This is a genomic window from Sphaerisporangium sp. NBC_01403 (assembly GCF_045040145.1).
GTDB lineage: Bacteria > Actinomycetota > Actinomycetes > Streptosporangiales > Streptosporangiaceae > Sphaerisporangium > Sphaerisporangium viridialbum.
This window is the reverse complement of sequence record NZ_CP109534.1, coordinates 6,860,914-6,976,256: the sequence shown is the minus strand read 5'-3', so window position 1 is coordinate 6,976,256 and position 115,343 is coordinate 6,860,914. Positions and strand designations below refer to the sequence as shown.

The following is a 115,343-nucleotide window of genomic DNA, read 5'->3' as shown; positions in this document are numbered from 1 at the left end:
CCTGGCCGAGCGGGGTGCCCACGGGAAAGCCGTCGCCCGGGTCCATGACGAAGACTCCGGCGGTCATCATCGTGACGCCGTTGACCAGGATCAGGCGGGGCGCCCACGTACCGCCGGGCGTGCCGCGCATGACGCGGCGGAAACCGACGGCTCCCGCGATCGTGAGCGCGCCGCTCACCAGGAAGTTGGCGATCTGGAGCCAGCCGAGGTCGCCGGTGCTCAGCATGCTCAGCGGGTGCCGGAGCACGTCGAAGCCCTCGCGGGTGAAGGCCTGCGCCAGAGACACGACCGAGAAGAGTACGGCCGCGCCGGCGGAGCAGGCGAGCAGGGTGCGCGTCCCGGGGGTCGCGGTGGTGGGGAGGGTGGTGCCGGACTGGACGGCGGTCATGGCTGCTTCCTCTCGTACGACGGTGATCCAGCGCCGTGTCCGTTTCGTACGACGGAGGTCCGTCGTGCTCGTTTCGGACGAACGGAGGCCCGTCGCCGTGTTCGTTCGTGCGACGGAGGTCCGTCGCCGTGTCGTTCGATACGCCGGTTCGCCCGGCCTCGCTGACGCGTCGAACGGGAAGGCCGGAACTCGACGCCGCTGTGCCGTCAACCCCCTGAGCTGCGAAGAGATGGAAGCCCTTCGCATTCCCTGTCACATCGCATTCCCTGTCACATGTAGGCTCACGACCTGGTCAGATGGCGTGGTGTCGATTCTCGCCGCGCCGGATCGACGCGTAGCCAGAGACCGGCGAAGGCCGTTCATCTGGCACCAGAAGGAGATACGGATATGCGATTCCTCATGACGACCAAGGCCGGCGACGCGGCGCCCCCGGACGAGCGGGTCTACGCCGAGATGGCCGCGTTCATCGAGGAGATGACCCGGGCGGGAGTGCTGCTCGCGACCGGCGGCCTGGACCCGGCGGGCACCCACGTCTCGGCATCGAGGGGCGAGATCACCGTCACCGACGGGCCGTTCACCGAGGCGAAGGAGGCGATCGTCAGCTTCGCGCTGATCGAGGCGCGCTCGAAGGAGGAGGCCATCGAGCTCACCCGGCGCTTCTGGAAGATCATCGGTGACGGTGAGGGTGACATCCAGCAGGTCTTCGGCCCCGAGGACTGATCGGGTGCTTGCGCGTCCGGCCGGGTGGGTGCTCTGATCGAGCACGTGACGTCCGGGGACGCCCACCGCGCGGTCGACGCGGTCTGGAGGATGGAGTCGGCGAGGGTCGTCGCCGGGCTCGTCCGGATGGTGGGCGATGTGGGGCAGGCCGAGGAGCTCGCGCAGGACGCGCTCCTCGCCGCCCTCGAACAGTGGCCGGAGTCGGGTGTCCCGGATAATCCGGGCGCCTGGCTCATGGCCGTCGCCAAGCGACGCGCCATCGACCGGCTGCGGCGAGACGAGCGGCTCGGCCGGGGGCACGAGCTGCTCGCCCACGAGCTCACCACGCGGCAGGACACCGCCGAGGACGACCTCGACGCGACCCTCGACGGCGAGGTGGGCGACGACGTCCTGCGCCTGATGTTCGTCTCGTGCCACCCGGCGCTGTCCGCCGAGTCCCGGGTGGCGCTGACGTTGCGGCTGCTCGGCGGCCTGCGCACCGAGGAGATCGCGCGCGCGTTCCTCGTATCAGAGCCGACCGTCGCACAACGCGTCGTCCGGGCCAAGCGCACCATCGCGACCCTCAAGATTCCCTTCGAGGTTCCCGAGGGGCCGGACCGGGCGGACCGTCTGTCGTCCGTCCTGGAAGTCGTCTACCTCATCTTCAACGAGGGGTACGCGGCGACCGCCGGCGACGGCTGGATGCGCAAGGATCTCTGCCACGAGGCCCTGCGCCTCGGCCGGCTGCTGGCCGGACTGGCGCCCGGCGAGGCCGAAGTGCACGGCCTGGTCGCGCTGATGGAGCTCCAGACCTCGCGGCTGGCCGCGCGGACGGGCCCGTCCGGGGAGCCCGTCGCGCTGCACGAGCAGAATCGCGGACGCTGGGACCAGCTTCACATCCGCCGGGGCTTCGCGGCCATGCTGCGCGCCAGGGAGTCCGGCGGTCCCCTCGGCCCGTACGTCCTGCAGGCCGCCATCGCCGCCTGCCACGCGCGGGCCCGCACGGCGGAGGACACCGACTGGGCGCAGATCGCCGCCCTCTACGAGACCCTCGCCCGGGTGCTGCCCACGCCGGTCGTGCAGCTCAACCGCGCCGTCGCGCTGGCCATGGCGCACGGCCCCGAGGCGGGACTGGCGCTCGCCGACACGCTGGTCACCGAACCGGCGCTCAAGGGCTACCACCGCCTGCCGAGCGTGCGCGGCGACCTGCTGGCCAGGCTCGGCCGCCACGCCGAGGCCAGGCGGGAGTTCGAACGCGCCGCGGCCCTCACCCTCAACCTGCCCGAACGCACGATCCTCCTGGAACGCGCCGCAGCCTGCGCCACCGCCGTCCGTACCGAGGCCAGGGGGACTGCGGCGACCGAGGGGATCGCGGCGGCTGTGAGGACTGCGCCGGGTACGGTCGTCACCCTGGCCGGGGCCGCGAGCGCCTTCCTCGCCCGTGACGACCTGGACGCCGCGACCGTCCGCTCGTACGGCCAGACCATGAGCAGGCTGCGCCGTGTCCTCGGGGACGACGTCCCGCTGGCGGACGTGACCGCCGAGCAGGTCGCCGAGGCCTTCATCGCCGCCTGGGGGACCGCCGCCGCCGCGACCTGGAACCGGCACCGCGGCGCCGTCCGCTCCTTCTCCACCTGGACCGCCACCCAGAGCCGCCCGTCCGGTGACCAGAGCCGCCCGTCCGGTGACCTGGCCGCCGCGATCGAGCGCAGGCCAGAGCCCCGGGGACGTACGCGTCCCATCGACCGGCGGCGTTTCGAGGAGCTGTGGCAACGGCCGGGCGTCGCCCCGCGCGAGCGTGCCCTGTGGACGCTGCTCTACGAGAGCGCGGCGGGTGTGGGCTCCGCGCTCGCGCTCAACGTGGAGGACCTCGACCTGGCCAGGATGCGCGGGAGGGTGTCCACCGGGCCGGGCTGGATCCACTGGCGGTCCGGCACCGCAGAGCTGCTCCCTCGCCTCATCGCGGGCCGCCGTCGCGGCCCCCTGTTCCTGTCGGACCGCAGGCCCGGCCCCGGGCGTCCCCCCGCCCCCGGCGATCTGTGCCCGGAGACCGGCCGCCGCAGGCTCTCGTACGAACGCGCGGAGTACCTGTTCAAGCAGGCCACGGGCCATACCCTCAACCAGCTCCGCGCCGGGGGGAGCGCGCCGCGTCAGGTCAGGTAGTGGAAGCCCGGCTTCGGGTGCATGAGGAAGTCGTGGTGGGAGATGGTCCAGGCATAGGCGCCGGCCATGCCGAACGCGATGATGTCGCCCACATTCACCGACATGGGCACTCTGCGCGCGAACACATCCTTGGGCGTGCAAAGCTGCCCGACAACCGTAACCGGCTCATCAGTAACCCCCCCGACCCGGGCGCCTTCAGCTCCGGTGACCCCAGTGCCGGTGACCCCGGCTCCGGTGGCTCCGGTGAGCCTCGTGCCCGTGCGGCCCGTGGGCAGTACGGCGAGGGGCTGGTCGTGGCCCTTCGCCACCGGGGTGCGCAGGTGGTGGGTGCCACCGGTGACCACGGCGAACACCTCGCCGTGTACGCGCTTCACGTCGAGCACGCGGGTGAGGTACCAGCCGCAGTAGGCGGTCAGCGCCCGCCCGGGCTCGATGCGCAGCGTCTCGCCCGGCTGCCGCAGCTCGGCGAGGCCCTCGCCGTAAGCCTCCCAGTCGAACCGCTCCTCGGGGTCGGTGTACGACACGGCCATCCCGCCGCCGAGATTGATCTCGGCCGCCTCCAGCTCGCGGCCGAAGGACAGCACGGCCTTGGCGAGGTCGAGCAGCTCGCCGGCCCGGAGCCCGCTGGCCAGGTGAGCGTGGACGCCGCGCAGCCGTACCCTGTTCTGGCCCCGGATCAGCTCCAGGCACTCGCTGACCCCGTCGGGGTCCATGCCGAACGGCGTCGCACCGCCGCCCATCGTGAGCGGCGCGCCCTCCACAGGGACGTCCAGGTTGACCCGCAGCAGCGCGTCCACCGGCCTGCCGATGTCGATGAGGCGGCGCAGCTCGCCCGGGCTCTCGACGTGCGTGCGATGGACGTCGAGAGCCAGCTCGGCGTCGGTCTTGCCCGGACCTCCCAGGGCGAGCCGGGCGTCCGGCAGCACCGAGCGCACGTGGGCGACCTCGCCGCTGGAGGACACCTCGTAGCCGTCGGCATAGGGGGCCAGCGCGTGCAACAGCGCCGGGTCGGGGTTGGCCTTGACCGCGTAGTACATCTCGACGCCGGGCAACGCCCGCCGCACGGCGGACGCGTGCCGGTCCAGGGCCGCCATGTCGTACACGTAGGCGGGCAGCGCGTCAGCGAGCCGAAGAGCCCGCTCCCGGACCCGATCAGGAACGATCACGCCCGCCCTCCCACGGAACCGCCGACGACGGGAACCATCGAGACAATCACAAGACCCCTCCTTCAACGGAACCGGCCACGGGGACGATCACGTGGGCCATCCTGCGAAAGGGTTGGCTACGGGGACGTACCCGGCGTCGCGGTCGGATGAGCGGGCCCACCGGGCCGACAGATTCGCCTTGGCGGGCAGGGGGACCCCGGCCAGCAGGTCGTCCAGGAGCAGCGGCCGGCCGTTCTCGTCGGCGTACCGGGCGACCCGTGCGCGCGTGTCGGCCCACAGCTCGCGAAGCAACTCGTCTTCGCCACGGGATGCCGCCGGCTCGGTGGTCGTTTCGCGGTGGACTTTCGCCGATCTTGCCACCGTGGCCGCGATCTCGGGGAGATGGTTCACCATGATGCAGTAGACCACGCGGTTCCAGCCGCGCGTGGCGTCATAGGTGGCTGCTGCCGCGACCAGATTGGGCAGGCCCGATAGGTCGTGGCGCCCGGCGACCAGCTTGGTGCCCTCCATATCCCGAAATATGGCTTCAACTGGCATGCCTGCGGGGTCGATGCCCACGAGCACGTTCTGCAGATGGGGTTCCAGCACCACGCCGTGCCGGAAGTACGCGTCCAGCACCGGCAGCGCGACGCGCTCGACGTACGCCCCCCACCAACCCACCGGATCCCGCCGCATCGCACCCACCGAGGCCCCCAGGACGTCTCCCGTTCCCGCTGCCTCACCTTCGCCCCCGGCCGCGCCTCGGATCCCATCGTCCGCGTCTCCGGTGCCCTGGCTCGTTCCTCCGATGCTCCCGGTCGGGTCTCCGGTGCCTCTGCCCGCGTGCCGGGTGCCATCGCCGAGTGCGGCCAGGGCCCCGGCCAGTACGGGTGTGACGCCCGGCCCGGTGACCTCCCATGGGCTGGAGCGGACGATCACTCCGAGGCCTTCGAGCAGGCGCGTGCCGAGCGACGCCGAACGGTATCCGGGCTCGGGAAGCCAGCCGGTCCCCGGGAAGCGCTCGGCCAGGTCGCCGAAGACCGGTTCCAGTCGCCTGGTCAGCTCGGCCGCCGCGGTCAGCTCGTACCAGGCGTTCTTCCGCACGCAGTTGGTGATCCGTACATCGATGCTGAACTTCAGGCATTTGCCGATGTGCGGCTCGTACACCGTCCGTACCGACGAGGTGGGGACCGCCGGCCGGGTGCTGTACCCGAGGTCCACGAGCCGGCCGTCCGCGAACGGGGCGGCCAGCTCCGCGCCGAGCAGTTCGAGCTGCCACGGGTGGGCGGGCAGCAGCGTGTACCCGGCGGGCGCGTGGCCGAGCCTGTCGAGGACCCCGGGATCGCCCCCGGACGCCACCAGGTCGTCCCGCACGCCGAGCAGCCGGAGCGGGAACGCGGCGTGCGCCTCCGGCGCGTACCGCACCCATGCCGAGCCTCCGCGGGACTTCGGCGAGGGATGGAACGGGTGCCCGAAGACCAGCGCCTGCTCCGAGGCCAGCCACGGGTCCTCAGGCGGCGTGGCGGACGCCCGCACGCGCAGCAGCGTCGCGACCGCCGCCCGGCTACCCCCCACCTGCCCGGCGAACTCCCCGTTGTACCCCGCGACGCCAACCGCGCCGGCGGGATCGTCCTGGCCCGCGAGCTCGGTCTCGACGAGGTGTACGAGGTGGTCTACGGACAGAAGGCGCCAGGAGCCGCGTTCCAGCCGTTCGGCCGGGCCGTCGAAGCGGAGCGCGAGGCCACCCGAGGTGGGCACGCGGATGAGGTTCGCCGCCAGGCGCAGCAGCAGGAAGGGCGCGGCGGCCCACACCTGGCCGCGCGGGCCCGCCACCTCGCGTACGCAGCAGCGAAGCAGGGCCGCCAGCGCGGCCTCCTCCGCGATCCCCCGCGCGACCTCCTCGGACACGCCCTTCGCCTCGGAAACTCCCTCCACCAGACCGGAAGATCCGCGGGCGGGGGAGCCGAGGCTGGGGGAGTCGAGCGCGACGCCGTTCATTGGTTCGCCTCTCTGCGAGGATGGCGGCGCAGGTAGTTCGGGCCGCTGGTGCCGTAGTGCTTGTTGATGTCGGCGGCGCCGATGCGCGCCCGGTCCACCAGGGTTCCCGCGCTGACCATGGACTTGCCGACCAGCCGCGCGGCGTCGAGCGTCCGGGCCCGCAGCAGCCGGGCCATCGGATGGCCGCCGTACGGGGCGAGGGCGCCTTCGAGGGCCTCGGCGACCAGCTCGCCGTGGCCGGCGCCGAACGCGATCGCGGCGGCGGCCAGGTGCAGGGTGATCGTCACGAACACGTCCGCGAGGGCGTGCGGGTCATCGGTCAGCAGGCGCCGGTCGGCGAAGTCCGGTACGGACAGGCCCGCCGCGAGCAGCCGGTCCGGCGAGGCGAGCAGCCCGTCGTTGTCCTTGACCAGCAACCGCGTCGTCCCGTCGCCGAAGACCAGGGAGAGGTTCTGCTGGTGCGCCTCCAGTGCGACGCCGTAGGTCACGAACAGCCTGACGTTCCACGCGAACAGCACGCGGAGGTAGCCGGCGAGCAACGCGCCGACGTTCCCCTCGCAATGCCGTCCGGCCAGGGCATCGAGCACCCGAGACCCTGGCCGTGCGGGGGATGGGGCGAGCAGGGCGGCGACCGAGACGATCTCTCCGGGGGGTAGGCGGCGGACCATCCAGCCGAGGTGCTCGTGGCCGGCGTGGGCGTAGGTCTGCTCGTCGGCGAGGAGCACGTCGAGGTCGGGCTCCCTGAGGAGCACCTCACGCAGCAGCCGCTCCGCCCGCGCGCCGTCGCCCAGGGTGCCCGGTCTGATGGACCTGCGGTTGCGCGCTCCGAGGGTGCTGGTGGCCAGGGGCAGTTTGAGATGCGTCCGGGCGTCCACCTCGACGGTGCGCATCGACAGCGTGGGCCGCACCACGAGGTACGGCTCGTCGTGGACGACCACGCCGGGTATGTCCCGCACCGCGTGCAGCGTCAAGGGGTGCACGGGGAACGGTACGTACGAGGGGTCCGCGGCGGCGGGCCACCAGGGGGGAAGGTCCCCCGAACGGGTCACCCGCTCGATCGGCACCGCCGCCCAGCGGAGCGCGAAGCTCGGCGCGAACTCCGGGGCGTAGGCCGTCACCTCCGCGTCCGAGAGGCCGAGCCGGGACCGCGACGTCGGATACACCGGATGATCGGCGAACGCCCCGAGCGTCTCGTACGCCACGGTCGAACAGGCCCCCACCCCCGCTGAACCTGTGGAAGGGAGCGCCGGTTCGTGGTGGAGGCGGGTGAGCACCTGCGCTCGGTGGGCGTCGTGCAGTTCGTACGCGCGCAGGGCCGCGCGGCACTCCTCGGTGAAGGCGGCCACCCCTCCCGCGTCGGCAGGGTCGGCGATCCCGGCGAGCGTCCCCAGCACCTCGTCCAGCGTCAGCGACTCATCACCCGCGACCACGAAGTCCTGATACAGCCGGCCGGGCGAGAGCCGTACCCGCCGTCCCGTGGGCAGCACGAGCTGGACGCCGTCCTTGGTGCGGGTCATGCGCACGGCCAGCCCGCCGTAGTCCTCCCGGAGCAGGGCGTCCAGCACGCGCGCCGCGAGGTACGACTCGGCGGTGTCCCCACCGCCCCCCGGAGCCGCGGCGGCGTCGTCGCACTCGACGGTGGCGGGGGTCATTCGACCACCCAGGGGGAGCGGGCGCGGAAGGCGTCGATCGCTCGGTTCACGGCGTTCTCGTCCGGGCCGACGGCGCGGACGATGCCGAGGTAGTCGCGGTTGGTGTGGGTCGGCTCGACGGTCTCTCCCACCGGCCGAAGTGGCCGGTGGCGGAGCCGTACGCCGTCGATGGTCTCCGCCACGTCTCCGGGAGCCTCCTTGATGGTTCCTGACCGTCCGGCGATCAGACTCACGGCCGCACCGTGCGCGGGGGTGTGCGGGGGCGTGGTGGCGGGCTCGCCCAGGTGGACGCGGAGGATCCACTCGAAGAGCGGCACTCCGAGCAACTCGGCGAGCAGGAAGTCGCACGTGTCGCCGATGACCCGGTAGTTGACCTCCACGATGCGCGGACCCCGCGCGGTGAGGACGTACTCGGTGTGGCAGGCGCCGAAGCCGACGCCGATCGCGGCGAGAGCCCGCAGGACGTGCTCCCGCGACGCGGGGTCCGGGGGACGCCAGTCGAGCCGTTCCTCCACGAAGTGCGGCAGCGGCCCCAGAGTGGTGCGGAACCCGCCGAGAACGTGCAGGGCGCGGCCGTCGCCCAGCGTTTCGAGCGTGTGCAGCGGCCCTTCGAGGTACTCCTCGGCGACCAGCGTCGCGCCGGGCCGCCGGGCGCGTATGCCTTCCACGACCCGGGCCAGCTCCCCGCCGTCCCCGGCCAGGACGACGTCCTCGCTGGCCACCCCCTCGCGCGGCTTGACCACCACCGGGTACGGCAGGTCCCCGGGCACCGGGTCACCGGGCGCCAGCCGTACGGACCGGACCGTCTCCACCCCGGCGGCGGCGAGCCTGTCGCGCATGAGCGCCTTGTTCTTGGCGGTCAGGCAGGCGCGCCAGTCCTTGGCGGGAAGCCCGAAATAGCCGGCGGCCAGCGCGGTCTCGGGCTGGATGTGGTCGGAGTTGGAGAAGATCGCCTCGGGCCGGTGGTGGCGGGCGATCGTGTCGATCACCGAGCGGGCGTCGCGGACGTCGGCGCGCAGCGCCTCCACGCCGGGAAAACGCTCCGGTTGGTCGGTGAGCAGCGTCACCTCGCATCCCAGCGCGCGGGCCGCGGGAAGGAATCCACCGGTGACCGAGTCGGTCGGATTGAGCGCGGTGAGGTACAGCCGCACGCAGGGCACCCCCGGATCAGGTAAGGCTAACCTAACCAGCGCATCCTAGCCGTACGGAGATCAGCCTGCTGCCCGACATGCTAATCACGATAAAAGTCCGTGTTGTCGTTGGTGGGGCAGGCATTTCGGTCGGTCCTCTGGAGCGGCATAGGATGGGCAGTCTGCTGGGAGGAGGCGCACGTGGAGGAGATCTCGCAAGAGGGGCTGCTCGGGCCCTTGCTTCTGGCGCGAGGGGGGGTCGACAGGTCCGCCCTTCATCGAAACGACGAGGCCTGGCTGAAGTCCGCCTGGGCCGACCCCGGCACCCGCGTCCTGCTCATCAACGACGGCAACACGCTGATCCGCCGCCACAACGGCACGGCCGAGCTGGTGTTCCTCGCCCCGCACCAGGCCCCCGCGGGCGAGCGCTACCTCCTTGGCGTCGACCCGCAGGGCGTCGCCTACTTCGCCGTCGCGGTCGAGGCCCCGCTGCCCCTCCCCGCTCCGCTGCCGCTGCCCGAGGGCACCGAGGTCGCCGGGGCGATCCAGGACGTCCCCGACTGGGCCGACGTCGCCTCCGAGGGGCTGCGCAAGGCGGGGGCCGCGCTCGGAGACCGCGACGCCGGGCTGCTGGTCAACGCCGTCGCCCTGGAGGCGTGGCACGCCACCCACGACCACTGCCCGAGGTGCGGCAGCCCCACGACCGTCATCGCCGGCGGTCACATGCGGGTCTGCCCAGAGGACGGCAGCCAGCACTTCCCCCGGGTCGACCCCGCCGTCATCATGCTGGTCCACGACGGCCGCGACCGCTGCCTTCTCGCCCGAGGCCCGCAGTGGCCCGAGGGACGGTTCTCGGTCCTCGCGGGGTTCGTGGAGCCCGGCGAGTCGCTGGAGCAGGCCGTCGCGCGCGAGGTGTTCGAGGAGGTGGGGGTCACCGTCACCGCTCCCCGCTACATGGGAAGCCAGCCGTGGCCCTTCCCGCGCAGCCTGATGCTCGGCTTCTTCGCGCAGGCCACCACCACGAAGATCATCTGTGATCCCGAGGAGATCGCCGAGGCGTTCTGGGTCACCCGTGCCGAGCTGGGCGCCGCCGTGGAGAACGGCGAGCTGCGGCTCCCGCCCGGCGTCTCCATCGCCCGCCGCCTCATCGAGACCTGGTACGGCTCGTACCTGTCCGGCGACTGGTGACGCCCCCGCCGGTGAGCGTCCCGGCGAGTGGGCACGGCCGTACGCGCCTCCCGCGCATGTCACCCGCGCGAGCCGGTACGGCCGTACGCGCTGCCCCGTGAACGTCGAACGGCGACCGGGGAGAACCCCGATCGCCGGTGATCTTGCCGTGGCCGCGTCAGGCCTGGGCCCGTGCGAGCAGACCCTTCAACTGGATGACGGAGGGATTGGTGAGTGCGGTGCCGTCTTCGAGCACGACGGTGGGGACCACCTGGTTCCCGCCGTTGACGCTCATGACGAACTTCGCCGCGTCGGGGTTGGCCTCGATGTCGATCTCCTGGTAGGAGATGCCTTCGCGCGCCAGCTGGCTCTTCAGCCGCTTGCACGGACCGCACCAGCTGGTGGTGTAGACCTTGAGCGCCATAGCGTGATTTTTCCCTTCACGTCCTCCGAGTGGCGTTGGCACTAGCTGGCAACACCATGAGGATCGCTCGTGTTCCCGCACTCTAGAGGACGGATCTCCGGGCGCTGACCTTGTGCAGTGCGGGCAGCCGGCTCGCCGTCTCCCGCTGTGCGCCGGCCTCCCGCCGGGTGACCGCCTTCTGCTGGGCCGCCGTCTTCGCCTGGGTAGAGGTCTTCTGCTGGGTAGAGGTCTTCGGCGAAGCGGAGGTCTTAGGCTGGGCGGGCGGCGCGAGCTTGCCCGCGACCCACTCGGCGATGCCCGTCGCCACACCCGGCTCGCGGTAGAGCGGCGCGCTGTGGTTGATGCCCGGCACGACGCGGATGTTCATGGCCACGCCGACCTGGTTGAGCTGCTCCTTCAGCAACTCGCTCTGGTAGGCGGGGACGAACTCGTCCTTGGAGTGCACGGTCAGCACGGGCGCGTCGTGCGCGCTCGCGTGCCAGGGCACCTCCATGCTGGCCCAGACCTTCGCGCACGCGCCGGTCGGGCGGCAGTGGCCCGCGAGCGCGATGGCGGACTGGCGGAGCTTGCGCTGGTCGTAGTCGGCCCCCTCGTCACCGTCGGAGTACGCGGTGAGCGGGGACACGACGGGGGAGATCCCGACGACGCCGCGCAGCCCCGGGAGGCCGTCCTTGTACGTGCCGACGGCGGTCGCGAGGTGGCCGCCCGCCGAGAACCCGATGACGACGTAGCGGTCGGGGTCGAAGGAGAACAGGTCGGCGTGCCTGCGGGCGGTGGCGATGGCCGACAGCGTGTCGGTGCGCTGCGCCGGCCACGGCGCTTCCTGCGAGAGCCGGTAGTTGATGTTGAAGACCGTGTAGCCCATCGAGGCGTACATGCGGGTGACCTCGGTCATGTACTTCTTGTCGCCACCGCTCCACCAGCCGCCGTGGATGACGAACACTCCCGGCCTGCGCCCGGCGTCGGGCTGCCACCACACGTCCATGCGCTGGTGCGCGGACTGCCGTCCATAGGAGTAGGTGCGGACCACCGTCGAGGCCAGCACGTCCTCTGAGGGAGTGGCGCTCGGGGTGGGAGTGGGAGTGGGGGTGGGGGTGGGCGTCGGCGCGGTCACCGCTCCCGCCGGCGACGCGACCGCGGGTGCCAGGGCGACGGCAGCAGCCAGAGCGAGCGATCCCACCGTTACCGCGCTTCTCACTGGGCTCTTTCCTTCCCCGTAATCATGGCACCCCATTGTGGGGCAAAATGCCTCACTTGTGCACGCGCTGACCCCGCGTCGCGGACAACCCGGTGCCTTCGATGATGCCCGTAGGGCCCTGGGTTGTGCACATGAGAAGCCACGCGCGTGGTTCGCTGCTGGAAGGATGATGCCAGCACCCCCGTCCGCATCGCACGTTAGGAGGCCCAGTTGGAGCGCGAAGACGCCCTCGCCGGGCTCGACCCGGAGCAGCGCGAAGTGGCCGAGGCGGTGCGGGGGCCGGTCTGCGTGCTCGCCGGTGCGGGCACGGGCAAGACCCGGGCGATCACCCACCGCATCGCCCACGCCGTCCGCACCGGTGTGGTCGACGCGCAGGGCGTCCTGGCGGTGACCTTCACCACACGTGCCGCGGGCGAGCTCAAGCAACGCCTGCGCGAGCTCGGCGCCAGCGGCGTCCAGACGCGCACCTTCCACGCCGCGGCCCTGCGCCAGCTCACCTACTTCTGGCCCCGGGTGATCGGCGGCGATCCGCCCAAGGTGGTCGAGTCCAAGCTGCCGCTCCTGGTCGAGGCCTGCCGCGAGCTCCGGCGCAGCCCCGACCGCGGCGAGCTGCGCGACGTGGCGAGCGAGATCGAGTGGGCCAAGGTCACCCAGGTCGCGCCGGAGGACTACCCCGTTCTCGCCGCGAAGTCCGGCCGCACGCCCCCGATCGGCCCCGAGGAGGTCGCGCGCCTGTACGAGGCGTACGAGACGCTGAGGCGCCGGCGCCATCTCGTCGACTTCGAGACCATCCTGGAGCTCACCGCCGCGGTGATGACCGAGCACGAGGAGGTCGCCTCCCAGATCCGCCGGCAATACCGCTATTTCGTGGTCGACGAGTACCAGGACGTCAACCCGCTGCAGAAGCTCCTCCTCGACACCTGGCTCGGCGGTCGTGACGACATCTGCGTCGTCGGCGACCCGAACCAGACCATCTACTCCTTCAGTGGCGCGACCCCGCGCTACCTCACCAACTTCGCCGTCGAGCACCCCTCCTCCACGGTCATCAAGCTGGTGCGCGACTACCGCTCGACACCCCAGGTCGTCGGCCTGGCCAACAGAGTGCTCGCGAAGTCGCGCGCCCCCCACCGGCTGGAGCTCGTCGCGCAGCGTCCCGACGGCCCGGTGCCGGTCTTCGCCGAGTGCGACGACGAGCCCGCCGAGGCCGAGACCGTCGCCAGGCGCGTCAAGGAGCTGATCGCCCAGGGCGTGCCCACGCGAGAGATCGCGGTGCTGTTCCGCGTCAACGCCCAGACCGAGGTGTACGAACAGGCGTTCGCCCAGGCGGGCATCCCGTACCTCCTGCGCGGCGCCGAGAGGTTCTTCGAACGCCCCGAGGTGCGGCAGGCCGTCGTGCTGCTGAGGGGGGCCGCCCGCTCGGCCAACGACGAGGAGCCGCTCGCGCAGGCCGTCCACGGCATCCTCTCCGGCATCGGGCTCACGGCCGAGCCGCCCGGCGGCGGCACCGCCCGCGAGCGCTGGGAGTCGCTGAACGCCCTCGCCGAGCTGGCGGAGGACCTCGCGGCCGAGGGTGGCGACCTGCCGCGCTTCGTCGCCGAGCTGGAGCGCCGCGCCACCGAGCAGCACGCCCCCCCGATCGAGGGCGTCACGCTCGCCTCCCTGCACGCCGCCAAGGGCCTCGAATGGGACGCGGTCTTCCTGGTCGGTCTCACCGACGGCATGCTGCCGATCATCTACGCCGAGAGCCCCGAGCAGATCGAGGAGGAGCGGCGCCTGCTCTACGTCGGCATCACCCGCGCGCGCGCCCACCTCCACCTGTCCTGGGCGCTCGCCCGCTCGCCGGGTGGCCGCAAGGCACGCCGCCCCTCGCGTTTCCTGGACGGCCTCACCGGCGTCACCCCCGGCGTGAGCCGTACGAGCGCGCCGGCCAGAGACCGCCGCTCCGGCCAGGCGCGCGTCGCGACGACGATCCAGTGCCGGGTCTGCGGCAAGACCCTGACCATCGGCGCCGAGCAGAAGCTCGGCCGCTGCTCATCCTGTCCCGCCGACTATGACGAGGAGCTGCTCGAACGGCTTAAGCTCTGGCGTACGAACGCGGCGAAAGAGGCAAAGGTGCCCGCGTACGTCGTGTTCACTGACGTTACGCTCCAGGCGATGGCCGAGCGGGTCCCCACATCCGAGGAAGCCCTGCTCTCGATCGCCGGCATCGGCCGCGTCAAGCTGGAGCGGTACGGCGAGGCCGTGCTGGAGATCTGCCGCGGAGGGGAAGTGACGTGAACGAGGCGCTCAAGGAGGTCCTCGACCTGCTCGACCTGGAGCAGATCGAGTGTGACATCTTCCGGGGGCGGAGCCCGGAGGAGCGCATCCAGCGGGTCTTCGGCGGGCAGGTCGCGGCGCAGGCGCTGGTGGCGGCGGGGCGCACGGTGCCCTCCGACCGCACGGTGCACTCGCTGCACGCGTACTTCATCAGGCCGGGCGACCCGGCGATCCCCATCGTCTACAACGTCGAGCGCGTCCGCGACGGGCGGTCGTTCACGACCCGCCGGGTGGTCGCGATCCAGCACGGCAAGACCATCTTCGCGCTGTCCGCGTCCTTCCACATCTTCGAGGAGGGCGTCAGCCACCAGGCGGCGAGCATGCCCGCGGTGCCCGGCCCCGAGACGCTGCCGATCTTCCAGGACCGCATGCGCGACCTCGTGGGCGACACCGAGCCGTGGAGCGACTGGCTGGCCAAGCCGCGCCCGGTGGACGCGCGCTACGTCACGCCGCTCACCTGGGAGGCCCACCGCGACCCCTCGCTGCGCGGCTCCGAGACGCAGGTGTGGTTCCGCTACGACGCCGACCTGCCGGACGACCCGCTCCTGCACGTCGTGCTGGCCGCCTACGCCTCCGACTACACGCTGGTCGACACCGTGCTGCTGACGCACGGCCTCGCCTGGGGCGCCTCGAACGTCACCGGCGCCTCCCTCGACCACGCCATGTGGTTCCACCGCCCGCTCAAGGTCGACGACTGGGTGCTGTACGCGCAGGAGTCGCCGTGGTCCGGCAACGCGCGGGGGCTCGCCCAGGGGCAGATGTTCACCCCCACGGGAGAGCTCGCGGTCTCGGTCGTGCAGGAGTGCATGATTCGTGTCGCGAATCCGTGAAATCGCAGGTAGAAAATGTGTTGCCGGGCTGCGTGATCCGCGTTTAGAGTCTTGCACAAGCCGGTCGGACGATCCCCGTCCGACCCCGCACTCGATTGGGAGGTGAGTCCAGTGAAGACGATTCTGATTCCGATGTTCGCCACGCCGTGGCTCGCTTCCCTGCGGAGCAGCAGCACTGTCGTTCCCGCCGCAGCTGAGCGGAGCCTGACCGCTCCGATCGCGCCCGTGTCCCTTGGCCTCACCGCCGATGGCCCGGCGAAACTTCGGCAGGAGAAGACTGCCCGCGTCCAGGCTGCCCTGGGCTCGGCCGCCTTCGCCTACGGCGACACCGCCATGGTCACCGACCACCCGATCGCTTTCGAGCGACAGGTCGGCGACCCGCAGACCACGAGCACCGCCAATGGTGGGGTGCAGGGTCCGCCACCCTGGAGGCAACCGGTCATAACCTGACCGGTTGATAGAGCCTCCAGGCCGCGGATCCGTACCAGGATCCGCGGCCTTCTTGTTGTTCGGCCGCCAGATCCGACCACCTCAAGAGGTAAGAGACCAGATCAGCAGCAGACAGAAAGGTGACGCAGATGGCGGTTTGGACGACCATGGACCTGGTCGACGAAGCCGATATCCCGTGTCGTACCGACCCCGACCTGTGGTTCGCCGAGTCCCCCGACGACGTCGAGTTCGCCAAGGCACTCTGTGGTGGGTGCCCGATCCAGAAGGCCTGCCTGGCCCGCGCGCTGGAGCGCGAGGAGCCGTGGGGCGTCTGGGGCGGGGAGCTCGTTCTCAGGGGAACCGTCGTACCGAAGAAGCGGCCGCGTGGGCGTCCTCGTAAGACCCCGGTCGCAGCCTGAAACACCTCTCAACCCTTCAGCAAAGCCAGAGACCTTCGAAAGGACCACTCCAATGACCACCATTCCTTCTTGGACCAACCAGATGCCTTATATGCACAAAGAACTGGTTCACGATCGAATACAAACCCTTCACCGCGAGGCTGAGGAGCAACGGCTCGTCAACCGCATCGTCCGCGTGCAAAAGGCCCGCAAGCAGGCAGAACGCGCTTCCGTACGCTTGCGGCAGGCGCTCGCGCGCATGGTCTGACGCGACGAGGACCCGACTGTGCTCATGGCGCCGCTTGCTCGTGGAAAGGCCATGACCATCGCGTCCGAGTGACAATTCAAGGGGCGGATCCGAAAATCGGATCCGCCCTTTGCGCATTCGATCCCACCGGTCGGATCGGGCGACTAACCCAATGACCGCTCAGGAGGCGGCGAGCGCGGTGGTCCTGCCTTCTGGGTCGTCGTCGGCGAAGCCGGGGACCCATCGGACGACCTCGGCACGGAAGCGCGCCGTGGCGCCGAGCTGGCACAGCACGCCGACGCCCGCGGCGTGCACCCGGTTGATCAGCACGTACGAGGGCGGCAGGTTGAGCTGGCGCACGACGTTGGTCGGGCGCAGATCGGTCACGGTCGCGACCTGCCGCTGGAGCCACTCGCGGCTGAACGTGAACTCCTCCACCTGGGTGGGCTCGACGTACGGGGCGAGGAAGGCGCGCAGCGCCTCGGTGTCGACCTCGATGTGGGGGCGGATGAACCCCTCGTCGCGAAGGCCCTGGACGACGGTGCTCATGTCGCCCTTGTTGAAGATGCGGGTCAGCGTGCCGAAGACCTCGGGGTAGCCGTCGGGCATGCGGTTCACCGCGCCGAAGTCGAGCACTCCCAGGCGGCCGTCGGGCAGGACGCGGAAGTTGCCGGGGTGAGGGTCGGCGTGCAGCATGCCGGCGCGGGCGGGTGAGCTGAACAGGAAGCGCACGAACAGCAGCCCGGCGCGGTCGCGCTGCTCCTTGGTGCCGTCAGTGATGATCTTGGAGAGCGGCGTGCCGTCCATCCACTCGGTGACCAGGATCTGCTCGTTGGCGGCGATGACGTCCGGCACGCGGAAGTCGGGGTCGTCGTGGAACGCCGTGGCGAAGCCGTGCTGGGCCTCCGCCTCCCTGAGGTAGTCGAGTTCCTCCGAGACCCGCTCTCTCAGCTCGCCGACCACGGCCTTGATGTCGAGCCCCGGCAGCAGCACCCCGAAGAGCTTCCCGAGCCTCGCGAGCTGGTTGAAGTCGGCCAGCAGCGCCTTGCCCGCGCCGGGGTACTGGATCTTGACGGCGACCTCCCTGCCGTCGTGCCAGACGGCCTTGTGCACCTGGCCGATCGAGGCGGCGGCGGTGGGGGCGTCGTCGAACTCCAGGAAGTTCTCCCGCCAGTCGTCGCCGAGCTGCTCGGTGAGGACCGCGTGCACCGTGGACGCCGGCAGCGGCGGCGCCGCGTCCTGCAGCTTGGTGAGCGTCGCGCGGTAGGGACCGGCGATCTCGGACGGGAGTGCCGCCTCGAAGATCGACAGCGCCTGGCCGAGCTTCATCGCCCCGCCCTTGAGCTCGCCGAGGACCCGGAAGATCTGCTCGGAGGTGCGCTGCTGGATCTCCTGGGCGACGATCTCGGCGGACTTCCCACCGATCCGTTTGCCGAGCCCGAGAGCGGTGCGGCCGGCGAACCCCAGGGGGAGCGTCGCCAGCTTGGCGGAACGCGTCACGGCATGTTGGGGGAAGTCACTCACGCGACCATTGTTAGCGGACCAAACTGGTTTCGACTACAACGACATTGCGGATGAGTGCTCCACGAGCGTTTTTTCCAACGCCAATCAGGCATTACGTCAACTGTGCTGTTGGTCACAACGGGCTCCAGGCCGTCGACAGAACCCAGCGCGTGGCCGGTCGCCTGCGCCGCGACCAGCGTTGACAGCACCGTGTCGCAGGCGATCTCGCCCGCGGGGAAGCCGCCGAGCCGTGCGCCCACGACCGGCCACGACGGGTCGCGGTCGCGCCGGGTCAGCTCCAGGCACCGCAGGCAGGAGGTGCGCCCCGGGAGCACCAGCGGGCCCACCGAGCCGACCCCCTCGCCCGCCGTCACGAGCAGGTGAGGGATGCCGAGGGCCACGAGCTCGCGGGTCACCACACCGTCGAGCGGGCCCACGGGAGCCAGGATCACCAGGTCGGGACGGCGGGCGCCGTCGGTGAGCTGCGAGGCCGTGCGCCCCGTCCAGGCGTTGACGCCCGGTGCCACCCGGCGGGCCACCGCCACCGCGCCCTCCTGCCTGCCGCGCCCGACCTCCGCGAAGGAGAGCCCGCCCGGCACGACGTCCTCGTGGCGGGCCGTGCCCGGATCGATCACGCACAGGTGGCCGACACCCGCGGCGGCGAGGAGGGCGACGATCTGGGCGCCGACCCGGCCCGCGCCGTACACCCGGACGTAGGCGGCGCGGCGACGCTCCAGCGCCGCGAGCCCGCCGTCGCCCGCGTCGGCGGCGGACAGGGACAGGGCGGCCAGGTCGGGCGCGAGCCGGTCGCGCTCGGCGGCGGACAGCCCGCGCAGCGGCTCCGGCCGCACCGACGCGTCGTCGAGCAGCCCGCGCTCGGTCAGCATGCGCATGACCTGGTGGACGGTGCCCTCGTCGAGCTCGCCTCGGGCGATCAGCTCGTCGAGCGTGCGCGTGCCGTCGAGGCTCTCGACGAACCTGCGCATGCGGGGTTCGAGCTCGGTCAGCACGACGGCACGGAGAGGATGGACGCCGAGCTGCAGGGTGCGGTCGTCGCGGTCGACCCGGCGCAGCGCGGGCTTCAGCCTGGGCCGGACGGGCTGCCGGGAGGGGCGGGGCGTGGGAGGCGTTGGCGTGGTCACGGTCGCGCAGCCTGGCACATCTCCACCACGAGCCGGGGCCGGTTGTGCCCACCTGTGGATAACTCCGGGGGCGACCGGGGGGCGATGCGCCCTGCGCGAACAACGGCGGACCGGTCACGTCTCGTCCGTCCCTTGCTCACCAACTCGTGGGGCAGTTGTGAGCGATGTGATTGTTGAACATTACGCGAACGCGGATTGACCAGCGAAAACGTGATTCACCCCCTGTGGAATCCCAGAAGTCTCGGCTACCGTGCATATGTGCCCCCCGAGACAGTCGAGGTCCGCCGGAGTGCACGCCGACGGCGGACCGTATCCGCATACCGCGATGGCGACAAGACCATCGTGCTCCTGCCTGCCGGTCTGAGCAGAGTGGATGAGGAACAATGGGTGCGCCGCATGCTCGACCGGCTCGCGGCCAAGGAGCAGCGCAGGCGGCCCAGCGACGACGATCTGCTCGGCCGGGCCCGAGAGCTGGCCACCCGCTACCTCGATGACCAGGCGTGGCCCACCAGCGTGCGATGGGTGGACAACCAGCGGCACCGCTGGGGGTCGTGCACCCCTGACCACGGCAGCATCCGCCTCTCGACGCGTCTGCGTGGCATGCCCGCCTGGGTGGTCGACTATGTGATCATGCATGAGCTGGTGCACCTGCTGGTGCCGAGCCATGGTCCCCGATTCTGGGCGCTGGTGGAGCGCTACCCCAAGGCCGAGCGCGCGCGTGGCTTCCTGGAGGGGTTCTCCATGGCGGCCAACGGTTCAGTGGAGGAGTGTTGAGGCTCGCGGCCGTCCTGGTCACGCCGGAGATGGGCAAGGGGGCGCCGCCCGGGGTCGATCCCGCCGAGTTCCTGCTCGCCCTGGCGGAGGACACCTACGAGATCGTGGCCGGGCTCGACCTGGTGGAGCCGGTGATCCTCGCCGCCGGTGTCGACGGGCTGGACGACCTCGCCTGGCCGGGCACGCGGGTGATCGCGCTCTCCGGTTCCGCCGGCCCCGCCGAGGCCTTCGCGGCCCTCCAGCCGTACGGCGAGGAGGCGGTCGTGATCAGCGGCGACGCGCCCGACCTGCCCCCGCTGCTGATCGGCAAGCTCTTCCGCGAGCTGGGCCGCGCGCCCATCGCCGTCTGCCCGGCCGCCGACGGCGGCGCGGTGGCGATGGCCGCCAGGCTGCCGTTCCCCGAGTGGGCCTCGGCCGGCTTCGACGACCCCGACGTGGTCGTACGGCTGCGCGGCCAGGCGCCCGGGAGCCGCATGGTTGCCACCGGCCCCGGCTGGCATCGGCTGCGCGGACCCGGCGACATCGCCCGGCTGGACCCCGGCCTCGAAGGCTGGGAGAACACCCGGGCGCTCCTCAGCGCCTAGACCCCGCCGCCCCCGGCCGGCAGCGACAGCCGGGTCAGCACGGCCCGGTGGTCGGTGCCGGGAACGTCGTACACGTGGTAGCCCAGCACGGACACGCGATGGTCGGCGAGCACGTGGTCGATCGTGATCATCGGGGGCACCCGCTTGTTGGCGGGCCAGGTGGGGGTCAGGCCGTTGCCGGTCGTGTCGCCCGCGTCGTGGTAACCCCGCGCGATCAGGCGCCGCAGCTCGGCGTGGTCGAGGCTCGCGTTGAAGTCGCCGGCCAGGATGCGGAACGGTCCAGACGAGGGCCCCGGCGGCAGCGCCCGCAACCCCGCGGTCCACTGGGTGACCTGACGGCCCAGCGGGGGAAGCGTGTGCACATCGACGACCTCGACCTCGGGCCCGCCGGGCAGGCTCAGCCGCACCGCGGGCATGTTGTGGCCGATCACCTGGAACAGCCCGTCGAGCCGGGTGATCGGATGGCTGGAGTAGATGCCGCTGCCCGCCGCGCTCCACTCGTCCTGCAGGTAGCGGTAGGGCATCAGCTCCTTCAGCCCCGCCGCGTCGAGATCGGCCACCGCCCCCGGAGTGAGCTCCTGGGTGTTGAGGATGTCGGGGCGGTGCCGGCGGACCAGGTCGACGACGGTGCCCGCGTCACCGTGGCCGAAGAAGAGGTTCGCGGTGAGCACCGTGAAGGGCCGCCCGGACGTGACCTGGGCGTCCCCGAAGGCGCGGGGGAGCACGCTGCACCCCAGCGCCACGGACGTGGCGACCGCGACGGCGGTCACGGCCTTCTTCTTGGACAGGACCGACAGCAGCACCGGCAGCAGCGACCCCGCCGCGGCATACGGCGTGGCCGTCATGATCTGCTCGGAGAAGGACCCGCGCTCCAGGCCGCCCACCCGGGTGACCGCCCAGACGGCGAACGGCGTCACCGCGAGCCAGGCCAGTGTGCCCGGCACGCGCAGTCGGAGCCGTCGCGGGCGGGAAGGGGTCACTATCACGCCGCCCACCTGTGTCTCGGCCGTGGCGTTCACCCATCTCAAGATTCGGGTCGGTGTTCCGACCACGACCCTATCGAGCGAATGTAGGAACGGCGTGAAGAAGCCGGAGCCACAGGCCGGGCGTGTCAGGACAGCACGAGCGCCCTCGCCCGCCGGGCGAGCCTGCGGGTCGCCTCGTCCGTCGGCTCGGGGATGTCGTCCACCGGCACCCACCGCAGATCGAGCGACTCGTCACTGATCACGAACTCGGCCCCCGGCGGCGCCACCGCGCCGTACTCGACGTCGAGGTGCCAGCTGTGCGGCGGGTGGCACCACACCCGGTGGCGGTCGAGCGCGAGCGGCCCCGGCAGCAGTCTGAGCCCGGGGATGCCGGACTCCTCGGTGGCCTCGCGTAGCGCGGCGGCTTCGAGCGACTCGTCGGAGAACTCGCAGTGCCCGCCCATGGGCAGCCACATCTGGGCCTTCGCGTGCAGGGTGAGCAGCACCTTGTCACCGTCGTGCGACAGCACCGCCGTGGTGGCCGTGAGGTGCCCCGCCGCGCACGAGCGCCACATCGCGTCGTCGAACGCGTGCAGGTGCTCCACGAACTCCTTGCGGAGCAACTCCTCGGCGGGGGTGGGCGCGGTCCACAGGCTCAGCGCGGCTCGGGCGTCGTCGCGCAGCGTCATTCGCCGCCGGGCTCCTTCGAGCCCGGCTCCTCCGGGGTGTCGCCGGGCTTGCCGGGCTCCCGCCCGCCCTGGTCCTCGAACGACGAGAGGTCGAACCTCGCCTCGCCCCGGACGAAGGCCTGGGGATCGTCGAGGTCGCCGGCGGTCGGCATGAGGTCGGGGTGGGACCACACCGCGTCGCGCCCGTCGACGCCGCGGTCGGCGGCGAGGGCCTGCCAGAGCGCGGCGGCCTCCCGCAGGCGACGCGGACGGAGCTCCAGCCCCACGAGCGTGGCGAAGGTGCGCTCAGCCGGCCCTCCGGTGGCGCGGCGCCGCCGTACCGTCTCGGACAGCGCGGCGGCGGAGGGCAGCTTGCCCTCGGCGGCGGAGTCGACCACCGTGCCGACCCAGCCCTCGACCAGGGCGAGGATGGTCTCCAGCCGCGCGAGCGCGGCCTTCTGGCGGTCGGTCTCCTCGGGCTTGAGCAGCGCCCCGCCGCTCAGGGCCTCCTGGATCTGCTCGGGGTTGCTGATGTCGAGCCCGCGGATCTGCTCCTCCAGCGCGGAGGTGTCCACGGTGATGCCCTTGGCGTACTCCTCGACGGCGCCGAAGAGCTGGGTGCGCAGCCACGGCACGTGCTGGAAGAGGCGATGGTGCGCGGCCTCCCTGAGCGCCAGGTACAGGCGGATCTCCTCGGCGGGGATCTCGAGGCCGTGGCTGAACGCGGCGATGCCGCCGGGCAGCAGCGCAGCGGTCTCCGAGAGCGGCAGCCCGATGTCGGAGGAGCCGATCACCTCGGGGGCGAGCGTGCCGAGGGCCTGGCCGATCTGGGTGCCGACCATCATGCCGCCCATCTGGCGCATCATGCCCATCAGCGGCCCGAGCTGCGCGGCCATCGCCTGGGCCTCGCCGCCGAGACCGGCGCCGCCGAGGGCGCCGCCCATGGTCTCGACCATGCGCTCGGCGATCGGGTCGCAGAGCCGCTTCCAGACCGGGACGGTCTTCTCGATCCACTCCGAACGGCTCCACGCCTCCGGGTTGGTGAGGCCGCTCGGCAACTCGGTGACCTCGTTCAGCCAGAGGTCGGCGAGGCGTAGCGCTTCGACGATCTGGCGGCGCTCGCCTTCCATGACGCTCGGATCGCCTTCGGCGACCACGGCGTGGCGCGCGATGTTCTTGGCCATATCCCAATTGACGGGCCCAGAGCCCGCCGGGGCCGAGAGCATGTCGGCGAACTGGCGCATGGCCGCGGCCATCTGCTCCGGGTCGCCGAACATCGCGAACGGATTCTCGTTGGGGTCGTTTTCGCGACCTGGCAGGTCAGTCACCGCTCTACCTCGTGCAGGATGGAGGAGTCCACATCCGCCACGTTATCCGTCGTAGGGCGGATCAGTGCAAAGTGAGGACCTCGTGCCTACCTCGAAACGCCTCCGGCCACCGGTCGTCGCCGTCACCGGCGCGGCCACAGGGCTGGGGAGGGAGTTCCTCTCCCGGGTCGCCTCGTCTGCGGATTTCCGCCGTGTGGTGGCGATTGACGACCAGCGGGGCGACGTCCCTGACGTCACCTGGCGAGTCCTCGACGTCCGAGATCCGCTCTTGGCGAACCGGATCTCCGACGTCGACGTCCTGGTCCATCTAGCGTCCGACTACCGGCTGGACGCAGACCCGTCCGAGCGCCGCGCCTACAACCTCAGGGCCGCCCAGACCGTGCTCACGGCCTCGGCCGCCGCGCGGGTGCGACGGGTGGTCCTGGTCACGAGCGCCATGGTCTACGGGGCGGTGCCGGACAACCCGGTCCCGCTCCCCGAGGACGCCCCGGTGGCCGCCGAGCCCGACTCCGGCGTCGTCGGCGACCACCTGGAGATCGAGGCCCTGGTACGCCGCTGCCTTCGCAGCCATCCCGGCCTGGAGGTGACCGTGCTGCGGCCGGCCGCCGTGGTGGGGCCGGGCATGGACACCGTGGTCACGCGCCACTTCGAAGCTCCGCGCCTGCTCACGGTCAAGGGCTCGGCGCCGCACTGGCAGTTCTGCCACGTCGACGACCTGGTCTCCGCCCTGGAGTTGGCGGCGCTCGGCCTGGTCTCCGGGGTCGTCACCGTCGGCAGTGACGGGTGGCTGGAAATGGAGCAGGTCGAGGAGCTGTCCGGCCTGCGGCGTTTCGAGCTGCCCGCCGGGCTGACCTTCGGCACCGCCCAGCGCCTGCACCGCCTCGGCATCACGCCGGCCCCCGCCACCGACCTGCACTACGTCGTCTACCCCTGGGTGGTCGACTGCGCGTCCCTGCGCGCCGCCGGGTGGAAGCCCGCATGGACGAACGAGGCCGCGCTCCAGCAGCTTCTCGATCTTCGCGAGGGCAAGCACGCGGTCGTCGGCCGCCGCCTGTCCGGAAAGGACGCCACGCTCACCGCCGCGGGCGCCACCGTCGCCGTCATCGGCACCGCCGCCATCGTCCGCAGGGCACGCCGCAAGCGGCGCATCTAGAGGGGGTCCGGGCCGATCTAGGAGGAGTTCAGGGGTGTGCCCGGTCGCTCGTCGCCGGACCTGCGGATGTGCGGGCTCCGGGCGCGTCCGGGCCCGCATCCGGGTACCCCTCGGGGCATGGGGATCTCTGGCCACGCCCGGCACGCGGAGTACTCTCGTGGCGTGGACGTCATCCGATTGCTGGGCATTCGCGACACCCCGCTTTCCGTGGACGAGGTCCTCGGGGCCGTCGGCGACCACGCCGCGGGCGGTACGACGATCTTCGTCGGCACCGTGCGAAGTCAAGACCACGGCAAGCCCGTCACCCTGTTGTCGTACTCCGCGCACCCGAACGCCGAGGCCGAGCTGCGAAGGGTCGCGGAGAAGGTCGCCGCGGACTTTCCGCTCACCGCGCTCGCGGCCGTGCATCGCGTCGGCGACCTTGAGCTGGGCGACACCGCGGTGATCGTGGCCGTGGCCGCCGCGCATCGGGGCGAGGCGTTCGAGGCGTCGCGGCGCCTGATCGACGACCTCAAGCGGGAAGTGCCCATCTGGAAGCACCAGGTCTTCGCGGACGGCACCGCCGAATGGGTCGGCTCCTGCGGCTGACCAGGGAGTTCACCGACCGGGAGGCTGTGATTGACCTGGATGTCCACCCTGTGTGTGTCCGCGTAACCGTGGTCCCGGCGAGCGCATAGAGTTGCCCCCATGTCCCGACGACGTCTGACGTTGATGGTTGCGGGCGTGCTCACGCTCGTGCTCGGCGGCGCCGGCGCGCTGCTGCCCGTGCCGTACGTCGCCCTGAGCCCCGGTCCGACGGAGAACACCCTGGGCGATGTCAAGGGCAAGCCGGTCATCAGCATCTCGGGGCACCAGACCTATCCCACCTCGGGCAAGCTCAGCCTGGTCACCGTGGCCTACCAGGGCGGCCCCGAGGCCCACATAGACCTGCTCACCGCGCTACGCGGCTGGATGGACCCCACCGTCGCCGTCGTGCCCGAGGAGACGATCTTCCCGAAGACCGTGTCGGTGAAGGAGGTCGAGGAGCAGAACACCCAGGAGATGAGCAGCTCCCAGCAGGACGCGACCGCCGCGGCGCTGAACGAGCTGAAGATCCCCATCAAGGTCATCGTGGCCGTGGCGTCCACGCAGAAGGGCAAGCCCGCCGACGGCAAGCTGCTGCGTAACGACGAGATCACCGCCGTGGACGGCGCGCCGGTCCGCACCGTCGACGAGGTCGCGGCGGGCGTGCGCAAGCACAAGCCCGGCGAGCCGGTCGAGTTCAGCGTCGTGCGCGACGGCAAGCCCATGACCCTCCAGGTGGGCACGGTGGCCGGCGCCAACGGGTCCATCGTCGGCATGATCATGGGCACCCAGTTCAAGTTCCCGTTCACCGTGAACGTCAACGTGGGGGACGTCGGCGGCCCGAGCGCCGGCCTGATGTTCTCCCTGGGCATCTACGACAAGCTCACACCCGGGGCGCTCACGGGCGGCAAGTCGATCGCCGGCACCGGCACGATCACTCCCGACGGCAAGGTCGGGCCGATCGGCGGCATCCAGCAGAAGATGGTCGGCGCGCGCGACGCCGGGGCCACGGTCTTCCTGACCCCCGCCGACAACTGCGACGACGCCGTGCAGGCCGTGCCCAAGGGGCTTCGCCTCGTGAAGGTGAGCACGATGCACGAGGCCGTCCAGGCGATCGACTCGCTCCGCACGGGATCCGGGCAAGTGGCGAGTTGTCCGGCCAGGTGACCTCACCCGGCCACTCCGGTCCGCGTGAGCCTTCGGGTTCTCGCGGCCCGTCCAGCGTGCTCGTCCCGCGTGAGCCTTGGGGTTCTCGCGGCCCGTCCAGCGTGCCCGGGCCGCCGGTGGGGAACCCGGCGCGCGCCCGAGGCGTTGGGTCACCTGTACGTGCGCGTCCCATCCGGTGGCGTCGCTCGTGCTCCGAGTCGTGTCCGCGATCACGCAGTGCGTGGGCCGGCCGCGCGCGGGGAGGCCGCAAGTTGTGGCCCTACCGTGCCCGGGGCTTGGAAGGTGACCGCTTCACTACCGGTGTAGGTTGCCAGACACGGACCGTTACTCGTGAAATTTAGGGGTGGGCCTTGACCTTCCGGAACCCCGGCGCGGGTCGGGCGATGCGTTTGCCCCGCCGGCCGCGGCTTCTCGTTCCCGTCGCGATCACTCTGGTCGCGATCGTCATCTTGTTCTTCGTCTTCGCCGGCATCTTCACCGACTGGCTGTGGTTCGACTCGGTCGGCTACACCTCGGTCTTCTCGACCATGCTCGTCACCCAGCTGCTGCTGTTCGTCTTCGGCGCGCTGCTGATGGGCGGCGTCGTCGGCGGCAACATGATCATCGCCTACCGCGCCCGTCCCCTGTTCGGGATCGGCATGTTCGGCGGCGCCTCGCAGGGCGCCGACCGCTACCGCGCGGCGATCGACCCGCACCGAAAGATGATCTTCCTGATCGGGCTGGCGGTGCTGGGCCTGTTCACCGGCTCCTCCACCGCGGGGCAGTGGAAGACCTGGCTGCTCTTCGTCAACGGCACCTCCTTCGGCAAGCCCGATCCGATGTTCGGCATGGACATCTCGTTCTTCATGTTCACCTTCCCGTTCATCCGGATGCTGCTGAACTTCCTGTTCACCGCGGTGATCATCTCGATCGTCGCCGCGGCGATCGTCCACTACCTGTACGGGGGCTTCCGGCTGCAGTCGCCGGGCCTGCACGCCACGCGTGCCGCCCGGGTCCACCTGTCGGTGCTGGTGGGCCTGTTCGTGCTGCTCAAGGCCGTGGCCTACTTCACCGACCGGTACGGCCTGGTCTTCTCCGACCGGGGCAAGGTCTTCGGCGCCTCCTACACCGACGTCCACGCCGTGCTGCCCGCCAAGAGCATCCTGGCGATCATCGCGCTGATCTGCGCGGCGCTGTTCTTCGCCGGCATCGTGCGGTCCGGTGGCATGCTCCCCGGCGTCGGCTTCGGGCTCCTCGTGCTCTCGGCCGTGCTGGTCGGCACCGTCTACCCGGCGCTGGTCGAGCAGTTCCAGGTCAAGCCGAACCAGCAGAGCAAAGAGCAGGACTACATCAAGCGCAACATCACGGCGACCAGAGACGCCTACGGGGTCTCGTCCACCGAGGTCACCCCGTACAGCGCCAAGACGCAGGGCACTCAGCAGGAGCTCCAGAGCGAGGTCTCGACGATCCCCGGCGTGCGCCTGCTCGACCCGAGCGTGCTGTCCCCGACCTTCGAGCAGCTCCAGCAGATCAAGGGTTACTACCAGTTCCCCGATCAGCTCGACGTCGACCGCTACAAGATCGACGGAGTGTCGCGCGACACGGTGGTGGCGGTCCGTGAAGTCGGTAAGGCTCCGGACAGCAACTGGATCAACGACCACCTGGTCTACACCCACGGCTTCGGATTCGTCGCCGGCCCCGGAAGCAAGACCGACTCCCAGGGCAAGCCCGACTTCATCGTGAAGGACATCCCGCCCACCAAGGGGCTGGGCGACTTCGAGCCGCGCATCTACTTCGGTGAGAACTCCCCCGAGTACTCCATCGTCGGCGGCGGCGCCAAGCCCATCGAGCTCGACTTCCCCGAGCAGAGCAACAACGGGCAGGGCAGTGGCCAGGAGAACTTCACCTACACCGGCAAGGGCGGCGTTCCCATCGGGAACTTCCTCACCCGCCTGCTGTACGCGAGCAAGTACGGCGAGACCAACCTGCTGCTGTCGTCCGACATCAACAGCAAGTCGCGCATCCTGTACAACCGCGATCCGCGCGACCGCATCCAGCAGGTCGCCCCGTTCCTGACGCTCGACGGCGACCCGTACCCCGCGATCGTGAACGGGCGCATCCTGTGGATCGTCGACGGCTACACGATGTCCGAGGACTACCCCTACTCCGAGCGCCGCAGCTTCGGGGACATGACCAGGGACACCTCGACCGAGAGGCTCCTGACCGCCCCGCAGCCGCGCGACCACATCAACTACATCCGCAACTCGGTCAAGGCGACGGTGGACGCCTACGACGGCACCGTCTCGCTGTACGCCTGGGACGAGAAGGACCCGCTGCTCCAGACCTGGGAGAAGGCCTTCGGCGGCGTCATCCAGCCGAAGTCCAAGATCTCGACCGAGCTCATGGAGCACCTGCGCTACCCCGAGGACATGTTCAAGGTGCAGCGCGACATCCTCGGCAACTACCACGTCACCGACGCGAACGCGTTCTACGGCGGCCAGGACTTCTGGAAGGTGCCCGAGGACCCGGCGAGCTCGAAGACCAAGCAGCCTCCGTACTACGTGACGCTCAGGATGCCCAACGAGACCGAGCCGCGCTTCTCGCTCACCACCACCATGGTGCCGAACAACCGGGACAACCTGGCGGCCTTCATGGCGGTGGACGCCACCGGTGACTCCGCCACGAAGATCAAGATCCTGCAGCTACCGAGCGACACGACGATTCCAGGGCCCAAACAGGCGCAGAACACCTTCGACACGAAGGCCGCCAGCGTCCTGAACGACCTGCGGATCGGCGGTACGACGGAGACCTTGAACGGCAACCTGCTGACCCTGCCGTTCGGCGGCGGCCTGCTGTACGTCGAGCCGGTCTACGTCCAGCCCAAGGTGCAGAACTCCGCGCGCTATCCCACCCTGGCGCGGGTGCTCGTGATGTTCGGGTCCGACGTGGGCATCGGCACCACGCTCGCGGACGCGCTCAACCAGGTGTTCGGCCAGGGCCAGCAACTACCGTCCACTCCGACGACGCCGACCGAGCCGAACACCTCGACCGTGACGCCCGATCTCGCCAAGGCCTTCGACAGCGCCCAGAAGGCGTACGACGAGGGGCAGAAGGCGATCAAGGCCGGTGACTTCGCGGGGTACGGCGAGGCGCAGAAGCGGCTCGCCCAGGCGCTGAAGGACCTGGAGTCGGCGCTGGGCAAGCAGAAGCCCAGCCCGTCGGCCTCGCCTTCGGCGACGCCCACCCCGGCGCCGTCGGCCGAGGCGGCCACCGCGACGCCCACGGCGAGTCCCACTCCATCGCCGACGCCCAGCTCGTAGGCACGTTCCGGGGCCGGCCCGGCCGGCGACGGCCGCACCGGCCCCGGAACGATTTGCCAGTGCCCCAAAGGGCCGATAGTCTTTAAATGCAAGCCGACGCGGGGTGGAGCAGCTCGGTAGCTCGCTGGGCTCATAACCCAGAGGTCGTAGGTTCAAATCCTACCCCCGCTACCAATGAGGGCCCGGGATCCAATGGATCCCGGGCCCTCACGCATGTACGGGGCAGATTGAGCCCCGATGTCGCTCGGCTCTCCTCGGCGTTGTCCCGCCGCGATATCGTCTTCTTGACGCAAATGCCGCGGTAAGAAAGGAATGGGTCTGCGTATCGCGCGAAAAGAGGGCACGGGCACTACGGGGTGGCGAGGAGTCGCGCGTGCGTGCAACCTGTGACGTGACCATCGCCGGTGGGGGAATCGTTGGTTGCGCCATCGCCCATCGGCTCAGCGCCGAAGGCCGCAGAGTTATGGTGGTCGACGGAGGCACCAGGCTCGGCACCGGGGCGTCCTCGGCGGCGATGGGCGGCATCATCACCGAGACCGATGAAATGTGCCTTGGTCCATTGCGCGAGCTCGTGAAACGCAGCCGGGATCTGTATCCGGCGTGGCTGGAAACCATTATCGGCCTGTCTGGAATACAGGTTCCATTGCTTTCCACCGGGGCTCTCCAAATCGCGCTGGACGACGAGGAGATGACCCGGCTCCAGGAAGAAGTGCTGCCCCGCTGGCGCGCCATCGAGGCGAAGGTCGAGCCGCTGTCGAGGCACGAGGTGCTGCGGGTCGAGCCGCTCATCAGCGAGGAGGTCCGCGGAGGATTCCACCTCCCGACCGAGCTCGCCCTTGAGCCGACCCGCCTGATGTCCTCCCTCTCGGCCGCTCTCTGGCAGGACCCGTCGATCCGCATCGAACCGGGCTCGTGGGTCGAGCGCGTGGAGGTCCACGCGGGCGGCGTGGCCGTGACCCTCGACAACGGCGGCCGCATCGAGTCCGGCCACCTCGTCGTGGCCGGTGGCCATCTCAGCGGCTCGCTGGTCCCCGGCCACGCGAGCCTGCTGCTCCCGATCAAGGGGGAGGCGATGGAGGTGCTGGCCCCCGGCTCGCGCGGCTACCCCCTGCGCCATCACGTCTACGCCTGCGTCGAGGGACGCGACATCTACGTCGTCCCGAGGGTCGACGGGCGGCTCGCGGTCGGGGTCACCTACGAGCGTGGCCGATCGGACACGGTGCCCACGACGGGGAACCTCGCGGTCATGCGTCGCGGGCTGGCCGCCCTCGCCCCGGAGGCCGCCACCTGGAAGCACGTCCGGCACTGGGCGGGCGTGCGGCCGGGCACCCTGGACGGCATCCCGCTCATCGGCCACGTGGAGCCCCACGGCCGGGTGGTCCTCGCCACCGGGCACGTCGGGCTCGGCATCACGCTCGCACCCGTCACCGCCGAGCTGGTCGGCGCGCTGCTCGACCGCGGCCGTACCGCCGGCGCGGCGACGCGCGCCCTGCTCGGACTGTGCGACCCGGCGAGGTTCAGTCCAGCGGTCGCGCCAGCGCCCACAGATGGGTGAACCGCTCTGACAGGGTTCTGACCTGCACGGGGTCGAGGACGAGCTGCGTGTTCTTGATCATGTAGATGCCCTCGCCGACACTCGGCCCGAGGGTCGTCTCGTAACTGACCACCCCGTCGAACACGATGAAGTCCGACAGCCAGCTGCGCAGGGTGGTCGGAATCGTCGACGGGTCGAGCACCCGCACCTCGATGTTCACCTCCGACTGCCAGGTGTAGACGCGCCTGAACAGTTCCTCGTCGGGGCGGTCGGAACGATCCAGGACGAAGATGCGCCGCACCCTGACGCCCTTGTCGGCGCGGTCGCGCTGGTTCTCCAGGTACCGCATCCCGAGGTCGGTCGTCCAGAATCCGCCCTCGATGTCCCAGGCCCCGGCGTCGACCATGGGGATGCTGATCGCGTCTATCGATTTGCTCGCATGCTTGGACAGGCCGAGCAGCCAGTCGCGGTCCTCGCCCTCCTGGGTGACGATGCCCTCGCTGAGCTCGCGCAGGAAGTGGGTCATCCGCGCGATCTCCGACTGCGCCAGATCCTGGATCAGCTTCGGCATGTCGGTGCTCAGTGCGGTGGCGTTGCGCACGAACTGGGTGATCACATCGGTCTGCAGGGCAGAGGTCTCGGCCAGCCCGAACAGCTCCGTCGCCTCGTTGATCCGGTTGAAGCCGCTGTCGAGCAACAGGTGCAGCGCGCTGTGGTGCACGCGCTGGTCCCTGAGAACGGCGTCCAGGCGCCTGTCGACGTCCACGAGGAACTGCACCACGAACACCGCTCCGCCGACGAAGACGGAGAGGGTGACGCTGGAGAGGACGTCGGCCTCGTCCACGAGCACGTTGGTCAGCACGAAAGACGACCCGCCGATCAGGAGGGTCACGAGGATCTTACGCACCGCCTGGGGGAGTACCTCGGCTCGAGATGGGGTCTCCATCTGCTTCTCGCCTGCTCTCTGCCATCACGCTTAGAAGAGATAAGGTGTTGACCGCGATCTGGTCGCGGATTCTTTCTACAGACGATTTCCACTGCCGGGAGAAACCCGGGTGCCTTTCGAGCTCCTCCCAGAAGGGCCTGAAGGAGTCGTCCACCCGCGCTCCCGGCATCCACAGGTGCAGCAGATGGTCGATCGCGGGTGACAGCTTCGCGGCGATCCGCGTGTGCGCCGCGGTTCCGATCAGCGCCCGTTCGATGAGCGACTGCAGCGTCGTCAGGAGCCAGTCGTGAAGGGCCAGGTCCTCGCAGAACGCGACGATCCGCGCATCCGGCTCCCCGGTGAGGCGCAGCGTGCGGAGCATGCCGTTCCAGAGGGTGAGCCTTATGGGCGGCCGGCCCTCCTCGCCGATCTCGCCCGGCTCCAGCACCCATCGCAGCCGGGTGCGCGTCGTCTTGAACGGCGTCTTCCTGTCGAGTTGCGGGGAGTCCTGGACGCGGTTCATCAGCCGTCCGCTTATCGCCCCGAAATCAAGGATGTCCAGCGGGAGCTCCGACGCCATGAAGCCGTCGGCCATGTCGCGCCAGCGTGCTCTTCCCTGCACCTCGACCTGTCCCGGCCGTGCCAGATAGTGCGACCAGGCCATCCGGTGGTCGGTTTCCGACGGCACGATGAAGGCGTAGGACGATCCCTGCAGGATGCGTCCTCCGGTGATGGCGGCGCGATGGGTCACGGTGCCCGTGGCCCTGATCCGCGCGCCCGACAGGCTCGGCAGGCGGCAGTCGACCCCCGAGAGGATCTCCGGTGAGATCGCGTGGGGCAAGGGACGCAGCGAGGTGCGAACCTGCTCGCCCGAGACGAGGCATAGAGCTTCCCGGCACTGGGCCTCGGAGAGCTCTCCCAGATTGCGCAGAAGCCCGGTGTGCACTTCCCCCACTATCAACATGTGGCCTCCAGGCCGGTCCCTCGCAGGCGGCCGGTCCCTACAGGAAGACGTAGGAGACGCGGTCGACGACTTCGTCCTCAAGCCGCAGGCCCTCGCCGCGAGCGCGGCCGGCCACCTGCGAGAGCACCTCCGGGTCGGCGGCCACCTGGCCGAGGATCGTCCGTACGGCCAGTTCGACGGGCAGGAACCGCGAGGAGAGGACCGACGCGGTGCGGTAGGCGGCGAACGGAGGGGCGCTCGGGTTGAGCTGCACGAAGGGCGGAAGCGCGTCCCAGTCGGCGGGGAACCCCTCTTCCAGGCGGGACGGGGTGACCACCGGCCTGCCGTGGTGCCTGAGCAGGCCGAGGCGCATCAGCTGCCAGACCGCGGCGAGGTAGGGGCAGGACCACACCCGCGTGCCGCGGGGCTCGTCCCACAGCTCCACGTCGACGAAGATCGAGTGCCGTCGGGCGGCGTTCTGCGCGGGAGGCCGCCAGCCGGGCTCGCCGCCCATGGCCTCGGACTGCGCGCCGTCGGTCTCACGCCGGCCGTTGCAGAGCCAGCCGCTCTTGGTCAGCGGTGGCCGCGACCCGTTCGTGCCGGGGGCCGGGTCGTCGACGATCCGGTCCAGGACCAGGCGCGCCACGTCGACCGTGCCCGAGTGGGCGCAGCCCGACTCGCGGGCCAGGTAGTCGATCACGAGCCCGGCCTCCTCGGCCGCCTCGATCACCATGGGCACGACCTCGGCCGGGGTGCTGAAACGGCTGAAGTAGTCGTCGATGAGAAAGCACGTGCTCACCCGCGCCTTCGGGTGGGCCGTCTTGCGAAAGGTCTCGAACCAGGGCGCGACCAGGCGGAACTGGTCGCGGATGCGCTGCGGGCCGACCGCGAAGTCCTCCATGTAGAGGTGGCCGAGCTCGACGGACACGTGGGAGAGGGGGGTCGACTCGACTCGGCGCCGCGCGGTGTCCTCGGTGAAGACGGCTTTCACAGGCCCTCCCAGGCGTGCGCGTCGAAGATCTTCGTGGCCAGGTCGTCGAACGCCTTGATGGTGTTCTCGTTGGCGATGCGGCTCGCGTAGACGTCCTCGTCGACGATGAGCTGCTCCCTCCACTGCAGCACCGGATCGAGCGGCACCTTCCCGAGCATCGCCGTGCGGCCGACCCTGTGGCGCCTCGCCAGCTCGTGCAGGTCGCGGTTGCACTCGTCGAGCCAGGCGAGCTGGGTGGAGCGCAGGGCCGACAGCTCCGGCGCGCTCGGCTCGACGACGGCCGTGCGGACGAAGCGGATCTGCTCGGCGAGGGCCCTCTTGTCGTGCCCGTGGACGGTGCCGACGTCCAGCAGGCCCCGCTTGTCGTACACCAGCCCGGACGCCGCGATGATGTGCTGGCGGGTCCATCGGTGGTAGACGAGCCAGCGGAAGGGAACGGCCGCGAGCTCGGGGTGCGCCGTGGCGGCCAGCACCATGTCGGCGGCGTACGACCGTCCGGCGCTGAGGTCGACCAGGCAGAGGTCGAACTCCTCCTGCAGGCGGAGGAAGAGCCGCACGCACTGCTGGACGATCGCCGTCGTGCTGCGGAACTCGCCGCCGCTCGAATCGCCGGGGAACAGCGCCAGCTGCCCGGCCCCAGGGGGCTTGCCGCGCAGCGCGCCACGGTCGGACTCGGCCCAGATGTCGATGCGGTACGGCTCCTGGACCTTCTCCTGGAGGTAGGAATGCATGCCGCCGCGGTCGGTGCCGCGCTCGGCCGCGCTCACGTTGAAGATGGCGCCGGCCGTCGGGGAGCCGAAGTCGAAGTCGAGGTAGCAGACGTCGTCACCGTGAAGCGCCCGGCGGTAGACGATGTTGCTGCTCGTCACCGAGCGGCCGGTGCCGCCCTTGTCGCTGATCGCGAAAACCAGCACGTCAGTTTCCCTCCGTGGCGTTCTCCCGGGCCAGGGCCAGCAGTTCGAGATCGCGGAGGCATTCGCTGACGAGGGCTATCGCGCTCCCCGGGCGCGAACGGATGATCACCCGCGCTCGCCCGAGGTTGGCCTCGATGCTTCGCAGCTTCGGCTGGAGCGCCTGCCGGGAGCCGGCCACCCAGATGAGCTGCTCCTGGTCGTAGAGATGCTCGGCCTCGCTGAGCATCTCGTTGGCGATGTCGGCGAGCAGCGGGCTGCGGATCGGCTGCGTCTCGATGGTCTTGGCCGCCGAGACCAGGAACTCCACCGCTCGTTCGGTGAAGTACCAGGACGGCAGCTCGGTGACCTGCTTCAGGTCGGTGAAGACCCTGGAGGGCTGGTCCCACAGGCCCCTGGCAGGGCCCTCCGTGTAGCGGCGCCGGGAGATGTGCTCCCAGATCTCGTCCGCGAGGGACAGGAGCCGCTCGCGCATCTGGGTGCTCCGAGAGATGGACGCCACGCCGATCGTCCGCTTCAGCAGCGTGATGGAGAAGTCCGAGATGAGCCAGTGCATCGGCGGGCCCAGGGCGTCGCTGCCGTCGAGCTGGTAGACCACGCCCGGCGAGTGCATCTTCACCGGGGGATCGTCCTTGGTCGCCCGGCGGGTGATGCGTGCTCTCATGGCCAGCTCGTCGAGGACTCCGGCGACGCGGCTGAGCACGGTGTCCGTCGCGCGGGTGCTCAATAGGTTCTCGACCACCATGGCGGTCACCAGCAGGGAGAAGTAGTCGGACTCCACGTCGTCGGTGGTGCGCCAGGGAATGTCCTCCAGTGGCCAGCGACCGCGCCCGAACATGGCGATGCGCGCCCAGTAGGCCTGGGTGAGGTCCCACCGGCGTTGCAGGGCGTTGGCGAGCTGCTGCTGCTCGTCGTCGAGCAGGCCGAGGACGCGCGTGCGCTCCGAGAACAGGTCGGTGATGCTCGTCAGCGCGATGACGGTGAAGTACAGGAACGGCAGGTTGGGTGCGATGCCGTTCGGCTGCGGCCCCACGTCGAGGTCGGTCACGACCTCCGGGGCGTCCTGGACGATGCCCCAGCTCCAGCCGCACTCGAAGATGAGGTTGTGGTTGTCGAGGTCGACCTGTCCGGATCCGATGGTCAGGTCGCGAAGGCCGGCCCGCACGCCCGTGAGCTGCCTCTGCAGCTCCTCGACGACCCGCCGCTCGGGGAGGTTCTCCTGGTTGACCGAGCGGATCAGCGCCTGGCCCTGCGCGGACCCCGGGTCGAACACGTTGATCGTGAAGCTGCGCAGGAGGTTCACCATGGCGGCCGACAGCCGCTTGGCGGCGCGCGTCTCCACGTCCAGGATCTCCTTGAGGAGCTCCTCGCGGCGCACGCTACGGCGGAAGACCTTGAGAAAGCCGAGGATGCTCAGCATCAGGGTCACCGACATCGAGAACGAGTCCACGACGTCGAGCCGTTGCTGCTCCTGGGTCGGCTCCTGGGCGGGGTCGTTCGACTTGAAGTACGTGCCGCCGGCGAACACCGGGCGACCCTTGTCATCGGTGTAGACGTCGAGGTACTCGCCGATGACCTTGATCAGGGTCTTGGGGATCTCGACGCTGTCCCCGAGCGCCCCGAGCGCGTCGAGGACGTCCTCGGCCGTCTCGTCGGGCACGTCGAGCTTGAATCCGGTCAGCTCTGAAGCCGGGAACATGAGACATAAGAGTTGCTCGGTGTCCGAAATGGAGTTGGAACCGTCGCGCCCGCCCCATGTCCACCGGCCCTCTTGGAGGGACGCACGGGAAACTGCTTTCCAGACTTCGAGAAGTTGTTGCCGTGGCTGCAGTTTCATGGGCGCGGAACCTCTCGCGGCGGCGTTACGTCACTTTCGCAGTCGACCATGCGCCAGGATCATCCCGCTGTACCCCTCGCGCAGCAACCCGTCACTGTCAATATGCCTCACGACGACGTCAGGCGCGTACGATATCAGTTTCCTGCGCACGACATCCTTATCGACTCTGATGGCCGGGAAGAAATGGGTGCCGACCCGGTAGCCCTCGGAGTTCTCCATGAGGGCGATCACGAACGGCGCTCCGGGTTTCAGCGCGTCGAGAAAGCTTCTGATCGCCCGCTCGAATTCCAGCTTCGCGGTGGTGATCGACTCGGCGACGAAGAACATGGTGCCGACGTCCCACTTGGCCCGGGGGAGGTCGAAGATGCTTCCCTTTCGCACCACGGCGCGGCGGGCGATGGCCGATCGCGAGTCGCCGACCTTCTGGTAGCGGCTCTTCTCCGTCAGGACGTTCCAGAACGGGTCCCACGTCGGGGAGTGGTTGAGCACCTCGCGTTCCAGCCACTCGACGTTCGCGCGGGAGTGCTCCCACAGCGTGATCTTGCCGCACAACGGCAGCATCGCGAGGGCGGGATAGAGGTTGGGACCGGTGCCGACGTCGAGGCCCTCGGCGTCGTAGACGTCGCGTATGCCCGCGAAGAAGTCGCGCGCCTGTTCGACCATCTTCCGGTCGTCCTCACGGAGGACACCGTAATTGTGCTGCCAATAGGCGTAGGGATCGAACTCGTCCCAGGGGTAGTCGGTGTTTGTGGAGCCCTTGACGAGCGTGTCGCCCGCTTGATTTCCTGTCATCGTGTGCGCCGCTGCCTTATCTCGTCTCGATCGGTGGAGCCCCCTGCCGCCGGGGCCACTCCTCTCCCCAAGAGGGTGAGGACCGGGACGACCAAGGTGCCTACTCTTATACACTCGTCCCCTGCGTTTTCGCAGGTCATTCCCAGCCTGTGATAGCTTGATCACTTCTTGCGAGTGCGAAGGTCACGGTACGGATAAATCTCTCAAGATGTGGGTTCGGCGGGCTACTTCCAGAATAAGCAAGTAATGGAACGATCCGCTATTTTCGGGCATTTCGGACTTGTCGTCACACGAGGCTGCCGCCCTGGGCGGCGAACATCATGATGTCGATGGCGGCGACCGCGACGGTCACGGCGAAGGCGGCGCGCCGCACGGAGCGCCGGGCCATGAGCAGGCTTCCGATCAGCACGAGCGCGACCGCACCGAGGCCGGCCACGGTGACAGGGCCCCCGCGATCCCCCGGAGCCAGGGCGATCACCACGGACGCCGCCACCAGGAGAAGCGCGGCGCCCAGCCTGGCACCCGTGGGCCCGAGACGCTGCGGCAGGCCGCGCACCCCGAGCGCGAGGTCGTCGGGCAGGTCGGGGACCACGTTGGCGAAGTGCGCGCCCATCCCGAGCAGCGCCCCCGCCAGCAGGGCCCACCACGCGGGCCAGGGCTCCCCGGGCAGCCCCAGGGTCACGAACGCCGGCAGCAGGCCGAAGGCCACCGCGAAGGGCAACGGGGAGGCGACCCCGGCCTTGAGCCTGAGGTTGTACAGCCATCCACAGGCGACGGCGGCGAGGTGCACGATCCCCGCCAGGACACCGCTGGCCAGCGAGAGCGGTACACACAGGGCGAGCGCGGCGAACGCCGCCCCCGCGACGGTGCGGGGCTCGGCCGAGTCGGCGGTGAGCGGCTTGTCGGCCCGTCCGATGGCCCGGTCACGCGTGCGGTCGATCCAGTCGTTGCTCCAGCCGATCGAGAGCTGGCCGCTGAGCACGGCGGCCCCGACCAGGAACGTGCCGCCCGCGCCCCTCCCGACACCGGCCGCGAGCGCGCATCCCACAGCCGTGACGACCACGGTGGGGCCCGGGTGACATGCCTTGATCAACGCAAGCATGTGATCAGCCTCGCGCCCGTACCCCCGTCCACGCAACGCACCGCCGGGGAGCGGCGCACTCGAACCTGTGATCGAAGACTGTCGGCCCCCTCGGATAGTGTCGTCGGTATGCGGATCGCGGTGACGGCGGGCGCCGGCGGCGGCACGCTGCGACCGATGGGGGAGGACGCCAGGCGCGTCGGCGACCTCGCGCGCGCCATGGGTGACCTGGAGCTCTCCGCGCGTCCCCGATGGATCTGGGCCGACACGCGCGAGCTCTATCCCGACCTCCTCGCCCGCGGCGTGCGGCTGGCGCGCTGCCACGATCTGACGCTCACCGAGGCGCTGCTCCTCGGCCACGAAGGCAGGTACGGCGAGCCCAGGTCGGCGCACGCCGCGTACGCCAGGCTGCACGGCCTCCCGGTCCCCGACGACGGGGCGGGCCCGCACGCCGTGCAGGACACGCTGTTCGAGCCCGAGCGCGCCGAGATCGACGTCACCGAGGTCTATCTCGACCAGCTCAGGAGGGTCGAGGCCACCGAGAGCCCCGGCCGCTTCCGCCTCCTGGTCGCCGCCGAGTCGGCCGGAGCGCTGATCGCCGCCGAGATGGGCCACGACGGCATGCCCTGGCGTGAGGACGTCCACGACGAGCTGCTGACCGACCTCCTCGGCCCCCGGCCCGTCCACGGCATGCGGCCCGCGAAGCTCCAGGCCCTCGCCGACCAGGTGAGCGCGGCCTTCGGGTCCACCGTCAACCCCGACTCCCCGCAGCAGATCGTCAAGGCCTTCAAGTCGGCGGGCCTCGCCGTCTCCTCGACCAGGTCCCACGTGCTCAAGCAGGTCGACCACCCGGCGGTCGCGCCCCTGCTGGCGTACAAGGAGCTGGCCCGGCTCCACAGCTTCCACGGCTGGACCTGGGCACACCAGTGGGTGCGCGACCACCGCTTCCATCCGGAGTACGTGGTGGGAGGCGTGGTGTCGGGCCGCTGGGCCACCAGCGGGGGAGGCGCGCTGCAGATCCCCAAGGTGATGCGCCGCGTGGTGGTCGCCGACGAGGGGTGGCGGCTGGTCGTCGCCGACGGGGCCCAGCTCGAACCCCGGGTGCTTGCGGCGATGGCCGGCGACCGCGGCCTGGCCCGCGCCGCCGGCGAGATCGACCTGTACGCCGCGCTCGCCCAGGCCTTCGGCGGCGCCCGCGACAACGCCAAGATCGCCATGCTGTCCGCGATGTACGGCGGCACCAGCGGCGACGCCCCGAAGCTGTTGGCCATGATGCGGCAGCGGTTCCCGCAGGCGTACGCGTTCGTGGAGGACGCCGCGCGCGCCGGCGAGGAGGGCCGGTTGGTGCGTTCCTGGCTCGGACGTACGTGCCCGCCGCCGTCCGCGCACTGGCTGAATCTCGTCTCCGGGCCCGAGGGCGGTCGCGCGGCGCGCGACCGCGGGCGGTTCACCCGCAACTTCGTCGTGCAGGCCACCGCCGCCGAGTGGGCGCTCACCCTGATGGCGTTGCTGCGCGGGCGGCTGCCCCATCCGGCCAGGCTGGTGTTCTTCCAGCACGACGAGGTGATGGTCCACTGCCCGGAGGACCTCGTGGGCGAGGTGTCGGCGGCGGTGAGCCGGGCGGCGGAGGACGCCACCCGCATGCTCTTCGGAGAGACGCCGGTCCGCATCCCCATGGAGGCGGTGGCGGTGACCTGCTACGGAGACGCGAAATAGGTCATGCGACGGCCCTCATCAGGTGCAGTGTCTTCCTGGCCGACCAGCCGATCAGGCAGACGCTGAAGACAGCCTGGACGGTGCGCAGCCAGCCTGGCGTGGTCGTGGCGGCGAAGACCACCACGCCCAGCCAGAGCAGGCCGAACACCGCAACCAGGGTGACGGCCGCCCAGTTCAGCCCCCGGATCCACATGGGGGAAGTCTTCCAGGGCGACCCTCATGTCAGGGCAAAGGCTGCCATCTCAACAAGTGAGCTTGCATCACCGATTTCGCCGGATTGTTGCGAGTCCAGATTTTGCTAGTGAGGCAGCCTGCGGGCGATGCCGCCGCAGCGGCGCATCCGCGCGCTCGTCCTGACGCGGCTGGGGGGCGTCTCTTCCAGGTGGGCGAGCAGCGCCTCGGCCATGCGGGCATCCGCGAGGATGCGACCGACCTCCTCGTCACCGGCGGGCAGCTGGCCCCTCTTGTCCAGCTCGTGCCGAAGGAACGTCAGCGGGTCGGGGTCCCCCACGGCGGCGGAGGCGACGGTCGCCCGTCCGGCCGTCAGCAGCCCCAGGTACTGGGTGCGAAGTGTCGCTTCGCGAAGTCGCGCTTGCTCCAAGTCGTCCAGCAGGGTTCGGGCGATCTGTAGGAGATCGTCTGAGTCGCCCTCCTCGGCCGCGATGTGAGCGCGGATGTCGTCGAACTCCGACCGCGTCATGATGACCACCTCCACGGGCAGGGATCCGGGCACCGGGGTGGCGCCAGCGGATCCCGCACCCTCTTCGTAACGTCTGGCGATTGCGGATGACTTGCTGGCGGGTTGCGCCGGCGCGAATCGCTCGCTGTTTGGGATGGCTGAGGGGCGGGAAAGGTTTACCGGATATCAGAGTGGCGTCCGGCACTCCTGGGATGCTGCTAGAGTTTCCCCTCGTTGGGCGGTGATCAGGCCCCGAGAGATCCAAAAAATCTTGCGGGCTACCAGTCTGCCCACACTCCGTCTAGCGTCCGGATCATCCCGGTTGGTGCAGTAAGTTGGCACTTGTCCGGTTGGCCCGGTAAGTTGGACGGGTTGCCCTGGAGACGGGGCAGTCGGACTGTACCGGTTCGGGATGGTTCATGTCAGATCGGATGATTTGACAGGGAGTGTCTGGATCTGGTAAAGTTAAGTAACGAATGGTGCGCCCTGGATGGGGTCGGAGCCGGTTGGTTCCGGATCTTGTCCGGTGTACGCGTCCGTTTCTTGAGAACTCAACAGTGTGTTAAAAGCCAGTGCATGAATATGCATACCTCCGTCTTCCATGCGCTCTTGTGGGTGTGTGGGGATGGTTTCCTTTGGTTGACATCGCACATGTGTGTGTGGTGTTCGCCGGGATTTCTTCAGACATTGTTTGGAGAGTTTGATCCTGGCTCAGGACGAACGCTGGCGGCGTGCTTAACACATGCAAGTCGAGCGGAAAGGCCCTTCGGGGTACTCGAGCGGCGAACGGGTGAGTAACACGTGAGTAACCTGCCCCTGACTTTGGGATAAGCCCGGGAAACTGGGTCTAATACCGGATACGACCAGCCTTGGCATCGGGTGCTGGTGGAAAGTTTTTTCGGTTGGGGATGGACTCGCGGCCTATCAGCTTGTTGGTGGGGTAGTGGCCTACCAAGGCGACGACGGGTAGCCGGCCTGAGAGGGCGACCGGCCACACTGGGACTGAGACACGGCCCAGACTCCTACGGGAGGCAGCAGTGGGGAATATTGCGCAATGGGCGAAAGCCTGACGCAGCGACGCCGCGTGGGGGATGACGGCCTTCGGGTTGTAAACCTCTTTCAGCAGGGACGAAGTTGACGTGTACCTGCAGAAGAAGCGCCGGCTAACTACGTGCCAGCAGCCGCGGTAATACGTAGGGCGCAAGCGTTGTCCGGAATTATTGGGCGTAAAGAGCTCGTAGGTGGCTTGTCGCGTCTGCCGTGAAAGCCCATGGCTTAACTGTGGGTCTGCGGTGGATACGGGCTGGCTAGAGGTAGGTAGGGGCAAGCGGAATTCCTGGTGTAGCGGTGAAATGCGCAGATATCAGGAGGAACACCGGTGGCGAAGGCGGCTTGCTGGGCCTTACCTGACGCTGAGGAGCGAAAGCGTGGGGAGCGAACAGGATTAGATACCCTGGTAGTCCACGCTGTAAACGTTGGGCGCTAGGTGTGGGGTCCTTCCACGGATTCCGTGCCGTAGCTAACGCATTAAGCGCCCCGCCTGGGGAGTACGGCCGCAAGGCTAAAACTCAAAGGAATTGACGGGGGCCCGCACAAGCGGCGGAGCATGTTGCTTAATTCGACGCAACGCGAAGAACCTTACCAAGGCTTGACATCGCCCGGAAAGCTCTGGAGACAGAGCCCTCTTCGGACTGGGTGACAGGTGGTGCATGGCTGTCGTCAGCTCGTGTCGTGAGATGTTGGGTTAAGTCCCGCAACGAGCGCAACCCTTGTTCCATGTTGCCAGCACGCCCTTTGGGGTGGTGGGGACTCATGGGAGACTGCCGGGGTCAACTCGGAGGAAGGTGGGGATGACGTCAAGTCATCATGCCCCTTATGTCTTGGGCTGCAAACATGCTACAATGGCCGGTACAGAGGGTTGCGATGCCGTGAGGTGGAGCGAATCCCTAAAAGCCGGTCTCAGTTCGGATTGGGGTCTGCAACTCGACCCCATGAAGTCGGAGTCGCTAGTAATCGCAGATCAGCAACGCTGCGGTGAATACGTTCCCGGGCCTTGTACACACCGCCCGTCACGTCACGAAAGTCGGCAACACCCGAAGCCCGTGGCCCAACCAGCTTGCTGGGGGGAGCGGTCGAAGGTGGGGCTGGCGATTGGGACGAAGTCGTAACAAGGTAGCCGTACCGGAAGGTGCGGCTGGATCACCTCCTTTCTAAGGAGCATCTGGCTGAGCTCGCGGGTGCGTCGCAAGGTCGTCGCATCGGGGTTTGGTCCATGGTCGTGTTCGCAAGCGTTCGTCTTGTGCGCGACCTGCTCATTAGTGGAGCACTGGCTAGTCGGATCGTCGGGGTCGTCCCGGCGGCTGGTACCGCCGTGAGTCTCCTCCTTGTGAGGGGGGTTGCGGAGTGGGAACGCTGTCGTGGGGGTTCGGGTGGTTCGAACACACTGTTGGGTCCTGAGGAAACGGGCCAACGCGCGGGGCCGCTGTCGCAGCTGTTGCTGTGGGGTTGCGGTCTCGTTGCTTGTTGGGTCTGTTCCTTGTTTGCGGGGCCAGCCTTCCGTCATACCGGTTCGCATCGTGGCTTGAGAGATGTTGTGTCTTTCGGGTTGGTGGTGTGGGTGTCTGGTGGTGGGTGGGGTTGGTGGCCTGTTTGTTGTTTGTGAATTGCATAGTGGACGCGAGCATCTTTGTGGCCAAGTTTTTTAGGGCACACGGTGGATGCCTTGGCATCAGGAGCCGATGAAGGACGTGGGAGGCTGCGTTAAGCCTCGGGGAGTCGCCAACCAGACGTTGATCCGGGGATGTCCGAATGGGGAAACCTAGCACCAGTCATGTGGTGTTGCCGCCGTCTGAATGTATAGGGCGGTTGGTGGTAACGCGGGGAAGTGAAACATCTCAGTACCCGTAGGAAGAGAAAACAATAGTGATTCCGTGAGTAGTGGTGAGCGAAAGCGGATGAGGCTAAACCATGCGCGTGTGATAGCCGGCAGGTGTTGCGTGTGTGGGGTTGTGGGACCCTCTTGTGGTTTCTGCCGAGGCCACGAACAGTGATAAATCCAGCTGGTAGTCGAAGCTTCTGGGAAGTTGCGCCGTAGACCGTGAGAGTCGGGTAGGCGAAACTGGTTGGACTGTTTGAGGGGATCCCAAGTAGCACGGGGCTCGAGGAATCCTGTGTGAATCTGCCAGGACCACCTGGTAAGCCTAAATACTCCCTGATGACCGATAGTGAACAAGTACCGTGAGGGAAAGGTGAAAAGCGCCCCGGTGAGGGGTCGTGAAATAGTACCTGAAACCGTGTGCCTACAAGCCGTAGGAGCTTGGACGAGGCTTGCCTTGTCCGTGATGTGACTGCGTGCCTTTTGAAGAATGAGCCTGCGAGTTATGGTGTGTGGCGAGGTTAACCCGTGTGGGGGAGCCGTAGCGAAAGCGAGTCTGAATAGGGCGTTTGAGTCGCATGCTGTAGACCCGAAGCGGAGTGATCTACGCATGGGCAGGTTGAAGCGCGGGTAAGACCGTGTGGAGGACCGAACCCACCAGGGTTGAAAACCTGGGGGATGACCTGTGTGTAGGGGTGAAAGGCCAATCAAACTCCGTGATAGCTGGTTCTCCCCGAAATGCATTTAGGTGCAGCGTCACGTGTTTCTTGCCGGAGGTAGAGCACTGGATGGCTGATGGGCCTTACCGGGTTACTGACGTCAGCCAAACTCCGAATGCCGGTAAGTGAGAGCGTGGCAGTGAGACTGCGGGGGATAAGCTCCGTAGTCGAGAGGGAAACAGCCCAGACCACCGACTAAGGCCCCTAAGCGTGTGCTAAGTGGGAAAGGATGTGGAGTCGCAGTGACAACCAGGAGGTTGGCTTAGAAGCAGCCATCCTTGAAAGAGTGCGTAATAGCTCACTGGTCAAGTGATTCCGCGCCGACAATGTAGCGGGGCTCAAGTACACCGCCGAAGTCGTGGCATTCACGCGTTAAGCCCGGCGCACGTTTGTGTGTCTAGGTGTGTGGATGGGTAGGGGAGCGTCGTGCGGCCGGCGAAGCAGCCGAGTGATCGAGTTGTGGAGGCCGTGCGAGTGAGAATGCAGGCATGAGTAGCGAATCAGAAGTGAGAAACTTCTGCGCCGGATGACCAAGGGTTCCTGGGCTAGGCTAATCCGCCCAGGGTAAGTCGGGACCTAAGGCGAGGCCGACAGGCGTAGTCGATGGACAACGGGTTGATATTCCCGTACCCGCTAGCACGCGCCCATATCGAATCCAGTGATACTAAGGGTCCTTAAGCCCCTGTTGTCCTTCGGGACTTGGTGAGGCTGAACGCCTGGCCTGATCTGGTAGTAGGTAAGCGATGGGGTGACGCAGGAGGGTAGCCCATCCCAGGCGATGGTTGTTCCTGGGGTAAGCATGTAGCCCGTGGCATAGGTAAATCCGTGCCACACGTAGGGTGAGATGTGATGCCGAGCCGATTGTGGTGAAGTGGGTGATCCCATGCTGCCGAGAAAAGCCTCTAGTGAGTGTGCCGGCGGCCCGTACCCTAAACCGACTCAGGTGGTCAGGTAGAGAATACCAAGGCGATCGGGTGAACTGTGGTTAAGGAACTCGGCAAATTGCCCCCGTAACTTCGGGAGAAGGGGGACCCTTGCTGGTGATGAGTCTTGCACTCGGAGCTGGTGGGGGTCGCAGTGGCCAGGGGGAAGCGACTGTTTACTAAAAACACAGGTCCGTGCGAAGTCGTAAGACGATGTATACGGACTGACGCCTGCCCGGTGCCGGAACGTTAAGGGGACCGGTTAGTGCGCTTTCGGGCGTGCGAAGCTGAGAACTTAAGCGCCGGTAAACGGCGGTGGTAACTATAACCATCCTAAGGTAGCGAAATTCCTTGTCGGGTAAGTTCCGACCTGCACGAATGGCGTAACGACTTCCCCGCTGTCTCAACCACAGACCCGGCGAAATTGCACTACGAGTAAAGATGCTCGTTACGCGCAGCAGGACGGAAAGACCCCGGGACCTTCACTACAGCTTGACATTGGTGTTTGGGACGGCTTGTGTAGGATAGGTGGGAGACGGTGAAGCTCGGACGCTAGTTCGGGTGGAGTCATTGGTGAAATACCACTCTGGTCGTTTTGGATGTCTAACCCGCGCCCGTGTATCCGGGTGGGGGACAGTGTCTGGTGGGTAGTTTAACTGGGGCGGTTGCCTCCTAAAGGGTAACGGAGGCGCCCAAAGGTTCCCTCAGCCTGGTTGGCAATCAGGTGTTGAGTGTAAGTGCACAAGGGGGCTTGACTGTGAGACCGACAGGTCGAGCAGGAGCGAAAGCTGGGACTAGTGATCCGGCGGTGGCATGTGGAAGCGCCGTCGCTCAACGGCTAAAAGGTACCCCGGGGATAACAGGCTGATCTTCCCCAAGAGTCCATATCGACGGGATGGTTTGGCACCTCGATGTCGGCTCGTCGCATCCTGGGGCTGGAGTAGGTCCCAAGGGTTGGGCTGTTCGCCCATTAAAGCGGTACGCGAGCTGGGTTTAGAACGTCGCGAGACAGTTCGGTCCCTATCCGCTGCGCGCGCAGGAGACTTGAAAGGGGCTGTCCCTAGTACGAGAGGACCGGGACGGACGAACCTCTGGTGTGCCAGTTGTTCTGCCAAGAGCACGGCTGGTTGGCTACGTTCGGGAGGGATAACCGCTGAAAGCATCTAAGCGGGAAGCCTGCCTTGAGATGAGGTCTCCCACCTGGAAACAGGGTAAGGCTCCCAGGAGACGACTGGGTTGATAGGCCGGAGGTGGAAGCATCGTGAGGTGTGGAGCTGACCGGTACTAATAGGCCGAGGACTTGACCACAAAGCGTTTTGCTCGCGTCCACTATGTAACTCAGAAACAACAAGCTGGGGTGACCCTGGTTGTGTGTTTCAAGGGGTTACGGCGGTCATAGCGGAAGGGAAACACCCGGTTACATTCCGAACCCGGAAGTTAAGCTTTCCAGCGCCGATGGTACTGCACCGGGGACGGTGTGGGAGAGTAGGACACCGCCGGACAAATATTGTGTTGGTAGGAAAGCCATCCACTTTGTGGATGGCTTTCCTGCGTTTTGGGGTATTTCCCGCTGGCCGCCTGACCCTCTGGACACGTGACCCTCTGGACACGTGACCCTCTGGACACGTGACTATCTAGTTCGTCCGTTCCCCCCTCCGTCCGTCTACGACGGTCCACTCCCACTGCTCCGTCCACGGGTTCCCTGCCCCCGGAGTCAATTGGGGAAGGGGCCCGCGGTGGGTTCGGGGATCGGACTCCTCCTCCGGCCAGGAGCCCCGCGCCCTCGGTCCCTTCGATGGTCGTCCGCCGTAGATTCGGCGCCGGCACAGCCGCACCACGTCCCACCGCTTCGGCGCCAAGGCTGGACACAAGACCGGCGCAGAGTGGTGGCGCCGACCCACATCCCACCGCGTCGGCATCGGGGGATAGCGGTTTGCTGTTCAGCGGGGGGCGGAAGGTTGGGTCGGGAGCTGCGGGTTTGCTGTTCAGTGGGGCTGGGGTTGGGTCTCGGGTGAACTTTTAGGGCGGGGTTTGGGGTGGGCCTGGGGGTTTTGGAGGGGGTCGGGAAGCGCCCGTAATGTGACTGTCATAACGGGTTGAGCTGCGGTTCTATGCCTTTTGTCAATTGCAGTCCGTCCGTTATTCAAGCGCTTGGTTGCAACGCATGTTCGTTGCTGGCGTGACGCGCTACGCTTCGCGATACTCAGGAGCAGATCTCCACCGTGTGTGGCTGGTTGGCGCTAAGGGGTGTGATGTCGTGGCCGGTAGGCATCGTAATCTCGATCCCCTTGGATATGACGGATGGAAAGACGACCCCCCATCCCGGGGTGATCGCTCGAGGCGCCTTCTGAGATTCATGGGTCGCTCTTCTCGATCCGAGAGCGAGTTGCGATCCAGGAGCGATCAGAGATCCAGAAGCAATGAAGAAGCCCAGGAAGGCCATGGGCCTCTGGGCGGTCCTGGATCTCCCGGTGACCCTGCATCCTTTGCCGGCAGCCCATACCGAGGTGACGAGGCGACTAGGGCTGACCAGAGATTCTTGGCGTATGAGTGGGCAGGGCTCGACCGATCATCCTCGGCTTATGAGGAGGCGAGAGCTGATCAGGGGACGGGGGCTGATCAGGGGGCGGGGGCTGACCGGAGATCCTTAGCCGAGGAGGGGCCTTTTGGTGACTTGGGGATCTTTGGCGATCAACGGTTCCTGCGCGACGAGACACCCGTACAGAATTCAGGATTCCACGGGGACCGTAGCCCTTTGGGCGACGAAGGATCACTGAGTGACTTGGGATTCGGCGGCGGACGCGGCCATCTCGACGACCGAGTCTCCAATGATGACCTTGGGTTCAGGGTTGATCCTCAACGGGGATCTAGTGATGCGACATCCCCTGATGGCTTGGGGTTCGGGGGTGAGCGTGGTTTCCGCTACTCTCGGGCCTCCGATGAGGACAGGGGAATTGGGGCTGATCGTCAAGGGGGATTCAGTGATGAAACGTCCCCTGGTGATTCGGGATTCGGCGACGGACGGAGCTTCTCGAACGATCGAGTTTCCAACGGCTTCCGGGAAGAGCGGGCCGCCGACGGCTTCCGGGATGACCGGGTCTCCGCCGACGGCTTCGGGGACGGCCGTGTCTCTGATGACGGCTTCCGGGGCGGCCGGGCCGCAGACGGCTTCCGGGATGATCAGGGCGCTGACAGTTTCCGGGACGGCCGGGGCTTCGGTGGGGGTTGGGGATACGCGGGGGATGGTCACGGGCTCGTAGGTGACGACGCATCCGTCCGTGATCGTCGGTTCATCGCCGACCGCAGAGCGTGGAACGACGAAGCGCCCCTTGGCGTCATGGGATTCGGGGTTGATGCTCCGGGATCCTTCGGCGACGAAGCATCCACGGGGGAGTCGGGATTCGCAGGCGATCACAGAGTCTGGGGCGCCCAAGGTTCCAAAGACGTCGCGGCCGATCAGGAACGCCTGGGTGATCGCAGTTCCCTGGGCAGCCCAGGGTTCCTGGGTGATCAGCCGGGGACGGACGCGGAGCGATCGCCTGCCGTGGAACGAACCACCGGCACCGAACGAGGTGCACGTGCACAACGAGACGCAGGTACTAGACAGGATGCCGGTACCAAACGAGGTGCACGCACTAGGGAAGCGATCGGTGGTGAGCGAGCCGCCCGTACCGAACGGGCTCCCTCGCGGAGGCGGGGGCGGAGGGTTCTTGCTGCCGTCGCGCTGGGCGGTGTGCTGCTGGTGGCGCTTGGCGGTGGGGCGTACGCGCTGATGAACAGGACGGCGTGCGGCGAGCATCCCGCATTGCGCGTCGTGGCGGCACCGGAGATCGGGCCGGCGCTCGTCCGGATAGCGCGGCAGTACACCAAGGACGGTGGCTGCGCCGCGATATCCGTGCGCACGAAGAGCTCCGCGGACACGGCCGACCAGCTGGGCCTGCGCAAGGATGTCGCGGACGTGTGGGTGCCGGACGCCTCGGTGTGGACGGACCTCGCGCTGGCGCAGGGCGCGGACCGGACGCTGCTCGGGCAGGGCACGTCGATCGCCCACTCGCCCGTCATCATGGCCGTGACCCAGGAGACGGCCACCAAGCTCGCGCTCCACCCGGGCGAGCCGTCCTGGACGCTCCTGATCCCCACCTCGGCGACCAAGAGGAGACTGCCCAGGGCGTTCACCACGCTGCCGACTCCCAGCAGGTACGCGTCGGGCCTGGCCGCGCTGAACGTGCTGAACGCCGTCGTGGCCGACCGCCCCGACATGCTGAAGATCGTCCAGGGCGTGACGGCGAACCTGAAGCGGGCGATCGTCCCTTCCGAGGAGGCGCTGTTCGGTCTGGTGGATCAGCCTGCCGGCGGTGCCGATCCCGTGATCGTGGCCAGCGAGCAGGCGGTCTGGCGGCACAACGACGCGCGGCCGGACCACCGGGCGATCGGCCTGTACCCCAAGGAGGGAGCGATCGCCCTCGACTACCCCTACGTGCCGATGACCAAGGATCCCGTCAGGCGCCGGGCGGCCGAGGAGTTCCTCCGCACGGTGACCTCCCCGGAGGGACGTACGCTCCTGCAGGCCGTCGGCTTCCGCGACCCTGGGGGTAAGGCCGGGTCCGCGATGGACGAGCGCCACGGGGTGCGTACAGCGCCGCCGCGGGACATTCCAGCGCCCGACACCAGGACCACCCTCCGCGCCCTGCTGTCGATGAGGCTGCTTCTGGCCGATACCCGCGCTCTGCTCCTGCTGGACATCAGCGGTTCCATGGCCGAGCGGATCCCCGGGATGACCCAGACCCGCATGCAGGCGACGGCGGGCTTCGCGGAGGCGGGGATCCGCAGCCTGCCCAAGGGGAGCGACGTCGGCCTGTGGGTCTTCTCAACGAACCTCGACGGCGACAAGGACTACAAGGAGGTCGTGCCGGTCGGCCCGCTGCGGGAGCGCGGTCCGCAGGTCGTACGGGAGCTCCGCAGGCTGCCCGGGAGCACCCGGGGCGACACCGGCCTGTACGACTCGGTGCTGGCGGCGTTCCGGTCGGCCTCGAAGCACCAGGTGAAGGACATGCTGAGCTCGGTCATCGTGTTCACCGACGGCAGGAACGACGATCCCAGCGGCATCTCGCGCGCCCGGCTCGTCAGCACTCTGCGGCGGGAGTTCAAGCCCGCCCAGCCCGTGACCATCACGCTGATCGGGTACGGCGACGGCATCGACGCCAGGGAGCTGCGGCAGATCGCGCAGGTGACGAACGGGGTGGCCATGGTGGCCAGCACCTTCGACCAGGCCCAGCAGCTCTTCCTCCAGGTCATCGCCAACCGGGTCTGCGTGGACAGGGGAAGATGCGCCTCGCAGGGATAGGGGCGCTCAGGGCTGTTCAGGGTCCGACGCGGCGTGCAGCAGTGGCTCGACGCGGTAGGGCACCTGGGTCGACAGCGCGATGGTCGTGTCGGTGCGCTGGACGGCCGGTGACGCCAGAACCGTGGCGATGATCTCCTGAAGGTGCGCGGTGCTCCTGGCGACCACCCGGCAGAGCAGGTCGGCCTGGCCGCTGGTGCCGTACACCTCGATGATCTCCGGGACGGACCTGAGCGCCTGTACGGCCTCGGCCAGCCTGCCCTGCGAGATCTGCAGGGACACGAACGCGAGGATGGGGTAGCCCATCTCGGCCGGCACGATGGTCGGCCCGAAGTCGCCGATGACGCCGCGTGCGACGAGCTTCTCCACACGGGCCTGTACGGTGCCCCGGGCGACGCCGAGCAGCCGTGCCAGCTCGGTCAGGCCGATGCGCGGATGCGCCCGCATGGTGACCAGGAGCCGGCTGTCCAAGGGGTCGACGGAGCCGTGAGCCGTAGGCATGGCCAGAGACTACGGGTGCACCGGCCCCCTGCGTACGGGACATGTGGGTGTACGGGGGTGGCCGGTAGGGGTCGGGTGGGGTTGTCCGGGCACGCGGAAAGCCGGAGGCCGTACCAAGCCTGCGGACTGTGCGGAATGACCAGCGTCTAGCCGTCCTGGGGGCCGACCCCTAGATGATGTGACCACGAAAGCTGGTCGCTCTTGCCATTAAAAGTGCAAATCGCTGTACTTCTGTCATGTTCGAGGAAGCCCAGTACTTCGCCCCCGTGGCGACCAGGGACGACGGTTCCGTGGTCGTCGAGTTGGCCGCGAACCACCCCGGAGTCGCGGACCCCATATATCGCGAGCGCCGCAACGCCATCGCCGCCCTCGCCCTGAACCACACCCCCGGCCGGCCCATCCCCCGGGCCGCCTACACCGAGCAGGAACACCAGGTGTGGGCGCTGGTGACCAGGGAGCTCGCGGCCAAGCACCGCGAGTACGCGGCAGGGGAGTACCTGAGGGGTTGCGAGCGCCTCGGCCTCCCCGCGGACCGGATCCCGCAGCTCCAGGAGGTCGGTGACCTCCTCGAACCGCTGACCGGGTTCCGCTACCTTCCGGCGGCCGGGCTCGTGCCGCTCCGTGACTTCTACGGCGTGCTGGAGGACGGTCTGTTCTACTCGACCCAGTACATCCGCCATCACTCGGTGCCGTTCTACACCCCGGAGCCCGACGTGATCCACGAGGTGATCGGGCACGCCAACGCGCTGGCGTCCGACCGGTTCGCCCGGCTGTACCGGCTCGCGGGCGCCGCCGCCCGCCGGGTGGAGACCGGCGAGGCGCTGGAGTTCATCTCCAAGGTGTTCTGGTTCACGATGGAGTTCGGCGTGCTCGCGGAGAACGGCGCGGACCGCGCGTACGGGGCGGGCATCCTGTCGTCCTACGGTGAGATCGAGGAGTTCCGCGGCATGGACATCCTCCCGCTCGACCTGGCCGTGATGGGCACGACCACCTACGACATCACGCAGTACCAGGACGTGCTGTTCAGGGCGGAGTCGTTCGACCATCTGGAGGACGTCGTCGGCGACTTCTGGGCCACCTGCGACGACGAGGTGATCGCCCGCATCGTCACCGACGGCGCGGTGGTGAAGAGCGCGGTCTGACCGCTCGCGGGGCGAGCCGAAGCGGTCAGAACGGCCCCGCCGCGGGTCAGGCCGGGGTGACCAGCCGGTAGCCGACCCCGCGCACGGTCTGTATCAACTGGTCGTCGTCGTCACCGAGGCGCGCGCGCAGGCGCTTGACGTGCACCGCGATGGTGTTCGTCGACATGCTCTCGGCCGCGTGCCAGACATGGCGCATGATCTGGTCCCGCGTCACCGTGCGGTCGGCGTGGCGCATCAGGTAGTGCAGCAGCTCGAACTCGCGCAGCGGCAGGTGCACCGGCATCCCGCCGACGCGCACCTGGTAGGCGCCGGCGTCGAGCTCGACGCCTCCCACGGTGAGCACGCCGCGCCCCATCGCGTCCCCGGGGAACGCCGCCTGCACGAGCGGCAGCAGCTCGGGCACGCGGTACGGTCTCGCCACGCAGGCCGTGGCGCCGGCCGCGAGCGCCTGTATGGCCTGCTCGGCGTGCCCCTCGCCCACGCCGAGCAGGACCGGTACGGCCCGCGCCAGCCGTACGGCGCGGACGAACTCCACCGGCCCTATGACGGGCAGGGACGCGCTGACGAGCACCACGTCCGGCCGTAGCGCGCCGGCCTGGATCAGGGCCTGAGCCCCGTCGGCGACTCCGGCCACGAGGACGCCCTCGCGCTCCAGCGCCGCGGCCAGTTCCCTGACCATGCCGGCGTCGGGATCGGCTACCAGCAGCATGGGCGCCGGTCGAGTGTCCCCGTCCACTTCAGGAGCCGTCTGCGGCTGGGTCACACCATCTCCTAAAAAAACCCGACATACCGGCCATCCGAGGTGCTGATCAGAAACCGATCATCCGAAGCGTCCGGTGATGTAGTCCTCGGTTGCCTTCTGAGTCGGATTTGTGAAGATCTTCGAGGTATCGTCCATCTCGACGAGCTTGCCCGGCTGGCCCTGGCCGGCCAGGTTGAAGAAGGCCGTCCTGTCGCTGACCCGCGCGGCCTGCTGCATGTTGTGCGTCACGATCACGATCGTGTAGTCGTTCTTCAGCTTGGCGATGAGGTCCTCGATGGCCAGCGTCGAGATCGGGTCCAGCGCCGAGCAGGGCTCGTCCATGAGCAGGACGGCCGGGTTGACGGCGATGGCGCGCGCGATGCACAGGCGCTGCTGCTGCCCGCCGGAGAGGCCGGCGCCCGGCTTGTTCAACCGGTCCTTGACCTCGTTCCAGAGGTTGGCGTCCTTCAGGGAGCTCTCGACGACGCCCTCGGTCTCGGACTTGGAGACCCGGCCGTTGAGACGCAGCCCCGCGGCGACGTTATCGAAGATCGACATCGTCGGGAACGGGTTCGGCCGCTGGAAGACCATGCCGACCGTGCGCCGCACCGAGACGGGGTCGACGTCCGAGCCGTAAAGGTCCTGGTCCTCCAGCATGATCTTGCCCTCGACGCGGGCGCCCGGAATGACCTCGTGCATGCGGTTGAGCGTCCGCAGGAACGTCGACTTGCCACATCCGGACGGCCCGATGAAGGCCGTGACCGAGCGAGGCTCGATCGTCATCGTGATGCCTTCGATCGCCTTGTGCGATCCGTAGTACGCGTCGAGGTCGGCGACCTCGATCTGCTTGGCCATTGTCGATAACCCCTTATCGGCCCTTGGCGGGCGAACGCCACCACGTGATGAGGCGTGCCACCAGGTTGAGCAGCATGACGATGACGATCAGGGTGAGCGCTCCGGCCCACGCCCGGTCGACCGCGGTGACGTTCGGCCGCTGTGCCTGGTCGAAGACGTACAGCGGGAGGCCCATCTGCGGTCCCTTGAACGGGTCCGGGTTGATGGAGTCGGTGACGAACACCGTGAGCAGCAGCGGGGCCGTCTCGCCCGCGACACGGGCGATGGCCAGCATGACGCCGGTGACGATGCCGGTGAGGGCGGTGGGAACCACGATGCGCGCGATCGTCTTCCACTTGGGGACGCCGAGCGCGTACGACGCCTCGCGGAGCTCGTTCGGGACGAGGCGCAGCATCTCCTCGGCGGAGCGCACCACGGTGGGCATCATCAGGATCGACAGGGCCAGCGCGCCGGCGAAGCCGGAGTAGCCGAGGCCGAGCACGAGCACCCAGAACGCCAAGATGAAAAGACCGGCCACCACCGAGGGGATGCCGGTCATCACGTCCACGAAAAAGCTGATCGAGCGGGCCAGTCGCCGGCCCTCGCCGTACTCCACGAGGTAGATCGCGGTGAGCAGGCCGACCGGCACCGAGATCAGCGTGGCCACGCCGACCTGCTCCAGCGTGCCGAGGATGGCGTGGTAGGCGCCGCCTCCGGCGTCGCGCGCGCCGATGTTGCGCATGGAGTGCGTCAGGAACTCGGCGTCGAAGCGGGCGGCGCCGTTCTTGATCACCAGCCAGAGCACCGACACCAGCGGGACCACCGCGATCGCGAAGGCCAGCCACACCAGGCCCTGGACGATGCGGTTCTTCAGCCGCCGGTTGAAGGCGACCGGGGTGATGACACTGGGCGACATGGTCATGCGGCGGCCCTCGAGTACTCCTTGCGGCGGGCGATGATCAGCCGGGCGGCGGTGTTCACGAGCAGGGTGATCACGAACAGCACGAGGCCGGAGGCGATCAGCGCGCCCTGCCCGATGGGCGTGGCCTCGCCGAACCCGTTGGCGATGTTCGCGGCGATGCTGTTGCCGTTGGCGGACAGCACCTGGAAGGTGATCGTGAAGGTCGCGGGGAAGATGAGCGCGACCGCGATCGTCTCGCCCATCGCGCGCCCGAGGCCGAGCATGGCGGCGCTGATGATGCCGGGACGCCCGAACGGGAGCACCGACATTCTGATCATCTCCCACTGCGTGGCGCCGAGGGCCAGGGACGCCTCTTCGAGCATCCTGGGCGCCTGGAGGAACACCTCGCGGGAGATCGCGGCGATGATCGGCAGGATCATGATCGCGAGCACGATCGAGCCGGTCAGGATCGACTTGCCGTACACCGCGTCGCCGGCGAACAGCGGGATCCACCCGAAGTAGGTGTTCAGGAAGGTGGACGGGCCCTTCATGAACGGGATGAGGAAGATCACGCCCCACAGGCCGTAGACGACGCTGGGCACGGCCGCCAGCAGGTCGATGATGTAGCCGAGGATCCCGGCGAGGCGGCGCGGCGCGTAGTGCGAGATGAACAGCGCCACCCCGATCGCCACCGGCAACGCCATGATCAGGGCCAGGAAGGAGCTGATCACGGTGCCGAACGCCAGCGCCGCGATGCCGAAGACCGGCGGCGTGTTGTTCGGGGTCCAGACCTTCTCGGTGAGGAAGTGAGAGGTGTTGGCCTGGAGGGCGGGGACGGCCTTCACGATGAGGAAGACCGCGATCGCCGCCATGATCGCTAGCAGCAGGATTCCGGCGCCGGTCGTCGCGAACCGGAAGGGCCCCTCACCGCGGCTGCGCCGGAAGGCGGACCGGCCAATGGCCGGCCCGCCCTCGCGTGTACGAAGTGGCGTGGCCATCGAGTTAGGAGATCGCCTCGACGGCCGTACGGACCTTGGCGACCAGGGTGGCCGGGAGCGGCGCGTAGCCGAGACCGGTCAGCGCGGTCTGACCCTCATCGCTCGCCGTGTAGGTGAGGAAGGACTTGACCAGCTTGGAGTCCTCGGCGGAGAGCCCCTTCTCACAGGTGATCTCGTAGGTCACCAGGACGATCGGGTATGCGCCCGCGGCCTTGGTGGCGTAGTCGATCGACAGCTTCAGGTCGTTGCCGGTGCCCTGGACCTCGGCGGCCTCGACCGTCTTGGCGGCGCTCTCCGGGGTCAGCTCGACGAACTCGCCCGAGCCGTTGGCGACCTTGGCCTTGGTGAGGCCGGAGTTCTCCGCGAAGGAGAGCTCGACGTAGCTGATCGCACCTTCGGCGCCCTTGACGGCCTGCGCGATGCCGTCGGAACCCTTGGCGCCCTGGCCCTTGGCCTCGGCGGGGAACGCCTTGGCGGGCTCGTACGGCCAGCCGGCGGTGGTCTTCAGGAACTTGGTGAAGTTGTCGCTGGTACCCGACTCGTCCGAGCGGTGGAACGCCTGGATCGGGGTCGAGGGCAGCTTGGCGTCAGGGTTGTCCTTCTTGATCGCCGCGTCGTCCCACTTGGTGATCTTGCTGTTGAAGATGTCACCGATGGTCTGCGGCGAGAGCTGCAGGCTGTCCACACCCGGGAGGTTGTAGACGACCGCGACCGGGCCGATCACCATGGGAAGGTTGATCGCCTTGCCGGTCTTGCAGCGCGCGTCGGCCTGGGCGGGCTCGCCCTTGTCGTCCTTGAGCGCCGAGTCGGAACCGGCGAAGGCGATGGTGCCCTGGATGAACGACTGGACACCCGCTCCGGAGCCGCTGGGCTGGTAGTTGATGCTGACACCCGGGTTGGCGCCCTGGAACGACTTCTTCCACTCGGCGATCGCGTTGGCCTGGGCAGAGGAGCCGGCCGCGTTGATCGTGCCGCTGAGGCCATCGCTGCCAGCGCTGCCCGCGGGGGCGGGGGCTGACGCGGTGTCGGTGCCGCCGTTGTTGTCGTCGGTGCCGCACGCGGCGAGCGAAAGCACGCCGGCGATAGCGGCCGCGGCAAGCCGGCCTGCATACTTCACGGTTGTTGTCCTCCCACGTTGTTCTCTCAACGGTTAGGACGCTAGGGAGTCAAGGTGACTTAAACCCCGGTTAAAGGTGAACGAGGAATGAACGGGCCGGGTCACTCTGGCCGTGAACGTTCCAAGCCGCTTTGCGGAATCATGGGAGGCATGACGCGCGTCTGCCTGGTGTGCATGGGAAACATCTGCCGGTCCCCGATGGCCGAGGTGGTGCTGCGGCGGGTCCTCTCGGACCACGGGCTGGCCGGCCAGGTCGTCGTCGACAGCGCGGGCACCGGCGGGTGGCACGCGGGGATGCCCATGGACGAGCGCGCGCTCGACACCCTGTCCCGCCACGGGTACGACGGGTCGCTCCACCGGGCCAGGCAGTTCGACAAGGGCTGGTTCGGCGACCGCGAGCTGGTGCTGGCCATGGACCGCGACAACCTCAGGGAGCTGCGTCGTCTGGCTCCCCGGGGCGCCGAGGTGCGGCTGTTCCGCTCCTTCGACCCGGCCGCGCCCGAGGGGGCCGAGGTGCCCGACCCCTACTACGGCGGCATCGACGGCTTCCTCGACGTCCTGCGCATGGTCGAGGCCGCCGCCGAGGGCCTTGCCGAGCACCTCGCCGCACGGGGCGGCCTTCCTGGGTGAACGCGACTGTTCCCTTACGGACAGTCATATGCGCGCGGATGTGCCGTAGCGTCGATGGCACTACGGCGAGGAGGATCGGCGTGCTTCCAGGATGCGGTAACTGCAGTTGCTACCTCGACGACAGGGTGATCTCCCGGCCGCCTGAGGAGCGCTGAACGAGCGCTGACGCGGTCAACGGGCCCGGTCCTCGAACAGGGGCCGGGCCTTCACCGTCTTCGCGGCGCGCTCAGTCGCCGAGGCGCTTGAGCACCTCGCCGTGCAGCAGAGGGTTGGCGCAGACCATGCTGCCGCCGTCGACGTCGGTCGACCCGGACAGGTCGGTCCAGATGCCGCCCGCCTCCTCGACGATCACGGTGAGGGCGGCCATGTCCCACGCCGACAGCTCGGGCTCCGCCGAGATGTCGACCGCGCCCTCGGCGACCATCATGTGCGACCAGAAGTCGCCGTACGCACGGGTGCGCCAGACGGTCCTGGTGAGGTCGAGGAACTCGCCGAGGCGCCCCCGCTCCTCCCAGCCGCCGAGGCTGGAGTACGAGAACGACGCGTCCTGCAGGCGGCTCACCGACGAGACGTTGCAGCGGGTGGCCTTGGTCAGGCTCCGCCCGGTCCACGCGCCGCCGTCGCGGGCCGCCCACCAGCGGCGCGACAGCGCGGGAGCCGAGACCACGCCGACCACGACGCGCCCGTGCTCCATGAGCGCGATCAGCGTGGCCCAGACCGGGACGCCGCGCACGTAGTTCTTGGTGCCGTCGATCGGGTCCACGATCCAGCAGCGCGAGCCGTACCCGCTGGTCTTGCCCATCTCCTCGCCCACGACCGCGTCGCGGGGCCGGGCACGCCGCAGGGTGCCGCGGATGGCCTCCTCGACCGCACGGTCGGCGTCGCTCACGGGCGTCAGATCAGGCTTGGTGTCGACCCGCAGGTCAACGGCCTTGAACCGGCGCATGGTCAGATCGTCGGCGCTGTCGGCCATCATGTGCGCCAGGCGCAGGTCGTCGCTATAGCCCGTCACAGGGACAAACGCTACCGTGCCGGCGCCGGTTTCAGCAGAGCCGGATCTTTCCCCGCGCGGCACCCCCGGCCGCCGCCGCGAACCGCGGGCAAGCGGCACCCAGGCCGTCGCCGCGACCGGCGGCAAGGCGCCTCAGTCGTCGTCGGGCTCGCCGTCGCGGCTGGCGAGGAGGCGGCGGAGGGACGCGAGGCTCATCGGGTCGGCGTGCCCCTGCGCCACCCACTCGTCGAGCGAGCATTCCTCGCCCCGGTGACTGCAGCCCTTCGGGCAGTGGACGGCGCCCTCGGCGAGGGCGGGGAAGGCGGCCAGCACGTTGTCGATGACGACGTGCCCGAGACCGAAGCTGCGCACCCCCGGAGTGTCGATGATCCAGCCGCCGCCCGGCAGCTCGAGCGCGACGGCCGAGCTGGAGGTGTGACGCCCGCGCCCCGTCACGGCGTTCACGTGGGACACCGCCCGCCCGGCGTCCGGCACCAGGGCGTTGACCAGCGTGGACTTGCCGACACCCGAGTGGCCGACGAGGACGCTCAGCCGGTCCTTCAGCCGGGACCGCACCTCTTCGAGCTCTCCGCCCTTCCGCACCACGATGTACGGCACGCCGAGCGGCTCGTAGCGGGCGACGAGCTCGTCCGGGGTCGCGAGGTCGGCCTTGGTGAGGCAGAGCAGCGGCTCGATGTCGGCGTCGAAGGCGGCGACCAGCATGCGGTCGATCATCCTCGGGCGCGGCGGCGGGTCGGCCAGCGCCGTGACGATCACGAGCTGGTCGGCGTTGGCCACGATGGGCCGCTCCATCTCGTCGGTGTCGTCGGCGCTGCGCCGCAGCATGGAGGTGCGCGGTTCGATCCTGACGATGCGCGCCAGCGTGTCGGGATTGCCGGAGGTGTCGCCGACCAGGCTCACGCGGTCGCCGACCACGATGCCCTTGCGGCCGAGCTCGCGGGCCCTCATCGCGGTCACGGGGCGCGGCTCGTCGCCGCGCTTCCTCGCCCTGCGGCCGTCGGCCCCGCCGGGCGCCTCGGCCACGTCGCCGCCGACGAGGCAGGTGTAGCGGCCGCGGTCGACCGCCACGACGAACGCCGCGACGGCGTCCTCGTGCGCGGGACGGCGCCTGGTCCTCGGCCGCGACCCCTTGCCCGGCCTGACCCGCACGTCCTCCTCGTCGTACTCCCGCTTTCTCAGCTGCCTTCCTCCAGCATCAGCGCCCACATGCGGGCGAACTCGGGGAGGGTCTTGGCGGTGGTCGCGATGTCCTCCACCTGGACCCCGGGGACGGCGAGGCCGATCACCGCTCCGGCCGTCGCCATCCGGTGGTCGGCGTAGCTGTGGAACACCCCCGCGTGGAGCGGCCGGGGGTTGATCACCAGGCCGTCGGCGGTCTCGGTGACGTCCCCGCCGAGCCGGTTGATCTCGGTGGCCAGCGCGGCGAGCCTGTCGGTCTCGTGCCCCCGCAGGTGCGCGACGCCGCTCAGCGTGCTCGGCGAGACCGCCAGCGCCGCCAGGGCGGCGATCGCGGGCGTCAGCTCGCCGACGTCGTGCAGATCGGCCTCGACGCCCTGGATGGGCCCGCCGCCGGTGACCCTGAGGCCCTCGGGGGTGCGGGTGACCGTCGCGCCCATGCGGGGCAGGAGCGTGCGCAGCTCGTCGCCGCCCTGGGTGGTCTCGTCCGGCCAGCCGGGGATCGTGACGGTGCCCCCGGTCACGAGGGCCGCGGCCAGGAACGGTGCGGCGTTGGACAGGTCGGGCTCGACCGTGAGATCGCGGGCGGCGATCGGGCCGGGCTCGACCCGCCACACGTCGGGCTCGCCGTCGTCCACGCGCACGCCGGCGGCGCGGAGCATCTGCACGGTCATCTCGATGTGGGGCATGGACGGCACCGGCGGCCCGCTGTGCCGCACGGTCACACCCTTCTCGAAGCGCGCGGCGGCCAGGAGCAGCCCCGAGACGAGCTGGGAGGACGCCGAGGCGTCCAGTGTGACCTCGCCGCCGGACAGCGGCCCACGGATCGTGAACGGCAGCGCGTCGCCCCTGACCTCGGCGCCGAGGTCGCGCAGCGCGGCGAGGATCGGGCCCATCGGCCGCGTGCGGGCGTGCGGGTCGCCGTCGAAGGCCACCTCGCCGTCGGCCAGCGCCGCCATCGGCGGGACGAACCGCATGACCGTGCCGGCGAGGCCCACGTCGATCGACGCGCCCCCGCGGACCGGGCCGGGCACCACGTGCCAGTCGACGCCGGAGGCGCTCTCGTCCAAGGGCGTCAGCCCGGCCCCCAGTGATCGCAGGGCCGCCACCATCAGGTCGGCGTCGCGGCTGCGCAGCGCCCGCCGCACCGTGCCGGGACCCTCGGCGAGCGCGGCGAGCAGGAGGGCACGGTTGGTCACCGACTTGGACCCGGGCAGCCGTACGGTCGCGTCGACGGGCGCGGTCGCCTCCGGCGCGGGCCACAGGGGAGCTGACATAGCTCCGAGCCTACCGGGAGGCTCCCCCGGAAAGGGGTCACGCTACCCCGCGCGGCCGGCGGGAGCACGCCCGCGCGGCTCGTGATCGGAACCCGGGCCCGGCCGGAGGAATCTTGGGGCCGACGGGCCGCGCGGATCGCGGCGGTGCGGCAGTCTATGGACATGTGCGGGAGATACGCCTCGACGAAGAAGCGCCAGGAGTTGCTGGAGGAGTTCCAGATCGGGCCGGACGGGCCGGACGACGAGCTCCCCGCCGACTACAACGTCGCCCCGACCAAGAAGGTCTACGCCGTGCTCACGCGCCCTAGGGCGAAGGACGAGGAGGGCGCCGAGCCCGAGCCCACCAGGCAGCTCCGCGTGCTCAAGTGGGGGCTGGTGCCGAGCTGGGCCAAGGACCCCTCCATCGGCTCCCGCATGATCAACGCCAGGGTCGAGACGCTCGCGGAGAAGCCGGCGTTCCGCAGGGCCTTCGCGCAGCGCCGGTGCCTGCTGCCCGCCGACGGCTACTACGAGTGGTACAGAGCCGACAAGAAGACCAAGCAGCCGTACTTCATCCACCCGTCCGACGGCGGGGTGATGGCGATGGCCGGACTGTACGAGTTCTGGAAGGACCCCACCCGCGCGGACGACGACCCGCTGAAGTGGCTGACCACCTGCACGGTGATCACCACGACGGCCGAGGACGACCTCGGGCACATCCACGACCGCATGCCCGTGATCATCGCGCGCGACAGGTGGGCCGACTGGCTCGACCCGGCGCGCACCGACCCCGCCAAGGTGCTCGACGTGCTCGACACGGGCCGGCCGAGCGGGCTCGCCGCCTATCCGGTGTCGAGCGAGGTCAACAGCGTCAGGAACAACGGCCCGCACCTCCTCGAACGCGAGGACCCCGAGACCGCCCTGTTCTGAGTCTCCCCGCCGGTTAAAAGGCCGGGTCACATCGGTGTAAGAGCCCGGCCGAATGGGCATCCGGTGAGAAAAGCGCGATGCCTCATCAGCTGAGAGTCACCGCCCAGAGCCCAGGGCCAGGCGGGAGTTCCGGGGGATCCCGCCCGAGGCCGTACCGATCTTCTTCCCGGAGGTGCGGATTCGTGGACGACGCGACCGCTCGGGCCCAACTGGAGAGCATGCTGGCCGAACTCGACCGGTCCATCCTGGTGTTGCGGGGCGATCCCGTCGCCGTGGGCGACAGGTCGGCGGCCGACGCCGGATCCGACCTCACCGACGCCGACCGCACGCGTGCCATGATCGACGTGGCGACGCGGCAGCGTACGGCGGTGGTCGACGCCCTCAAGCGAATCGACGCCGGTGTCTACGGCAGTTGCGTGGACTGCGGCAAGCCCGTTCCCGAGGGCCGCCTGGCGGCACGCCCCGAGGCCTCCCGCTGCGTGCAATGCCAGTCCGAGCGGGAACGCCGCCGTTGACCGGCGCGGTAGCGGGTTCTACCCGGGCCTGCGGGCGCTGGCCACGAGGTGGATGCCCACCGTGTCGTCGTCGTCCGGATGCGCGTCCAGCTCCGTGCGGACGAGCCAGTTGAGCGCCCGGGTGTCGGCGGCCAGCACGTGGTCCACGGTCGAGGGCGACAGCACCGTGCGCGGCCGTACCCACTCGACCTCCAGCCCGGCGTCGGCCAGCAGCTCTCGGAGCTGGGCGCTGGTGAAGCAGCGGGTGATGCTGCCATCGGGCCACGGCACGAGCATCACCTCACCGGTGCCGGTCTGGCACAGGTGAGCCCAGTAGTTCTGCTCTGCCATGATCGCCATGCCCAGCACCAGGGAGTCGACGCAGGCGAGCACGCGGCCGCCCGGCTTCAGGACGCGGACGACGTCCTCCATCGTGGACTCGGCCATGAGTTCGAGCGACAGCACGCGCTCCTCGGCGATCACCGCGTCGATGGAGGCGTCGGGCAGGAAGCCGAGATCGTCGGCCCGCACCCTGCGGATCCTGTTGGAGGCGTCACGCAGCCAGGGATCGGGCGCGCGCCGGAAGTCGACCACCTCGATGACGTGGTGCCCCGCGCCCGCCGCCTGGGCGGGCCAGCGCCCGCGCCCGCCGGACAGATCGAGCAGCAGGCATGGCCGCTCGGGGAGCCATCGCCGCAGCTGCTCGGCCACGACTGCGTGGTAGAAGGTCCAGTACGGCCCGAGTGCGCCTGAGCCGTTCAGTTCGTTGGCTGGGATGGGCAGCACGAGTGGCTCCTGGACGGTCGGGGCTCCGGGGAATCGCTACCAGCCGGTACGTATCTTTTTCCCCGTACCGGGTCGTTCGTCACCTTCTACTTACCGGGAACAGATGCTATGCCTCGCGTGTTGCAGACGCGTGTAAACACGCGAGGAGGTTCCGTCCCATGCTGATGGCCGAGGTCGGTGATCGGACGGCCGTGCTCAAGCCGGTATTCTCGGCTGTGTACGGCGCGTATAAGGGGGTGGGTCCGGTCTCCAAGACAGCCGAGGAGACTCTGGAGCAACGCAGCGAGCGGTTCGAGCGCGACGCGATGCCGTATCTCGACCAGCTCTACTCCGCCGCGCTCCGGATGACCAGGAACCCCGCGGACGCGGAGGACCTGCTCCAGGACACCTTCGCCAAGGCCTTCGGGTCCTTCCACCAGTTCCAGGAAGGCACCAACCTCAAGGCCTGGCTCTACCGCATCCTGACCAACACCTTCATCAACAGCTACCGCAAGAAGCAGCGGGAGCCCAAGCAGTCCGGCACCGAGGAGATCGAAGACTGGCAGCTCGCGCGTGCGGAGTCGCACACGTCGGCCGGTCTGAAGTCCGCCGAGGTCGAGGCGCTTGAGCACCTGCCCGACAGCGACATCAAGGACGCGCTCGCCGCGCTGCCCGAAGATTTCCGCATGGCGGTCTACCTGGCCGATGTCGAGGGGTTCCCGTACAAGGAGATCGCCGACATCATGGGCACCCCCATCGGGACCGTGATGTCACGTCTGCACCGGGGGCGGCGTCAGCTGCGGACCCAACTCGAGGACTACGCGCGCGGACGCGGGCTTGTGCGATCGGAGGAGCCGTCGTGACGGAGCGCGGCGAGATTGATCAATCATCGGTGGCGACAGGCGGTCGTGGATGTGGCGCCCTGGCGAGGTGTTGGGCATGAGCTGTGGCAAGCCGCACGACACGGACTGCAAGGAAGTGCTGGACAAGGTCTACACCTTCCTCGACGGCGAGCTTGACGAGCACAGGCGGTCCGACATACGCCAGCATCTCGACGAGTGCGGGCCCTGCCTTGAGGAGTACGGCCTCGAGACGGTCGTCAAACAGCTCGTCGCCAAGCATTGCGGATGCGACACCGTGCCGGAGGATCTGCGGTCGAAGGTCCTCAGGCGCATAGAGTCCGTCCGGGCTCAGCTCGCGGCCGAGTGACCCACGGGGTGATCCCCTAGTATGCCGGGATGCGGATACTCGTGACCGGCGGCGCCGGGTTCATCGGATCGACCCTCGTGGACCGGCTGCTGGCCGACGGGCACGAGGTCGCCGCGGTGGACGACCTGTCGTCGGGCGAGCGCGCCAACCTCGCCGCGGCGGTGGGGAACCCCAGGTTCCAGCTCCACGAGCTGGACATCAGGGAGCCCGCGCTGAACGGTCTGATGACCGAGTGGAGGCCCGAGGTCGTCTGCCACCTCGCCGCGCAGATCAGCGTGCGCGCCAGCGTGGCCGACCCGGTGTTCGACGCCCGGCTCAACGTCGGCGGCACCGTCAACGTGCTGGAGGCCGCCCGCACGGCCGGGGCCAGGAAGGTCGTCTACGCCTCCTCCGTCGCGGTGTACGGCCGCCCCGCAGTGATCCCGGTGCCGGGCGACGCTGTTCCCGACGCGCGCTCGCCGTACGCGGCCTCCAAGCTGAGCGGCGAGATCTACCTGTCGATGTACCGCGCGCTGCACGGCCTGGAGTACACCACGCTGGTGCTGTCGAACGTCTACGGCCCGAGGCAGTCGCCCCTGGGCGAGGCGGGGGTCGTCTCGATCTTCACCGACGCGCTGCTGCGCGGCACGCCGACCGTCGTCTACGGCGACGGCTCCCAGACCCGCGACTACATCTTCGTCGACGACGTGGTCGACGGGTTCGCGCGCGCCTGCGGGGGGCGGGGCGACGGGCGCAGGTTCAATCTCGGTACGGGCGTGCGGACCACCGACCGCGAGCTGCACACCCTGGTGGCCACCGCCGCCGGCGCGCCCGACGAGCCGCGCTCGGAGCCGGTCAGGCTCGGCGACCTCCCGGCCATGGCGGTCGACCCCTCCCCGGCGCTCGAAGGCCTCGGCTGGCGCCCCCGCACCGAGCTGCTGAACGGCCTCAAGGCCACCGTCGAATGGGCGAGATCGCGTTAGCTCCGGGTAGTGGTTTGATTACGCTTTGGATGCGATTCTTCGACTTCCCGTACGGGTCACCTCGCTTTCTGTAGCCTGAAGCCGGACTCGATGGGGAGGCGGCGCATGGTGAAGGCAATGGCCACACGCATGGTGGCGGCCATGGCGATCGGCGGCCTTGGGTGGGCACTCGGTCAGCTCGCTCTGGCGGTTCTCCTGGGGGGCACGGTCGAAGTGCCCTCGGGCATCTCCTGGACCTGAGCGCATGCCCGTGACGGCCCGAGGCGGCGGCATTGCGTGATCTACCTTGGCCGGCGAAGGTCTACCTCATCCTGATCGTCGGGGTGGCCGCGGCACTGATCGGGCGGGGTCTCATCGCCCCGGGCGGTTTCGGCGAGCGCGAGTGGCCCACCCTGCTGGTCCTCGCCCTGCTGTTCCTGGTCTGCGAGTCGGTCCCGACCCTGCTCAACGTCGAGCAGGCGGCGATGTCGGTCAGTTTCTCCGCGGCCCTGGCGGCCGTGGTGCTGGTGGGCGACGTGGGCGCGGCCCTGGTCGGGGCGACCGCCGTCCTCAGCGTGCGGCCCGGCCTGCCGCTGCACAAGCGGCTGTTCAACGGCGCGCAGTTCGCCATCTGCGGCTACACGGCCGGGTGGGTCTTCGACCGGCTCGGGGGGCACCACGACGTGCCCGGCGCCGACCGGTTCACCGACATGCTCGGTCCCTTCATGGGCGCGGCGGCGGTGTTCGTGCCGCTCAACTTCGTGCTGTTCGCGGTCATGCTCTCGCTGGCCGGGCGGCTGCGCACCGGCGAGGTCCCGCTGCGCGGGCTCGCCCAGTTCTTCGTCTCCTACCTCGGGTACGCCACGTTCGGCCTGCTGATCGCCGGGCTGTGGGCCACCGTCCAGTCGATCTCGGCGGTGCTCGTGCTGCTGCCGCTGTTCATCGCCAGGTGGGCCTTCGGCCAGTACCTCGCCCAGCAGCGGTCGTACGACGCGACGATCGCCGCCCTGTGCCAGGCGGTGGAGACCAAGGACTACTACACCCGGGGCCACTGCACCCGCGTCTCCAGCGCGTCCACCATGATCGCCCAGGAGATCGGCATGGGCCCCGAGCGCATGCGGGCCATCGGCTACGCCGGGATGCTCCACGACGTCGGCAAGCTCGGCGTCCCCACCAAGGTCCTGCAGAAGGAAGGCCGCCTCACCGAGGAGGAGTACGCCGCGATCCAGCTCCACCCGATGCGCGGCCTCGAGATCGTGCGGGGCATCGACTTCCTGGACGAGGCCTTCGCCGGCATCATGCACCACCACGAGCGCCAGGACGGCGGGGGTTACCCCATGGGCCTGGCCGGGGCCGAGATCCCCGAGTTCGCCCGCATCATCGCGGTGGCCGACGCCTTCGACTCCATGACCTCGGACCGCGCCTACCGCAAGGCGAAGTCCCTCGACGAGGCGATGGCCGAGCTGCGCAAGGGTGCCGGCACGCAGTTCGACCCCGTCATGGTCGGCGCCTTCATCAGGGCGCTCGACCGGCGCGGCTGGGACCCCCCTGGCAAGATGCCCGTGCCCGACGACGAGACCGTCGAGACCGTCGCCAAGGACCACGACGATCCGACCATGCCGATCGAAGTGGCGTCCGAGCGGTGACCGCGGCGACCCGGCCCCTGCAGGGGCTCGACTCCGGCCAGCTCCTGCTCATCTGCGCCGCCGGCATGGTGACCGTCGCCGGCGTGGCGCACACGGCGGCGGTGGGCCTTCTCGACGCCGAGATCGCGGTCGCCTTCGGCCTGCTGGTCGCCGCCGGCGAGCTCGCCAGGCTCACGATGCCGGGCAACAGGGAGGTCGCGCCCATCGGGGCCGCCGCCGCGCTCGGGTACACCCTGCTGCTCGACGTGGGAGGCGTGCCGACGCGGCATTCGGCGCTCCAGGTGGTGGCCGTCATGGCGGCGGGCATGACACTCGGCGCGCTGCCCCATCTGGCGGTCGGCAGGCCCCCGCAGCTCGACGCGATCGCGCGGCGGCTGCTCTCAGGGGCGCTGCTCGCCTTCGCCTACCGGCCCCTGGCCCCGACGCTGTACGCCACCACCGACCACGGCACCGGCACGTGGTGGGTGGTCCTCGGCGTGATGGCCGTGCTGATCACGGCGATGCTGACGGCCGACGTGCTCATCGCCGCCGTGCTCAGGGCCGAGCAGGTCCGCACGGCCTTCCACGTGGCCATCCGCGACGAGCTGCGCATGGCCGCGCCGCTCGGCGCCGCCGTCGCCGCCTCTGGCACCCTGCTGGCCCTCGCCTCGCACAGCATGAACCTCGCCGCCCTGGTGGTGTTCGCGGCCCCGCTGCTGGTCACTCAGGTCGCCTTCCGCAAGTACGCCGGCATCCGCGCCACCTACCTGCAGACCGTACGGGCGCTCGCCCGGGTGACCGAGGTCGGCGGGTACGTCGAGCCGGGGCACTCGCGCCGGGTCAGCCGCCTGTCGCTCGCGATCGGCAGGGAGCTCGGCATGGCCGAGCCCGAGCTGCTGGAGCTGGAGTACGCCGCGCTGATGCACGACATCGGCCAGCTCTCCCTGCGCGACCCCATCCCCGGGGGCGCCACCGTGCTCACCGATCCCGAGCAGGCCCGCAGCATCGCCGAGCTCGGGGCCGAGGTCATCAAGAAGACCGGCGTGCTCGACCGGGTGGCCGAGATCGTGCGCCGCCAGGGCGACCCTTTCAACGGGCCCGACCTGCCGCCGCTCGCCAGCCGCATCATCAAGGCGGCCAACGCCTACGACGACCTGGTCGGCGGGTCCACCGACCGCGACCGCGCGGCGGCGGCGCTGGAGCGGCTGCGCGTCGACGGCGGCGACGAGTACGACCCCACGGTGGTGGAGTCGATGGCCAGGGTCGTCGATCGGCCGGCCCCTCTCCACCGTCTCTGAGATTCCCGCCCTTCGAGGGCAGATGTTTCATCCATATGAGCGTCCTGCGCGCCCGCGCGCCGTTGTGGACTTCCTACAGGCGGGACACGGGGGATCGGTGGTTTCGCGCGAGGGGTTCTGCGGAGTCTCGGGCCATAAGGTGGTGAACCGTCGAAGGGGGTGCGGCCGGTGTTCGAGAGCGTTCTGGTGGCCAATCGTGGAGAGATCGCGCGGCGGATCGTGCGTACGGTGAGGGCCATGGGCCTGCGGGCGATCGTGGTGCACTCCGAGGCGGACATCGATCTTCCCTTCGTCCGGGAGGCGGACGAGACCTTCCTGCTCGGCCCGGCGGCCCCCGCCCAGAGCTACCTCGACATCGCCAAGGTGATGGAGGCGTGCCGGGTGACGGGCGCACAGGCGGTGCACCCCGGCTACGGCTTCCTGGCCGAGAGTGCCGCCTTCGCCCGGGCGGTCACGGAGGCGGGCCTGGTGTGGATCGGGCCCTCTCCCGACGCGATCGAGCGCATGGGCGACAAGATCAACGCGCGTAACCTCATGGAGCGGGCCGGAGTGCCGGTGGCCGCGGGCACCCGCGAGCCGGTGACCGGGCCGGCCCAGGCCCTGGCCTCGGCGGCCGAGATCGGCTACCCCGTCATGGTCAAGACGGCGGGGGGTGGCGGCGGCATCGGCATGGGCGTCGCCCATGACGAGGCCGGGCTAACCAAGGCCTTCGAGACCGCCTCCCGGGCCGCCGAGCGCTTCGGCGGGGGAGGCGGCGCGGCGCCGGCGATCCTGCTGGAGCGTTACATCGAGCGGGCGCGCCATGTCGAGGTGCAGATCCTCGGGCTGGCGGACGGCACCGTGGTCGCGCTCGGCGAGCGCGACTGCTCGGTCCAGCGCCGCCACCAGAAGGTCGTCGAGGAGTCCCCTTCGCCGGGCATCACCCCCGAGTTGCGCGAGCGCATGCTGGCCGCCGCCGTCCGGGCGGGGGAGGCGGTCGGCTACCGGGGCGCGGGCACCGTGGAGTGCCTCGTGGACGCCGACGCGCAGGACTTCGTGTTCCTGGAGATGAACACCCGGCTCCAGGTGGAGCACCCGGTGACCGAGTTGGTCACGGGCATCGACCTGGTCGAGCAGCAGTTGCGCGTCGCGGCGGGGGAGCCGGTGACGTTCCCGGTGGCCTCGCGGGGGCACGCCGTCGAGCCGAACGGCCACGCCATCGAGTTCCGCGTGTACGCCGAGGACCCCAAGCGGTTCTTCCCTGGGCCCGGCAAGATCGGGGTCTGGGAGGAGCCGACCGGCCCCGGCATTCGTCTCGATTCCGGATATGTCGCAGGAAACACGGTCACTCCGTTCTACGATCCGCTGATGGCGAAGCTCTGCGTCCACGGCGCCGACCGTGAGGAGGCGCTGGCCAGGGCCCGCGAGGCCGTGGCCGCCTTCCGTGTCGAAGGGCCCAAGAACAACCTGCCGTTCTGCGCTGAGCTGCTGGACAACGCCGAGTTCATCAGCGGCGACTACGACACCGGGCTGGTCGCCCGCATGCGTTCGTGACGCCGGGCCGTGCACCCGTCGACTCCGCGCTCTCGCGCGGGTGGGACGATGAGCACAGCCCTCTGGCACAGTTGGATCATTTGATTGAGGGGAGTTCCGGTGGCGGAAGTACGTGCCGAGATGGTGGCGAACGTCTGGAAGGTCGTCGCGGCTGAGGGCGACAGCGTGACTGAGGGCGACACGCTGGTCATCCTGGAGTCGATGAAGATGGAGATCCCGGTGCTCGCCGAGGACTCGGGCGTCCTGAGCCGGCTCAAGGTGGCCGAGGGCGACGTCATCCAGGAGGGTGACCTGATCGCGGTCATCGAGTGAGGCGGGCCCACGAGCGGGGCGGGGCTCAGGCTCAGCCGGAGAGCCCCGACAGGAAGCGCTCGCGGTCGACGACGACGCGCTCGATGGTGGCGGTGGCCACCGTGCGCTTACTGTCCCGCGCGGTGACCTCGAAGACCAGCCGCCGGCCGTCCACCTCGACGAGCTCGGCGGTCACCTCGACGTGCGTGCCGACGGGGCTCGCCGCGCGGTGCTCCAGCGTCACCTTGGTGCCGACCGACGTCTGCCCGGGGGCGAGGTGGTCGTGGACGGCCCGCACGGTGGCCGCCTCGGCGATCGCCAGCAGGCGGGGGGTGCCGAGCACGGGGACGTCGCCGCTGCCGATCTTGGCGGCGGTGTCCCCCCGTTCGACCATGATGAGCACCACGGCGCGCAGCCCCGCATCGATCGTCATGTCGGCAAGCCTATTGCGGCGGGCACGCGGTGCTGCCGCGCGGCCGGATGGTGCCCGCCATCCCGTTCGCACGGTCTCGCACCACCTTCACCGGTTGGCGACGTTGGCGGTGAACGATGGAATACGCTCATTGCGTGAGCCCCTACTGCGACCATTGCGGGCGTCTCGACGGAGACGAGGACCACTCCGCATGCCATGCCGCGCGGGACATGGAGCCGCCCCGCTACTGCCCGGCGTGCCGTCGCCGGCTGGTGGTGCAGGTGACGCCACGGGGCTGGTCCGCCCGCTGCGTCGAACACGGTGTGACGGCACGCTGACATCCCGGCGTGAACCGTGTGACCACAGGGTTTTGTGACACCAGCGTGATCTGGCTGCGACACAAATCCGCTTTGTTGGAGAACTCTGGGGTGGCGTCGGTGTTGGACGGATTGGGGTAAGCGGGGGAGAGATGGTGGCCCAAGGGACCACGCTGGCGGGACGTTACCGGTTGGACGTCCGTCTCGGCGCCGGCGGCATGGGCGAGGTGTGGCGCGGCGAGGACATGGTCCTTGCCCGCACCGTCGCCGTGAAAGTGCTCTTACCAGGCCGGATGGATGATCCGGGCTTCGCGGCCCGCTTCCAGGGGGAAGCACGCGCGATGGCCACGATCAACCATCCGGGTGTGGTCGACGTCTATGACTACGGCGTGAGCGACGTGCCGGGGGACGGTCCCACCGCCTATCTCGTGATGCGGTTCGTCGACGGCGAGCCGCTCGACCGCCTGCTCACCAGGCTCACCCGCATCGCGCCCGAGCCCGCCATGGAGCTCATCGCGCAGGCCGCCTCGGCCCTCCAGGCCGTGCACGACCGGGGCATCGTGCACCGCGACGTCAAGCCGGGCAACCTGCTGGTCCGTCCCGACGGCACGCTCGTCCTCACCGACTTCGGCATCGCCCGCGCCGACATGGGCCACCGGCTGACCGACGCCGGCATGGTGCTCGGCACGGCCGCCTACTGCGCGCCCGAGCAGGCCGAGGGCCAGCCGGTCACCCCGGCCGTCGACCTGTACGCCCTCGGCGTGGTCGCCTACGAGTGCCTGGCCGGTCACCGGCCGTTCGACGGCGACACCCCCGTCACCATCGCCCTCAAGCACATCCGCGAGGACCCGCCCCCGCTGCCGCCCGACGTGCCTCCGGCCGTACGGCATCTCGTGGAGCGTGCCCTCGTCAAGGATCCGGCCCGCCGCTGGCGCAGCGCGGCCGAGATGAGCGTGGCCGCGCGCCAGGCCATGCGCGACGACACCGGGGCCTCGGTGGCGGTGTCCGGCATGGCCGGCCTCACCGGCATGGTCTCCTCGGAACGCACCACTTCCGGGCCCGGCCACCCGCACCAGCTCGCGGCGCCCGAGACCGGCGCCCATGCGAGGCCCGCCTGGCACGAGGGCGACGGCGTCCAGCCCACCACGGCCACGCCTCCGCCGTACATCCTGGCGACCTCCACTTCTCCCTCCGCCGCTCATCCGCCGCCCTCAGGGGCCCCTCAGAGCCCGCCCGGCACCCCTCCGGGGCAGCGGGGCGCCCGAGGCCGCCGCGCGGCCGCTCCCAAGCGAGGCAAGGCGGGTCTGATCGCCGGTGTCATCGCCGTGGGAGTCCTGCTCGGCGGGGCGGGCGCGGTGGCGTTCAGGCAGGTCGCCGACAAGGGGGCGGCAGCGGCGGGCGTCGTGGTGACAGAGACGCCCACGCCCAGCGAACCTGAGGCGACGCGCACGCGCACCCGTCCGCCGAAGCCAGGGCCGACGGCCACGCGTCCCTCCGAGGCCACCGCCGGGCAGACGGACGAGCCGTCGAGCACGCCGACCGAGGCCACCCCGACGGACACGGGGACGCCCTCCCCCACCCCGTCGAAGACGCGCACGCCGTCGCCCACCCCCACGAAGGTGCCGGCGGCGAAGAAGACCGTGCCCGGGGTCATCAACCTGACCCAGCAGCAGGCGATGGCCAAGCTCCGGGCCGCAGGCTTCAAGTCCAAGGTGGACGTCAGCGGGACCCCGAGCGACGAGGGCTGCACCCGCGTGCTCGATCAGGACCCGATCGCGAGCACCTCCTGGCCCGTCGACCGCTACGTGACGATCATCGTGGAGCAGGGCATACCCTGCGGCGAGGACCCCAGCGGCGCTCCGAGCGGCACTCCGACCCCCTCGGCCACCTGACCCCGGCTCCGGCGGCCGTCTCAGGGACGCCGCCGGGGGCCGGTGGCCGTGCGGTCAGATGCCCGTGGTGGTGCGCGGGTAGGCGATCTGCGGGTCGGTCGCGATGTTGACCATGTAGGGCACGCCCGAGTCGAACGCCCGGCGCAATGCGGGCCCGATCTCCTTCGGAGAGGTCACCAGCTCGCCGCCGCCGCCGAGCGCGGTGACGACCTGGTCGTACCTGCACTGCGGCTGCAGCTCGGCCGCCACGTCGTACCCGTACAGCATCTGCATGGGGTGCTTCTCGAGGCCCCAGATGCCGTTGTTGCCACAGATCATCACGACGGGCAGCTTGTGGCGCACCAGCGTGTCGACGTCCATCAGCGAGAACCCCGCGGCGCCGTCGCCGAGCAGCAGCACGACCTGCGAGGACGGGCGGGCGATGCGGGCGGCGATGGAGTAGCCGAGCCCGGTGCCGAGGCAGCCGTACGGCCCGGGGTCGAGCCAGCAACCGGGCCTGCGGGGCTCGATGTACTTGCCGGCGTAGGAGACGAAGTCGCCGCCGTCGCCGATGACCACGGCGTCGTCGGCAAGGATGCGGTTGAGCTCGCCGTAGATGCGCATCGGGTGGATCGGGTCGGCGTCGGACTCCATCAGCTCGGCGTCGCCCGAGACGGCCGCCGCGGAGGCCTCGGCCAGCTTGGTGACCCACGCCGCGTGGGACGCGGGCGACACCCCCGCCTCGGCGCAGGCGGCCCGCAGGCCCCAGAAGACCAGGGACAGGTCTCCGGCGGTCGAGGCGGCGGTGCCCACGTGGGTGGCGAGCTGCGACGGCGCGTCGGCCAGGTGCACGACCTTCGCCAGGGGGGCGCCGTCCCTGCCGCCGAAGAAGCCGTAGCCGAGGCGGAAGTCGAGCGGGGTGCCCGCGACGATGACCAGGTCGGCCTGGGAGAACGCGATGCCGCGCGCCCGGGTCACGAGCAGGTCGTGCCCGGCGGGCAGGATGCCGCGACCCTGCCCGTTGGGGATCACCGGCAGCCGGAAGGCCTCGGCGAAGTCGCGGGCCACCTCCTCGGCGCGGTCCATCCAGACGTCCGACCCCAGCACGAGCACGGGGCGCTCGGCCTGGGCGATCAGCCGCGCGATGCCGGCGAGCGTCTCGGGGTCGGGCTCAAGGGGGGACGGCGTCAGCGTCTCGGCCTCGTGCGCGGGGGAGGGCGAGAACAGGTGGTCCATGTAGAAGTCGAGGAACACCGGGCCGCGGTGCGGGGCGATCGCCGTGCGGAACGCCATCTCGACGTCCTGGCCGATGGAGTCGGCGCCGCCGGCCGTGAAGGCCAGCTTGGTGATCGTCTCGAACAGCGGGGGGTGGTCCATCTCCTGGAGCGCGCCCGACCCCCAGCGGGAGGCCGGGGCGCGGCCGCCCATGACCACGACGGGCGAGCCGTTGAAGTGGGCGGTCGCGACACCGCTGACACCGTTGGTGATGCCGGGGCCGGCGGTGAGCACAGCGAGCCCGGGTTGTCGGGTCAGCCTGGCCGTGGCCTCAGCGGCGAAGACCGCGCTCTGCTCGTGCCGCACATCGACGATGCGCATGCCCTCGTGGACGGCCCCGTCGTACAGAGGGAAGACGTGGCCGCCCGAGAGGGTGAACATGACCTCGGCACCGTAGGCCCGTGAAACGGCGACCGCGATGTCACCGGCGTGCTTTGCAGACTCCATGACGTGAACTTACCTTTTCTGTCCCCGGTCAATCCTTGAGGGCTCATATGAGCTGCTCAAGGGGCGACTCTAGGGTCAGAGCGTCGGCGAGAGAGCCTTGATGGGCATCTTCAGGTCCGCCAGGAGCTCCAGGTCTTGCTCGGGGGAGCGGCCCAGCGTCGTCAGGTAGTTGCCGACGATGATGGCGTTCACCCCGCCGAGCATGCCGTCGCGCGTGCCGAGGTCGCCCAGCGTGAGCTCGCGCCCGCCGGCGTACCGCAGGATCGTGCGCGGCAGCGCCAGCCGGAACGTCGCGATCGTCTTCAGCGCCTCGGGACCCTCGACCAGCGGGAACGACCCGAACGGCGTGCCGGGGCGCGGGTTGAGGAAGTTCAGCGGCACCTCATCGGGACGCAGCTCGCCGAGCTGCCCGGCGAACTCGGCCCGCTGCTCCCTGGTCTCGCCCATGCCGATGATGCCGCCGCAGCACAGCTCCATGCCGGCCTCGCGGACCATCTCGCAGGTCTGCCAGCGCTCCTCCCAGGTGTGGGTGGTGACCACCTGGCCGAAGTGGGAGCGCGCGGTCTCGAGGTTGTGGTTGTAGCGGTGGACGCCCATCTCGGCCAGCTCGTCGACCTGCTCCTGGGTGAGCATGCCGAGTGAGCAGGCGACGTTGATCTCGACGGCCTCGCGGATGGCCTTGACGCCCTCACGGACCTGGTCCATGAGGCGCTGGTCGGGCCCGCGCACGGCCGCGACGATGCAGAACTCGGTGGCGCCCGTCTGGGCCGTCTCGACGGCCGCCTGGACGAGCGAGGGGATGTCGAGCCAGACGGATCGGACGGGCGAGGTGAACTGCCCGGACTGGGAGCAGAAGTGGCAGTCCTCCGGGCAGCCGCCGGTCTTGAGGGAGATGATGCCCTCCACCTCGACCTCCGGGCCGCACCATGCCATGCGCACCTCGTGGGCGAGCGCGAGCAGCTCGGGAATGCGGTCGTCCGGCAGCTCAAGGCATCGCAGGGCCTGAGCTGAGGAGAGCCCCCGGCCTTCTTCGAGTACCTGAACCCGGGCGATCTCCAAGATGTCCATACTCATCGGTCCTGCTGCTCCCTTGTCGGTTGCGTCACAGACTAAGGGTTGCCCGGAACCGAGAAGAGTCGAACCCGCCCCCTAGCAGGGGCCCCAGTCCGTCATGGGCCACCCGCGCGAACGCCGTGCGGCCGAGCGACCCGGCGCCCTCAGGCAGCGCCCCCGCCAGCGGCCGTGCGGCGAGCGTCTCCAGGTCGGCGACGTTGCTACGGTCGGCGACGCCCGGCTCGCGCGGCCAGGAGCCGATCACCAGGCCCGCCAGATCGAGCCCCCGGCCCGCGAGGGCCTCCAGCGTCAGCGCCGTGTGGTTCAGCGTGCCGAGCCCCGCCCTGGCCACCACCAGGACGGGGGCGCGCAGCGTGCGGGCCAGGTCGGCGATGGTGGCGCCTTCCTCGTCGAAGCGCACCAGCAGCCCCCCGGCGCCCTCGACGACCACCAGGCGGTGTGTCTCCGCCAGCTCGGCGGCGCGCTCGGCGACCCCGGCCAGGGAGACGGGAGGAAGGCCGGACGCGCGTGCGGCGGCGGCCGGGGACAGCGGGTCGGGGAAGCGCCCGAACTCGAACGTCGTGGTCACCCCGGACAGCCGGATGACCTCGTCGAGGTCGCCGGGCTCGTCCGCGGCGACGCCCGTCTGCGCGGGCTTCACCACCGCGACGGGCACCTCGCGCAGGCGCGCGAGCGCGGCCACGGCGGCGGTGACCACGGTCTTGCCCACACCGGTGTCGGTGCCGGTGACCACCAGAATGCTCACCGGCACCACCCTAGAGGCCCGCGGACGCGGTGGCGGGCAGCCCCTACGGCCGTCCTGCCTGCGGCCCGCCGGTCTCCGGGGGCCTGCGGAGGCGCGTGACGAACTTGTACCGGTCGCCTCGGTAGAGCGACTGGGCCCACTCGACCGGATTGCCCTCGGCGTCGAAGGCGTGCCGGGTGAGCAGCAGCATCGGCAGGCCGACGTCCACACCGAGGACCTGGGCGTCGTACGGGGTCGCCAGCACGGTCTCTATGATCTCTTCTGCGTCGGTCAGCTGGACGTTGTAGGCGTTGTGCAGGGTCTCGTACAGGGAGGCGTGCACCTCCAGCTCCCGCCGCAGCCGCGAGAAGCGCCGTGCGGACAGGTGGGTGGTGTCGATCGACATCGGCTCGCCGTTGGCCAGGCGGAGCCGGTGGATGCGCAGCACGCGCCCGCCCGGGTTGATGCACAGGCGGCGGGCGAGGGTCTCGTCGGCCGTGATGTAGTTGATGTCGAGGATCTTGGTGTCGGGCTCCAGGCCGACCGTGCGAAGATCCCCGGTGTACGACGTGAGCTGCAGCACCTGGGCGACCTTGGGCTGGGCGACGAAGGTGCCCTTGCCCTGGATGCGCAGGAGCCGCCCCTCGATGACCAGCTCGGTGAGCGCCTGCCTGACGGTCGTGCGCGAGGTCTCGAAGCGCACGGCGAGGGCACGCTCGGGCGGCAGCGCCGCTCCAGCGGGCAGAGACTTGGTGAGTTCCAGCAAGTTCCGTTTGACGTCGTAGTACTTGGGAATCCGGGGAGAGTCTTCCGTCACACGTTCACCTTCATCTCGGCCACGGCGGTGAGCGCGTGTCCGATCACCGCGAGATCATCCGAACTCAGATTGGCCCGTGCGGTCAATCTCAGACAAGACCGGCCGGTCGGCACCGACGGCGGGCGGAAGCACCCGGCGCGCACTCCGTGCTCCGCGAACACCGCTGCGGCGGAGAGCGCGACGTGCGGAGGGCCGAGCACGACCGGCACGACGGCCGCCGCCGGGTCGGTGGTGAGAAGGCCACGGTCCCCGGCCGCGCGGGCCAGCGCCGACGCATTGTGCCGTGCCTGTCTTGGCAGGTCAGGATGGTCGCCCACGATATCAAGCGCCGCGAGTGCGGCGGCGACGGCGGACGGCGCGAGGCCGGTGTCGAAGATGAACGACCTGCCCGTGTCGATCAGGGCGTCTACCACCTCGGACGCCCCTAGCACAGCTCCGCCCTGTGATCCGAGCGACTTCGACAGTGTGACGGTTCTCACAACGGTCGGGGCGTCCGCGAGCCCCGCGTCGTACACCGCGCCGCGTCCGCCCTCGCCGACCACGCCCAGGGAGTGCGCCTCGTCCACGACGAGCAGGGCCCCGTGCCGTACGGCCGCCGTGTAGAGGTCGGCGATGGGGGCGAGGTCGCCGTCGACGGAGAAGACCGCGTCGGTGACGACCAGCGCGTGCTCCTCGGCGCGGTTCGCCAGCGCCTTCTCCACCGCCTCTACGTCCTTGTGCGGCGTGACGGCCACCCTGGCGCGCGAGAGGCGGCAGGCGTCGATGATCGAGGCGTGGTTGCCCTCGTCGCTCACCACCAGCCCGCCGGCGCCCAGCGTCGCGACCGCCGCGAGGTTCGCCAGGTACCCGGAGGAGAAGACCAGCGCCCGCCTGGCGTGGGCGAAGGCCGCCAGCCGCTCCTCCAGCTCGGCGTGGAGCGTCGTCGTGCCCGTGACGAGCCGCGAGCCGGTCGAGCCGGTGCCCCACCTTCCGGTCGCTTCCATGGCCGCCACGACCAGCCGCCCGTCGCGGGACAGCCCGAGGTAGTCGTTGGAGGCCAGGTCGATGAGTCCGTCGTGGTCGGGGGTGCGGGGGCGCAGGGCGCGCCTGAGCCCGGCCGCCTCACGGATGGCGGCGGCCGAGCGCAACCGCGCCAGGGGATCTGTGTTCATGGTCTCGCCAGGGTCGATGCTGTTCACGTGGCCTCTCCCGTGCCGGCGGCAGGGCTCGTGATTCGGCGCGCGCCGGGGTCATCCTCGGTCTCGGTCGTGCCGGCCGCCACGCTCGCCGGACGCTCCACAGGGTGAGCGGGCACTTCTGTGTGCTCCATTAGGGGAATCTTCCCAGGGCCGGTGCCGTCGATTCGCTTTGGGCCGGGGTTAGCACGCATGATGCTGAGGTGCCGACTCTCAGCGACCTGGTGGCGCGCCACACCACTCTCGACCCGGCCGACCTGGAGTGGATGCATTCGCTGGTCACCGACTGGCAGCTTCTCGCCGACCTGTCCTTCGCCGACCTGATCCTGTGGATCCCCCTGCGGGACGAGTCCGGGTGGGTGGCCGTGGCGCAGATGCGCCCGACGACGGGTCCCACGGTGTACCACGACGACGTCGTCGGCTCGATCGTGGCCGCGGGGGAGCGACCCCTGATCGACACGGCGTGGAACGAGCACCGCATCTGCCGCGAGGGCGATCCCGACTGGTCCAGCGGCGTGCCCGTGCGCGAGGAGACCATCCCCGTGCGGCGCGACGACCACTTCGTGGCGGTCATCCAGCGCTCCACCAACCTGTCGTCGGCGCGCACGCCGTCCCGGCTGGAGCTCACCTACCTGCAGAGCGCGTCCGACCTGGCGCAGATGGTGGCCGAGGGCCGCTTCCCCTTCCCCGAGGCGGCGCCGATCCTGGTGCGGTCCCCGAGGGTCGGCGACGGCCTGCTGAGGCTCGACCGCGCCGGCCGGGTGACGTACGCCTCGCCCAACGCGCTGTCGGCCTACCGGCGGCTCGGGCTCAACGCCGACCTGGTGGGCTCCGAGCTCGGCAAGACGACCGCCGCGCTGTGCTACTCCGACGAGCCCATCAACGAGGACCTCATGCTCGTGGCGAGCGGCCGATCGCCTCGGGAGACCGAGGTCGAGGCCGGCGCCAACGTCGTGCAGCTCCGCGCGATCCCGCTCGTCGTGGGCGGCGGGCGCATCGGCGCGCTGGTGCTCATCAGGGACGTCACCGAGCTGCGCCGCCGCGAGCGCGAGCTGCTGACCAAGGACGCGACCATACGCGAGATCCACCACCGGGTGAAGAACAACCTCCAGACGGTTGCCGCGCTGCTGCGGCTCCAGGCGCGGCGGCTGCGCATCCCGGAGGGCCGCGAGGCGCTGGAGGAGGCGGTGCGCCGGGTGGGCTCGATCGCCATCGTGCATGAGACGTTGTCCCACACTCCCGAGGAGATCGTCGACTTCGACGACATCGCCGACCGCGTGATCTCGATGACCGGCGAGGTGTCGGCGGCCAACGTCATGCCGCGCCGGGTGGGGAGCTTCGGCATGCTTCCCGCGATGATCGCGACCCCGGTGGCCATGGTGCTGACCGAGCTGCTGCAGAACGCCGTCCAGCACGGCTTCTCGTACGGGAGCGGCACCATCAAGGTGATCGTCTCGCGCACCGAGGAGAGGCTCGACCTCGTGGTGGCCGACGACGGCGAGGGTCTTCCCGAGGGCTTCGACCTGGAGGCGTCGACCAGCCTCGGCCTGCAGATCGTCCGCACGCTCGTGGTGGGCGAGCTGTCGGGCCGCCTGGCCGTCGAGCCGCGTCAGGGCGGGGGCACGGAGGTCTCGATCACCATCCCGGTGCAGCCGGTCTAGCGGTCACCGCCCGCCGCGGGTCCTGACCGGGCCCGGACACTGCGACGCCCGGCCATCGCGTGAGGCGATGCCGGGCGTGTGAAGTTCCGTACGCCGCGACGCTGGGGCGGTGCGGAAGGCGTGTGTGATCCGGAGCTCGCTTCCGGACTCGGGGCTTCGTTTCGTGCGACGCGTGCGGGCTCAGACACCCGCGCGGGCGCGGGCGCGGGCCGTGCGGCGCTTGAGCGCACGACGCTCGTCCTCGCTCAGACCGCCCCACACGCCGGCGTCCTGGCCGGACTCGATGGCCCACTTCAGGCACGGCTCGCTGACCGGGCAGGCGCGGCAGACCTGCTTGGCCTCTTCGATCTGCATGAGTGCCGGTCCGGTGTTGCCGATCGGGAAGAACAGCTCGGGGTCCACGTCACGGCAGGCAGCGCGGTGGCGCCAGTCCATGCGTTCCACTCCTTCGTAGGTGGAGCCTGCGGCTCCGTCCGGTGACGGATGTTTGTGAACAATTTCACTAACAAGGGCGAAATTTTGCCTGGGCCTTGGGTTTGGGGGTCCAGGAAACTCGCGTGATCGCCGCAGACCTTCGAGGAACAGGGTGGGATCCTCAAACGTCCTACGTTCCGACGTCGTGTTGAGCTTTTCAGGCATGCCCAGGTCACGCAAGAGGTTTGGTAGAACGTTTTGCCGGATATGGATGTCGGATGCATCACACTATGACGGCATGTGACGGATTAGACCAGAACTTGTAACGCGCCGGGAACAGAGCGGAAAGTAACCCTCTCGCGCTCGCCGAGATAGTCGCCGTCAAGCTGGAAGGCCACGGGCCGCCTGGCCGACAGGGTGAACTCCTCCTCGTCGTGCACATGGACAAGATGCCCGCCTCGAGGCAGGCCAACCCGGTCGCCGATGATCTGCCGGATCAGCCTCGCCATGGCGGCCATGCCCATGCGCCGCAGGCCGAGCAGGTCGAGCCCGGTGTCGAACCCCGCCCACGGCGTGGGGTTGACCGGCCGGTCGCCGATGTAGGTCCACGGCGCGGTGTTGCAGATGATCGTCATGAAGATGCCCTCGATGTGCCTGCGGTGAGGCCGTTCCAGCCGGAGGGCCGGGCGATGGCGGTCGGTCATGAAATAGTGCCGCAACGCGGTGTTGACGTAGCGTCTCGGCGAGGCCTTGTACCCGGCGCTCCGCAGGCCCTCCACGGCCCGGACGACCTCCGCGTCGTACCCCAGCCCCGCACAGAAGGTGAAATATCGGCTGTTGGGGGACGCTTCGGTGGTCTCGCCGGAGGAGTCGTCGCCGAGCGCGCCATCCTCCCAGATCGCCTGGCCAAGGTTGACGGTGCGGCGCCGTCCCTCCCGGATCGCCTCCAGCACCGCGCCCATCGCCTCCACGGGATTGTTCGGCAGCCCGAGCGAGCGGGCGAAGACGTTGGCGCTGCCACCGGGGATCACGATCAGCGCAGGCCGTGCCCGGTCGCCGTCCAGAATGCCGTTGACGGCCTCGTTGATGGTGCCGTCGCCGCCGAGGACGGCGATCACGTCGAAGCCCTTCTCGCGCGCGCTGCCCGCGAGCACGGTGGCGTGCCCTCTGTACCCGGTCTCCTCCACCGTCAGGTCGACGGCCGCACCCAGCGCGCGTATGAGGACATCCCTCGTACGACGGTTGGTCGACGTCGCCATGGGATTGATCAGGAGGAGTGCGCGCATGTCGCCCAGCGTATCCACCGGTCGAGCACCTGCGACCTGGGTCAAGTAGGGTGACGCGATATGTTGAACCGTCCGGTGACCCTTGTCGTGGCCGCCGTCGTCCTCGCGATCGAGGGTCTCACCGCCGTCGTGCTGGGCGGCTATGCCGCCGTGGAGACCATCGTCGGCAAGCCGGCCGACCTGGGCAGCTCCATCGTCGTATCGGCGTTCGGCATCCTCATCGGCGCCGCCCTGATCTGGGTGGCGTGGGGCGTGCTGCAGGCGGCACGGTGGAGCCGGGCCCCTGGTGTGGTCACGCAGATCTTCGCGCTGCCGGTCGCCGTCTCGCTGGTCCAGTCGGAGCAGACGGTGCCCGGCGTGCTCCTGATCGTGGTGGCGCTGGCCGGTCTGGTCGCGCTGCTGGCGCCCGCCACGACGAAGGCCATGATCGGAGAGTAGCCCGACCGGTGGCCGGCCGGGGCAGGGTGGACGCTCGGCGGTCAGTCTTCGGCGGTGAGGCCCTCGCGGAGCTGGGCCAGGGTGCGGGCGAGCAGGCGCGAGACGTGCATCTGCGAGATGCCCAGCTCAGTGGCGATCTGCGACTGCGTCATGTTGCCGAAGAAGCGCAGCAGCAGGATGCGCTTCTCGCGGGGCGGCAGGCGTTCGAGCAGCGGCTTCAGCGACTCGCGGTACTCCACGCCCTCCAGGGACTCGTCGACGATGCCGAGCGAGTCGGACACAGCCGGCGCGTCGTCGTCACCGGAGTCGGGAGCGTCGAGGGACACCGTGGAGTAGGCGTTGGCGGACTCCAGGCCCTCGAGCACCTCTTCCTCGGTCATCTGCAGGTGCGCGGCCAACTCGGCGACGGTCGGCGCCCGGCCCTGCCGCTGCGACAACTCGCTGATGGCCTTCGTTAGCGAGAGCTTGAGCTCCTGCAGGCGGCGCGGCACCCGTACCGCCCAGCCCTTGTCGCGGAAGTGACGCTTGATCTCGCCCACGATGGTCGGGGTGGCGTACGTGGAGAACTCCACGCCACGCGCCAGGTCGAAACGGTCGATCGACTTGATCAGGCCGATCGTGGCGACCTGGGTGAGGTCGTCCAGCCACTCGCCCCGGTTGCGAAAGCGGCGGGCGAGGTACTCGACCAGGGGCAGGTGGAGCTCGACCAGCTCGTCGCGGATGCGCTGGCGACGCGGGTCGTCGGCGGGCAACTCTGCCAGCTCGCCGAACAGCCCACGGGCCCGAACCCTGTCGGGGACGGTGCTGTCACTGCCGGCCACGGCCCGGGTCCTCTCCGTCACGACAGCCTCGCAGCGCCTCGGCGCTTGTGCAGCACGATTGCCATGCGGTCGGGTGTGTCGGTCTCGGCGTCCACATCGTCGGCCAGCGCGGTGAGCACCATCCAGGCGAAGTCATCGCGCTTGGGCTCGGCCCGCCCGACGGTGCTGACCTCGACCCGGACGATCATCTCCTGGCCGGTCAGCTCGAACTCGGCGATCAGATCGGTGCCGGGCACGGCGTGGCCCAGCAGCATGGCGCACGCCTCGTCGACCGCGATACGGAGATCCTCGATCTCGTCCAGGGTGAAGTCGAGGCGCGCCGCCAGCCCCGCCGTGGCCGTGCGCAGCACGGACAGGTAGGCACTCGCAGCGGGCAGACGCACGCTCACCGCGTCACGGATCCCCGCGACTCCACCAGGGATGCCGCCAGCACGCGTCGCTGTCTCGTCGGTCACGTTCCTCCTCGCACAGAGCTGCTGATTAGCAACTTACCGCCCCGTGCCCCGTGTTGCAGGACTGGGACGCGCCGATAGTCGTGATCTTGCAGAAATGCGGCCGGTTTCCCTGACGTCCCGCTGTCCTTTCGTTGACATCCAGGCGCGTTTGCCGGGCCCCTGGCCTCATGAAAGCCGCTGGCCCCGCGCGAAAGGCGACCGCGCGAGGCCAGAACGGGCGCGCGGGCTCAGGCGGCCTTGGTCTCCCAGAAGATCTTCGAGATATCGTCGATCTTCCCGAGCAGGTCGTCGGCCTTGCCCACGTCCACGGTGCCCTTGGCTCCCGCGGCTCCGGCCAGCTTCGTAGCGTCCCAGAAAAGCTGGTGGAGCTGCGGGTACTGCTCCAGGTGCGGGGGCTTGAAGTAGTCGGTCCACAGCACCCACAGGTGGTGCTTCACCAGTTCGGCGCGCTCCTCCTTGATCGACAGAGCGCGGGCACGGAACACCGGGTCGTCGTTGTCGGCGTACTTCTGCATGATCGCCTTCACGGACTCGGCCTCGATGCGAGCCTGGGCGGGGTCGTACACCCCACAGGGGAGATCGCAGTGCGCGGAGGCCACATGGCTCGGCCGCAACAGTCGTGCGAGCATCGGTTTCCTTCCTTGATGCTGATAACAGACAGCACTATCCAGTGCCCAACTTACTAGCCTTGATTCACGGAGATGGCAGGGGATGTCGTTCATCAGGGTGCGCGTCGAAGGCGATTCGATGTTGCCCGTTCTGCGGCCGGGGGACTGGCTCGTCGTCCGCCGCGGCGCGGCGGTGCGGCCCCGCGATCTCGTCCTCGCGCGGCTCCCCGGCGACCCCGCGACGATGATCGTCAAGCGGGCGGCGTGGCGGGACGGCGACGGCTGGTGGCTGGAGAGCGAGAACCAGCGGGCACCAGGGCGCAAGGACAGCTGGGACTTCGGCGCGGTGCCGCCGTCACTGGTGCTCGGCCGCGTGGTGCTCCGTTACTGGCCGGTCAGGCACGGCGTACGGCCGCGCTGACGCGCGCGGCCGGGCGGCGTCAGGCGCGGTGGCCGCTGAGGTCACGGCGGCGGGCGCGGTAGGCCGCCACGTTGGCCCGGCTCGCGCAGCGCTCCGAGCAGTAGCGGCGCGACCGGTTGGAGGAGGTGTCGAGGTAGGCGCGGCGGCACGGGGACGCCTGGCAGAGCCCGAGCCGGTCCACGCCGAGCTCGGTGACCAGCGCGGTCAGCCCCATGATCGCGCCCGCGGCGTACTCGTCGGAGAGCCGGCCGCCCTCGGTGAGGTGCAGGTGCCAGCGCTGGCCGTCGTGGCGGGAGATCTGGGGATGGACAGGGTGCCGCGTCAGCAGGGCGTTGAGCCGGTCGACGGCGTTCTGCTCGTCGTGACGCGCCGCCGCCGCGAACACGGCCGCCAGCTCGCGGCGCAGCTCGCGCAGCACATCGAGGTCGGCGCGGGTGAGGCGGCCCGCCTGTCTCGCGCGGCCCGCCTGGACGAGGAACCGCCGGGCGCCCTCTAGTGAGCCCAGCGCGTCCTCGCCGTTGACCAGCAGCACCGCCAGCTCGGCGTATGAGGTCAGGTCCACTGTGGAATTCCACCCGCTGTAAGAGACGAGTCGGGATATCGAGTATTACACGAAACGGGGCGTCCACCGATGTTCCACGGGTGCGGTGGCGCGGGTTGCGGCGGTGCAGAGGGCGCTGGACGGGGTGGCCGGTGGCGCCGGTACGGGTCGGACGCCGGAACACCTCGGGTAGAGGTGGGGGTATCGAGACCATTCGCTACGGGTATGAGCTGTTGAGGGGGAAAAGTAGAGATATGTCCGGTTGGGAGTGCCTGGCGATCCGTGTTCGCCGCCAGATCTGTGGCGGAGCCGACATCGGCAGGCGTCTCGACGTGTGGCACAATCGAGCAACGGGTGACCCCCGTACCCCCTCAAGAGACGACCGTCAACGACGACGGCCGCCGGGCGGCTACAGAAGCCTGGGCCTGCGTTCGCCTGCGGCGTCTACCGAAGGAATCCGTCCTTACGACACAGGGGTCGCTGTGGCAGTCACGCCGTTCTCCGCTTCTCTCGAATCACTCGATCTTGATCCCGTCTTCGCGATGCACCGCGGCGGCAAGCTCGAAATCCGATCGACCGTCCCGGTCCGCAACGCCGAAGACCTGTCGCTGGCCTACACGCCGGGCGTCGCCAGGGTCTGCACCGCGATCGCCGACCAGCCCGATCTCGTCAACGAGTACACCTGGGTCTCGAACGTCGTCGCCGTGGTCTCCGACGGCACGGCCGTGCTCGGCCTCGGCGACATCGGCCCGGCCGCCGCGATGCCCGTGATGGAGGGCAAGGCGCTGCTGTTCAAGCAGTTCGGCAACGTCGACGCCGTGCCCGTCTGCCTCGACTGCACCGACGTCGACGCCCTGGTGGAGACCGTCGTGCGGCTCGCGCCCTCGTTCGGCGGCATCAACCTGGAGGACATCAGCGCCCCCCGGTGCTTCGAGGTGGAGGACCGCCTGCGCGAGCTCCTCAGCATCCCGGTCTTCCACGACGACCAGCACGGCACCGCCATCGTGGTGCTCGCCGCCCTGCAGAACGCCGCCCGCCTGACCGGGCGCTCCCTCGGCGACCTGCGGGCAGTGGTCGCGGGCGCGGGAGCCTCCGGCGTGGCCGTCACCCGCATCCTGCTGAACGCCGGCATCGGCGACATCGCGGTCTCCGACTCCAAGGGCATGATCTACCAGGGCCGCGAAGGGTTGAACCCCTACAAGGAGGCGCTCGCCAGGGACACCAACCGCGGCGGGTTCACCGGCTCCACCGAGGAGGCGCTGGCCGGCGCCGACGTCTTCATCGGCCTGTCCGGCTCCACGCTGTCGGAGGCGGCCGTCGCGTCCATGGCCGGCGACTCGATCGTGTTCGCCCTGTCCAACCCGACGCCCGAGATCCTCCCCGAGGTCGCGCGCAGGCACGCCCGCGTCGTGGCCACCGGCCGCTCCGACTTCCCGAACCAGATCAACAACGTGCTGGCGTTCCCCGGGGTGTTCCGCGGCGCCCTCGACGTGCGGGCGTCGACGATCACCGAGAACATGAAGGTCGCCGCCGCCCACGCCCTCGCCGCCGTCGTCGGGGCCGAGGTGTCGGAGGACTACGTGATCCCGAGCCCGTTCGACGAGCGGGTCGCCCCCGCGGTCGTCGCCGCGGTCGCGAGCCAAGCCCGCCTCGACGGCGTGGCCCGCATCTAGCCAGACCGGCACACCGGGGCCCGCCGCGAGCGGGCCCCGTGCCACCTTCACGCGTGCGGCGGGCTCGCCGAGCCGCCGAAGTCGTCGAGGAAGCCGGCCGCGGCCGGCGGCCTGCGCGGAATCGGGCGGCGCAGGGCATGCACGCGACGCCGGGGAAGCGACCAGACGACCCCCCCGTCCCACAGCCGTACCGCCACGTGCCGCCCGACCTCCAGCCGCTCGCGGGGCGCCAGATGCGCGGGGTCCAGCCGTACGCGGATGATCTCCGCCCACGCGCACGTGCCGTACGGCATGGCCGCGAAGGTCGTTCTCACCCTCTCCACGGCCAGCTTCTCGGTGGCCGTGACCCCGCAGGCCGTCCACCCCGCCGGTTCGTGGCCCGTGTAGACATCCCAGTCGAAAAGGCTTGCCTTCGTCATGAGGTACCGCTCCTGGGGTCAAGTCTTGGGAATTCCCACACCATGTCACGCATCGTGCTATAACAAAAACCCTCCGTTACCTGCCGGACAAGGGTGTGCACGAAGGGCGTATGTGTGCGCAGGGGGCTTGCGGCGACCGGAGAGCCATTTCCATCCGTGCAAGCCTCCTGGGGGTCAAGAGCGATGCGACGCGAGCCCAACCTCCTCCTCCGGCACCTCATCGCCGAGGCGGCCTTCTCCCACAAGGGTCTGGCCCGCAGGCTCAACGACCTCGGAGCCGCCCGGGGCCTCACAGGGCTGAGGTACGACCACAGCTCGGTGTTGCGCTGGATGGGCGGCCAGCAGCCGCGCGATCCGGTGCCGACGCTCCTCGCGGAGATCTTCGCACTGAAACTCGGCCGGCCGGTGACTTCGGAGGACCTCGGTATGGCGGGGGGAGCCACGCCCCTCGACCTCGGACAGGAATTCACTCACTCGTGGCAGGAGGGTGTCGAGACCGTGACAGCACTATGGAGGGCGGACATGGAGAGGCGCAGGTTCCTGCTCGACTCCGCCTTCGCCGTCGGAGCGGGTTCGGCGGGAGCCCTGCGCTGGCTCACATTTCCCATGGAGGGCAAGCCCGAGGCCGCCGGTGTACGCAAGGTCGGCGCGCCCGACATCGCCGCCATCCGCGAGGTCACCCGCTCGTTCGGCGAGCTGGACAACCGCTTCGGCGGCGGCAGGGTGCGCTCCGCGGTCGTGAAATATCTCGACTCGGCGGTCGCGCCGCTGCTCAAGGACGGCGTGTACGGCGAGGCCACGGGCAGGGCGCTGGCCTCGGCCGCGGCCGAGGTGACCCGCCTGGCCGGCTGGATGGCCTACGACCTGGAGCAGCACGGCCTGGCGCAGCGCCATCTCATCCAGGCGCTGAGCCTGGCACGCGGCGCGGGCGACCACGGCTTCGGCGGGGAGATCCTCGCCGGCATGGCGCACCAAGCCATATATATAGGACAACCAAGGCATGCCCTCGATCTGGCCAGGGCGGCGCAGCTGTCCGCCCGCCGCGCGGAGGTCCCCTCGCTGCTCGCGGAGGCGTACGTGCTGGAGGCCCACGCCCACGCGGCGCTCTCCGACGGCGCGGCCTGCGCCCTCGCCCTCCACGAGGCCGACCTGGCGTTCGACCGCCGCCGTCCGGACGAGGAGCCCGAGTGGATCCGGTACTTCGACGAGGCGTATCTCGCGGCCAAGTACGCCCACTGCTTCAGGGATCTCGGAGACGGGGCGCAGGCCGTGCGGTACGCGCGCCGGTCGCTCGACATGGACGGGCGGTACGTGCGCGGGCGCATGTTCAACCTGTCCCTGCTCGCCTCGGCCCACGCCCTGCAGGGGGACGCCGAGGAGGCGAGCAGGGTGGGCACGTCCGCGCTCGACCTGGCGGCCGGCCTGCAGTCCGTACGGACGCGGTCGTACGTCGCCGACCTGCGCAAGAGGCTGGAGCCGCTCAGCGGTGACCCGGGCGTCGCGGCACTGGTCCAGCGCACCAGGGAGCTCGCGCCTGCGGCGTAGCCGGCTCGCACGCGGGGCGGCCCAGCAGGATCGCACGCGTACATGGGCGGAACGCGGCGCGGGGCCCGGCCGGAAGCCGGGCCCCGCTGTCTGGAACAGTGGCGTGTACCGCGTCAGCGGATCGAGCCGGACCAGAGGTTGGCGGCCTTGCTGTAGACCGCGTAGGTCTCGCCGTCGAAGTACGGCGAGGTGCTGAAGTCGTACCGGCCGTTGCCGTCGGAGTCGCCGATGAGGCTGGTGACACCGTTGATGTAGCCGAGACGCTTGGTGCTGCTGTACTTGGCGATCCACGGAGCACCGGCGGAGCCGCCGGTCATGGAGCACTTGATGGCGATCTGCGCCTCGGCCTTGTAGGCGGCCGTGACGCCGGCGGGCTTGGTCTTGCCGTAGCACCACTTCGGCGTGACCCCGGTGTACGGCCGGTCGCCGTCGGGGTGCTTGCCGGCGGGGTAGCCGAAGACGTAGACCGGCTCGCCGATCTTCTGGTTCCACGCGAAGCCCTGGCCGCCGACGTTGTCACCGAGGCGACCGGCGTCCTTCCAGGTGTTCACGTTGATGCCGTTGTAGACCGTGACGAACGCGTAGTCGCTGTCGTAGTCCTCGTAGACCGAGAAGTCGTAGTGCGTGTACGCCGACTTGCCGACGTAGATGCCCCACGGGGACTTGCCCTGGTAGTAACCGGGGACGAAGACCCAGTGGTCGAGGGTGTCGCGGTTGCGGTCGGTGTCGTAGACGCAGTGACCGGCGGTCGCCACGAGGTTGTGGTACTTCGACTGGACCGACGACGCCGAACACCAGTACGGCTTGCCGTGGACGCGGAAGAACACCTTGCCGATGGTCTTGGGCAGGTTGACGTTCTTCACCTTGGTCGGAGTGATCTTCTCCTGCCCGATCGGCGGGACGGAACCGGTCTTTCCGTCGGGAGCGGCGTCGCTCCCGCCGAACTTGACCTTGCCCTTGACCGAATCGTCGTTGGAGTAGCGGGTCGCGGCCTTCAGCTGCTTACCGCCGCTCGCGCTCCAGAACTTCGCGGTGTCGTTCGCCTTCGACTTGCTGGAGGCGAGGGAGACGTTCGTCGGCTGGGGCTTGGCCGTGGCCTCAGCGGACGAGGTGAGGGCAGCGCCGACCATTCCGGTGGCGGTGACGGCGGCCCCGAGGGGGAGGATGAGGCGTTTTGCTCGGGTATACATATAACTCCTCTTGTTCTGACATGGAACATCACTTATGTCCCATGCGTCCCAAAGGGGATTCTCCGAGCCTATGTGATTTCTTTACCTCCTCCATATATCCGCGCCCCAAAAACGGACATATGGGCATTCACTGGGATTTCACGATAGGGGAACCTCACTGCGAGGTGAGATTGAAAGTGCGAAGGGCCCGGCCGGAGCCGGGCCCTCGTCACGTCGTGCTCAGGGTGTCACTTGCCGATCTTGCCGGAGGCGAGGTTGGACGCCGCGGAGTAGATCGAGTAGGTCTCGCTGTCGAAGTACGGCGAGGTGGCGAAGTCGAAGCGGCCGTTGCCGTCGGTGTCGCCGACCAGGCTGGTCACGCCGTTGATGTAGCCGAGACGCTTGGTGCTGCTGTACTGCGCGATCCACGGGCCGCCCGAGGCGCCGGCGGTCATGGAGCACTTGAGGGCGATCTGCGCCTCGGCCTTGAACCCGGAGACGGGGCCCGCAGCGGAGGTCTTGCCGTAGCAGTACTTCGGCGTCTGGCCGGTGAAGGGCTGGTCACCGTCGGGGTGCTTGCCGGCGGGGTAGCCGAAGGCGTAGACCGTCTGGCCGATCTTCTGGTTCCAGCTGAAGCCCTGGCCGCCGACGTTGTCGCCCAGGCGGCCGACGTCCTTCCAGGTCCTCGCCTCGACACCGTTGTACACGGTGACGAAGGCGTAGTCGCTGTCGAAGTCCTCGTAGTTGGCGAAGTCGAAGTGCGTGTACGCCGACTTGCCGACGTAGATGCCCCACGGGGACTTGCCCTGGTAGTAACCGGGGATGAAGACCCAGCGGTCGAGGGTGTCGCGGTTGGCATCGGTGTCGTAGACGCAGTGGCCCGCGGTGGCGACCAGGTTGCGGTACTTGCCCTGGATCGACGAGCCGGAGCACCAGTAGGTCTTGCCGTCGAGACGGAAGAACACCTTGCCGATGGTCTTGGGCAGGTTGACGTTCTTCACCTTGGTGGGGGTGATCTTCTCCTGCCCGATGGGCGGGACGACGCCGGTCTTGCCGTCGGGGGCGGCGTCGCCGCCACCCAGCTTGATCTTGCCCTGGACGGCGGCGTCGGAGGTGAACTTGGTGGCGGACTTGAGCGACTTGCCGTCACTCGCCGTCCAGAACTTGACGGTGTCCATGGCGGCGGCCTGGGTGGTGGACAGGCCGTCCGAGGCCGGCGCGGCCGCGGAGGCGGTCGCAGCGCTGGTGAGGGATGCCGCGATCATGCCGGTGGCGACGGCGACGCCACCGAGAGGAAGCATGAGGCGCTTGACTCGGGTGTTCAATGAGACTCCTTGTTCTGCCGCAGGAGGTGACTCCTGCCCCACTCGTCCCAAAAGGGACAGTACGAACCTATCGGTCTGATCATGAGGAATGGGTCGCAAGCCTCAGCGGCGCGTCGGCCGTACGGCGGCCCGCGAAGACGGCCGCTCTCCGGCCACGCACAGGTGGAAACGGTCCAACGGACCTCTCACGCGCGGGCCGGAAAGCATGGCTTTCCTGGGCGATGTGACGTATATCACTCGATTTTCGGTAAACCGCCCGCGAAAAGGCGCAGGGCCCGGCACACGTGCCGGGCCCTGCTGTGTCTAGCTGTGCTGCGCTCTAGCTGGCTGGAACGTCAGGCCTTGGTGACGAGGTCGCCATCGGAGGTGACGATCTTGCCGGACCAGAGGTTGGCGGCCGACTTGTAGATCGAGTAGGTCTCGGCGTCGAAGTACGGCGAGGTGCTGAAGTCGATCCGGCCGTTGGCGTCGGCGTCGCCGATGAGGCTGGTGACACCGTTGATGTAGCCGAGGCGCTTGGTGCTGCTGTACTTCAGGATCCACGGCGCACCGGAGGAGCCGGCCGTCATGGAGCACTTCAGGCCGATCTGGGCCTCCGCCTTGAACGCGGCGGCCGGCTTGGCGGCGAAGGTCTTGCCGTAGCACCACTTCGGCGTGACACCGGTGAAGGGCTGGTCACCGTCCGGGTGCTTGCCCGCGGGGTAACCGAAGACGTAGACCGGCTGGCCGACCTTCTGGTTCCAGGTGAAGCCCTGGCCGCCGACGTTGTCGCCCAGGCGACCCGCGTCCTTGTAGTACTCGATGACGTAGACGGTCTTGATGTACTTGGTGCTGCTGCCCTTTTCGACCGCGTACACCAGGAAGTAGCGCGTGATGGTGTAGGCGTGGTCCTCGATCTTCTTGTAGCCGGGACCGCTGTACTTGTTGTACTCCTCCTCGCTGACGATCTTCTTTTCCGTCAGCGAGGGGTCCTGGTGGAAGTTCTGGGTCGCCGGGACCGAGGCGGCCTTGTCGTACTCGTCCTTGGTGACTTCCTTGCTGGCGATGCTCGCGTCCTTGGTGCCCCAGGGCACGACCTTCTCGGTTCCCGTGGTCTCGATGCGGACCGGAGCCTTGTCGCCGAACTCGTCCTTGAGCTTGTTGTACTCCTTCTCCGTGATCACCACGTCGTCGGTGTACTTGTAGCCCTGCCACTTGTCGTACGTGTCCTTGGTGACAGCCTTCTCACCGGCGTACGAGATGCCGTTGTAGACCGTGACGAACGCGTAGTCGCTGTCGTAGTCCTCGTACACCGCGAAGTCGTAGTGGGTGTAGGCGGCCTTGCCGACGTAGATGCCCCAGGGGGACTTGCCCTGGTAGTAACCGGGGATGAAGACCCAGTTGTCGAGCGCACCGTTCTGGACACCCTCGTCGAACACGCAGTGTCCGGCGGTGGCGACCAGGTTGTGGTACTTGCTCTGCACCGAGGACGCGGAGCACCAATACTCCTTGTCGCCCACCGTGAAGAAGACCTTACCGATGGTCTTCGGCAGGTTGACGTTCTTCACCTTGGTGGGGGTGACCTTCTCCTGGCCGATCGGCGGGACAACGCCGGCCTTGCCGTCGGGGGCGGCGTCGCCACCACCGAGCTTGACCTTGCCCGACACCTGCTGGCTGCCCTTGAACTGCTCGGCGCCCTTGAGAGCCGCGGAGCCCTTCTGGGTCCAGAAGTCCACGACCTTCTGCGCGTTGCTGGCGGAGGCCAGCGACACGACCTTCTTCTGGGGCGCGGTCGCCGCGTTGGCCGAGGTGACCAGGGTGGCGCCGATCATGCTGGTGGCGGCGATGGCGCCACCCAGCGGGAGGGCGAGACGCTTGACTCGGGTGTTCAAGGAAACTCCTTGGGCTGTCGTGGAACGCATCTTGCGTCCCATGCGTCAGTAAAGGGATAACCAGAAGATAGCGAGAAGATCTTGGTCTGTGGGGGCGATTCGAGGGGAATTTTGACCTTCGCCCGGGCGTGACCTTTTCGTAACCCTTTGGCTAGGCGGACAGCTCCTGTCAGACCCGTGCAAGCAACGGTCTTACTCGCAGATCAGGGCGGTTCTGGACCGAGTGGTTCCAATGTGGTGTGAGTGAACCGCCACCGCCCTTCATGGTGGCGAGTGTGACGCAGATCACACAGGACCGATGGAGCCGAATCGGGGTCCGGCTACGTCTAAGTGGCTCTCGCCGAGCCGAACCCGTCCGAACCGGCCGCCGTGGCGTGGGCTCGGGAGCCACATCTTGATCCACAGAGTCGCGGTCCTCTTACGCACAGTGCGGATCGCCGCCCCGCGAAGGCGTCGTCTTCTCGCCTCGCGAGCCGCCGGCCGCCCGGAAGGCCGCCATCGGCATCCCTCCGTCGCACACAGAACCGACGGCCGTGTGGAACGGACGGCCGTGTGGAACGGACGGCCGCACGGACCGACGGCCATGAGGAACCGAGGCGCTCCTGGAGCTGCCCGCTGACGGCTCTCTGTGCGCCCCTCAGATCTACGGACGGTCGTGCGAGCCCGCCCAGGCACGGAATCAGGAAGCCCTGACAACGCAGAACAGGGCCCGGCACGAATGCCGGGCCCTGCTAGGACTGCTGTTGCTCTAGCTGGCTAGAACGTCAGGCCTTGGTGACGAGGTCGCCGTCCTTGGTGACGATCGAGCCGGACCAGAGGTTGGCGGCCGACTTGTAGATCGAGTAGGTCTCGGCGTCGAAGTACGGCGAGGTGGCGAAGTCGATCCGGCCGTTGCCGTCAGCGTCACCGATGAGGCTGGTGACACCGTTGATGTAGCCGAGACGCTTCGTGCTGCTGTACTTGAGGATCCAGGGGCCACCGGAGGAGCCGGCGGTCATGGAGCACTTGAGGCCGATCTGGGCCTCGGCCTTGAACTTCGCAGCCGCGGCGGCGGCGAAGGTCTTGCCGTAGCACCACTTCGGCGTGACACCGGTGAAGGGCTGGTCGCCGTCCGGGTGCTTGCCCGCGGGGTAACCGAAGGCGTAGACCGGCTGACCGACCTTCTGGTTCCAGGTGAAGCCCTGGCCGCCGACGTTGTCGCCCAGGCGACCCGCGTCCTTGTAGTACTCGATGACGTAGGCGAGCTTGAAGTACTTCGTCGTCGAGGACTTCTTCACCCAGTACGAAAGGTAGTAGTGGGTGATGGTGTACGCGTGGTCCTCGATCTTCTTGTAGCCGGGGCCGGTGTACGCGTTGTACTCGGCCTCGCTGACGATGACCTTCTCGACGCGGTGCGACTGGTGGTAGTTCTGGTTCTTGGGAACCGAAGCGGCCTTGTCGTACTCGTCCTTGGTGACTTCCTTACGGGCCCGGGTGCCATCCTTGGTGCCCCAGGGCAGGACAGTCTCGGCAGTGGAGCTCTCCGTGGTGACCGGAGCGTTCTCGATGCCGAACTCGTCGACGAGCTTGTTGTACTCGGTCTCCGAGATCTCCTGCTTGTCAATGAACTTGTAGCCCTGCCAGCCGTCGTAGGTCGTCTTGGAGACGGCCTTCTCACCGGCGTACGCGATGCCGTTGTAGACCGTGACGAACGCGTAGTCGCTGTCGTAGTCCTCGTACACCGCGAAGTCGTAGTGGGTGTAGGCGGCCTTGCCGACGTAGATGCCCCAGGGGGACTTGCCCTGGTAGTAACCGGGGATGAAGACCCAGTTGTCGAGCGCACCGTTCTGGACACCCTCGTCGAACACGCAGTGTCCGGCGGTGGCGACCAGGTTGTGGTACTTGCTCTGCACCGAGGACGCGGAGCACCAGTACTCCTTGTCGCCCACCGTGAAGAAGACCTTACCGATGGTCTTCGGCAGGTTGACGTTCTTCACCTTGGTGGGGGTGACCTTCTCCTGGCCGATCGGCGGGACAACGCCGGCCTTGCCGTCGGGGGCGGCGTCGCCACCACCGAGCTTGACCTTGCCCGACACCTGCTGGCTGCCCTCGAAGGAGGCGGCGGCCTTCAGGTTGGCACCACCGTTGGCGGTCCAGAAGTTGCTGATCTTCTGAGCGCCAGAAGCGGACGCGAGGGACACGACCTTCTTCTGGGGCGCAGTCGCCGCGTTGGCCGAGGTGACCAGGGTGGCGCCGATCATGCTGGTGGCGGCGATGGCGCCACCGATCGGGAGGGCGAGACGCTTAACTCGGGTGTTCAAGGAAACTCCTGGGCCTGTCGTGGAACGCATCTTGCGCCCCATGCGTCAGTAAAGGGATAACCAGGAAGATACAGAGAAGATCTTGTCTGCGGTAACCGGAACCGTGGCGATTTTTCGCGTTCGTCCCCACGTGATCGTTCCGTGATCGCCAAATCGGATGACATCGGCAGTCAAGTCACGGCAAGTCATCGCTATTCCCGCAGATCAGGGCACTGGTGTGACAAACGGTCCAGATGTGGTGTGAGTGAACCGCTCCGGACAGTGCCGACATCAGTGTGACGCAGATCACACCACTTGAGTGGAGCCGAATCGGCGAGTGGCTACGTCTAACGGCTCCACAGGTCCGCCGAATCGGACATAACGGACAGGTGGGCGGCTCCCTTCGGCATGGAACGGGCCAGTGGCCGGAAAGTGTTCTCTCGGGGAACGGACAGAAGCCGGACGGTTGCCGCCGAGGCGCCGCAACGCGAGAGGGGCCCGGCATCCGCCGGGCCCCTCTCGGTGTGTCAGGTCTCGATGCTTCTCAGTCGGTCTTCTGGCGGGCGGCGTAGGAGTACACGAGATAGGTCGCCGTGTTGAAGTACGGAGAGGACACGCCCTCGTTGCGGCCGTTGCCGTCCAGATCCCACGTGAGGCTGTTCACGCCGTTCAGGTAGCCGATGCGCCGTGAGGGGCTGTACTTGATCAACCAAGGGCCGCCGCTGGCCCCGGCCGTGAAGCCGCAGCCGTTGAAGAAGACACCGTTGTCCAGATCCCACTTCTCCGTGGCGATCTTTCTGGTGGCCCGGGTAAGGCACGACACCATCGTGAGGCCGTCGTACGGCCGGCTGAGGTCGGGATGGGGGCCCGCGGGGTACCCGAACGCGTAGGCGGCGACGACGTACCCCCTGTTCCAGGCGAAGCCCTGGCCGCCGACCTGGCTCTCCAGGCGTCCGGTGTCGACGGTCTTGTACACCGGCTGGCCCTTGGCGTCCTTCTTGGCGACGCCGTTCGCGTCCTTGTCGGTGTCCCAGCGGTAGCCGTGGTGGACGGTCACGAAGGCGTAGTCGAAGTCGTAGTCGCCGGTCGCCGCGTACGTGTCGTTGATGTGCAGCGTGTGCCCGACGTAGATGCCGTACGGCGTCGCCCCGTTGCCGGTGTAGGAGGGGATGAACACCCAGTACTCGACCGGCTTGCCGGTCTTGACGTCGTAGGCGCAGTGACCCGCCGTGGCGACGACGTTCCCGTACTTGGAGTGCACGGACGAGGCCGAGCACCAGTACTCGGTGGCGCCGTTGCGGAAGAACACCTTCCCCACCGTCGGAGGGAGGTTGACGTTCTTGGTCCTGACGGTCTTGACCGTCTTGGGCGGGGCCGCCCCCGCGACGGCGGTCGTCTTGCTGTTGGGGGCCTTGGTCGAGGTGCTCGCCTCGGCCGCGGCCGGGGCGAGCGTGGTGGCGGGGCTGCTGGGGCTCGCCGAGGCGGTTCCGGTGGTGCTGGGCGCCGCCGTCTTGGGCGCGTAGCCGCTGGCGTTCTTCAACCGGTCGGGCGTCCACCAGTCGACGACCTTCTGCAGGTCCGCGTCGGTCTGCGCCAGTGGAAGGGTCGTGATGCCCGCGGGGGCCGACTCGCTCGCGGCCAGCGCCTGCGCGAGCCCCGGGCCCGCGGACAGGAACACACTGGCGGTCGCGAGGGCGCCGCAGAATGTGAGCGCGATCCGCTTCGCTCGGGGTGGCATTTCGTACCTTCCACTGATCAGAAGAGTGCAGACAACGGTGAAGGGCGATTTTTCCAGATCAACTAACTATCGGCACCGTACTTGGCTGACCTGGATTCACTTCGTTATCGGATGGGTGATCGGGTCGTCGAACGAGTACGCCGGTAGGGGGCCGGACATGCGGCCGGCCCCCTACCCTGCCGTGGCTCGCGTCAGCTGGTCGTAAGCTTCCCGGTCCACAGGTTGGCGGAGTACTTGTAGATGCCGTAGGTGTCGCTGTTGAAGTACGGCGTCGTGATGTGGTCGTAGCGGCCGTTGCCGTCGGTGTCCAGAGTCAGGCTCACGACACCGTTGAGGTAACCGGTGCGCTTGCTGCTCTTGTACTCGATCAGGAACGGACCACCGGTGGCGCCCGGGGTGAAGGCGCACTTGATGGCGAGCTGCTCCTCGGCCTTGTACTTGGGAACAGCGGGAGCGGCGGCGGTCTGGCCGTAGCACCACTTCATGGTCTCGCCGGTGTAGGCCTTGTTGCCGTCGAGGTGCGCGGAGGTCGGGTAGCCGAAGCTGAACTGCTTCGCCTTCGTGCTCCGGTTCCAGGTGAAGCCCTGGCCGCCGACGTTGTCACCGAGACGGCCCGCGTCCACGAACGTCTTGATGTGGAAGACCGTCTTGTAGTACTTGACCGTGGTGGTCTTCTTCACCCAGTACTTCACGTAGTAGTGGGTGATGGTGTAGGCCGAGTCGACGATCTTCTTGTAGCCGGGGCCGGTGTACTTGTTGTACGTGACCTCGTCCACGATCTCCGTGGCGGTCTTGCCCGGCGCCTTGGCGTAGTTGACCTTGGCGTCGGCCGCGGGAGCCTTGTCGTACTCGTCCTTGGTGACCTCCTTGACGACGCGCTGGCCGCCGGCGGTGCCCCAGGGGAGGACGGTCTCGGAACCAGTGGACTTCGACCAGGCGTCGGCGGTCTCGCCGCCCTTCTCGTCGACCTTCTTCTGGTACTCGTTCTGGGTGATCTCTTCGTCATTGGCCCACTTCGGACCCTTGTACGCGTCGTACTCGCTCTTGGCGACGATCTTCTCGCCGGTCTGCTTGACGCCGTTGTAGACGTTGACGAAGGCGTAGTCGTAGTCGTAGTCCTCGTAGACCGTGAAGTCGTGGTGGAGGTTGACCTTCGCGCCGACGTAGACGCCCCACGGCGCCTTGCCCTGGTAGTAACCGGGGATGAAGACGAAGTTGTCGACGTACTTGTTCTTGTCGGTGTCGTAGACGCAGTGGCCCGCCGTGGCGACGAGGTTGCGGTACTTCGACTGGACCGAGCTGCCGGAGCACCAGTACGGCTTGCCGTCGACCTGGAAGAACACCTTGCCCACGTTGGTGGGGAGGTTGACGTTCTTCGACTTGCCGGCGGTCTTGCCGCCGGCACCGGTCGGGGCGATGGAGCCGGCCTTGCCGTCGGCGGAGGCCTTGCTCGTGCTCTTCTTCAGCTTGCCGGAGTGCGAGGAGTCCTCGAGGTAGCTCTTCGCGGACTTCAGCTTGCTGGGCGTCCAGGACCCCGCGATGGCCTTCGCGTCGGTCCCGTTCGCCAGCGAGCCCGACTTGACGGGAGTCGGCTTGGCCTGCGCGCTGGCAGAGGTGGAGAGAGTCGCGCCGATCATGCCGGTGGCGACGATCGCACCACCGAGAGGGAGGATGAGGCGCTTTGCTCGGGTGTTCATTGAGCTCCTTCTTTGTCATGGGATGCCCGGGAAGGTCCCACGCTTACGTAAAGAGACAGCACAGACCGTACTCCGGCGATCTTGCTCACTAGGCCCCAAATCGGACAAAAGTGGATGTCCGTTACCGGCTTGTTATGAAACTGGTGGAACCGGAGAGATACCTGATACGTCCAACTTCGCTCTTCGATCATGGTTGGGCGCTTGATCGGCAGACACGCCTGCGGAAGGTGGGTTACCGCTCCACGCCATGCGAAATCGGGGGATGCACATGCGACGTCTCTTCACCGGCCTGACCTGCGCGGACCTGTCTCCAGGAGCGGGTCTGCCCCTGCGTGCGGGCCTGCCCTTTAGGGCGGCACTGTCGCTGTCGCTGGGGGTGGCCCTGTCCGTGGGAGTGGTCGCCCCATCGGGCGCGGCCGCCGCTTCGATCCCGAGGCCGTTCCCCGGAGGCCCGGCCGCCCACTCCGCGGCGTGGCATCCGGTCAGGGGGATAAGCCGGGCGCTCCTGCTCACGATCGCCAAGGGCGAGTCGGCGACGCCCTCCGACCGCGTCGTGCTCCTGCAGTGCGGGTCGCCCGGCGGCACGCATCCCCGGGCGACGGAGGCCTGCCGGCTGCTCGACCCCGTCAAGGGAGACCTCGGCGACCTCAAGACCTCATCGGACGCCAGGTGCGCCAGGCACTACGAGCCGATGACGGTCTCCGCGTCCGGCATGTGGGACGGCCACCACCTCTACTTCGAGCGCACCTTCGGCAACTCCTGCGAACTCCACGCCTACACCGGCGCCGTCTTCAACTTCTGACGTAGGTCAATTCGCGGCGCTATTAGTGATCTGAGGATCATGATTGGGGCAACTCACGCTTGGGGTGCCAGGGCCAGTGGCCCTCTAGTTCTACCTCCAGGGAGAAGCTGAGGAAGGTTCTCACCAGGACGATGGCGGCGAGGACGCCGACGCTCTGGAACGTCGGGGAGATGGCCACCGTACGGATGATGTCTCCGGCGACGAGGAACTCCAGACCCAGGAGGATCGCCCGGCCGAGGGTCTGGCGGTAGCGCCGGTAGGCGTCGTGAGGCGGCCGGCGGTGCAGCAGTTCGTGGCCGAAGACGCCGCTCGCCAGCAGTGCCCCGACGACGATCACCCCCACGCCGACGAGGTCTACGGCCTTCCCCGCTGCTTCGACGACAGAGACGAACTCCACGGACATCTCCTCGCATCCGGCCGTCTGATGGCGCCAAGTTCGTCGACGAGGAGGGCGTGGTCTCCTACTCTCGGTCTGAAGAGGAGACCTTCCAGGGCGAGCGCCTATGAAACTTCTCGGCTTTCGAAGGGCGGTGGATCTGCGCGCGGTGATCGACGTCAGAGGGCGAGGTGGGTGCGTGGGGCACTGTCCAGCTTGCCCAGGGTCGCGGGGTGCAGGCTCCCGATCCAGGTGCCCAGTCGGTCGACGGCGACCGCTCGGAGTTGTTCTGCCTGTGCCTTCGAGTCGACAGTGAGCCCGCATTCGTCGGCAGGTAGCAGGACCTGGAAGGAGAAGACGCGATCGACAAAGGTCACCCCAGCCAAGATGGTCTCCAGCCTGCGGCGGACCTTGCTCGGGTGTCGGGTGTCCTCGATGACGTGCCGGAGCCCTGCCGCTGCTGGTCAGTCCGCTTTCCAGAGGTACGACATGGGGAGGGATGTGAGGCGGTCGCCGAAGGGGAGGGGGGTGTCGGTGAAGCTGAGGACTACGCCGTGGATGAAGTCGTCGCCGAGTGCGTCTCTCAGTTTCTTCAGGTGGGTGAAGTCCTTGCCGGTGACCGTGAGGGCCGTCTTGACCTCGATCGCCACGACGCGGCCGTCCGGGGCCTCGGCGATGATGTCTATCTCGGATCCGTCGCGGTCGCGGAAGTGATGGAGGTCCATCCGCGTCCGTGACCAGCCGACTTGCTTGCGTAGCTCGTTGACGGCGAAAGTTTCGCCGAGCGGGCCTCTTCTCTTGTCCTCGGGGCGCAGGAGCCCTGTGGCGTCGGCGCCCAGCAGATGGCTCGCCAGACCGGTGTCCGTCAGATAGGACTTCGGTCGCTTCTTCGCGCGATTGGTGAAGTTGCGCGACCACGCCGGCAGCTCGTGAACCAGGTAGGTCATCCGCAAGAAGCCGCTGTAGGCGTCAACCGTGTCCCGAGCCAGTCCTGTGTCCGCGTGGAGTTGGGAAGTCACCAGTTCGTTCGCCGTGCGGGCGGCAAGAAGCCGGAGAAGACGAGGTAGCTCGCCGGCTCTCTTGGCTCCGGTGAGATCGGCGATGTCGCGTTGGGTAACCGTGCGGACCAGGCTGTCGAACCATGGGCCGCGGTCATCGGCGTGCATTCTGACCGCTTCTGGAAAGCCTCCCGTGCAGATGGCATCCAGATAGTCCTCACGCCGGAGTTCGGAACGGGGGCCTTCGCGCAGGCTTTCCGGCTCCTGGAAGACCCGGTCAAGGAAGGCGTCGGGCTCTTCTCTCAGCTCTCCCTGGGAGAAGGGCCAGAGGTCGAAGAAGACGGCCCGCCCCGCGAGAGATTCGGACAGTCCAGGCACCGACAGGAAGTCGGCCGATCCCGTCAGGAGATACTGGCCTGGGGTATTGTCGCTGTCCACCTGCAGCTTGATGGCACGTATCAGAGCATCGCCGGCAAGCTGCACTTCGTCGATGCCCCTCGGGGGATCGCCTGCCGTGACGAAACCGAGCGGATCAACGAGGGCCGCTGCCAGGGTCTCGTCTCTGTCCAACTGCCTGAATGTCCCCCGGGTCCCCAGCAACTCCTTGGCCAAGGTCGTCTTGCCAACCTGGCGAGGGCCACCCACGATGACGACACGGTAAGCGCCGATGGCACGTTCGATCCGAGCCTTCAACCGCCGCCGAATCTGATCCGACATACCTTCTGACCTCGCCAACCCCAAAGCCGCGGGCATCCTACTCTGCAGTTTGCCAGAGACCTGGTAGTCATTTCGCGGAATCCCAAGTAGTGACTTTGACGATCACGAGTGAGAAGCAACCGAGATGAGAGGGCGGAGCCGGGCCGGTCGGGCCTCGGCGTTCTCGGTAGCCGGCCAGGGAGCCGGCGGCTCGTTGATCAGGGGTGCAGGGGCAGGCCCTTGAGGGTTTTGTCTATGGCGTTGCGGGGGCCGTAGACGGCGAGGCCGACGAGGTTCAGGGCGTCGGCGGTGACCGCCCGGACGGCGGCGCGGTTGTCCTCGTCGTGGCCGGTCTTGAACATCTCCTCGATGTAGACCGCCGTGGAGAGCCCTCGGCTGAGGGCGCGGGTGTGCACGCTGGTGAGCCCCTCGGCGTCGGCCGAGTAGATGAGCACCGGCTGGCGGAACATCGCGAGGTAGGCGTTGCCGGAATCGTCCGCGTACGGCTCGCCTATGACGTCTTCGGCCCCGCCGGCCACGGCGCTCGCCAGGAACGCGGTCACGTTGAGCTTCTGCCAGACGGCCAGATCCTCCCGGACCACGATGCCGATCTTCGTGTCGAAACGCATGTTCGCAGCTTGGCGGGATGCGATGCGGCCTGTCTTGTACGGCGGTGCGGCGTCCGCTCGCCGTAACGCAGAGCGTCGGTCCTTGATCTGGGGGTGCGGGCGCGGGAGGCTGGCCGTCGCTCAAACGTCATGCGTAAATCGGGGGATTCACATGCGACGTCTCTTCACTGGCCTCGGCTGCCTGGCCCTGGCTTTCGGTACGGCCGCGGTCGTCGGCTCGTCGGCCGCGAGCGCGAGCTCGATCAAGGAGCCACCGCCCGGGGGTACGAGCCAGGAGCCTCAGCACGAGAACACCGCGGAAACGAGCCCGGGGCAGCAGGCGACCGGGGCGAACCCGGGGCAGCCCGCGGCCGTGCCCGGGCAGGAGGCGCAGGCCCCGGCCGCGCCCGCTACGGAAGGGCGGCCTCCGGCCGCGCCCGCTACGGAAGGGCGGCCTCCAGTCGTGCCCGGCGCGGAAGGGCAGGCTCCGGCCGTGCCGGGCGCGGAAGGGCGGCCCGCGGTCGTCCCCGGGACGGACCCAGGGCAGCAGGCGGGCGCGATCGGGACGGCTCCGGACCAGGCGATGCTCGTGGTCGGACCGCGATCCCGGGTGCTGGCCCTGGCCATCCACCACGGTGACAAGGCGTTCCCGCCCGACCGCATCCTGACCCTGCAGTGCTCGCCTCCGGGTGGGTCGCACCCCAAGGCGGCCGAGGCCTGCAAGGCGCTCGAAGCGGTCGGGGGCGACCCGGCCAAGCTGAACGTCTCGCCGGGAACGGTCTGCCCGCAGGCCTCCGAGCCGGTGTCGCTCGCCGCCATCGGCATGTGGGACGGCGGCCGGATCAAGTGGGAGCACACCTTCGGCAACGCCTGCCTTCTGCGCTCCGCCATGGGGCCTGTCTACGCCTTCTGAGGGGAGCGAGGGCAGGCCACCCGGTCATCGGCAGAAGCCAAGGAGCGTGAGCAGGCGGCGCCGGTCATCGGCCGATGGATTCGACGGCAGGAAGGGGTCCGGTCAGGAGATCGGGCCCCTTCGGGCTGTGACGGCCCCCTTCAGGCCGTGAAGGGGGCCGTCGGGCTGCGACGGGGTCTTCGAAGGTCAGTGGTTCGGGGTGCGGTGGTTCGGGGTGAAGGGTTGGTTTGGCTGGTGAGGGGTGGCGCGGGGTGAGAATGGGGGGATGGGAGGGGACTGGTCGCGGTACTGGCGTTCGCCTGACCGGCCGCTGGAGGCGATGCACGCGCACTTCGAACGGCACGTCTACCACCGGCACAGCCACGAGACGTACTCCTTCGGCTTCACCGAGGAGGGGGCGCAGAGCTTCACCTGCCGGGGTTCGGCCCACACGAGCGCGGCCGGCATGGTGATGGTCTTCAATCCCGACGATCCCCATGACGGGCATGCGACCGACGAGCTGGGCTTCACGTACCGCATGGTCCACATCGGTCCCGGCCTGGTGGCGGACGTGCTGGGGGAGGCCGCGGAGCGCGCGGTCGGGCTGCCGCTGTTCACCGAACCCGTGGTTCCCGACGCCGGGCTGGCCAGGTCTCTCCGCGCGCTCCACGAGGCCCTGCTGGGAGGCGCGACGCCGCTACGCCGTGACGAGCTGCTCGACGGCGTGGTGGTGGCCATGGCCAGGCGGGCGAACGCACGGATGCCGGATCTCGGCGCGTCACTTGGCAGGGCCGGTGGACGCGGCTCCGGCCTGAGCGATGGTCTGAGTGATGGTCTGAGCGATCGTGTCACCGATGGTCTGAGCACGGAGCCGAGAGCCTGGGCCGGCGACGGGACGGCGCGGGTCGTGCGGGAGTTGCTGCATGACGGGGACGACGGGGAGGTCTCCGCGAGCGACCTGGCCGCCGCCGCCGGGCGTAGCCGGTTCGCCGTGTACCGCTCGTTCCAGGCGGCGTACGGCATGGCGCCCAGCGACTACCAGCGGCAGCTCAGGTTGCGTACGGCCCGGCGGCTGCTCGTCGAGGGGCACTCGCTCGCGGAGATCGCCGCGATGACCGGGTTCACCGACCAGAGCCACCTCACCCGCTGGTTCACCCGGTACTTCGGGGTGACGCCGGGCGCGTACCGCCGGGCCGTCGCGACGCGCTGAGGACGGTGCGCCGCAGACGACCTCACCGCCGTGATGGAACCGGCCACCGCCATGAGCGTCGGTGTCATTGGTTGATGATGATCATGGTGCCGAGGGGGATGTGGGACACCGCGTCGAGGCCGTCCTTGGGCAGGCGGACGCAGCCGTGGGAGACGGCGTGGCCGAAGGCGCTCTTGTCCGGCCAGCCGTGCAGGCCGACCGTGCCGGGGCCGCCGTCGTAGGTCTGCAGCTTCTCCGAGTGCATGCCGAGCGGGAGGATCACCGGGCTGTAGGTGACCTCGGGCGGCGAGAGCGAGGCGAGCAGGAAGGTACGGCCGAGCGGCGTCGGGGTCTCCTTGGTGCCGATCGCCACGGGCCAGGATCCGGTCTCCTGCCCGTCCTTCAGCAGGGTCAGCCGCCGCGACGTCAGGTTGATGCGCACCTGGTAGGGGCTGTACGTCTGCTTGATCTTGCCGTCGCCGGTATAGATCCAGCCCGTCGACCCGTTGGGCCTGCTCGGGAGGAGCACGCGCATCCACTCCGGCTTGGACTCGATCACCGGGAGCCAGGTGGGGTTGTCGAGCTGGGACGCCGGCACGACCGCGATCGGCGGGCCACCGGGCTCCGAGTACACGACCTTGGACGCCTTCGGGTGGACGATGAGCCCGTCGCTCGGGGCGAAGGGCTGCGGGTCGAGCTCCGCCTTGGCGACCTTCGTCCAGGTCGTCGAGAGGGGGAGGGCGGCCAACTGCTTGGGAGTGACCTCGACGGGGACCGCGGGCTTGGCCGGGGGCGCAGGTGGCTTGGCCAGCTCGCGGTCGACTTTCCTGTTGGTGAAGATCACCAGCAGGACGAGGCCAGTGAGCGCCGCGGTGATGACCGCGACGATCGCGATGGTGGTGCGCGTGGATCGACGGCGAACGTACATGGGACCCCCGGAAATACAGGCAATCGCTTATCGCGGTTCGAGGGATGACGGTGAGGTTCGGCCAATGGGAGGAGAGGACGGCGCCCGGCGAGCTTGGCCTCGGCGAACGGGAGGACGGCGAAGGCGCCCGGTCGACTTGTTGTAGAGGGTCACAAGAGGGGGCTTGGACTCGGTGGCTGTAATGGCTTCGGGTTCGAGGCCGTGTCGATGGCCGCCGCGCGCCAAGGCGTTCGAGCCGTCTCGACGACCGCCGCGTGCCGAGGCCGGGAACGAGCCTGAGGGCCCGCCCAAGCGGATCGGGCGGGCCCTCTGGGGTGCCGGGCCGGTGGATCAACCGGTCACAGCGAAATGGTGCACGACCGGCCTGTGCTTGTGGTAGTGCTTCTTGTGGTGGTGGTACGGCTTCTCGTAGTGGTAGTGCTCCTTGTGCTCCGGGACCCAGCGGTGGTGCCTGGAGTCCCAGAACTCGCGGTGGCCGCCTCCCCTGTCGTAGTGGCCTTCGACGTGCCGGCGAATGCCCCTGTCGATCAGGGTCGTGAAGTCGTTCTCGTGCCTGTGCCAGAACCTGTGGCAGCGACGGCGAAGGTCTTCCCGCCGCTCCCTGTTGCGGCGGTCGCTGCTGCCTGTGCCCTCGTCAGCCCCTTCATCGTCGTCGTCGTGCCTGAAGTGGCGGCAGCGGTTCTCCAGGTTGTTGTTGCGGATGGTGCCGACCGAATCGTCGTCGTCATCCGTGTCGTCCTCGTCCCGGACATCGTCCTTCTTCTTCTCCTTCTCCTTCTCCTTCTTCTTGTCCTCTTCCTTCTTCTTCTCGGCGTCCGGGTCGTCGACCTTCTCGATCAGCACCTGGGAGGTGCTGGGGTCGAAGGAGACGTTGCCCTGGTAGAAGGCGGTGATGTTGTGGGAGCCCACGTCCATGCTCGACGTGGAGTAAGTCGCTTGGGCGACTCCTTCGAGCTGTGCCGTGCCGAGATCCTTCGAGCCCTCACGGAACACGACCGTGCCCGTGGGAAGGATGTTGGTACCGGTCGCCGTTACCGTGGCGGTGAACGTGACCGAATGTCCCTTCTTGGCCGGGTTCTGCGACGAGGTCAGTGTCGTGGTGGTCGCTATGGCCCGTCGTACGGTGACGGCGAACCCGGGCTTCACGGGCGCGGCGGGAAGCAGGGATGCTGCCTTCGTGCCGAGGTTCTGCGGCGCCTGGTTCGCGCTCGCGCTGCTTGGTGCCGCGACGAGTGCGCCCATCGCGAGAGCGCCCGTGAGAGCTGCCGTCAGCCATGAACGACCGACATTACGTTGTAGAGACCGAGGGTGACCGACGTCTATCATAAAGCGGTCCTTTTCTTTTTGCAGTTCAAAGTAAAGGAGCACCTCGATGCTGGCGCGCCTGCATGTCCGACCCTACGCATGGTCGACCTCAATACCGTTGTCCGACATGCGGGAGATTCGCGCTACCAGCGAGTTAATTGCAAAAAATATAAGGTAACTACTCGGCCTTTTATCGTGATAAGTCGGGCGGGTCTCGCGGGGCTGTCCAGGCTGGAAGCCCTGCCAGGACGGGGAAAGCGCGCTGGGCGAAAGGCGGCTCTGCGCGCTTCAGCGATTCAGATCGGGCGCTCGGATTTATTTTGGCATCGGCGTGTCGCCGAATCGATGTGTGGTGATTCGACCATAATCGCGACCTTGCTCCGGTAACCGCCGTAGGCGTGGTTCGTCGCGGGCTACGAAGCCCAATGCGACCAAGGGGGGCTATCAAGGAATTTGCGGTGGTTCGCGAAAATCTCCGCACCGACAGTGCGACCAGGGAAGAGCCGGGCAGGGGCGCGGGGATAGGGTGCGGCCATGTTCGCCGTAACGTGCACACGTACCGACCCCGACAACCCTCTCGCCGGGCTCACGCTCGGTGAGCACCCCGAGCCCAAGCTGCCCGACGGGTGGACCACGGTGACCGTCAGGGCCACGGCCCTCAACCACCACGACCTCTGGACGCTCAAGGGGGTCGGCATCCGCCAGGACCGGCTGCCCATCGTTCTCGGCTGCGACGCGGCCGGGGTCGACGAGGACGGCAACGAGGTCGTCGTCCACTCCGTGATCGGCACGCCCGTCAACGGGGACGAGACTCTTGACCCCAAGCGCTCCCTGCTGTCGGAGACCTACGACGGCACGTTCGCCGAGCGGGTCGCGGTGCCGCGCCGGAACCTGGTGCGAAAGCCCGCCGCGCTGTCGTTCGAGGAGGCGGCATGCCTGCCGACGGCCTGGCTGACCGCGTACCGGATGCTGTTCGAGAAGGCGGAGCTGGAGCCGGGGTCGACCGTGCTCGTCCAGGGGGCGGGCGGCGGCGTGGCCACGGCGCTCATCGCCCTCGGCCGGGCGGGCGGCTACCGCGTCTGGGCGACGAGCCGCTCGGAGGACAAGCGCGCGAAGGCGCTCGAACTCGGCGCCGACCAGGTGTTCGCACCGGGTTCACGGCTTCCCGAGCGGGTGGACGCCGTGATGGAGACCGTGGGGCAGGCCACCTGGGATCACTCCCTCAAGTCGCTGCGCCCCGGCGGCCGCATCGTGGTCTCGGGCGCCACCAGCGGCGCGGTGCCGCCGGCCGACCTCAACCGGGTCTTCTTCCTCCAGCTCTCGGTCGTCGGTTCCACGATGGGCACGCGCGACCAGCTCGGGCGGCTGACCACGTTCCTGGAGCAGACGGGCGTACGTCCCGTCGTGGACCGCGTCGTGCCGCTGGACCGCGCCGGCGAGGGCTTCGCGGCGCTCCACCAGGGCGAGGTCTTCGGGAAGATCGTCTTCACGGTGGGCGGAGACCGGGAGTAGAGCGGCCTTCTCAGGGCGAGAGGGGGGATGGGCGGCTACGGCCCGGCGGCCGCCGCCGCGTCCCCCCGGCTTCCGGCGTCGAGCTGCTGCCCGCGCCGCTGGGCGAGCTGGGGATCGAGCTGGGGGACGGACTCCTCGCCGAGCCGCGGGGCGAGCCGGAGCAGGGGCGGCCGGAAGCCGTAAAGGATCATCATCGGAGTGCGGAGCGGATGCGGGTGGCGGCCTCGTAGAGCGCGTCGTGGGCGGTCGCCAGGGCCTCCTCGGTCACCGAGGACGCCGCCGCCGCGCCACGGACCTCCTCGACGAACTCGGCCAGCATCTGCCCCAGCTCGGCGTCGCGGTCACGCGAGCCGCGACCCTCCCAGGTGTCGCCCCACACGCCCCGGAGCCAGTCCTGCTTCCAGCGCTGGCTCTCTTCCTTCCAGGCCTGCTTCTGGCGCTGGAACTCCTGCTTCTGCTCCTGCCACGCCTGCTTCTGCTCGCGCCAGGCCTGGCGGTAGTCGTCCTTGGCGGCGCGGAAGTCGTCCTTGGCCTGGCGCTGCTCCTCCTTGGAGCCCTGCCGCACGTCACGGGCCGCCTGGGTGAGCTCGTCGCGCAGGGACCGCACGGTGTCCCGTACGTCCTCCTTGACCTCGCGGGCGATGTCGCGGACCGACTGGGAGATCTCCTGCTCCAGCTCGGCCAGCTCGTCCATCCGGGCCTCCAGCTCGGCCCGGCCCCTGTCGGTGATCGTGAAGACCTTCTTGCCCTCCACGACCTCGTGGGTGACCAGGCCCTCCTCCTCCAGGCGGGCCAGCCGTGGGTAGATCGTGCCGGGCGAGGGGGAGTACACGCCGAGGAAGCGGTCCTGCAGGAGCCGGATCACCTCGTACCCGTGCCGCGGGCTCTCCTCCAGCAGCTTCAGCAGGTACAGCCGGAGCCTTCCGTGGGCGAAAACCGGGCTCACTGGTCTCTCCTCAGAAGCGTCACGTCGGCCGACACGGTCGTGGCCGAGACGGAGGCCATCCCCCCGCCGATGCGGCCGGAGACGGACTTGACCCCCGGGCGGCTGGAGTTCTCCAGGCCGGAGAAGGCGGTGTTCAGCCTGCCCGACGTCGAGCGCAGGTGCACGTCGGTGTCGACCGAGTGCGGCAGCCGTACGACGATGGCGCCGGACACGCTGTGCAGGGTGACGTGACCGGTCGGCGGCAGCTCCAGGTCGGCGGTGATGCGGCCGGACACCGTGTTGGCGCGCAGGCGCCGCGGGGTGCCGCCCGCGACGGTCAGCTCGCCCGCCACGCTGGTGAACGAGAGGTCTCCGGCGAGCCCCCTGCTCTCGACGGCGCCGGACACCGTCTCGGCCTCGATCTCGCCGCTGACCCCGTCGAGCACGATCTCGCCGGACACGCTCTTGACGTTGGTGTGCCTCTCGAAGCCGGCGACCACGGCCGAGGCGGAGATCACGCCCGCCTGCACCGGGCAGTCCTTCGGGACCGTCAGCGTCAGCGTGGTCTCGCGGCGCCCGGGCCGCAGCCAGCCCAGGATGCCGTCCCAGGTCAGGTCCTTGTACGCCACCGTGAGGCGGCCGTTCTCGTCCTGCTCGACCATGAGCGGGGGTGTCCCGATGTCGCTGACTTCCAAGGTCGGTGGCCCGTCGCTCGCCAGCACGGCCAGGCGGCCGGCCACGATGCGCACGCTCAGCGAGCTCACCGCGTCGAACGTCAGCTTCTCGGGCTTCTCGATGGTCCATTTGGGCATGGTCTGGCCCTTCGACGGCGCTTATCGACTATCTTGCATAAGACACGATATATCGCGTTTGCCAGAAGTCAAGATGTATCGCGTTTCTGTGCCGATGATAGAGCGCCATAGGCGGATCAGTCGTCGTCCTGGTCGTCGAGCCGGGCGAGCCAGGTGGCGAGGCGCTCCACGGGCGTCTCGAACTCGGGGTTCAGGTCGACGAACTCGCGAAGGCGCTCGGCCAGCCATGCCATGCCGACCTCCTCCTCGCCCCGGCGCTCGACGAGCTCTTCGATTCCCTTATCAGTGAAATACATCACATCTCCATGACATAGCAGGACATATGAGGAAGTCCCCCACAGAACCATCCTGTGGGGGACTTCCTTCCTACGGGAAACCGCTGCTAGCCGAGGCTGGCGGTGGTGATCTTCTCCAGCTCGGCGTCGTGGGCGGCGTGCGAGCCGACCGCGGGCGACGAGTTGGCCGGGCGCGACACCCGGCGCAGGCCACGACCCCCGAGCACGTCGGGGTCCTCGGTGAGCTTCAGGGCGAGGTACGGCCATGGGCCCATGTTGATCGGCTCGTCCTGTGCCCAGACCAGCTCGGCGTCCAGGCTGTAGCGGGAGAGCTCGGCCCGCAGCTCCTCGGCCGGGAACGGGTAGAGCCGCTCCAGCCGCACGATCGCCACGTCGGTGCGCTCCTGCTTGTCCCGGGCGGACGCCAGGTCGTAGTAGACCCTGCCGGAGCAGAGCACCACGCGCCGGACGTTCGACGGGTCGACGGTCGAGTCGCCGATCACCGGGCGGAACGCGCCGGAGGTGAACTCGGCGGTGGCCGAGGCCGCGGCCCTGAGCCGCAGCAGGGACTTCGGCGTGAAGATGATCAGCGGCTTGTGGCGGCCCGACAGCACCTGCCAGCGCAGCAGGTGGAAGTAGTTCGCCGGGGTGCTCGGCTGGGCCACGGTCATGTTGTCCAGCGCGCACATCTGCAGGAACCGCTCGATGCGGGCGGAGGAGTGGTCGGGACCCTGGCCTTCGTAGCCGTGGGGCAGCAGCAGGACCAGGGACGAGCGCTGGCCCCACTTCTGCTCGCCCGCCGAGATGAACTCGTCGATGATCGACTGGGCGCCGTTGGCGAAGTCGCCGAACTGCGCCTCCCAGGCGACCAGGGCGTCCGGGCGCACGACGCTGTAGCCGTACTCGAAGCCCATCGCCGCGAACTCCGACAGCAGGGAGTCGTAGACGTAGAACTTCGTGGTGCCCTCGTTGAACGACTTCAGCGGCGTGTGGTCCTCACCGGTGACCCGGTCGACCAGCACGGCATGCCGCTGGCCGAAGGTGCCGCGGCGGGAGTCCTGCCCGACGAGGCGGACCGGGTGGCCGTCGATCAGCAGGGAGCCGAAGGCCAGGGCCTCGCCCATGGCCCAGTCGATGGAGTCCTCGGTGACCATCTGGCCCCGGCGCTGCAGCAGCGGGGAGAGGCGCGGGTGGACCGTGAAGCCCTCCGGCAGGTTGAGCTGGGTCTCGACGACCCGCTTGACCGTCTCCTCGGTGATGGCGGACGGGGTGTCGTCGTGCGACCACGGCACCACCTCGTCCGGCGCCGGCTTGACGACCGCACCGGGCTCCAGAGGCTTCTTGCCGGCCTCGCGGGTCTCGGTGAAGGCCCGCTCGAGCTGCTCCTGGTAGTCGCGCAGCGCCTGCTCGGCCTCGTCGACCGTGATGTCGCCACGGCCGATGAGCGCCTCGGTGTAGAGCTTCCTGATGGACCGCTTGGCGTCGATCAGGTCGTACATCAGCGGCTGGGTGAAGCTCGGGTTGTCGGTCTCGTTGTGGCCGCGGCGGCGGTAGCAGACCAGGTCGATCACGACGTCCTTGCGGAACGTCTGGCGGTACTCGTACGCCAGCCGGCCCACCCGCACGACGGCCTCGGGGTCGTCGCCGTTGACGTGGAAGATCGGCGCCTGGATCATGCGGGCGACGTCCGTGGCGTACACGCTGGACCGCGAGGAGGCCGGCGAGGTGGTGAAGCCGACCTGGTTGTTGACCACGACGTGCACCGTGCCACCGGTGCGGTAGCCGCGAAGCTGCGAGAGGTGCAGCGTCTCGGCCACCACGCCCTGGCCCGCGAAGGCCGCGTCGCCGTGCACCAGCACGGGAAGGACGGTGAAGCCCTCCTCGCCGCGCTCCAGCAGGTCCTGCTTGGCGCGGACGACGCCTTCGAGGACCGGGTCGACCGCCTCGAGGTGCGAGGGGTTGGCCACGACCGACGTGGCGATCATGTTGCCGCCGGGGGCGGTGAAGTCGCCCGAGGCGCCGAGGTGGTACTTCACGTCACCGGAGCCGTGGGCGCTGCGCGGGTCGAGGTTGCCCTCGAACTCGCCGAACACCTGGGCGTACGACTTGCCGACGATGTTGGCGAGGACGTTCAGCCGGCCGCGGTGGGCCATGCCGATCACGACCTCGTCGAGCTGCTCGTCGGCCGCCGCGCTGATCACCGAGTCGAGCAGCGGGATCAGCGACTCGCCGCCCTCCAGCGAGAAGCGCTTCTGCCCGACGTACTTGGTCTGCAGGAACGTCTCGAACGCCTCGGAGGTGTTGAGGCGGCGCAGGATGTGGAGCTGCTCCTCCCGGCTCGGCCGGGCGTGCGGCTTCTCGACCCGCGACTGGATCCAGGCCCGCTCCTCGGGGTTCTGGATGTGCATGTACTCGATGCCGACCGTGCGGCAGTAGGAGTCGCGCAGCACGCCGAGGATGTCGCGGAGCTTCATCAGCGGCTTGCCGCCGAAGCCGCCCGTGGCGAACTCGCGCTCGAGATCCCACAAGGTGAGGCCGTGGGACTTGATGTCGAGGTCGGGGTGCTTGCGCTGGTTGTACTCCAGCGGGTCGGTGTCGGCCATGAGGTGGCCGCGCACGCGGTAGGCGTGGACCAGCTCGATGACGCGGGCCGACTTGGCCACGTCGTCGTCGTGGGTGGCCGAGATGTCCTTGACCCAGCGGACCGGCTCGTAGGGGATGCGCAGCGCCTGGAAGATCTCGTCGTAGAAACCCTCCTCGCCCAGCAGGAGCTGGTGGATGCGGCGGAGGAAGTCGCCGGACTGGGCGCCCTGGATGATGCGGTGGTCATAGGTGCTCGTGAGCGTCATGACCTTGCTCACCGCGAGCCGGTTGAGCGTCTCGGTGGAGGCGCCCTGGTACTCGGCGGGGTACTCCATCGCGCCGACGCCGATGATCGTGCCCTGCCCCTGCATGAGGCGCGGGACCGAGTGCACGGTGCCGATCGTTCCGGGGTTGGTGAGGCTGATGGTGGTGCCGGCGAAGTCGTCGACACCGAGCTTGCCGCCCCGGGCCTTGCGGACGATGTCCTCGTAGGCCGTCCAGAACTGGCGGAAGTCCATCGACTCGGCGCCCTTGATCGACGGCACGAGGAGCTGACGGGTGCCGTCGCTCTTCTGCACGTCGATCGCGAGGCCGAGGCCCACGTGCTCGGGCTTGACCAGGGTCGGCTTGCCGTCGACCTCGGCGTAGGAGTAGTTCATGTCCGGCATCGAGGCGAGCGCCTTGACGATCGCGTACCCGATGAGGTGGGTGAACGACACCTTGCCGCCGCGACCGCGCGACAGATGGTTGTTGATCACGATGCGGTTGTCGATGAGCAGCTTCGCCGGGACCACGCGCACGCTGGTGGCCGTGGGGACCGCCAGGCTGAGATCCATGTTGGCCGCCGTGCGCGCGGCGGCGCCGCGCAGGCGCACCTCCTCGGCGCCCGAGGGGGCGGCCGCGGCGGGCTTGGCCTTCTCGGCCTGCGAGCTCGGTGCCGGAGTCGTCGCCTTGGCGGCCTTGGGTGCGGCCTTCGCCGGTGGAGCCGGCTTGGGCGCCTGCGCCGTGGTGGTCCCCGCGGCGGCCTCTGCCGTCGCGCCGTTGGACCCCCCCGGCGCCTGCGTGCGGCTCGTACCGGACTCGGGGTTGTAGTCAGCGAAGAAGTTCCACCAGGCACGGTCGACAGACTCCGGGTCCTGGAGATACTTCTGGTACAGCTCGTCGACAAGCCACTCGTTCTGTCCAAAGTTGGTGAGTGGGTTTGTCCGCGACGACTCAGACGACACGGCGGAAATCGCCCTCTTCCGCAGATCGGCGTTGTTGATTAGAGAACCTGTCCAAGGCTACTCGCCCAAATAAGTGGCGTGTGCGGTCTCGGCCGGGCTCACCGCCCGATCATCCCAGGACCGTTCAAACTGGTCACGCCCGGGTAGCCCTTCCGGGGGGTGAGGGCATGCTTACCCGCGGCCGCCTACTCTGCCGGGCCCACCAGGCGCGCCTCGACGCGGACCTCGGGGCTGATCTCCCTGAGCAGACCGGCCAGCTCGTCTCCGGCCGCCGAGAGCTCCTCCAGCGACATCGGCGCGAGCCGTTCGAGAAGGAAGAGCGCGTCCACGGTGTCCTCGGTGATGCGGGTGCGGACGCACTGGCGCCAGTTCCACCTGCGGCAGGTGATCCCCCGGTCGTCCCGCCAGACCACCTCGCCGATCTCGGGGTGGTCGATGACCGTCTCGCCCTTCTCGATCGCGTCGAACGGCTCGTCGCCGGCCGCGCGCACGAGCCTGGCCGTGCCCTCGTAGTGCGCGAGGTCCTCGCCGCCGATGGGCAGCGCGTGGCGGATGCTGACGGCGTTGTACGCGTCCACGACGAGGTTGATCTCGGGAGGCGGCATCCGGCGCACCAGGGCGTCCACCGACGGGCGGGTGCGCTGGGGCTTGGCGCCGAACGCGCGGTAGGCGTCCTGCCAGGCGACGATCTTCTCGTCGTCGGGCCGCGCGGCCCGTGCCGCCGCCTCGGCCAGCCACCCTCGGGAGTGGTCGTCGGAGGGCCCGTTGCGCAGGCCGTACGCGCCGATGACCAGCACCCTGAAATCCGGCCGCAGGTCGGTGACCGCCTTGTCGATCCAGATGCCTTCGATCATGCCGCATACCCTAACCGGGGCTCCGGGCCCCAAGAGCACGGCGCGGGCCGGCCACCCCCCGGTGGCCGGCCCCTGTCTCCTCACGTGCTCAGGCGCAGGCGGCGCCGTTGAGGGTGAACAGCTCGGGCGCCGGGTTTGCGCCGGGAGCGCTCTTGCCGTTGAAGCCGAACGTCACCGACTGCCCCGGCTTGATCTTGGCGTTCCAGTCGAGGTTCCTCGCGGTCACCGTCGCACCGCTCTGGGCGAAATCGGCGCTCCAGAAGCCGTCGGTCTTCTGGCCGCCGAGGAAGGCCCACTTCAGCGTCCAGCCGTCGATCGTGGCCGTGCCGGTGTTCTTGACCGTCACCTGGGTGGTGAACCCGGCGGGCCACTCCCCGTGTGTCGTGTACGTCACATGGCACTTGCCTGGGGCCTTCACCGTGCCGTCGCCCTGGCCGGCGACGAACGCCGAGATCCACGACAGCGGCGAGTTCCAGTTGATCGTCAGCTCGTTGGTCGCCCAGGAGTTGATGTCGTCGATGTAGCAGAACTGCGGCTTGCAGTCCTTGAGCTTCTCGGCGGCCACCGGGTCCTGGACACCGGAGTTGGGGCCGCCCGCGAGGGTGCCCTTGGGCGGGTTCGGCAGGGTGGCGTCGAGCTGGTGGGAGTACCACCGGCTGTGCTGGTTGTGCGAGGCCACCTCGCCGTAGCCGGTGACGTACGACTGGTTCAGGGCGTTGCGGCCGAAGATGTAGTCGATGCCCTGGAGCACCCCGTCGCGGTACTTCTGGGTGCCGGTGATGTCGTACGCCGCGGCCATGACGACCATGTTGTTGAGCACCAGGTTGTTGGAGCCCCAGTCGTAGGTCGGCGGGTCGTAGGGCACGCCGTACGGGTGCGCGGCCAGCGTCGCGAGG

General features: G+C 68.9%; 102 protein-coding genes, 1 tRNA gene, 3 rRNA genes and 1 pseudogene (2 of these 107 only partly in view). 43 read left to right on the top strand and 64 right to left on the bottom strand.

The window, feature by feature from the left end; all coding sequences use genetic code 11:
- Positions 1–388: the 5' portion of a DUF998 domain-containing protein gene (locus OG589_RS31165; protein ID WP_405141518.1), read on the bottom strand. It extends 281 nt beyond the left edge of the window; the window shows 388 of its 669 coding nt (coding positions 1–388); the start codon lies at positions 386–388; its stop codon lies beyond the left edge, outside the window.
- Positions 389–775: 387 nt separating this feature from the next.
- Here OG589_RS31165 and OG589_RS31160 point away from each other — a divergent pair, with 387 nt between their 5' ends.
- A complete protein-coding gene (locus OG589_RS31160; protein ID WP_405141516.1) occupies positions 776–1,108 on the top strand; it encodes a YciI family protein in 333 nt (110 codons plus the stop codon).
- 45 nt (positions 1,109–1,153) lie between these two features.
- Positions 1,154–2,407, top strand: a pseudogene (locus OG589_RS31155) (RNA polymerase sigma factor); the annotation flags it as partial.
- A gap of 830 nt (positions 2,408–3,237) precedes the next feature.
- Here the strand turns inward: OG589_RS31155 and OG589_RS31150 are convergent.
- The 4 genes from OG589_RS31150 to OG589_RS31135 form a co-directional block, all read right to left on the bottom strand.
- A complete protein-coding gene (locus tag OG589_RS31150; RefSeq protein ID WP_405141515.1) occupies positions 3,238–4,416 on the bottom strand; it encodes an alanine racemase in 1,179 nt (392 codons plus the stop codon).
- 87 nt (positions 4,417–4,503) lie between these two features.
- On the bottom strand, positions 4,504–6,393 hold the full coding sequence (locus tag OG589_RS31145; RefSeq protein ID WP_405141514.1) for an IucA/IucC family protein: 1,890 nt from the start codon (positions 6,391–6,393) through the stop codon (positions 4,504–4,506).
- Positions 6,390–8,045 (bottom strand): IucA/IucC family protein, encoded by a 1,656-nt coding sequence (locus OG589_RS31140; protein ID WP_405141512.1) that lies wholly within the window; start codon positions 8,043–8,045, stop codon positions 6,390–6,392. The genes OG589_RS31145 and OG589_RS31140 overlap by 4 nt, the downstream gene beginning before the upstream one ends.
- Positions 8,042–9,196, bottom strand: coding sequence for a siderophore biosynthesis protein (locus OG589_RS31135; RefSeq protein WP_405141510.1), 1,155 nt, complete (start codon positions 9,194–9,196; stop codon positions 8,042–8,044). Before OG589_RS31135 ends, OG589_RS31140 begins: the two co-directional genes overlap by 4 nt.
- A gap of 180 nt (positions 9,197–9,376) precedes the next feature.
- Between OG589_RS31135 and nudC the strand changes: the two genes are divergently transcribed.
- A complete protein-coding gene (nudC, locus tag OG589_RS31130; RefSeq protein ID WP_405141508.1) occupies positions 9,377–10,363 on the top strand; it encodes an NAD(+) diphosphatase in 987 nt (328 codons plus the stop codon).
- A 157-nt stretch (positions 10,364–10,520) separates the two neighbouring features.
- Here nudC and OG589_RS31125 read toward each other — a convergent pair whose 3' ends face one another.
- On the bottom strand, positions 10,521–10,766 hold the full coding sequence (locus tag OG589_RS31125; protein WP_405141507.1) for a mycoredoxin: 246 nt from the start codon (positions 10,764–10,766) through the stop codon (positions 10,521–10,523).
- Positions 10,767–10,848: 82 nt separating this feature from the next.
- Entirely contained in the window at positions 10,849–11,964 is a 1,116-nt protein-coding gene (locus OG589_RS31120) for an alpha/beta hydrolase (RefSeq protein ID WP_405141505.1), read from the bottom strand.
- 210 nt (positions 11,965–12,174) lie between these two features.
- On the opposite strand from OG589_RS31120, the gene OG589_RS31115 reads away from it, so the two are divergent.
- The 5 genes from OG589_RS31115 (at position 12,175) to OG589_RS31095 (ending at position 16,205) form a co-directional block, all read left to right on the top strand.
- Positions 12,175–14,241: an ATP-dependent DNA helicase UvrD2 gene (locus OG589_RS31115; RefSeq protein ID WP_405141503.1), complete on the top strand. Its 2,067-nt coding sequence runs from the start codon at positions 12,175–12,177 to the stop codon at positions 14,239–14,241.
- On the top strand, positions 14,238–15,110 hold the full coding sequence (locus OG589_RS31110) for an acyl-CoA thioesterase (protein ID WP_405141502.1): 873 nt from the start codon (positions 14,238–14,240) through the stop codon (positions 15,108–15,110). Before OG589_RS31115 ends, OG589_RS31110 begins: the two co-directional genes overlap by 4 nt.
- 111 nt (positions 15,111–15,221) lie before the next feature.
- The gene (locus tag OG589_RS31105; protein WP_405141501.1) at positions 15,222–15,560 is read left to right on the top strand and encodes a hypothetical protein; all 339 of its coding nucleotides are present in this window, start codon (positions 15,222–15,224) and stop codon (positions 15,558–15,560) included.
- Positions 15,561–15,688: 128 nt separating this feature from the next.
- Positions 15,689–15,958, top strand: a complete 270-nt coding sequence (locus tag OG589_RS31100; RefSeq protein WP_358547093.1) for a WhiB family transcriptional regulator — start codon at positions 15,689–15,691, stop codon at positions 15,956–15,958.
- 52 nt (positions 15,959–16,010) lie between these two features.
- A complete protein-coding gene (locus tag OG589_RS31095) occupies positions 16,011–16,205 on the top strand; it encodes a hypothetical protein (protein WP_405141500.1) in 195 nt (64 codons plus the stop codon).
- Positions 16,206–16,364: 159 nt separating this feature from the next.
- On the opposite strand, the gene OG589_RS31090 is transcribed toward OG589_RS31095, so the two are convergent.
- Positions 16,365–17,708 carry an ABC1 kinase family protein gene (locus OG589_RS31090; RefSeq protein ID WP_405141498.1) on the bottom strand — a complete coding sequence of 448 codons (1,344 nt, stop codon included), beginning with the start codon at positions 17,706–17,708 and terminating at the stop codon, positions 16,365–16,367.
- Positions 17,705–18,829, bottom strand: coding sequence for a ThiF family adenylyltransferase (locus tag OG589_RS31085; protein ID WP_405141497.1), 1,125 nt, complete (start codon positions 18,827–18,829; stop codon positions 17,705–17,707). The genes OG589_RS31090 and OG589_RS31085 overlap by 4 nt, the downstream gene beginning before the upstream one ends.
- Positions 18,830–19,087: 258 nt before the next feature.
- On the opposite strand from OG589_RS31085, the gene OG589_RS31080 reads away from it, so the two are divergent.
- Together OG589_RS31080 and OG589_RS31075 are read left to right on the top strand one after the other, a co-directional pair.
- Entirely contained in the window at positions 19,088–19,603 is a 516-nt protein-coding gene (locus OG589_RS31080) for a M48 family metallopeptidase (RefSeq protein ID WP_405141496.1), read from the top strand.
- On the top strand, positions 19,597–20,187 hold the full coding sequence (locus OG589_RS31075) for a DUF2064 domain-containing protein (RefSeq protein ID WP_405141495.1): 591 nt from the start codon (positions 19,597–19,599) through the stop codon (positions 20,185–20,187). The genes OG589_RS31080 and OG589_RS31075 overlap by 7 nt, the downstream gene beginning before the upstream one ends.
- On the opposite strand, the gene OG589_RS31070 is transcribed toward OG589_RS31075, so the two are convergent.
- The 3 genes from OG589_RS31070 to OG589_RS31060 all read right to left on the bottom strand — a co-directional run bounded on the left by OG589_RS31070 (position 20,184) and on the right by OG589_RS31060 (position 23,148).
- Positions 20,184–21,206: an endonuclease/exonuclease/phosphatase family protein gene (locus tag OG589_RS31070; RefSeq protein WP_405141494.1), complete on the bottom strand. Its 1,023-nt coding sequence runs from the start codon at positions 21,204–21,206 to the stop codon at positions 20,184–20,186. The two genes, OG589_RS31075 and OG589_RS31070, sit on opposite strands and share 4 nt — an antisense overlap.
- Positions 21,207–21,298: 92 nt before the next feature.
- A complete protein-coding gene (locus OG589_RS31065) occupies positions 21,299–21,841 on the bottom strand; it encodes an NUDIX hydrolase (protein ID WP_405141492.1) in 543 nt (180 codons plus the stop codon).
- The gene (locus tag OG589_RS31060; RefSeq protein WP_405141491.1) at positions 21,838–23,148 is read right to left on the bottom strand and encodes a zinc-dependent metalloprotease; all 1,311 of its coding nucleotides are present in this window, start codon (positions 23,146–23,148) and stop codon (positions 21,838–21,840) included. Before OG589_RS31060 ends, OG589_RS31065 begins: the two co-directional genes overlap by 4 nt.
- 82 nt (positions 23,149–23,230) lie before the next feature.
- Between OG589_RS31060 and OG589_RS31055 the strand changes: the two genes are divergently transcribed.
- From OG589_RS31055 to OG589_RS31030, 6 genes are all read left to right on the top strand, one after another.
- Positions 23,231–24,301 carry an NAD-dependent epimerase/dehydratase family protein gene (locus OG589_RS31055; RefSeq protein ID WP_405141490.1) on the top strand — a complete coding sequence of 357 codons (1,071 nt, stop codon included), beginning with the start codon at positions 23,231–23,233 and terminating at the stop codon, positions 24,299–24,301.
- Between the two features lie 162 nt (positions 24,302–24,463).
- Positions 24,464–24,889 (top strand): molybdenum cofactor biosynthesis protein MoaE, encoded by a 426-nt coding sequence (locus OG589_RS31050; protein ID WP_405141488.1) that lies wholly within the window; start codon positions 24,464–24,466, stop codon positions 24,887–24,889.
- Positions 24,890–24,988: 99 nt separating this feature from the next.
- Positions 24,989–26,032, top strand: a complete 1,044-nt coding sequence (locus OG589_RS31045; protein WP_405141487.1) for a PDZ domain-containing protein — start codon at positions 24,989–24,991, stop codon at positions 26,030–26,032.
- Positions 26,033–26,415: 383 nt separating this feature from the next.
- Positions 26,416–29,331, top strand: a complete 2,916-nt coding sequence (locus OG589_RS31040) for a UPF0182 family protein (protein WP_405141486.1) — start codon at positions 26,416–26,418, stop codon at positions 29,329–29,331.
- Between the two features lie 97 nt (positions 29,332–29,428).
- A tRNA-Met gene (locus OG589_RS31035) sits at positions 29,429–29,505 on the top strand.
- Between the two features lie 199 nt (positions 29,506–29,704).
- A complete protein-coding gene (locus OG589_RS31030; RefSeq protein WP_405141485.1) occupies positions 29,705–30,886 on the top strand; it encodes an NAD(P)/FAD-dependent oxidoreductase in 1,182 nt (393 codons plus the stop codon).
- On the opposite strand, the gene OG589_RS31025 is transcribed toward OG589_RS31030, so the two are convergent.
- From OG589_RS31025 to OG589_RS30995, 7 genes are all read right to left on the bottom strand, one after another.
- On the bottom strand, positions 30,849–31,772 hold the full coding sequence (locus OG589_RS31025) for a hypothetical protein (protein WP_405141484.1): 924 nt from the start codon (positions 31,770–31,772) through the stop codon (positions 30,849–30,851). The two genes, OG589_RS31030 and OG589_RS31025, sit on opposite strands and share 38 nt — an antisense overlap.
- The gene (locus OG589_RS31020; RefSeq protein ID WP_405141482.1) at positions 31,765–32,736 is read right to left on the bottom strand and encodes an SCO2521 family protein; all 972 of its coding nucleotides are present in this window, start codon (positions 32,734–32,736) and stop codon (positions 31,765–31,767) included. Before OG589_RS31020 ends, OG589_RS31025 begins: the two co-directional genes overlap by 8 nt.
- 55 nt (positions 32,737–32,791) lie before the next feature.
- Positions 32,792–33,724, bottom strand: a complete 933-nt coding sequence (locus OG589_RS31015; protein ID WP_405141481.1) for an SCO2522 family protein — start codon at positions 33,722–33,724, stop codon at positions 32,792–32,794.
- Positions 33,721–34,638, bottom strand: coding sequence for an SCO2523 family variant P-loop protein (locus OG589_RS31010; protein WP_405141480.1), 918 nt, complete (start codon positions 34,636–34,638; stop codon positions 33,721–33,723). The genes OG589_RS31015 and OG589_RS31010 overlap by 4 nt, the downstream gene beginning before the upstream one ends.
- Before the next feature lies 1 nt (position 34,639).
- Positions 34,640–36,472, bottom strand: a complete 1,833-nt coding sequence (locus OG589_RS31005; RefSeq protein ID WP_405141479.1) for an SCO2524 family protein — start codon at positions 36,470–36,472, stop codon at positions 34,640–34,642.
- Between the two features lie 30 nt (positions 36,473–36,502).
- Entirely contained in the window at positions 36,503–37,264 is a 762-nt protein-coding gene (locus OG589_RS31000) for an SCO2525 family SAM-dependent methyltransferase (RefSeq protein WP_405141477.1), read from the bottom strand.
- Positions 37,265–37,550: 286 nt separating this feature from the next.
- A complete protein-coding gene (locus OG589_RS30995; protein ID WP_405141475.1) occupies positions 37,551–38,366 on the bottom strand; it encodes a UbiA family prenyltransferase in 816 nt (271 codons plus the stop codon).
- A 108-nt stretch (positions 38,367–38,474) separates the two neighbouring features.
- On the opposite strand from OG589_RS30995, the gene OG589_RS30990 reads away from it, so the two are divergent.
- Positions 38,475–40,061 (top strand): bifunctional 3'-5' exonuclease/DNA polymerase, encoded by a 1,587-nt coding sequence (locus OG589_RS30990; protein ID WP_405141473.1) that lies wholly within the window; start codon positions 38,475–38,477, stop codon positions 40,059–40,061.
- Position 40,062: 1 nt separating this feature from the next.
- On the opposite strand, the gene OG589_RS30985 is transcribed toward OG589_RS30990, so the two are convergent.
- Both OG589_RS30985 and OG589_RS30980 read right to left on the bottom strand, forming a co-directional pair.
- On the bottom strand, positions 40,063–40,254 hold the full coding sequence (locus OG589_RS30985) for a hypothetical protein (protein ID WP_405141472.1): 192 nt from the start codon (positions 40,252–40,254) through the stop codon (positions 40,063–40,065).
- Positions 40,255–40,359: 105 nt separating this feature from the next.
- Positions 40,360–40,761 carry a hypothetical protein gene (locus OG589_RS30980; protein WP_405141471.1) on the bottom strand — a complete coding sequence of 134 codons (402 nt, stop codon included), beginning with the start codon at positions 40,759–40,761 and terminating at the stop codon, positions 40,360–40,362.
- 667 nt (positions 40,762–41,428) lie between these two features.
- On the opposite strand from OG589_RS30980, the gene OG589_RS30975 reads away from it, so the two are divergent.
- The 3 genes from OG589_RS30975 to rrf all read left to right on the top strand — a co-directional run bounded on the left by OG589_RS30975 (position 41,429) and on the right by rrf (position 46,759).
- Positions 41,429–42,950, top strand: a 16S ribosomal RNA gene (locus tag OG589_RS30975).
- Between the two features lie 480 nt (positions 42,951–43,430).
- Positions 43,431–46,565, top strand: a 23S ribosomal RNA gene (locus OG589_RS30970).
- A 77-nt stretch (positions 46,566–46,642) separates the two neighbouring features.
- Positions 46,643–46,759, top strand: a 5S ribosomal RNA gene (gene rrf / locus OG589_RS30965).
- The 16S, 23S and 5S rRNA genes sit together here, the layout of an rRNA operon.
- A gap of 1,268 nt (positions 46,760–48,027) precedes the next feature.
- On the opposite strand, the gene OG589_RS30960 is transcribed toward rrf, so the two are convergent.
- Positions 48,028–48,843, bottom strand: coding sequence for a hypothetical protein (locus OG589_RS30960; protein ID WP_405141470.1), 816 nt, complete (start codon positions 48,841–48,843; stop codon positions 48,028–48,030).
- A 147-nt stretch (positions 48,844–48,990) separates the two neighbouring features.
- On the opposite strand from OG589_RS30960, the gene OG589_RS30955 reads away from it, so the two are divergent.
- Complete coding sequence (locus OG589_RS30955) at positions 48,991–50,601, top strand: substrate-binding and VWA domain-containing protein (protein WP_405141469.1); 1,611 nt, start codon at positions 48,991–48,993, stop codon at positions 50,599–50,601.
- Between the two features lie 6 nt (positions 50,602–50,607).
- Here OG589_RS30955 and OG589_RS30950 read toward each other — a convergent pair whose 3' ends face one another.
- Positions 50,608–51,099 carry an Lrp/AsnC family transcriptional regulator gene (locus OG589_RS30950; protein ID WP_405141468.1) on the bottom strand — a complete coding sequence of 164 codons (492 nt, stop codon included), beginning with the start codon at positions 51,097–51,099 and terminating at the stop codon, positions 50,608–50,610.
- A gap of 236 nt (positions 51,100–51,335) precedes the next feature.
- On the opposite strand from OG589_RS30950, the gene OG589_RS30945 reads away from it, so the two are divergent.
- On the top strand, positions 51,336–52,241 hold the full coding sequence (locus OG589_RS30945; RefSeq protein ID WP_405141467.1) for a phenylalanine 4-monooxygenase: 906 nt from the start codon (positions 51,336–51,338) through the stop codon (positions 52,239–52,241).
- Between the two features lie 46 nt (positions 52,242–52,287).
- Here the strand turns inward: OG589_RS30945 and OG589_RS30940 are convergent, their stop codons facing one another.
- The 5 genes from OG589_RS30940 to pstS are packed head-to-tail and all read right to left on the bottom strand — an operon-like array spanning position 52,288 to position 56,833.
- Positions 52,288–53,004, bottom strand: a complete 717-nt coding sequence (locus OG589_RS30940; RefSeq protein ID WP_405141466.1) for a response regulator transcription factor — start codon at positions 53,002–53,004, stop codon at positions 52,288–52,290.
- A 57-nt stretch (positions 53,005–53,061) separates the two neighbouring features.
- The gene (gene pstB / locus OG589_RS30935; protein WP_405141465.1) at positions 53,062–53,838 is read right to left on the bottom strand and encodes a phosphate ABC transporter ATP-binding protein PstB; all 777 of its coding nucleotides are present in this window, start codon (positions 53,836–53,838) and stop codon (positions 53,062–53,064) included.
- A 13-nt stretch (positions 53,839–53,851) separates the two neighbouring features.
- The gene (pstA, locus tag OG589_RS30930; protein WP_405141464.1) at positions 53,852–54,739 is read right to left on the bottom strand and encodes a phosphate ABC transporter permease PstA; all 888 of its coding nucleotides are present in this window, start codon (positions 54,737–54,739) and stop codon (positions 53,852–53,854) included.
- On the bottom strand, positions 54,736–55,716 hold the full coding sequence (gene pstC / locus OG589_RS30925) for a phosphate ABC transporter permease subunit PstC (protein WP_405141463.1): 981 nt from the start codon (positions 55,714–55,716) through the stop codon (positions 54,736–54,738). Before pstC ends, pstA begins: the two co-directional genes overlap by 4 nt.
- 4 nt (positions 55,717–55,720) lie before the next feature.
- Positions 55,721–56,833 (bottom strand): phosphate ABC transporter substrate-binding protein PstS, encoded by a 1,113-nt coding sequence (gene pstS, locus OG589_RS30920; protein ID WP_405141462.1) that lies wholly within the window; start codon positions 56,831–56,833, stop codon positions 55,721–55,723.
- 150 nt (positions 56,834–56,983) lie between these two features.
- Here pstS and OG589_RS30915 point away from each other — a divergent pair, with 150 nt between their 5' ends.
- Positions 56,984–57,463 carry a low molecular weight protein-tyrosine-phosphatase gene (locus OG589_RS30915; RefSeq protein WP_405141461.1) on the top strand — a complete coding sequence of 160 codons (480 nt, stop codon included), beginning with the start codon at positions 56,984–56,986 and terminating at the stop codon, positions 57,461–57,463.
- A 226-nt stretch (positions 57,464–57,689) separates the two neighbouring features.
- Here the strand turns inward: OG589_RS30915 and hisN are convergent, their stop codons facing one another.
- From hisN to aroA, 3 genes are all read right to left on the bottom strand, one after another.
- Positions 57,690–58,475 carry a histidinol-phosphatase gene (hisN, locus tag OG589_RS30910; protein ID WP_405141460.1) on the bottom strand — a complete coding sequence of 262 codons (786 nt, stop codon included), beginning with the start codon at positions 58,473–58,475 and terminating at the stop codon, positions 57,690–57,692.
- Positions 58,476–58,607: 132 nt separating this feature from the next.
- Positions 58,608–59,624 (bottom strand): ribosome small subunit-dependent GTPase A, encoded by a 1,017-nt coding sequence (gene rsgA / locus OG589_RS30905; protein WP_405141459.1) that lies wholly within the window; start codon positions 59,622–59,624, stop codon positions 58,608–58,610.
- A gap of 26 nt (positions 59,625–59,650) precedes the next feature.
- Entirely contained in the window at positions 59,651–60,928 is a 1,278-nt protein-coding gene (aroA, locus tag OG589_RS30900; RefSeq protein ID WP_405141457.1) for a 3-phosphoshikimate 1-carboxyvinyltransferase, read from the bottom strand.
- Positions 60,929–61,090: 162 nt separating this feature from the next.
- Between aroA and OG589_RS30895 the strand changes: the two genes are divergently transcribed.
- A complete protein-coding gene (locus OG589_RS30895; RefSeq protein ID WP_405141455.1) occupies positions 61,091–61,837 on the top strand; it encodes an SOS response-associated peptidase in 747 nt (248 codons plus the stop codon).
- A 182-nt stretch (positions 61,838–62,019) separates the two neighbouring features.
- Positions 62,020–62,352 (top strand): TraR/DksA family transcriptional regulator, encoded by a 333-nt coding sequence (locus tag OG589_RS30890; protein ID WP_405141453.1) that lies wholly within the window; start codon positions 62,020–62,022, stop codon positions 62,350–62,352.
- Positions 62,353–62,370: 18 nt separating this feature from the next.
- Here the strand turns inward: OG589_RS30890 and OG589_RS30885 are convergent, their stop codons facing one another.
- A complete protein-coding gene (locus OG589_RS30885) occupies positions 62,371–63,117 on the bottom strand; it encodes a class I SAM-dependent methyltransferase (RefSeq protein WP_405141452.1) in 747 nt (248 codons plus the stop codon).
- Between the two features lie 236 nt (positions 63,118–63,353).
- Here OG589_RS30885 and OG589_RS30880 point away from each other — a divergent pair, with 236 nt between their 5' ends.
- The 8 genes from OG589_RS30880 to OG589_RS30845 all read left to right on the top strand — a co-directional run bounded on the left by OG589_RS30880 (position 63,354) and on the right by OG589_RS30845 (position 70,014).
- Positions 63,354–63,959, top strand: a complete 606-nt coding sequence (locus OG589_RS30880) for a sigma-70 family RNA polymerase sigma factor (RefSeq protein ID WP_392839169.1) — start codon at positions 63,354–63,356, stop codon at positions 63,957–63,959.
- A gap of 76 nt (positions 63,960–64,035) precedes the next feature.
- Complete coding sequence (gene rsrA / locus OG589_RS30875) at positions 64,036–64,305, top strand: mycothiol system anti-sigma-R factor (protein WP_405141450.1); 270 nt, start codon at positions 64,036–64,038, stop codon at positions 64,303–64,305.
- 29 nt (positions 64,306–64,334) lie between these two features.
- A complete protein-coding gene (locus tag OG589_RS30870; RefSeq protein ID WP_405141448.1) occupies positions 64,335–65,267 on the top strand; it encodes an NAD-dependent epimerase/dehydratase family protein in 933 nt (310 codons plus the stop codon).
- A gap of 117 nt (positions 65,268–65,384) precedes the next feature.
- On the top strand, positions 65,385–65,507 hold the full coding sequence (locus tag OG589_RS30865; protein ID WP_405141447.1) for a hypothetical protein: 123 nt from the start codon (positions 65,385–65,387) through the stop codon (positions 65,505–65,507).
- Between the two features lie 32 nt (positions 65,508–65,539).
- The gene (locus OG589_RS30860; RefSeq protein WP_405141446.1) at positions 65,540–66,892 is read left to right on the top strand and encodes an HD-GYP domain-containing protein; all 1,353 of its coding nucleotides are present in this window, start codon (positions 65,540–65,542) and stop codon (positions 66,890–66,892) included.
- The gene (locus tag OG589_RS30855; protein ID WP_405141444.1) at positions 66,889–68,169 is read left to right on the top strand and encodes an HD-GYP domain-containing protein; all 1,281 of its coding nucleotides are present in this window, start codon (positions 66,889–66,891) and stop codon (positions 68,167–68,169) included. The genes OG589_RS30860 and OG589_RS30855 overlap by 4 nt, the downstream gene beginning before the upstream one ends.
- 168 nt (positions 68,170–68,337) lie before the next feature.
- Complete coding sequence (locus tag OG589_RS30850; protein WP_405141442.1) at positions 68,338–69,702, top strand: acetyl/propionyl/methylcrotonyl-CoA carboxylase subunit alpha; 1,365 nt, start codon at positions 68,338–68,340, stop codon at positions 69,700–69,702.
- Between the two features lie 99 nt (positions 69,703–69,801).
- Positions 69,802–70,014, top strand: coding sequence for a biotin/lipoyl-binding carrier protein (locus OG589_RS30845; RefSeq protein ID WP_405141441.1), 213 nt, complete (start codon positions 69,802–69,804; stop codon positions 70,012–70,014).
- A 31-nt stretch (positions 70,015–70,045) separates the two neighbouring features.
- On the opposite strand, the gene OG589_RS30840 is transcribed toward OG589_RS30845, so the two are convergent.
- Positions 70,046–70,426: a thioesterase family protein gene (locus OG589_RS30840; protein ID WP_405141439.1), complete on the bottom strand. Its 381-nt coding sequence runs from the start codon at positions 70,424–70,426 to the stop codon at positions 70,046–70,048.
- A 448-nt stretch (positions 70,427–70,874) separates the two neighbouring features.
- On the opposite strand from OG589_RS30840, the gene OG589_RS30835 reads away from it, so the two are divergent.
- Positions 70,875–72,614: a protein kinase domain-containing protein gene (locus OG589_RS30835; RefSeq protein WP_405141437.1), complete on the top strand. Its 1,740-nt coding sequence runs from the start codon at positions 70,875–70,877 to the stop codon at positions 72,612–72,614.
- Between the two features lie 54 nt (positions 72,615–72,668).
- On the opposite strand, the gene OG589_RS30830 is transcribed toward OG589_RS30835, so the two are convergent.
- The 5 genes from OG589_RS30830 to OG589_RS30810 form a co-directional block, all read right to left on the bottom strand.
- Positions 72,669–74,315, bottom strand: a complete 1,647-nt coding sequence (locus OG589_RS30830; RefSeq protein ID WP_405141435.1) for an acetolactate synthase — start codon at positions 74,313–74,315, stop codon at positions 72,669–72,671.
- 75 nt (positions 74,316–74,390) lie between these two features.
- Positions 74,391–75,389, bottom strand: a complete 999-nt coding sequence (bioB, locus tag OG589_RS30825) for a biotin synthase BioB (protein WP_405141433.1) — start codon at positions 75,387–75,389, stop codon at positions 74,391–74,393.
- A gap of 28 nt (positions 75,390–75,417) precedes the next feature.
- Positions 75,418–76,134 carry a dethiobiotin synthase gene (bioD, locus tag OG589_RS30820; RefSeq protein ID WP_405141431.1) on the bottom strand — a complete coding sequence of 239 codons (717 nt, stop codon included), beginning with the start codon at positions 76,132–76,134 and terminating at the stop codon, positions 75,418–75,420.
- A gap of 43 nt (positions 76,135–76,177) precedes the next feature.
- Complete coding sequence (locus OG589_RS30815; RefSeq protein WP_405141430.1) at positions 76,178–76,930, bottom strand: GntR family transcriptional regulator; 753 nt, start codon at positions 76,928–76,930, stop codon at positions 76,178–76,180.
- Complete coding sequence (locus OG589_RS30810; RefSeq protein WP_405152164.1) at positions 76,927–78,081, bottom strand: 8-amino-7-oxononanoate synthase; 1,155 nt, start codon at positions 78,079–78,081, stop codon at positions 76,927–76,929. The genes OG589_RS30815 and OG589_RS30810 overlap by 4 nt, the downstream gene beginning before the upstream one ends.
- Positions 78,082–78,308: 227 nt before the next feature.
- Here OG589_RS30810 and OG589_RS30805 point away from each other — a divergent pair, with 227 nt between their 5' ends.
- Positions 78,309–79,766 carry a histidine kinase N-terminal domain-containing protein gene (locus OG589_RS30805; protein WP_405141429.1) on the top strand — a complete coding sequence of 486 codons (1,458 nt, stop codon included), beginning with the start codon at positions 78,309–78,311 and terminating at the stop codon, positions 79,764–79,766.
- 180 nt (positions 79,767–79,946) lie between these two features.
- Here OG589_RS30805 and OG589_RS30800 read toward each other — a convergent pair whose 3' ends face one another.
- Entirely contained in the window at positions 79,947–80,201 is a 255-nt protein-coding gene (locus OG589_RS30800; RefSeq protein WP_358550943.1) for a WhiB family transcriptional regulator, read from the bottom strand.
- Between the two features lie 287 nt (positions 80,202–80,488).
- A complete protein-coding gene (locus OG589_RS30795; RefSeq protein ID WP_405141428.1) occupies positions 80,489–81,466 on the bottom strand; it encodes a diacylglycerol/lipid kinase family protein in 978 nt (325 codons plus the stop codon).
- Positions 81,467–81,526: 60 nt separating this feature from the next.
- Between OG589_RS30795 and OG589_RS30790 the strand changes: the two genes are divergently transcribed.
- Complete coding sequence (locus OG589_RS30790; RefSeq protein WP_405141427.1) at positions 81,527–81,904, top strand: hypothetical protein; 378 nt, start codon at positions 81,527–81,529, stop codon at positions 81,902–81,904.
- 41 nt (positions 81,905–81,945) lie between these two features.
- Here the strand turns inward: OG589_RS30790 and OG589_RS30785 are convergent, their stop codons facing one another.
- From OG589_RS30785 to sodN, 3 genes are all read right to left on the bottom strand, one after another.
- Positions 81,946–82,746, bottom strand: a complete 801-nt coding sequence (locus tag OG589_RS30785) for an RNA polymerase sigma factor SigF (protein WP_344952723.1) — start codon at positions 82,744–82,746, stop codon at positions 81,946–81,948.
- The gene (locus tag OG589_RS30780; RefSeq protein WP_405141425.1) at positions 82,743–83,180 is read right to left on the bottom strand and encodes an anti-sigma factor; all 438 of its coding nucleotides are present in this window, start codon (positions 83,178–83,180) and stop codon (positions 82,743–82,745) included. Before OG589_RS30780 ends, OG589_RS30785 begins: the two co-directional genes overlap by 4 nt.
- Positions 83,181–83,407: 227 nt before the next feature.
- Complete coding sequence (gene sodN, locus OG589_RS30775) at positions 83,408–83,809, bottom strand: superoxide dismutase, Ni (protein WP_405141423.1); 402 nt, start codon at positions 83,807–83,809, stop codon at positions 83,408–83,410.
- A gap of 118 nt (positions 83,810–83,927) precedes the next feature.
- Here sodN and OG589_RS30770 point away from each other — a divergent pair, with 118 nt between their 5' ends.
- Positions 83,928–84,209 carry a S24 family peptidase gene (locus tag OG589_RS30770; RefSeq protein ID WP_405141421.1) on the top strand — a complete coding sequence of 94 codons (282 nt, stop codon included), beginning with the start codon at positions 83,928–83,930 and terminating at the stop codon, positions 84,207–84,209.
- A gap of 19 nt (positions 84,210–84,228) precedes the next feature.
- Here OG589_RS30770 and OG589_RS30765 read toward each other — a convergent pair whose 3' ends face one another.
- On the bottom strand, positions 84,229–84,771 hold the full coding sequence (locus OG589_RS30765; RefSeq protein ID WP_405141419.1) for a CGNR zinc finger domain-containing protein: 543 nt from the start codon (positions 84,769–84,771) through the stop codon (positions 84,229–84,231).
- 521 nt (positions 84,772–85,292) lie between these two features.
- Here OG589_RS30765 and OG589_RS30760 point away from each other — a divergent pair.
- Positions 85,293–86,423, top strand: a complete 1,131-nt coding sequence (locus tag OG589_RS30760) for an NADP-dependent malic enzyme (protein ID WP_405152163.1) — start codon at positions 85,293–85,295, stop codon at positions 86,421–86,423.
- A 47-nt stretch (positions 86,424–86,470) separates the two neighbouring features.
- Here the strand turns inward: OG589_RS30760 and OG589_RS30755 are convergent, their stop codons facing one another.
- Positions 86,471–86,842, bottom strand: a complete 372-nt coding sequence (locus OG589_RS30755; protein WP_405141418.1) for a hypothetical protein — start codon at positions 86,840–86,842, stop codon at positions 86,471–86,473.
- Positions 86,843–87,025: 183 nt separating this feature from the next.
- On the opposite strand from OG589_RS30755, the gene OG589_RS30750 reads away from it, so the two are divergent.
- Positions 87,026–88,387, top strand: coding sequence for a hypothetical protein (locus OG589_RS30750; protein ID WP_405141417.1), 1,362 nt, complete (start codon positions 87,026–87,028; stop codon positions 88,385–88,387).
- Between the two features lie 113 nt (positions 88,388–88,500).
- Here OG589_RS30750 and OG589_RS30745 read toward each other — a convergent pair whose 3' ends face one another.
- The 6 genes from OG589_RS30745 to OG589_RS30720 all read right to left on the bottom strand — a co-directional run bounded on the left by OG589_RS30745 (position 88,501) and on the right by OG589_RS30720 (position 98,466).
- Complete coding sequence (locus tag OG589_RS30745) at positions 88,501–89,577, bottom strand: trypsin-like serine peptidase (protein WP_405141416.1); 1,077 nt, start codon at positions 89,575–89,577, stop codon at positions 88,501–88,503.
- A gap of 227 nt (positions 89,578–89,804) precedes the next feature.
- Positions 89,805–90,881, bottom strand: a complete 1,077-nt coding sequence (locus tag OG589_RS30740) for a trypsin-like serine peptidase (protein ID WP_405141415.1) — start codon at positions 90,879–90,881, stop codon at positions 89,805–89,807.
- Positions 90,882–91,216: 335 nt separating this feature from the next.
- Positions 91,217–92,752 carry a trypsin-like serine peptidase gene (locus tag OG589_RS30735; protein ID WP_405141414.1) on the bottom strand — a complete coding sequence of 512 codons (1,536 nt, stop codon included), beginning with the start codon at positions 92,750–92,752 and terminating at the stop codon, positions 91,217–91,219.
- A gap of 764 nt (positions 92,753–93,516) precedes the next feature.
- On the bottom strand, positions 93,517–95,052 hold the full coding sequence (locus OG589_RS30730; protein ID WP_405141412.1) for a trypsin-like serine peptidase: 1,536 nt from the start codon (positions 95,050–95,052) through the stop codon (positions 93,517–93,519).
- A 523-nt stretch (positions 95,053–95,575) separates the two neighbouring features.
- Complete coding sequence (locus OG589_RS30725; RefSeq protein WP_405141410.1) at positions 95,576–96,769, bottom strand: trypsin-like serine peptidase; 1,194 nt, start codon at positions 96,767–96,769, stop codon at positions 95,576–95,578.
- Positions 96,770–96,960: 191 nt separating this feature from the next.
- Positions 96,961–98,466: a trypsin-like serine peptidase gene (locus OG589_RS30720; RefSeq protein ID WP_405141409.1), complete on the bottom strand. Its 1,506-nt coding sequence runs from the start codon at positions 98,464–98,466 to the stop codon at positions 96,961–96,963.
- A 268-nt stretch (positions 98,467–98,734) separates the two neighbouring features.
- Here OG589_RS30720 and OG589_RS30715 point away from each other — a divergent pair, with 268 nt between their 5' ends.
- Positions 98,735–99,268, top strand: a complete 534-nt coding sequence (locus tag OG589_RS30715; RefSeq protein WP_405141408.1) for an SSI family serine proteinase inhibitor — start codon at positions 98,735–98,737, stop codon at positions 99,266–99,268.
- A 37-nt stretch (positions 99,269–99,305) separates the two neighbouring features.
- Here the strand turns inward: OG589_RS30715 and OG589_RS30710 are convergent, their stop codons facing one another.
- From OG589_RS30710 to OG589_RS30695, 4 genes are all read right to left on the bottom strand, one after another.
- Complete coding sequence (locus tag OG589_RS30710; protein WP_405141406.1) at positions 99,306–99,671, bottom strand: DUF1622 domain-containing protein; 366 nt, start codon at positions 99,669–99,671, stop codon at positions 99,306–99,308.
- Between the two features lie 152 nt (positions 99,672–99,823).
- Entirely contained in the window at positions 99,824–100,021 is a 198-nt protein-coding gene (locus OG589_RS30705; protein WP_405141404.1) for a type II toxin-antitoxin system PemK/MazF family toxin, read from the bottom strand.
- A gap of 87 nt (positions 100,022–100,108) precedes the next feature.
- The gene (locus tag OG589_RS30700) at positions 100,109–101,359 is read right to left on the bottom strand and encodes an ATP-binding protein (RefSeq protein ID WP_405141403.1); all 1,251 of its coding nucleotides are present in this window, start codon (positions 101,357–101,359) and stop codon (positions 100,109–100,111) included.
- A gap of 197 nt (positions 101,360–101,556) precedes the next feature.
- Entirely contained in the window at positions 101,557–101,967 is a 411-nt protein-coding gene (locus tag OG589_RS30695; protein WP_405141401.1) for a DUF2000 family protein, read from the bottom strand.
- Between the two features lie 151 nt (positions 101,968–102,118).
- Here OG589_RS30695 and OG589_RS30690 point away from each other — a divergent pair, with 151 nt between their 5' ends.
- Together OG589_RS30690 and OG589_RS30685 are read left to right on the top strand one after the other, a co-directional pair.
- The gene (locus OG589_RS30690; RefSeq protein WP_405141399.1) at positions 102,119–102,859 is read left to right on the top strand and encodes an SSI family serine proteinase inhibitor; all 741 of its coding nucleotides are present in this window, start codon (positions 102,119–102,121) and stop codon (positions 102,857–102,859) included.
- A gap of 265 nt (positions 102,860–103,124) precedes the next feature.
- Positions 103,125–104,048: an AraC family transcriptional regulator gene (locus OG589_RS30685; protein WP_405141397.1), complete on the top strand. Its 924-nt coding sequence runs from the start codon at positions 103,125–103,127 to the stop codon at positions 104,046–104,048.
- A gap of 64 nt (positions 104,049–104,112) precedes the next feature.
- Here OG589_RS30685 and OG589_RS30680 read toward each other — a convergent pair whose 3' ends face one another.
- Together OG589_RS30680 and OG589_RS30675 are read right to left on the bottom strand one after the other, a co-directional pair.
- On the bottom strand, positions 104,113–104,955 hold the full coding sequence (locus OG589_RS30680) for a L,D-transpeptidase (RefSeq protein ID WP_405141395.1): 843 nt from the start codon (positions 104,953–104,955) through the stop codon (positions 104,113–104,115).
- A 330-nt stretch (positions 104,956–105,285) separates the two neighbouring features.
- A complete protein-coding gene (locus OG589_RS30675) occupies positions 105,286–106,197 on the bottom strand; it encodes an Ig-like domain-containing protein (RefSeq protein ID WP_405141393.1) in 912 nt (303 codons plus the stop codon).
- 597 nt (positions 106,198–106,794) lie between these two features.
- On the opposite strand from OG589_RS30675, the gene OG589_RS30670 reads away from it, so the two are divergent.
- Positions 106,795–107,772, top strand: coding sequence for a zinc-binding dehydrogenase (locus OG589_RS30670; protein ID WP_405141391.1), 978 nt, complete (start codon positions 106,795–106,797; stop codon positions 107,770–107,772).
- A 35-nt stretch (positions 107,773–107,807) separates the two neighbouring features.
- Here OG589_RS30670 and OG589_RS30665 read toward each other — a convergent pair whose 3' ends face one another.
- The 7 genes from OG589_RS30665 to OG589_RS30635 form a co-directional block, all read right to left on the bottom strand.
- Positions 107,808–107,966, bottom strand: coding sequence for a hypothetical protein (locus tag OG589_RS30665; RefSeq protein WP_405141389.1), 159 nt, complete (start codon positions 107,964–107,966; stop codon positions 107,808–107,810).
- Positions 107,963–108,718 (bottom strand): helix-turn-helix transcriptional regulator, encoded by a 756-nt coding sequence (locus OG589_RS30660; protein ID WP_405141387.1) that lies wholly within the window; start codon positions 108,716–108,718, stop codon positions 107,963–107,965. Before OG589_RS30660 ends, OG589_RS30665 begins: the two co-directional genes overlap by 4 nt.
- Positions 108,715–109,509 carry a DUF4097 family beta strand repeat-containing protein gene (locus OG589_RS30655; RefSeq protein ID WP_405141385.1) on the bottom strand — a complete coding sequence of 265 codons (795 nt, stop codon included), beginning with the start codon at positions 109,507–109,509 and terminating at the stop codon, positions 108,715–108,717. The genes OG589_RS30660 and OG589_RS30655 overlap by 4 nt, the downstream gene beginning before the upstream one ends.
- Positions 109,510–109,625: 116 nt before the next feature.
- Entirely contained in the window at positions 109,626–109,805 is a 180-nt protein-coding gene (locus tag OG589_RS30650; RefSeq protein WP_405141383.1) for a DUF6104 family protein, read from the bottom strand.
- An 86-nt stretch (positions 109,806–109,891) separates the two neighbouring features.
- The gene (locus OG589_RS30645) at positions 109,892–113,593 is read right to left on the bottom strand and encodes a multifunctional oxoglutarate decarboxylase/oxoglutarate dehydrogenase thiamine pyrophosphate-binding subunit/dihydrolipoyllysine-residue succinyltransferase subunit (RefSeq protein ID WP_405141381.1); all 3,702 of its coding nucleotides are present in this window, start codon (positions 113,591–113,593) and stop codon (positions 109,892–109,894) included.
- A 185-nt stretch (positions 113,594–113,778) separates the two neighbouring features.
- Entirely contained in the window at positions 113,779–114,447 is a 669-nt protein-coding gene (locus tag OG589_RS30640; protein ID WP_405141379.1) for a B3/4 domain-containing protein, read from the bottom strand.
- A gap of 88 nt (positions 114,448–114,535) precedes the next feature.
- Positions 114,536–115,343 carry the final stretch of a glycoside hydrolase family 9 protein gene (locus OG589_RS30635; protein ID WP_405141378.1) on the bottom strand. It continues 1,808 nt past the right edge of the window, so the window shows 808 of its 2,616 coding nt (coding positions 1,809–2,616); its start codon lies beyond the right edge, outside the window; the stop codon is at positions 114,536–114,538.

Excerpts from the sequence above, each read along its gene's own strand:
- OG589_RS31160 (WP_405141516.1), top strand. The coding sequence starts at position 776 with ATGCGATTCCTCATGACGACCAAGGCCGGCGACGCGGCGCCCCCGGAC.
- OG589_RS31145 (WP_405141514.1), bottom strand. The coding sequence starts at position 6,393 with ATGAACGGCGTCGCGCTCGACTCCCCCAGCCTCGGCTCCCCCGCCCGC.
- OG589_RS31140 (WP_405141512.1), bottom strand. The coding sequence starts at position 8,045 with ATGACCCCCGCCACCGTCGAGTGCGACGACGCCGCCGCGGCTCCGGGG.
- OG589_RS31125 (WP_405141507.1), bottom strand. The coding sequence starts at position 10,766 with ATGGCGCTCAAGGTCTACACCACCAGCTGGTGCGGTCCGTGCAAGCGG.
- OG589_RS31100 (WP_358547093.1), top strand. The coding sequence starts at position 15,689 with ATGGCGGTTTGGACGACCATGGACCTGGTCGACGAAGCCGATATCCCG.
- OG589_RS31095 (WP_405141500.1), top strand. The coding sequence starts at position 16,011 with ATGACCACCATTCCTTCTTGGACCAACCAGATGCCTTATATGCACAAA.
- OG589_RS31065 (WP_405141492.1), bottom strand. The coding sequence starts at position 21,841 with ATGACGCTGCGCGACGACGCCCGAGCCGCGCTGAGCCTGTGGACCGCG.
- OG589_RS31045 (WP_405141487.1), top strand. The coding sequence starts at position 24,989 with ATGTCCCGACGACGTCTGACGTTGATGGTTGCGGGCGTGCTCACGCTC.
- OG589_RS31040 (WP_405141486.1), top strand. The coding sequence starts at position 26,416 with ATGCGTTTGCCCCGCCGGCCGCGGCTTCTCGTTCCCGTCGCGATCACT.
- OG589_RS31005 (WP_405141479.1), bottom strand. The coding sequence starts at position 36,472 with ATGAAACTGCAGCCACGGCAACAACTTCTCGAAGTCTGGAAAGCAGTT.
- OG589_RS31000 (WP_405141477.1), bottom strand. The coding sequence starts at position 37,264 with ATGACAGGAAATCAAGCGGGCGACACGCTCGTCAAGGGCTCCACAAAC.
- OG589_RS30995 (WP_405141475.1), bottom strand. The coding sequence starts at position 38,366 with ATGCTTGCGTTGATCAAGGCATGTCACCCGGGCCCCACCGTGGTCGTC.
- OG589_RS30990 (WP_405141473.1), top strand. The coding sequence starts at position 38,475 with ATGCGGATCGCGGTGACGGCGGGCGCCGGCGGCGGCACGCTGCGACCG.
- OG589_RS30985 (WP_405141472.1), bottom strand. The coding sequence starts at position 40,254 with ATGTGGATCCGGGGGCTGAACTGGGCGGCCGTCACCCTGGTTGCGGTG.
- OG589_RS30980 (WP_405141471.1), bottom strand. The coding sequence starts at position 40,761 with ATGACGCGGTCGGAGTTCGACGACATCCGCGCTCACATCGCGGCCGAG.
- OG589_RS30950 (WP_405141468.1), bottom strand. The coding sequence starts at position 51,099 with ATGCCTACGGCTCACGGCTCCGTCGACCCCTTGGACAGCCGGCTCCTG.
- OG589_RS30945 (WP_405141467.1), top strand. The coding sequence starts at position 51,336 with ATGTTCGAGGAAGCCCAGTACTTCGCCCCCGTGGCGACCAGGGACGAC.
- pstB (WP_405141465.1), bottom strand. The coding sequence starts at position 53,838 with ATGGCCAAGCAGATCGAGGTCGCCGACCTCGACGCGTACTACGGATCG.
- pstA (WP_405141464.1), bottom strand. The coding sequence starts at position 54,739 with ATGACCATGTCGCCCAGTGTCATCACCCCGGTCGCCTTCAACCGGCGG.
- pstC (WP_405141463.1), bottom strand. The coding sequence starts at position 55,716 with ATGGCCACGCCACTTCGTACACGCGAGGGCGGGCCGGCCATTGGCCGG.
- OG589_RS30915 (WP_405141461.1), top strand. The coding sequence starts at position 56,984 with ATGACGCGCGTCTGCCTGGTGTGCATGGGAAACATCTGCCGGTCCCCG.
- aroA (WP_405141457.1), bottom strand. The coding sequence starts at position 60,928 with ATGTCAGCTCCCCTGTGGCCCGCGCCGGAGGCGACCGCGCCCGTCGAC.
- OG589_RS30895 (WP_405141455.1), top strand. The coding sequence starts at position 61,091 with ATGTGCGGGAGATACGCCTCGACGAAGAAGCGCCAGGAGTTGCTGGAG.
- rsrA (WP_405141450.1), top strand. The coding sequence starts at position 64,036 with ATGAGCTGTGGCAAGCCGCACGACACGGACTGCAAGGAAGTGCTGGAC.
- OG589_RS30870 (WP_405141448.1), top strand. The coding sequence starts at position 64,335 with ATGCGGATACTCGTGACCGGCGGCGCCGGGTTCATCGGATCGACCCTC.
- OG589_RS30865 (WP_405141447.1), top strand. The coding sequence starts at position 65,385 with ATGGCCACACGCATGGTGGCGGCCATGGCGATCGGCGGCCTTGGGTGG.
- OG589_RS30840 (WP_405141439.1), bottom strand. The coding sequence starts at position 70,426 with ATGACGATCGATGCGGGGCTGCGCGCCGTGGTGCTCATCATGGTCGAA.
- OG589_RS30835 (WP_405141437.1), top strand. The coding sequence starts at position 70,875 with ATGGTGGCCCAAGGGACCACGCTGGCGGGACGTTACCGGTTGGACGTC.
- OG589_RS30830 (WP_405141435.1), bottom strand. The coding sequence starts at position 74,315 with ATGGAGTCTGCAAAGCACGCCGGTGACATCGCGGTCGCCGTTTCACGG.
- bioB (WP_405141433.1), bottom strand. The coding sequence starts at position 75,389 with ATGAGTATGGACATCTTGGAGATCGCCCGGGTTCAGGTACTCGAAGAA.
- OG589_RS30810 (WP_405152164.1), bottom strand. The coding sequence starts at position 78,081 with ATGAACACAGATCCCCTGGCGCGGTTGCGCTCGGCCGCCGCCATCCGT.
- OG589_RS30800 (WP_358550943.1), bottom strand. The coding sequence starts at position 80,201 with ATGGACTGGCGCCACCGCGCTGCCTGCCGTGACGTGGACCCCGAGCTG.
- OG589_RS30795 (WP_405141428.1), bottom strand. The coding sequence starts at position 81,466 with ATGCGCGCACTCCTCCTGATCAATCCCATGGCGACGTCGACCAACCGT.
- OG589_RS30790 (WP_405141427.1), top strand. The coding sequence starts at position 81,527 with ATGTTGAACCGTCCGGTGACCCTTGTCGTGGCCGCCGTCGTCCTCGCG.
- sodN (WP_405141423.1), bottom strand. The coding sequence starts at position 83,809 with ATGCTCGCACGACTGTTGCGGCCGAGCCATGTGGCCTCCGCGCACTGC.
- OG589_RS30770 (WP_405141421.1), top strand. The coding sequence starts at position 83,928 with ATGTTGCCCGTTCTGCGGCCGGGGGACTGGCTCGTCGTCCGCCGCGGC.
- OG589_RS30760 (WP_405152163.1), top strand. The coding sequence starts at position 85,293 with ATGCACCGCGGCGGCAAGCTCGAAATCCGATCGACCGTCCCGGTCCGC.
- OG589_RS30755 (WP_405141418.1), bottom strand. The coding sequence starts at position 86,842 with ATGACGAAGGCAAGCCTTTTCGACTGGGATGTCTACACGGGCCACGAA.
- OG589_RS30750 (WP_405141417.1), top strand. The coding sequence starts at position 87,026 with ATGCGACGCGAGCCCAACCTCCTCCTCCGGCACCTCATCGCCGAGGCG.
- OG589_RS30745 (WP_405141416.1), bottom strand. The coding sequence starts at position 89,577 with ATGTATACCCGAGCAAAACGCCTCATCCTCCCCCTCGGGGCCGCCGTC.
- OG589_RS30725 (WP_405141410.1), bottom strand. The coding sequence starts at position 96,769 with ATGCCACCCCGAGCGAAGCGGATCGCGCTCACATTCTGCGGCGCCCTC.
- OG589_RS30720 (WP_405141409.1), bottom strand. The coding sequence starts at position 98,466 with ATGAACACCCGAGCAAAGCGCCTCATCCTCCCTCTCGGTGGTGCGATC.
- OG589_RS30715 (WP_405141408.1), top strand. The coding sequence starts at position 98,735 with ATGCGACGTCTCTTCACCGGCCTGACCTGCGCGGACCTGTCTCCAGGA.
- OG589_RS30710 (WP_405141406.1), bottom strand. The coding sequence starts at position 99,671 with ATGTCCGTGGAGTTCGTCTCTGTCGTCGAAGCAGCGGGGAAGGCCGTA.
- OG589_RS30700 (WP_405141403.1), bottom strand. The coding sequence starts at position 101,359 with ATGTCGGATCAGATTCGGCGGCGGTTGAAGGCTCGGATCGAACGTGCC.
- OG589_RS30695 (WP_405141401.1), bottom strand. The coding sequence starts at position 101,967 with ATGCGTTTCGACACGAAGATCGGCATCGTGGTCCGGGAGGATCTGGCC.
- OG589_RS30690 (WP_405141399.1), top strand. The coding sequence starts at position 102,119 with ATGCGACGTCTCTTCACTGGCCTCGGCTGCCTGGCCCTGGCTTTCGGT.
- OG589_RS30685 (WP_405141397.1), top strand. The coding sequence starts at position 103,125 with ATGGGAGGGGACTGGTCGCGGTACTGGCGTTCGCCTGACCGGCCGCTG.
- OG589_RS30680 (WP_405141395.1), bottom strand. The coding sequence starts at position 104,955 with ATGTACGTTCGCCGTCGATCCACGCGCACCACCATCGCGATCGTCGCG.
- OG589_RS30675 (WP_405141393.1), bottom strand. The coding sequence starts at position 106,197 with ATGGGCGCACTCGTCGCGGCACCAAGCAGCGCGAGCGCGAACCAGGCG.
- OG589_RS30670 (WP_405141391.1), top strand. The coding sequence starts at position 106,795 with ATGTTCGCCGTAACGTGCACACGTACCGACCCCGACAACCCTCTCGCC.
- OG589_RS30665 (WP_405141389.1), bottom strand. The coding sequence starts at position 107,966 with ATGATGATCCTTTACGGCTTCCGGCCGCCCCTGCTCCGGCTCGCCCCG.
- OG589_RS30655 (WP_405141385.1), bottom strand. The coding sequence starts at position 109,509 with ATGCCCAAATGGACCATCGAGAAGCCCGAGAAGCTGACGTTCGACGCG.
- OG589_RS30650 (WP_405141383.1), bottom strand. The coding sequence starts at position 109,805 with ATGTATTTCACTGATAAGGGAATCGAAGAGCTCGTCGAGCGCCGGGGC.
- OG589_RS30640 (WP_405141379.1), bottom strand. The coding sequence starts at position 114,447 with ATGATCGAAGGCATCTGGATCGACAAGGCGGTCACCGACCTGCGGCCG.